This window comes from Proteus vulgaris (genome assembly GCF_023100685.1).
Taxonomy (GTDB): Bacteria; Pseudomonadota; Gammaproteobacteria; order Enterobacterales; family Enterobacteriaceae; genus Proteus.
This window is the reverse complement of the sequence record NZ_CP090064.1, coordinates 1,611,462-1,726,804: the sequence shown is the minus strand read 5'-3', so window position 1 is coordinate 1,726,804 and position 115,343 is coordinate 1,611,462. Positions and strand designations below refer to the sequence as shown.

Here is a 115,343-nt window from a genome sequence, read left to right as displayed (position 1 = left end):
ATAAAAACAACGGCTACGCAAAGTGGCTAACAAAACTTCAGGTTGCTGGCAATTAAGTAAAAAATACGTATTTTTAGGCGGCTCTTCTAACGTTTTGAGCAATGCATTTGCAGCAGCCTCAGTTAAGGCTTCAACCTCTTTTATCCAAACGACTCTTGCACCGCTTTGCTGGGCATGTTGCTCCAGTTTCTCTGTCACTTTTCTAACGGCTTCTACGCCAATAGATGTCTTGCCCTTTTCATTTTGTAAAAGATGCCAATCAGGATGTGTTTCAGCAAGCATCAAGCGACAACTGTGGCACTCATTACAGCTTTTTAATCCCTGTTTATTCTGACACATTAACCAACGACTTAATCCATAAGAGAGAGCATCAGCCCCCATTCCTTCGGTTGCATGTAAAAGCAGAGCATGATGACCTCGTCCTTCTTGATACATGCTAATAAGTTGCCGATATGCCTGATTTAGCCAAGGATACCAATTCATAATGCTTTATTTTCCTGCTGGGCTAGCCATGTAGTGAGTGCTTGGCGAATATCCGCTTGAACTTTATCGATAGTTTGAGATGCATCTATTGTAATAATAGAGTCATCACCTTTGGTCAATGCCTGATAACGTTCACGTGTACGATAAAAAAAGTCCATTGACTCTTTTTCAATTCGGTCTAATTCACCTCTAGCACGTGCTCTTGCCAGCCCTATAGCTGGATCTAAATCAAGATATAACGTTAAGTCTGGACGAAAATCACCAAGAACCGTATTACGAAGTGACAGCATAAGATCTTTATCTAAGCCACGGCCACCACCTTGATAGGCTTGTGAAGAGAGATCGTGTCTATCGCCAATTACCCATTTACCTTCTGCTAGCGCGGGTTTAATCACGTTCTCAACAAGCTGAACACGCGCAGCATATAGCATTAACAGCTCCGCTTTATCGGTAACTTTCTCCCCCTCAATACCTTGCTTAATAAGCTCTCGTAATTTTTCGGCAAGTGGGGTGCCACCCGGTTCACGGGTAAATGCTAAGTTGGTGATGTTTTTTTCTTTTAATGTATTAATAACGGTTTGAATTGCACTGGTTTTTCCAGCGCCTTCTAATCCTTCAATTACAATAAATTTACTGTTATTCATAATTATCTTTGTTGTAAGCGTCGATATTGTGCGACAGCTTTATTATGTTCATTAAGTGTGGTTGAAAATTTATGACCACCCGTTCCATCCGCAACAAAATAGAGATAACGTGTATCCGCTGGATGTGCGGCGGCTCTGATTGAAGCAACACTAGGCATTGCAATTGGTGTTGGTGGCAATCCATCGATTTGATATGTGTTATAAGGGGTATAACCATTTAAATCACTGCGATAAATTGTACCTCTGTATTTATCACCTAAGCCATAAATCACGGTAGGATCGGTCTGTAATCTCATATTTGTTTTTAGTCGATTAATAAATACAGACGCGACCTTTGTTCTTTCTGCATCAATACCCGTCTCTTTTTCAATAATTGATGCCATGATAAGCATTTCATAAGCCGATTTATACGGTAGGTCACTATCGCGTTTAATCCACTCTTCTTCTAATGTTTTTTCCATTTGTTGGTAAGCACGCTTTAAAATTGCGACATCTGTTGTACCTGCCGTGTAATGGTATGTATCTGGTGCAAACCAACCTTCTAGGTTAGCAATTTCAGGTTTTATCCCTATTTCTTCACGTAATTTGTCGCTATCCATTGTATGTGCGACAGTCGTAAGTTGCGGAGCTTGTTCAAAAATAGATTGCCAGTCTTGTAAACGGCTACCTTCAATAAAACGGATCGTAAATTGAGCCTCTTTACCACTTTTGATCAACAATAAAACGTCACGTAAAGACATACCTTTTGTTAAGCGATATGTACCTGCTTTAAATTGGCTAAGCTCTGGTTTTACTTTTAGTAAAATTTGAAAATAATCGCCTTGGTTAAGTAGATTATTGTTTATTAGCAGTTGTTCCATGGCTACGCGCCCTGTTCCTGCCGGCACTGTGAGTAGCATTTCATCTTGCTTTACAACAACATTTTCTTCTAAACCACGAATATGTTGCATCATATACAACGCAATTGCACCGATACTAATTAATAAGGCAAAAAAAACTATCCATACTATTTTTTTTATCTTCATTTATAACTCATCAAATTCTATTTAAGTGACAAACTGTGTTGTAAAACAACATGATAATACTCTCTGCTCGAATATTGATAGCACTTATCATCCGAGAAAGTGATACATGAAACAGGAAGTACAGGCATTAAACTATTTGTTAACCAAACTTCATCTGCTTGATAAAGCGTTTCCGGCTTTTCTCTCACAATAACAATTTTCCAATGCAATTTTTGTGCTAATTGAATAATTGATTGGCGCATAATGCCATTTACGCCAGAATCAGTCAGATCTGGTGTGAAAAGTGTATTCCCTTTACGCCAAAAAAGATTTGCCGCATTTGCTTCAACTAAATATCCTTCATTATCACACACTAAAACATCATCAAATTCTGTTTTTTCTAAATGGTGCTTAATAAGAACCTGCTCCAAACGATTTAAGTGCTTAATTCCCGCTAGTTGTGGATTTTTGCCTAAAGTAATAGGGCTGATAGCCAGTGATATACCTTCACTTTGCTGGTGGGAGTAATGGGCAGGATAGGATGACAATGAGGTTATAACTGTTGGTGTAATAAATCCATTTGAAGAATAACCACGACCACCATAACCCCGACTGATGATAATTTTAATAACACCTTTTGCTTGGGTGTCAGAAGCGATATCTATAATGTGTTTTTTTAAATCAGACCAATTTGGATGAGGGAGAAAAAGTGCCTCACAGCCTTGTTTTAAACGATTAAGGTGTGCGGATAGCATAGAGGGCTTGCCCTGTTCTATTGCAAGGGTAGTAAAGCAACCATCGCCAAACTGTATCGCTCGGTCACTTGCATCTACATTTTGTTGCTGTTGTCCATTTACCCAATGCATCTAACACACCCTACATCTATGTTATTGATATCAATCTGCACATGATAAAACAACTGGCAGTAAAAGGACAAAATAAAAGACCCAGAATAATCCTGGGTCTTTAAGTATTTTTCAACTTTCTACAAAAAACGGTTTAAACGCGCTTAAAGAGAATTGAACCATTAGTACCACCAAAGCCAAATGAGTTACACAGAGCATATTCCATGTTCTCAACTTTACGTGCTTTATGTGGAACAAAATCAAGATGACAATTTTCGTCTTGATTATCAAGGTTAATTGTTGGAGGTACGATTTGGTCACGCAGAGAAAGAATAGTAAAGATAGACTCAATGGCTCCAGCAGCGCCTAATAAATGGCCTGTCATAGATTTTGTTGAGCTAACTAATACATCAGTGCCTTTACCAAATACGTTTTCTACCGCTTGTGCTTCAGCAACATCACCCGCATTCGTTGATGTACCATGTGCGTTGATATAACCCACTTGAGATGCATCAATACCCGCATCTTTTAGTGCATTTGTCATCGCTAGCGCACCGCCTTCGCCATTTTCTGCTGGTGAAGTCATGTGATAAGCATCGCTGCTCATACCAAAACCCACTATTTCAGCATAGATTTTAGCACCACGTTTTTTAGCATGTTCGTATTCTTCAAGAACCAGAACACCCGCGCCATCACCTAACACGAAACCATCACGATCTTTATCCCATGGACGGCTAGCCGCTTGAGGGTTATCGTTACGTGTTGATAATGCACGAACTGCACCAAAGCCACCTAAACCTAATGGAGTAGTTGCTTTTTCGGCACCGCCTGCAAGCATTGCATCTGCATCGCCGTAAGCGATAATACGCGCAGCATGCCCAATATTATGGACACCTGATGTACATGCCGTTGCGATAGAAATTGTAGGGCCACGAAGACCATACATAATGCTTAAATGCCCAGCAACCATGTTAATGATGGTTGAAGGTACAAAGAATGGGCTAATTTTACGAGGGCCACCATTTGTCATTGACGTATGGTTTTCTTCGATAAGGCCTAAGCCACCAATACCAGAACCAATAGCAGCTCCGATGCGACTTGCATTGGCTTCTGTTACTTCAAGACCTGAATCCGCAATGGCTTGCACACCTGCCGCAATACCATATTGAATGAAAAGATCCATCTTACGCGCGTCTTTACGCGAAAGATTATAATCTTCATGATTGAAATTTTTTACCAATCCTGCGAATTTAGTCGCATGATGACTGGTGTCAAAATCTTCGATAAGGCCGATACCACTCTGTCCGGCACACACGGCTTCCCAAGAAGCTGTTGCGTTATTACCGACAGGAGATAACATGCCTAGTCCGGTCACAACTACACGACGCTTAGACACGCTTATCCTCCAAGGAGGGAAAAAGTTTAGGATTAAAAATATAGGCGGTCGAGTGACCGCCTAGATTAGCAAGTTTATTTACCTGCGTTTTCAACGTAATCAATAGCAGCTTGAACTGTAGTAATTTTTTCTGCTTCTTCGTCTGGGATTTCGATATCGAATTCTTCTTCCAGAGCCATTACCAGCTCAACTGTGTCAAGAGAATCAGCGCCTAAGTCATCAACAAATGAAGCTGAATTTACAACTTCTTCCTCTTTAACACCCAGTTGTTCAACAATGATTTTCTTAACGCGTTCGTCGATAGTGCTCATACTATTAAATTTCCTATCAAAACTCGCTTGCGCGATGATTTTCTTAGTTTATAAATACAGGAAAAGATCTAACCAATCCCGACTGTGTGGACTACTTTATTCGCTATATTTTGCATTATATTGTACGCAAAAAGCAAATATAAAGACGTCCCCATAATTAGATCATGTACATGCCACCATTGACATGCAATGTTTCACCCGTGATATAGCTCGCTTCATCAGAAGCTAAGAAGGCTACAGCACTGGCAATCTCTTTGGCATCACCTAAACGGTTAGCAGGAACTTGAGATAAAATACCTGCTCTTTGGTCATCTGTTAATGCTCTTGTCATATCAGTTTCGATAAAACCAGGTGCAACAACATTTACCGTAATGCCCCGGGAAGCAACTTCGCGTGCTAATGATTTACTAAAACCAATCACACCCGCTTTTGCCGCCGCGTAGTTTGCCTGTCCTGCGTTACCCATGGTTCCAACAACAGAACCAATGGTAATTATACGACCATAACGTTTTTTCATCATAGCACGCATAACTGCTTTAGACAGACGGAAGACTGATGAAAGATTTGTGTTGATGATATCTTGCCACTCATCATCTTTCATGCGCATCAACAGGTTATCACGAGTAATACCTGCATTATTGACCAAAATATCAATTTCGCCAAATTCAGCACGCACTTCAGCTAAAAATTTTTCGATAGAGTCGTTTTCTGTGACATTTAACACAAAACCCTTACCTTTACCGCTTAAATATTCGCTGATAGCTTGCGCACCGTTTTCACTCGTTGCTGTACCAATTACGGTTGCACCGCGCGCAACTAAATCCTCTGCAATCGCACGGCCAATGCCACGGCTTGCACCAGTAACTAGCGCTATTTTTCCGTCAAATCCCATGAGATCCCTCAGTCATTTCCTAATGCAACATCTAATGAAGCAATATCATTAACTGCTGCAGCGTTCATTTCTTTAGAAATACGTTTTGTTAAACCAGTTAATACTTTTCCTGGACCGATTTCTAATAGTTGTGTGATGCCTTTTTCAGCGATAAATTCAACCGTTTCAGTCCAACGAACTGGGTTATAAAGCTGGCGAACTAACGCATCACGGATAGCATTTGCATCAGTTTGCGCTTTCACATCAACGTTATTAACGACCTGAATTTCAGGTTGTTTAAATTCAATTTCTTGCAATGCAACTGCAAGCTTATCAGCTGCTGGCTTCATTAAAGCGCAATGCGAAGGCACGCTTACCGCTAATGGTAATGCACGTTTAGCACCAGCTTCTTTACATAAAACACCAGCACGTTCTACTGCCTCTTTGTTACCTGCGATAACAACTTGGCCTGGTGAATTAAAGTTTACAGGTGAAACAACTTGCCCTTGGGCAGCTTCTTCACAGGCTTTTGCAATAGCATCGTTATCTAAACCGATAATTGCATACATTGCACCTGTACCTGCTGGTACTGTTTCTTGCATCAGCTGACCGCGTAATTCTACTAATTTAATGGCGGCTGCGAAATCAATAACACCAGCACACACTAAAGCAGAATACTCACCAAGACTGTGACCTGCCATCATTTGTGGCATTTTGCCTTGCTTTTCTTGCCATACACGCCAAACAGCAACTGACGCTGCTAATAATGCTGGCTGTGTTTTCCATGTTTTGTTTAACTCTTCTTCTGGGCCATTTTGAACTAAATCCCACAGAGAGTAACCTAATACATCAGATGCTTGAGCAAATGTTTCAGTCACTATCGGATATTGCTCTGCAAGTTCTGCAAGCATTCCAACAGTTTGCGATCCCTGACCAGGGAAAACCATTGCAAAATCAGTCATGTTTATTTTCCTGATAATATTAAAAACGGATAAGTGCAGAACCCCAAGTAAAACCGCCACCAAACGCTTCCAGCAAGATTAACTGACCACGTTGAATGCGATTGTCTCTTACAGCTTCATCTAATGCTGTTGGGACTGATGCTGCTGACGTATTGCCGTGGCGATCTAATGTCACCACTACTTTATCCATTGTCATATCCAGCTTTTTCGCTGTCGCTGAAATAATTCTTAAATTTGCCTGATGAGGCACAAGCCAGTCCAGTTCAGATTTATCAATATTGTTAGCTTCGAGTGTCTCATCCACAATGTGGGCAAGTTCACGAACTGCGACTTTAAATACTTCATTTCCTGCCATGGTAACGTAAGCAGGTAAATCTTCATTTTCTTTACGCTGATAAGGTAATGCTAATAAATCACCAAAACGCCCATCAGAATGTAAATGTGTAGAAATAATACCTTCGTCTTCTGACGCACCTACAACTGCTGCACCTGCCGCATCACCAAATAAAATAATGGTGCCACGATCGTTAGGATCTAACGCATGGGATAATCGATCAGCACCGATAACAAGAGCATGCTTAACAGAATCTGCTTTAATAAATTGATCAGCAATGCTTAATGCATAAACAAAGCCAGAACATGCAGCAGCAACGTCAAATGCGATGCAATCATTGATACCTAACGCATTTTGAATCTGACATGCTGCGCTTGGAAATGCATGTGAGCCTGATGTTGTAGCAACAACAATCAATCCAATGTCTTGTTTATCAATACCAGACATTTCTAGTGCTTTTTCAGCCGCACCTGCGCCCATCACAGCAACAGTTTCTTCTTCTGTTGCAATCCGACGTTCATTAATACCTGTTCGGGTAACAATCCATTCGTCAGATGTTTCAACCATTTTTTCTAAATCGGCATTAGTTCGCACTTGTACAGGCAAGTAACTACCAGTACCTAAGATTTTTGTATACATTCTATCAATCGCTCTTGGGTAATACTGTTGTCAGTCGAGAAGCGATCCGTTCTGGGATTTTTCGCTCAACGGCATGAACAGCCTGTTCTATTGCTGCTGTAAACGCGCTTTCATTTGCGCCACCATGGCTCTTAATGACGATACCGCGTAATCCTAACAGAGAAGCACCGTTATACTGGTCGGGGTTCATGTGTCCAAAACGCTTAATTAGCCGTTTTTGTAACCACTTCTTCAATATTTTCATCCACCACGACGTTTTTTTATTTTCGGTAGTAGAAGATTTAATCAATGAAAGGAAAACTCGAATAACTCCTTCCATCGTTTTAAGGGAGACATTACCTGCGAAGCCGTCACACACCAATACATCTGTTTTGCCTGTCAGTAATTCATTACCTTCAACATAACCAATATAATTGATATTAGGTGTCGACTTTAATACTGTAGCGGCTTCGCGGATATTATCTAATCCTTTGCTCTCTTCTTCACCAATATTCAAAAGTGCTACTTTAGGTGAACTAATCCCTGCAATTTCTTCGGCCATTACTGCGCCCATCACGGCAAATTGTACTAACAGTTGACTATCACAGTTAACGTTAGCACCTAAATCAAGAACGACAGTCTTACCTTTTTTCTGGTTGGGTAATATTGAAACCAGTGCAGGACGTTCAATTCCATCAATAGCATTAAGTCGCAGTTTTGCTAATCCCATTAATACACCAGTATTACCTGCACTTACACATGCTTGTGCTTCACCAGTTTTCACGAGATCAAGTGCCACTCGCATTGATGTGCCTTTACTGGCTCTAATACCATGTGAAGGTTTAGCATCATTGGCGACAATATGTTCTGCGGGTATAACGTGTAAACGGGAGATTAGCTCGGCATTTTGATCTGCAAGCAGAGGAGAGATAGCGTCTGGTTGACCTACCAGCAATATTTTTAAATGAGGATTAGATGCCAGCGCCCGCAAACAAGCAGGCACTGTGATGCGAGGACCGAAGTCCCCGCCCATCGCATCTAACGCTATGGTTAGATTTGTCAAGGTATCAACGAGCTATAAAGCTAATTACTTGTTGATAACCTTGCGACCACGGTAGTAACCGTCAGCAGTTACATGGTGACGCAGGTGAGTTTCACCAGAAGTTTTGTCAACTGAAACTTGAGTTACTGTCAGCGCGTCATGAGAACGACGCATACCGCGTTTAGAACGAGTTGGTTTGTTTTGTTGTACGGCCATTGACCTTACTCCTTAGTACTTTTCTTTAAACTGGCTAATACGGCAAATGGATTTGGTTTCTCTGATAATTCCTCAGGGAGTTCACCAAACACCATATCCGCGTCGGACACTTCACAGTGTTCAAAATCATGTACCGGAACTACCGGCAAGTTGAGGATTATTTCATCTTCAATCATTGCCAGCAAATCTATTTCACCAAATTCGTTTACATCGACTGGTTCATATTCTTCCGGTAATGCCTCGGCCCGTTCATCACTGACAACAGGGCTAAAACAATATGTTGCGTGAACATGATAAGGAAAATGGCCACCACAACGTTGACATTCTAAAGTGACATCCACATCGGAATGTCCTTTAATCACGGCAAGACGTTGATGGTCAATATCAAATGATAAAGCCACATCAATATTACTGTCCACACTGACCACCGATTCAGCTAAGCGGCTTACTTGCTCTGGAGAATAATGACCATCATAGTCTAAATTCTTTTGAGCTGCTCGCAGCGCATCAATGGTCAGGGGTAATTTTACCTTTTGCATAAGGCGCGCATATTATCTTTGTAATGGAATATAGTCAAAGAAAAAGGCGGGTTATCTACACCTTTCCACCAAAATTCGCTTTATCAGCGGCGCATAGTTTAGAATGTCAGGCATCATTTTGCTACGGATTTTAAAAAAAATATGTTGCCACTCGTTCTTGCGTCTACTTCACCCTTTCGAGCTCAGTTGCTGAAAAAGCTTGGAATGCCCTTTATACAGGCATCTCCCGATATTGACGAAACCCCGAAGCCCACTGAATGTGCTCAAGATCTTGTCACTCGCTTATCCTATGAAAAAGCGAGCGCTTTACAAGCAAAATTTCCACATCACCTTATTATTGGCTCTGATCAAGTTTGTGTATTAAATAAAAAAATCACGGGCAAGCCCCATAATTTTGATAATGCTTTCGCACAATTAAAGCAAGCTTCAGGACAATGTGTGTCGTTTTATACCGGATTAGCAGTATACAATAGTTTAACTTTAGAACATCAAACACATTGTGAATTATTTCAAGTATACTTTCGCCATTTAACTGATGATGAAATTACCCATTATTTAAATAAAGAAATGCCGTTCAATTGTGCGGGAAGTTTTAAGTCTGAAGGGTTAGGTATTACTCTTTTTGATAAATTGAAAGGCGATGATCCAAATTCTTTAATTGGTTTACCACTTATCCGATTGAATAAAATGTTACTCTCGCAAAGAATAAACCCATTATTTTTCTCTGATGATCAAAAATAACCCCGATCATCTTATTTTTAATCTTATGTAGCGATAAAGCGTATTATGAATAAACTAACATCCGTCTTAATAGCGTTAGTGATGGCAACAGCATTAGCAGGTTGTTCTGATGAGAAAGACTCAGAAATAGCCCAAACGACTAATACGGCCAATACTGTCCAAGACAGTGTAATTTCAAATAAAAAAGATGACAGCACATCTTCATTCAAAAAGAATTTTGTCAGTAGTTGCATATTAGGATCAGGTATTACTGATGATGCGCTCATTCCTCAAATTACAGAAGTGTGCGGATGCACCTACGACAGCATCATTAAAAATTATGGTATTACCGAATTTATTCGTGTTGATATGGAAATGCGCAAAAATGGTTCAAAATCACTGCCTAAAGAGTGGGATATTGATAACATCGTTGAGCAATGTATGACAAAGGTTGAAGGTTAATGACGTTTTTAAATTAACTGTCTTACATAATGTTAAGCAAAAAATACGCCCAGCTAACTGGGCGCATTGAGTGTTCGGATTTTCTGTCGAAATAAGAATATTTAGACCTAAGATTTTTGACTACGTAACACCTGCAAACAATGGCGTAATGTATTATCCATTGGCGCTTCAATTCGCATCTGTTCACCCGTTGAAGGATGAGTGAATGTCAAAGAGCTTGCATGTAAAAATAAACGATTAAGCTTTGTTCCAACCAATTGCGCATCAAAATCACGATCACCATAACGATCATCAAAAGCAATAGGATGACCTGCATGTAATGTATGTACACGGATTTGGTGTGTTCTTCCGGTAACAGGGCTTGCTTTCACCAGAGTGGCAATCTCAAAACGCTCTTCTACTTTAAAACGGGTCTCTGAAGGCTTACCCTCATTGTTCACTTTTACTACGCGCTCACCACTTTGAAGAATGTTTTTCAATAACGGAGCTTGTACCACTTTAGTGTGTGATTGCCACTGACCACGAACTAGCGCCAAATAATCTTTTTGCATCTGTTTTAAACGTAATTGCTCATGTAGCGCACGTAGTGCTGAACGTTTTTTTGCAATTAACAACACACCAGAAGTATCTCTATCAAGGCGATGAACAAGCTCTAAAAAGCGAGCTTCTGGACGTAATGCACGCAAACCTTCAATAACACCAAAGCTTAAACCACTGCCACCATGCACTGCTGTACCAGATGGTTTATTAATCAGCATTAAATGTTCGTCTTCATATAAAATACAATTAGCTAAGGCAGAAACTTTGTCTAATTTTGGTGATACAGTAATTTCTTCTTTTTCTGCTACTCTCACCGGCGGAATGCGAATACTGTCACCTGCATTTAATTTATATTCAGGTTTAATTCGCCCTTTATTGACTCGAACTTCCCCTTTACGGATAATTCGGTAAATCATACTCTTTGGTACACCTTTTAAGCGTGCCAGTAGAAAATTATCGATACGCTGACCTGCTTCATCGCCATCAATGGTGACGAACTGAACTTGATTAAATGATTTCATAGTGGCGATTCTTTGGCTCTCTTAAAATAAAAATAACAAACAACTTTGTGGTGCACAAAATAACATCAATTCTGTCGTCTATTTTAACCTGAATAATGGGAAAAAGACGAAACATTAGCTAATCTCTCATATTTATACAGAAAAAGTCACCAAAGCAGAAAAGTCACCTTGCTATAACCCTAACACCAATGGAATAATGCAGACTCTCCTGATTATGTTTATCAGGTATATTTATGAAAATTTTGTTTGTTTGATTTTCAAAATGCAGCAATGGCGTAAGACATAGTCGAAAATCAAACAATTTAGTATGCCACAAATACATCGCTTATTGAGTTGAAACATTGTGTTCAATTAAAGAGTGCTGAATTTTTGAACTAAAAATCAGACTCACCGAGATATTGCACCTCTATACAATCGACAACCGTGAGGTTGACGCATTTGTAAAAGACACGAGGTCATCGGTTATCAATAGTGTAATTACGTATGTTAGTGGCACATTATAAAACGTGAAAATAACGAGTAAGTCACAATATGAAAAGAATGTTAATTAACGCGACTCAGCAGGAAGAGTTGCGTGTTGCCCTTGTGGATGGGCAACGCTTGTACGATCTGGATATCGAAAGCCCCGGTCATGAACAGAAAAAAGCGAATATCTATAAAGGTAAAATCACTCGAATTGAACCCAGCCTAGAAGCTGCTTTTGTTGATTATGGTGCGGAACGCCACGGTTTCCTTCCTATTAAAGAAATAGCCCGCGAATACTTTCCTAGCAATTATCACTCCCATGGTCGTCCTAACATCAAAGATGTCTTGAAAGAAGGCCAGGAAGTTATTGTTCAAGTTGATAAAGAAGAGCGTGGTAATAAAGGTGCTGCATTAACCACTTTTATCAGCCTTGCAGGAAGCTATTTGGTATTAATGCCAAATAATCCTCGTGCAGGTGGTATTTCTCGCCGTATCGAAGGTGAAGACCGTACAGAACTCAAAGAAGCCTTATCAAGTCTTGAAATTCCAGATGGCATGGGTCTGATTGTACGTACTGCTGGTGTCGGTAAATCGGCTGAAGCACTACAACAAGATTTAAGCTATCGTCTAAGACATTGGGATGCCATTAAAAAAGCAGCAGAGAATCGCTCTGCTCCTTTCTTAATCCATCAGGAAAGTAACGTAATCGTTCGCGCATTCCGCGACTATTTACGTCCTGATATTGGTGAAATCTTAATTGATAATGCAAAAGTCGTTGAAATGGCTCGTAGTCATATCGAAGCGATTGGTCGTGGTGATTTTGCCAGCAAAATTCGTCATTATACTGGCGCAGTTCCATTATTTAGCCATTATCAAATTGAATCACAAATTGAATCAGCTTTTCAGCGTGAAGTTCGCCTACCTTCTGGTGGTGCATTAGTTATTGATACTACTGAAGCATTAACAGCGATTGATATTAACTCCTCTCGTTCAACGCGTGGCGGTGATATCGAAGAAACGGCATTCAATACTAACTTAGAAGCTGCTGACGAAATTGCACGTCAATTACGTTTACGCGACCTCGGTGGTTTAATTGTTATCGACTTTATCGATATGACGCCAGTGCGCCATCAACGTGAAGTTGAGAATAGAATGCGCGAGGCTGTACGCCAAGATCGTGCTCGTATTCAAATTGGACGCATCTCTCGCTTCGGCTTATTAGAGATGTCTCGTCAACGCTTAAGTCCTTCATTGGGTGAATCAAGCCATCACGTTTGTCCTCGTTGCTTAGGTACTGGTACTATTCGTGATAACGAATCATTATCACTTTCTGTGTTACGTCTAATTGAAGAAGAAGCGCTGAAAGAGAATACCCATGAAGTACATGCAATTGTTCCTGTTCAAATTGCCTCTTATTTGCTTAACGAAAAACGTAAAGCTGTAACAGATATTGAACTGCGTCAATCTAATGTTAAAGTGGTTATTGTTCCTAATGACCAAATGCAAACCCCTCATTTCTCTGTTATCCGTGTGCGTAAGGGCGAAGAAATTACATCTCTGAGCTACAACTTAGCGCAATTCCATGAAAGTCAGTTAAATGAAGCTGAAGACGATGTTGTCACAGAGCGCAAAGTGCCTGAACAACCTGCTATTTCAGCCTTTGGATTGCAAGAAGAAGACACTCCAGAAACGACAACGAAAAGTAAAAAAGCACCTCAACCTCAAGCTAAGCCAGTTAAATCAGAGCAAGCCCAAGGTACTGGCTTCTTTGCCTCAGTTGCAAAATTCTTCTCTAACTTATTTGGTAGCGAGCCAGAGCCTGCGGTAACACAAGAAAAACCACAGGAAACCAAGAAAGAGAATACGGATAATCGTCGTGAACGTCGTAATAACAACAATCGACGTAACAACAATAATCGCCGTGACCGTGATAACGATCGTAATCGTGATAACACGAATAGCGAAGAAAACCGCAAAAATCGTAATCAAAAACCACAAACAGCTCCAACAACTGAAGTGAGTAGTGAGCAAGAGATTGCAGAACGCGAAGCGCGTCGCCAACAACGTCGTGAACAACGCGCAGAGCAACGCCGTCGTCAAGAAGAGAAACGTCAGCAGCAACAAGAAGCCGCGAAAGCACAAGCTGCACTTAGCGAAAATGATGCGACTGAAAAAGACAGTGCAGATGAGAAGAAAGAAGAACCTCGTCGCCCTGCTATGCAACGTCGTAATCGTCGCCAATTAACACAATCTATACGTGTAACAGACAACAACGATACAACGTTAGCCATTGCTCCTGTTGCTCCTGTTGCTCCTGTTGCAACAACAGAAAAGGCAATTTCAGAACCTCCGGTTGCTATCGCACCAGCTAAAGTTGCTCCAACGGAAAAAGCAGCACCTAAAGCCGATGCTGTTACAAAAGTTGAAACAAATGAAGCTCAACCAGTAAAAGCCTTATCTGATGTAGCACCAAAAGCACAAGATGATAATAAAAATGAAGACAACAACGGGCAAGAGAATGTCATGCCTCGTCGTTCTCGTCGTTCACCTCGTCATTTACGTGTAAGTGGTCAACGTCGCCGTCGCTATCGTGATGAACGTACATTAACAGTATCACCAATGCCACTTACAATGGCGGTTGCATCACCTGAGCTTGCTTCTGGTAAAGTATTTATTCGTTATCCTGTAACGCCAATCAGTGATGCGCCATTTATCGAGAATAATGTTGAAAACAACAAGAGTAATGTTGAAAAGAACATCATTACTCATGCAGATCCTCAAATGGTTGCTATCACACCGGCGGTTTCAGAAGCCATTGTTGCAAAAGTGGAACAAGCGGATACCACAGAATCAACCTACACTGTGACTGTTAGCTCTGCATCATCCACTGAAGCTGTTGCTGAAATTATTGCAGTAGAGCCACAATTAGCACCTGTAGAAGTAAATAACATTGAAAACCAAGTTGAAGAAAGTGTTGTCAACAACGTTATTGATGATGTGAATACCGAAGAACATGTTACTCGTAAAGAAAATATTTCTGCGGTATTAAACACAACCGAGGCTTATATGCATGAAGCTTCACAACAAGCAGAAACAGATGCAGTGACTGAAAACGTTACACAAGAAGTCATTGCACCAGTAGAACGCGAAGTGACTGAAGCATCTACTCCTGAGCCTCAAGCTGTTGCTACTTTAGTTACAACCGAAGAAACAGCTGGACAACACAATGAAAGTGATGCCGAAGCTATCGTTGAAACGATTATTGAAAGTCAGCCTGAAGAGAATGAGAGCACAACGGCTACAACACCTGCAGTAGAAGCAGAGCCAGTACCAGTAAAAGAAAGCAAACCTACAGCTGTGATTATTTGTCAAGAGCCAGTAGTACGCCAACTTCATGCAAGCGCACCAATGACAAAAGCGCCAGCATCTGATGAACCTACTGTCGCGATTGAAATCAAAGCATGGGAAACTCGCCCTGCTTTTGATAAAAAAGGCCGTACTGGTGCAGGTGGACATTGTTCAACTAACCAAGCTTCATCAGTAATGACTAAAGCTGAAAGTCAAAACTAATAATAAGACGTTATTAAGAATATCTTGATAATACCTTTAAATTGAGAACCCACTTTTTAGTGGGTTCTTTTTTTGTGGGTAGCTATTAGCAATTTAACTTAATGTACTTAAGCCCCAAGTAAGATAAAAAAAGCCCCTGAATATTCAATTCAGAGGCCTTCAATTTCTTATGCTTAGTAAAGCAATTAGTCTTTTAGATCAGGAGGATTTTTAATTTCCCCCATCGCCTTTAATTGCTTAGATAATTCACGGCGCTCTTTAGACAGATCGGCATTTTTAATAATGTAATCATCAACTCGATCGTCATAGTCGCTACGCATATTAGCAATAATACCCAGTACATCTTCAATCGACATACCCGGTTTAATGTATTCACTTAAGTTGTCTAACAAAAGAACACGTTTTTGGTTATCACGGATCTTTTTCTCATTGTCAGTGATCTCACGACGGATTTTGTTTTTACGACGATACATACGCACAAACTCCAGTACGTTTTGGAAAGACGGCTTGTTTGCGTTATCCATTTCCTACACCTTTACAATTGATATTTAAGATAAATAGTTCTGTTTAAGATTATCGCTTAATCGTGTCAATAAACAAGCAAAGTTTACAAATTTAATTGATTTTGCTTGATTAACAATTAATTAAGATGATATGCATTAATAAATATAGTCAACACTCTTTAACCCGTAAATGTTCACTTAATTAATGAAAAAAATGGCTACACATTTTTACTGGTAGCCAAAATCGACACTACAAAGGATAATTTAATGCGCGATTAAATAGGTTGTGCTTTATTTTGATCTTCATGTTGTAAGCCATCAAGGGGTAGTAACGCTTTCGCATCTGAACGTAAAAATACAGCGGAGAGAAGTGTTGTTCCTATCACAATGCATCCCATCACCATATAGGTTGGAGCAAAACCATAATGATCATAACCATAACCGGCTAATGGAGATAATAATGTAGCGACAATAGAACTCACACATTGGAAACCCACTAAATAAAGTGTTGAAGATAAACGTTTGTCAAAATGTTGGCTGTTATATTTAAAAATTGAAATTAATAAAATTGGTAACTCAACAGCATGTAATAACTTCATACAAGAGATCAAGACAGGCCCTTCGACTAATCCTGAGCCAATAATACGTGTAGCCATAACACTGCTTGCCAGTAATAAGCCATTTTTAGCACCAATTCTATTTACAAGGAAAGGTGCAATAAACATACCACCAGCTTCTAAGAATACCTGCAATGAATTCAGATATCCGTACATTTCATTACCTTGCTGTAAAGTAGCAAATTGCGATGAGAAAAAGACTGGAAATTGTTGGTCATAAACACCATATACACAGGTTCCAATCACAAATAAGATAAGCGCCCAAAAACGAGGTAATGAAAGTAAATTAAGTGCATCTTTTACAGTAATGCTGGATGTCTTTCCATGCTCTAATTGGTTAAATGCGTCTGATTTACCTGTTTTTAATAAAGCTAAAAGAATTAAGAACACGACACCAGAAACAGATGCCATCACAAAATTATAATTAGGGTCGATATTAATATTGTGCCCAGCTATAAATGTTGCTGATGCCCAACCTAACGATCCCCACATTCTCGCCCTACCATATTCAAAACCACGGATACGACTCACACGTTCTGTATATGACTCTAATACGCCAATACCTGCATTAAAGGTCATACCCACATATAAGCCCCCTAAAATGGAGCCAATAAAAATATTCCAACGTAATATTGAAGCAAAACCAAGAAAAAATGGCCCAGAAAGAATAAGTAATATTGCAATCACTAATAACAGATTTTTTCTTAACCCTAATTTATCCTGAATAAAGCCATATAAAGGTTGCGCACATAATGCAATAAGAGAAATTGCAGAGAATATCAATCCGGTATCAGTCGCCTTTAATCCAACATACTGGTTTAGCCAAATAGAAACTAATGAAAATGATGAAGACCAGGTAAAAAAGAAGAAAAATAACAGCGCACTTAAAATCGCATAGTATTTTTTTGAGTCTTTGTTCATTGGTTAAGCGCCTTATAAAGTCATTCCACCCCTAAATGTTAACGTTAACTTTTAAGCTAACAAACATTATTCTTACTGTAATGTGATGTTAAGCACATAAGTTAACGTTAACAATTTGAGTTATGTGCGCTAGATCTACATTTATTTTTTATTGCTGTTAATACCGCTTATATTGCTAATGTGCTTAATCCTAAAGCAATTATGCTATCTTTTGCGATTATTTCCAGTAATGCTGGTACAACGCCAACACTAGATAATCATCTTACTTTATCTTCTATTCATATTTTAATAATGAATCTCTGGCTGATTGCTTGCTGGTGGTTTTATTTTATTGTCATCACAAAAGATCAATATTAGCAGAGGTTCGCTTCTATTCATTCTCACTGCCCCCTATATTGAACGCTGCATAAGCGCGCTTTGATCTGACATTTCACGTTTACCGTATTATGGTTTACCATGGTCTTAATTAAACCCAATACAACTCATTGAGTAATGATTTAAAAAATCATTAATAAATTTACGGTAGGAAACCTTGTCTAATTCAGCGAAAACGCCCACATTTTACGTCCATGACTACGAAACCTTTGGTACACACCCAGCGCTAGATCGTCCGGCTCAATTTGCTGGTATAAGAACTGATATGGATTTCAATATTATTGAAGATCCTCTCGTTATTTATTGCAAACCTAATGATGATTATCTGCCTCATCCAGAAGCTGTGATGATCACAGGAATAACACCACAAATTGCAGCAAAAAATGGGTTAATTGAAGCTGAATTTACCCGTCAAATTCATCAAGCTTTTAGTCAACCTAATAGCTGTATTATGGGTTATAACAACCTTCGATTTGATGATGAAGTAACCCGCAATATCCTTTATCGTAATTTTTATGATCCTTATGCCTATAGTTGGCAAAAAGGAAATTCTCGGTGGGATTTGCTCGATGTTTTACGAGCCTGTTATGCACTACGTCCAGATGGTATTGTTTGGCCTGAAAATGAAGACGGTTTCCCAAGCTTTCGTCTAGAGCTATTAACCAAAGCCAATGGCATATCTCATGAGAATGCGCATGATGCAATGTCTGATGTTTATGCCACCATTGCAATGGCAAAAAAATTAAAACAAGCTCAACCGCGTATGTTTGATTATTTCTTTAATTTACGCGATAAACGTAAAGTTCAGGCGTTAATTGATATTCCCACCATGACACCGATTGTACATGTTTCAGGTATGTTTGGTGCTGCTCGTTCTAATTTAAGTCTTGTGGCGCCTTTGGCATGGCATCCAGATAATCGTAATGCGGTTATTGTGTGCGATTTATCTGCGGATATATCCCCGCTATTAACCTTAACATCAGGCCAATTACGTGAACGTTTATATACGCCACGCAGTGAATTGGCAGTTGATGAACCACCTGTTCCAATTAAATTGCTGCATATTAATAAATGCCCTATTGTGGCACCACAAAATACATTAAGACCTCAAGATGCAGATAGAATTGGTTTAGATGTTGATACTTGTTTAAACAATCAAGCCATTTTATTTTCGCATCCTGAAATACGCAATAAAGTCGTAGAACTCTTCGCTCAACAAACTCCTTTTGTTGTCTCTGATGATGTTGATTCTCAAATTTATAATGGCTTTTTCAGTGAAAATGATCGTAGTGCGATGGAAATTATTCGCTCAACACAACCACAGAATTTACCTGCTTTAGATTTAACATTTGAAGATGCGAGAATGGAACCGCTATTTTTCCGTTATCGTGCGAGAAATTATCCTTCTACCCTCAATTATGATGAGCAACAACGTTGGTTAGCACATAGAAAAGAGAGGTTAACGCCAGAAAAGCTGACTGAATATATCAATACGCTCCAGCTTTTAGCAGAAGAACATAGTGATAACGAAGATAAGCTAAAACAACTACAAGAGCTTTATCTATATGCTCAAGATATTGCGAGTTAGACAATAAGACAAAAGGCAGGTTTTATCCTGCCTTTCTTTTTAACTTAATAAACACGATATAAAGTGATTATTTTTTAGTTTCAATACTTTCAGTTTTGATCTCAGCGTGAACCTGCCCACATCCACACTCTTCTCCCCAGTATTTTAATTTCGAGGTTTTACCTATACCTGGGTTCATACTGTTGGTTGGATCATTATGTTTATAGAACGCTTTTAATTGAGGCTTGGCATAATACATATGGCCTACATTATGCTCTGCAGGATATTCCGCCCCACGGTTATCTAATAACGCTAACATTTCTGCTTTTAGCGCCTTCGCATCAACACCTTTTTTAATAATGTAGTCCTGATGCATAACGTGACACATAAAATGACCACAATAGAGTTTATAAAGTAATTTACTCTCTATTTCTGGCGGTAATTTTTCAAACCAATCTTTGTCATTACGACGCAATGCAATATCTAATGGCAATACATCTTCAACGTCATTCACATGCACAGCATGATAACGAACAGCAGCACCAGCGGCGGCAAAACGGTGCAAGAATGCTTTATTACCTTCCTCTTCAGTACATTCGAAATAATCACCTGAAGCTTGTTTAAAGTATTCTTTTAAATAGGTTGATGCTTCTTCAATGCCCTCATCAGCCATTCTTAGCATTAAATGATGTTCATATTTATCGCGGAAGTCTGTCATACGTTCAGGTAAATGAGCTGGCCATAATTTGCTCATAAACTGCATAGTTCTATCAACCATGTTTTTAGGTAAAAAAGGAACTTTATTTAATACCGCATCTACTCGCCCTTTCACAGCAAATAAAGTTGGCATTTTATCTGTGCCCAATTTATCAATCACTAAAAATGTATCTTTTCCATACACTTCAGCCATTTTATAGTAGCTTCTATGCATATATTCTCCTGCAACAGGAAGCTTTTTAAAATGACTTAAAATATGGCGACGAATATCTTCAAGCTCATCAGGATTATTAGTGCCAATATAAAAGACTTGAGTACGATGATCCGCTGGGAAAGTATCTAATCGCACAGCAAATACAGATAATTTACCCGCACTCCCCGCGGCCTCATATAAACGACGTTCATCATTGTTAAACCGAGAAGGCGTATTGGCATCTACATCACGCACACGTTCATGATATTCATGATCGGATGCTAATTTTTCTGTCGCTTGTATTTGTTTCTCGTGGTAATGACGATTATCTAAATTCGTTAAAATCTCTTCTGGGGTTTCGCCTAAATCAATTCCTAAGTGGTTAACTAATTCAGCTTCGCCCTTTTCATTGACACGAGCATACAGCGATAATTCTGTATAAGCAGGACCTCGACGAACTAAAGCCCCGCCGGAGTTATTACAGATCCCACCAATAACAGAAGCGCCAATACAAGACGAGCCAATAACAGAATGAGGTTCACGCCCTAATGGCTTTAATACTTTTTCTAAATGCCACAGCGTACTACCAGGAAAGGCAATAACTTGATTATGCTCTGAGAGAACCTGTATTTTATCTTGACGTAATGTACTAATAATTACGATATCTCTATCATAATCATCACCATTAGGTGTCGAACCTTCGGTTAATCCCGTATTCGCCGCTTGCATAATAATGATTTTATCAGCTTCAACACAGGTTTTAAAAACACGCCATTGTTCTAATAAATTGGCAGGAAATACAACTGCTAATGCCTTACCTTGTCCTGAACGAAAGCCTTTACGATAACGTTCTGTTTTATGTGCTTGTGTTAATACCTGTTTTTTACCAACAATACTTTCAAGTTTACGAATAAAATGTTGATTTACAGAGCTATTACTCTCATTCATTTTCCCTATCCTATTCCTGTCTTGTCTGATTAATTTGTATTTTGCTCGCTTTTATTATTACTCATAAGGCTACGTGCAAAATATAAACTTATCATTTATATAACTGCTTTTATACTGCTATCCACATTTCCAAAAAAAATAATATATTTTATATTCAGCCATTTTTGTTATTTAAAAATATTTTTGACATTTATTTCTTAAATAGAATATAGATAAGCCTCAATTTACTATTTTATTCTATTATTAGCTTTTCTCTTGCTAGCCGATCCCATGCTCGGCAACTTCGACTTTTATAACTATTTTTATTATTCGCTAATGCCAATTGATATGACAATGTAGGTTCAACAACAGGAAGTACCACTAAATCATCAATGGGATTTTTATTACACATACTCCCAGGCAGTAGCGTTACACCTACACCCGCTTTTACCATCGCTATAATTAAATCTAAATGATTACTACGTCCCGCAACAATAGGCTTTGTATTATAAATACCGCAGGCACTATAAACTAAATCATTAATGCGAAAATCTTCAGAGAAAAAAATAAATGGTTCATTAATCAACTCTTTAAAATGTACTTCTTTTTTGATGGCTAAAGGATGTGATGGAGATACTAATAGCATCAAGCTTTCTTCTGAAAAAGGTGTTAATTCAAATATGTCATTATTAAAAGGTAATACTACGGCCGCTGTTTCTACTTTTCCCTCTATCATCGCTTCTGCCATTTGTTTAGTTCCTAATTCAAATATTTTTAGTTCAACCTGAGGGTGTAGAGAACTAAATGCCATAATAATATCGGCAAAATACGTCGAAGCTATTACCGGAGGTAATCCCACATTTAATGTCCCTGTCAATGGTCCTGACTTATCCTGTATAGCTTTATTCATACTATTAAATTGTGCGAGTATTTTTTTTGCATGTTCAAAAAGTATCGCACCATCATCCGTTAACCTTACGCCATCGACTTCTCTTACTAATAAAATAACACCTAATTCATTTTCTAATTTTTTAATGCTACGACTAATTGCAGGCTGAGTAATAAATAGAGCATCAGCAGCTCGGCTAAAGCCATTTAATTGAATGACTTCAACAAAATAACGTAATGTACGAATATCCATTAGTAACATTTACCTTATTACATTTAGTTATACCATCAATAATAATAAACCATTTCATATTGATTTATATCCGCGGTAAAACATTAAGCATAATATAAATGAATAATTCCATTTTTACAGATTATTATTCGGATATTCTGGAGATAATATGAACAAGACTGTTGTTGAATATATGCTAAACCGATTATATGACTTAGGTATAAGTGATGTTTTTGGTGTTGCTGGCGATTACGCTTTTCCTATAGAAGACACGATTTGTAATAGCAATCATCTGCGTTGGATTGGTAATTGCAACGAATTAAATGCAGCTTACGCTGCTGATGGTTATGCTCGAATTAAAGGTATGGCAGCGTTATCGACAACATTTGGTGTTGGCGAATTAAGTGCGATTAATGCTATTGCAGGCTCTTATGCAGAAAACCTACCGATTTTTCATTTAGTTGGTATGCCAGCAAGTGGTGTACAAAAAAGCAAACGTCTCGTTCATCATACCTTAGGTAATGGTGATTTTGATATTTTCTATCAATTAGCCCAACGTCTTGCTTGTGCTCATGCAATATTAACGCCTGAAAATTGTATTGCTGAAATGGAGCGTTTAATTGCGACAGCATTAAAAGAGCGTCGTCCTGTTTATATTGGTTTACCATCTGATTATGCTGTGATGCCAGTGATAGAAAACGCATCTGTTACCACACCAAAAAAACAAATAAGTGATAAAGAAATACTAGAAAAAGTGGTATCACTGATTATTGATAAGCTTACACAAAGCAATAATATCTGCGTATTACCCGGTATTTTATCCGCGCGTTTAGGGTTATCAGATAATGTCCAAGCTTTTATTGATAAAACAGGTTTACCTTATGCCACTATGTTTATGGATAAAAGCATATTAAGTGAATCTAATACTCAATATGTTGGGATGTATGATGGACAATTAATGACGCCTGATGTCAGAGAGTTTGTCGAAAATAGTGAATATGTATTAGGGGTCGGAGCAATGATGACCGACTTTAATACAGGAAGTTTCACAGCTAATATTAAACCAGAACAATTTATCAGCATCATGCCAGAATATGTTGAAATTGATTCGGTTATCTATTCTTCTGTTTATATGGAAGATATTCTCTCTGAACTAACCAAACGACTACCAAATAAAAGGTATCATCAGATAAAAGCTAAGGGATTAGAAGACGCTATTTTATCTGATAACGGTGAAATTACGGCTCAATACCTCTACCCCCGATTAGAGAAATTCTTTAAACCTAACGATATTATTATTGCTGAAACAGGTACATCATCGATGGGATTAGGCTTTGCACTGTTGCCAGAAGGTGCTCAGTTCCATAACCAAACATTATGGGGTTCTATTGGTTGGGCAACACCCGCATCATTTGGTGCTGCACTTGCCGCGCCTAACAAACGAGTTATTTTAATTACAGGTGAAGGCTCACATCAATTAACCGTACAAGAAATAAGTCAATTTGTTCGTTTTGGGTTAAAACCGATTATTCTTGTTTTAAATAACGATGGTTATTTAATTGAACGATTATTATGTGATTATCCTGAAGCTTATTATAACGATCTTGCTCAATGGAATTATCATCAATTACCTAAAGCTTTTGGTGCAAGAGATTGGCATTGTGAGAAAGTCACAACGATAGATGAGTTGAATAAAGCGCTTGAAGTAGCCGAATCAACAGAAAATGCCTCTTACATCGAAATAGTAACAGAGCGATATGAAGCTTCTGAATTAGCACAAAAGTTAAAAGAGTCTAAAAGTTCACTTTATTCTTTTTAAGTTATAGTATGATTTAAATAATAAAGCCTAGCCAATATTTATTTAACTTAGGCTAGGTTTTTGATAGCGTTCTTTAAGTCTTGCCAGAGATTGTTTTACAGAGGCCTTATCATCTGGATATTTATCAATATAACTATTTGATATAACTTGCATTAATTCAATAAATTTCTCAGGAGAAAGCGTTAGACTTTCATAATCACCAAGAAAAAAAGTAACTTCATTAAATTCTGTTGGATCATCAATATCTTGATCTAATACATATCCTAACCCTTCAAACACAAAACAGCCTATTCCTCTAGATGCATCATAAATAAACTGCCGAAAATTCATTTTTTGCTCTCTATACATCACTTCCAACAAGCAATATAAATCACTACCACCATTATCTAAAAGATATTGCTCTATTCTTTTCAGCCAAACAAAATCAACTGTCACTTTGTATTCCTTAATAACTAATAATACCGTATTGCTTATTTCATTTTTTAATTTCATACTTATTTACTGAAATTATTTTAAGTAATACTTTCTCAAGTCATATCCCGTAAAAGTTGTAACTATAAATTTTTTTGCTTATTTTATCCACATAACACTGGATGGTAAATAGCTTGTAAATATTTTTTTATTTTCGGATACGAGGTGAATTTTTATTTTCAAATGATATTCACCGTGTACTTATGAATTTCATATCTAAATATTTTAATAATTTAAAATTATTAAAATAAAATAAAATCATCAACTAAGCGATGTTATGTAATTAATACAATTAAAAATAGTAATCCTCATATTCCCATGAGAAATAACGAGAAAGTTTTTCTGCTACTTCTAACCATGTGTTGCCATCACATTTGGAAATATAGTTTTCAATAATTTTTTTTATTTCATTAATATTATATTCTCGTGTAATAAGCGTATGCCTAAATATCCGAGGTTCCCACACATTCTTCAAAATCCATTTAGGAGAACAAACAAATAGATCAAAATTATCAGCACCATTACTATCTTCTGTGCCTATACGCAGTAATAAATTCAAAGAAAAACACTCTTCATCATCAGGATAATAACTATCTACATCATAAAAATCATTAAATAGTCCTTTTAATATTGCTTTCAAACCAATTCCTCATTGTATTATATCTAAATATTTATTATCGACACAGACTCTACTCTAGAGAGAATATTTTCATTTATATCTTATAAAAATCAAGATATTAATTTTTACAATACATCCTTGGGAAATACTCATCAATTTTTTCGTTATCCAATACTCTATCGAGAGTAAAATCTACTGTATCAGAAACGGCTATTCCATAACGTAATTCTTCAGGAAAGTCATAGATTGAAGCGTATATCGTTGGTACTAAGTACCTAAAATAATCACCCATTTTAGTTTTTCCAGTAAAACCAACAGGATAATCTTCCCCTTCCACATTCCCTTCTATACCGTGATATATAAAAAAGCCTTTTCTAGATGGCATATTAATTTCATTAAGTTCTCCACTCAGATGCCTATTTACCCAATATTCAATATCTTCTCTATGTTTGAAATTTCGATATACAAGAGATGAGTATAAATCAAGAATAGTTTTTCCATTTTTATTTTCAGGATATGTAGTGTATTTTTCTGATTCTTCCCACTTAAATTCATTAAGTTCATCTAATAAATTTTCAAAGTTATTAATTGATAAAAGAGAGTTAGGTAACCAGCCCCAACAATTATTAACCATTACAGCTATCTTTCCATTTTTATCCATTGCAAACCAAGTATAAATAGTACCAAAACCAGGTTCCCAGTTTTCATTTAAAACACTCACTATTCCTTTCCTTTAGCCAAGTAACACTGCAGTTGTCGCAAGTGGGGTCTTTCTGAGCATTAAGCTCCGCAATCTTGAGCGGCATTCCAAGAGTCGACTGGGATTTATCACAAAATTTAGATTGGATTTTCACCATTTAAAAGCACAATAATATTTTCCTCTCCTAACTCATTTTTGAGCATATTTGCTACTTCAGAAGTGTTCAATTCAGGGAAGAATTTATCATTCACTGATATCATAAAATATGACTTCGGTTCTTCAAGCCCAAATTCTTCCGCTATTAGTAGATCTGTTTCCTTTTTATATTTTTCGACTCGATCCTCAATAAAATTCAATTGTTCATGTACTAACACTTCATTAGCAGCATACATAAGATATGACTGCTCGAATAAATAACCATAATTTAATTACATCTAATTTAGGTTGTAATGACTCAACATCTAACTTGGTATAACATGTAATATCAATTGCCATCCCATCTCCTACTTGATTCTCGCTGGCTTACCAAATGGTAGAGATATTCACTATAACTCAGATGACTATCTTTTGGTTTCTTAGATCCTAAAAGGCCGAAAGAATAATATATAAATAATCATTTTGAAATTACTTTCTTCAGTGATTCTAAATATGAAGAAATAACAGCTGAAATTACATATAACAGACAAATATATTGCCAATTGAATAAGGACAAAGGAATTAATAACATAGAAATAGAGTTTTGTTCTGATGCGAAATACTTTCAGAAAAAATCCAATGAAATTTAAGTTAAATGATTTTTTAGAAATTCTAAATGAAGCTGTAAGTGACTTAAAAAATTCATGATTCAAGTGTGCTCCCAGCTTTAAACTGGGAGCAGTTCATAAGATAGGTTTTTTATTTAAATCAAAATAAGTTCGCCGTGTCGATCAAAAGGTGGAGCAACCGGATAATGACGAGTATAAACATTGATAACATGCTGTAAATAACTATTCAGATCCCAATTCGTGTTCTCTACACATTCATCATTTTCATTATAATTAAATATAAGGTCTGGATTATCTGAATCTGTTAGTAGAAAGAGATATTGTGTATAACTTTCTACTGAAATAAAAAATGGTTTTTGTTTTAACAAATCATGGCATTGGATCGATGCCAGCTCTTCTCTTGCACCAATTTGAAATAAAATATCACCTCTTATGGTTTCCTGACCTTGATAAAATACTAGTGGATCATCACCAAAAAGACCACCACTGCAGCGCCCCATACACCTTAAAAACTCATAGAATTGCCCTGTAATTCGAATATCATAAAGGCGTTCCATGCTGGAAATTTCTTCATCAGAATATCCTCTTATATAACTAATATCGATAGATAATTCCGGATAAACTGAGTGTAAATTCTCGATTAATTTTATATTCATAATATTATTAATTTACGTTAAACATTTAAAATAGTTCAAAGTTTAAAATTTTATTCTAAAAAATTATTTTAGTTTATTTTCTTTTATATATAGCATCCCAAAACCTATTCCCATAATTATTCCCACCCCAATACTAATTCTTAATGAGCGTTTAATTTCATTAAGCCCAATAGACATTGGAATATTAGAGTAAAAATAGAAAAATACGTCAATAGAAAGAAACATTAGGATACACAAAATAAACAATGCAATTATAAATATGATTGTCAATATAATCGAAAATAAAATATCCTTCATTAATCTTCCCCACTTTCATTTATTTTTTCTTGAATGAATAAACCATCAAGCTCAAATATAATATTTCCCTCAGCATTTCCCATTCCAGAAGAAATTTCACTTTCGGGTACTTCTTTCATAACATAAGGCTTTCCCTTAACTTCTGACTCTGAATATTTTCTCAACACTTCATTAAATTCAGGATTATTGCCTTTTGTTATTATTTTACCAACCCAATTAGTTACAGGTTTTACTATAAAATTACCTAATCCATACCCCATTAATACTCCACTTCCTATCGTGATTGCCCCCATTGCTGGAAGAGGCGATTCTGAATATCACGCTCAGTAACGTTATCGTTGGTTTCTGAAAAGGCTTGATAGAGATTGTCGTAAGCAGTATCAGAAAGATTATCGAGTTTTGAATTGGCTTTCGCTTGGTTCGTGCCACAAATAGTGTCCACCGTGGTTGCTAAGTCGATAACCTGTGCTCCAATTTCGCCCACCAACTGTTGTTTTTGTTGGCGATTTTGCTCTTTTTCTTTATCGAAGATTTTATTTAACGTGCTGTGAGCATTATCCGTATCTTGGCTTAATTGCGCGATATCTTGCTGTTGATTATCGCTATCACGCACTGCCCATGTACCTTGTGATACCGCAGATTGAATGGTGTTTTCAGCGCTGCCACTATGGTTGCCTGCCATTGCTAACGTATGGCTCATACTGTATTCAGCCAAAATCAATGAACTAATTGCTTATTTTCTGATTTTATAAGTTGTCAAAAAAGAGAATTTCAGCAATTCATCAGAACGACCTAAAACAATTGATAAATCGTCATTATTTTCTATGAAACTGATTTCGCCAATATTTAATTTTAGACATAGTCCAATACTATACTCTGGATTATCTAGTAATCTATACTCATAGATTTCATCCAAAATGCTATTTTTTGAAAAATCCAGTTCAACTAAATTATCTATTGGATATGCAAATGAATCTTGAATTTCATCTAAAAATTGGCATTGGGGTTCATTAAGTTCTTCTGCCAAATTAATATAACCTTCACCTATTGTTAATGAAAACCAACGTAAGCTCTCTATTTGAAAAAAAATAACAACATTTTTGCAAATTAAAGAATGATCAATAAAAAAAGAACGTCGTCTAAAGTTTAATAGTTTATGACCAACCACTTATCTAATCCTATTATCTAAAGTTAGGGGTGGCTTTTATAAAAAATAAAATAATAATACGGTATTATCATTCCATTACGTCATTGTGCATTAAAACAATTCAAAAAGTCATCACAGGCAAATAATCTCCGGCAATTCAATATAATGCAGAAGGATTATGAGCAGTCGGAACATCATGACCACGCACAATCAGCATTATGTCTTGCGCCTTTTTGTGATGTTACTACCATCCCCAAAAATATGGCTAAGTATATTAATTAAGATGTCAATCCAATAAGTTCTAATTCACTGGATAAATTCACTGGCATTATAAATAATATGTTCTTTATAGAGCTCGGTAATTCGTTATAACTTAACCTATTAATAGGTTTTGATATCAGCTTATAGCCTTCACCCATTCTATAATCGTAACTAAAAATACCTTTTCCTGCCATCTTTATGAAAGAACGAAAATATAAAAAACGACTTTCTTCATTTTCAAAGTAAGGTAAATTTGATTCTATGATCTCAATTTCTGATATTGACTCTAATGAATCAAAGTAATCATAAATAATTTCATAATTATCTATTGACTCTCTTATTTTCTCAGGAATAGTCCCATTTCCACCTGTAGAAAAATGAGCAATGGTTCCATCTTGGTAAGAAGAAAACCAATCTAAATCATTAGATTCTAAAAACTCATCATCCATATATACCATTATTCATCACCAAATATATTTTTACAATTATCACAGCGGGTAACAACTTCACCAGTTCTAGGACGAACCGCTGGTGTAAGTTATTTTAAATTAGGATTTGACAACATAAATTCATTAGTAGCTCTAAATTCTGCGCAGTTGATTGTCCTGTTGACTGAAGAGTAATTAAAAATACTTCAACATTAGGTATAGCGTTCTTGAAGCCTTTTCATAGAACGCTCTATCATATCTTCATTTTCTGGATACTCATTTAAATAGCTATTCGTTATCAACCGTATTAACTCAACAAATTTCTGAGGAGAGAGAGTAGAACTTTCGTAATCTCCAAACATAAAACTGACCTCATCAAATTCATCGGGTATATCCCAATCTTGGTCTAATGCGTAACCATTACCTTCTGATGGAGAAAAACCATGCCCTTCACTAGCCATCCTTAAAAACGCAGGATACATCATTTTATTATTTTTTAGTGTTTCAAAAATAATATCATATAAATCCCTGCCATCATTTTTATACAGATCTTTTTTTATATTTATTAACCAATCTAATTTGTCAATATTCATTTTTATCTCTTGGGGGCATTGTTATAAATACGTTATTAATTTCTCCAATTTTTGCATCTCTAGTCACCTCCAGTAACCATCAATCTGAGCTGAATCTTGTTTATGTACACCTGAAATAGTTCCTTATTTATGATTCAATACACCTAGCTGAGTATTATGTTCTGTAATTTTGTTTATTAAATCTCTAGGAATTAGCTTGCTAGTTTCATTAACTTACTCTGCAAGCAATAGGTCTCCATCAAATTGCCCACTAGAACGTTTAACATCTGAAACTTTGCTCGCCTTTTTAAAGCTATTTTGATCCGTTCCTGCATCTCAGCTTGGTATTTCCTTACCGCTCTTAACAAATGCCAAATAGGTTTTTGCTGCTATAAATTGAAGGGCTTTCGCTGTTGTAGTCGGCGGAGTCCCCCCCCACTATTTCAGCTGCTTTCTCTAGTGTCATCTCTTGTTGTGTTAAAAACACATCAAGCGGTATACCCGTAATATTTCCTCATACAATCATTATCCCCAAAGCCAGACAGTGGATTATCCAGCTGGTAGAGGATTAAGACAAAAATTTGATCGGACTTTTGGCATCAGTAGCTAAACTAGTTAAGCCGCTACTGATATTAATGACTATTCTATAAATCTTTATATCTGTCAGGAAGATATCTTCTATGCTCTATTAATTTAATTAAATTTTTTAAATCTTCTAAGTAATAAGATAATTCGTCTTTATTCGAATATTCTGTTTTTTCATATATTTGCTCAACCTCTACATCCTCACCCGCCAAGCCGGACTATTAATTATCCGACTGACTGAGAGAGTATAGTTATTGGCAAACCTAATCCTAAGATTAGGTTTGCCTAACAATCTAGCTTAAATGCGCATTAATTCTCTTGTATAAAAATTCATAAAAATTATAAGCATATAGATTTGACTCCCCTGATGGGAGTTCTAAATATATAGGGCACTCTCCATCTTGATATTTTGAATAATCAAAATAAAAAGTTTCACCCAAATCTGTTTCACTGATAACTAATTGTAATGGCTTTGCAGTTCCATTTCTTACATTCATTAGATTTTGATAAACTATGTCCCCACCACATACATCCTCAAAATTTATGCCATAAATACTATAAATCTCTTCCCCTCCTATTTCCCCTCCAACAAAATTTTTCAAAAAATCCTTATAAGATAAGGAAAATTGTAATCCTAATTTTTCTTCAGCTTTTCTAATCCATATATCATCAACTGAATCATTTACTGTACCAAAATCAACAAAATCACTATGTCCTGCTACAAGTTCTTCAACGTCAACTAATGTATAGTTATTCTTCATAATTTATTTACCGTAAGTTTCCGCTCTCTGTTTCCAGTATTCGTTTTTCCATTGCTCGAAAGCTGCTCTATCAATACCTAATGAAATTGTATTTGGATTAATATGAATAACTGAACTATTACCCTGATGAAAAGATTGGGTTGTTTCAGCTATAGCACCATCTTGTTTTTGAGTCATATGATGTAGATTAATAGATTTTCCATCAGTACCAATAGGTGCTCATCCTGATGCCATTCTCTCTAAGTTTGTACCAGCTAGCCGAACAGTTGATTATCCAGTTGGCAAAGGAGTAAGGGAGATAAGGAAGATCCCTATGAATACTGGGATCTATTATCAATAAAAATTATCGTCTAACTGACCTTCAGATTTTAATATCTCTAAAAATCTTTTATAGGCGGTTTCATCTAATTCAAGTAAGTCATCTAATAATGATTCTTCGATTAAAGCCCAATGATGGACGCTCTTTGCATCATCATTTGAAAAAAAGACTGTTTTAAAATCTAATTGATTATCAATGATTTTTACTTCATCAGCTTTATATGTTTGCAATCCGCCATAATTAATAGGCATTCCATAAAAATATGTTTCATCATCAAACCAATAAATAGCAAAAATATCAACAATAGAGCCATCTGATTCTTGTATCTTCATTTAACATTATCCTTTATTGTATCCACCACTTATTTTGGATCTTGTTGCATCCTCTGAGGTGACGTAATTTTCATATCATAATTGTGTTATACTAATAATCTCAGAAGTTAACGTTGCCCATGCACTTATATTCTGCTTTTCAGTCTCAGTGAGTTCTTCGGGAGTTTTACCATAAAGTGAGTGCGATAAAATACCCACTGTTTCCCCTGTCATTGCGCCAGAAGCTTGCACTAAGACATTCTCACCTTTTGCCGGTGCAAGGTCTGCATTCAGTAATACGTGCGCTATCGTGCGCTGGATATCACTTTCAACACTATTACCTTGAATTTGGTTTTTCACTTCATTGGCAAGATAAGGCGCGGAGCCATTGGCAATCGCGGTGACAATATTGTTGCCCATTACACCTTGCGTAAATGCGGTGATGGCTTGGATTGCGCGGGTATATTTACCCCCAGTACCAAAGTCGGATTGCTTGGTATAATTCTGTAATGCTTGCTGGAAGAGGTGATTCTGAATATCACGCTCGGTGACGTTATCGTTAATTTCTGAAAGGGCTTGATAGAGATTGTCGTAATTTAGATTTGAAAAAACTAGCACCAGAGAATTAATGCATAATTGCGAGTCCGAAACTGACTATCAGAGGTAAGTGGTGGAGTGAGTTAGGATTTACAGTGGGCAACAACGTCACGCTCACCCGCCAAACCGGACGGTTGATTATCCGAATGGCTAAGAGGAAGTGATAACATTAACGAAGATCCCATTATAAGTTGGGATCTTTAGCAATTAAATAATGATAAGCTCACCATGTCGATCAAAAGGCACATTCAGATCATAGTGACGAGTATAAGCATTAACTATATGCCTTAAATAACTATTTAGATCCCATTCTGTAGCGTCTATAATTTCTTCATTTTCATCATAGTGATAAATTCTATTAGGATCATCAGTTGCTGTAAGTAAAAAATAGTACTGAGTATAACTTTCCACTGAGATAAAAAATGATTTTTGTTTTATTAAATCATATCGTTGGTCTGTAGGTAGCTCATATCTCAGTGCATCTTGATACAACATAGCTCCTCTAACTGTTTGTCTACTTCTATAAAAAACTAAAGGATCATCACCAAACAGCCCCCCACTACAACGACCAATACTCGTTAAAAAATCATATAACTGATCTTTTACTTCAATATCATATAAACACTCAATTTTCTGAATTTCATCTACTGAGTAACCTCGCATATAGCTAACATCAATAGGTAACTCTGGATAAACAGAATGTAGATATTCAATTAGTTCATTGTTAATCATTTATTTTCCCCTGTAGATCCTTGATAAATATTCACATTCGCTTTTTGGCCTTTGTACGTTTTTTGAATATGGTTGAAGAGTTTTTGTTCAGCATGATTAAAATTAGTTTGCTTTGTCTCTATATTTCCTACACTAGTAAAACTATTTTTGTCTTCACGGATCACTGTATAATTTTTACCATTAATATTAATCTTATCTGGTGATTGACCTGACCATGATTTACCACTCACCGAAAGATAATATTCCGTTTTCCCTCCAACCGTGACAGAGGCAGTTGCATAACTGACCGCAGCATCATCTAATTGTGCTGATTTCTTTAGGTATTGTTTAGTCTCTTGTCTGATAGTACTTAAGTTCAGCGCAGGATCAGTCACTTGCTTCAAATCGTGAACTTGATAGTTATTTAATTTATCACTACCGGTTTGATTAAGTACAGTTTTGGGTGGTATTTGCTCATTTGGCTTTGTTGGTGTGACATCCTACTTTGCAGTTGATGATGTACTATTTCCTTTACCTTTACCACTCCCACCATTAATTATTCCGGGAAGTGCCATCGCTATCAAACCAGCTGTTTCTGGTTCAAGCCCCATTGCCTCAAATCGTTTAGCCCACTTGTGTTCGACTGTGATCCCTGTCGCATCCATATTCAACATATACACTGCAGGCAGATATTCACGAAAATCATCAGGCAACGATTTATCTGCGGCAAGATGTTTTATTGCTGTATCGAAAGCATTCCATTGTTCAACTAAATATCCATACTGCTGTTTACACTGCTCTGGTGAGGTTGAACAGATTTGCTTTATTTCTTCCTGTTGCCGAATATTGGCATCAACCATATCACGAATAACTTGCTGACATTCTTCACCGACACAAGTTCTTGCTTTATGTGCAAAATTTTCTAGTTGATTGGTGCTCAACCAATTATTCTCAACCACCACTTTCCCGGCTTGGGCTGCATTGGCAACGCCTGTACTATTATCGCTAATTAAACCGCCGACAATACCGGAAGTTAACGTTGCCCATGCACTTATATTCTGCTTTTCAGTTTCAGTGAGTTCTTCGGGGGTTTTGCCATAAAGTGAGTGCGATAAAATACCCACTGTTTCCCCTGTCATTGCGCCAGAGGCTTGCACTACTGCATTCTCACCTTTTGCCAACGCAAGGCTGGCATTCAGTAAGCCGTGCGCTATCGTGCGCTGAATATCACTTTCAACACAGTTACCTTGAATTTGGTTTTTCACTTCATTAGCAAGATAAGGCGCGGAACCATTAGCAATCGCGGTGACAATATTGTTGCCCATTACACCTTGCGTAAATGCGGTGATGGCTTGGATGGCACGGGTGTATTTACCCCCCGTACCAAAGTCGGATTGGTTGGTATAATTCTGTAATGCTTGCTGGAAGAGGTGATTCTGAATATCACGCTCGGTGACGTTATCGTTAATTTCTGAAAGGGCTTGATAGAGATTGTCGTAATTTAGATTAGAAAAATATGCTAATAAAATAATGCCAAAGGATTAGTACCAGATCATTAGTTCAAAACAAAATATTATAGATAATTAAATAAATTTACTAAAATTTATGCCACCTATACACCTACAACCTTCATCACCACAGGGCAATTGCCTTCGGCAATTCAACATAACACCCGAGGATTATGTCTTGCGCCCTTTGGTGATAGTAATTACAGACTGATGTTTGGCTGGACACTACAAAATTAATATCTATTTAATGATTGACTTAGCCGCTCAATGTTTATTTTCCCAATAATTCACAAATAGATGAATACCACTAAAACTCAAACCAAACACTCCCCCAAAAATAATCGGTTGTTTTAAAAAGAATATATCAATGTAAAAAATACCTAATTTCATATAATGAATAGATTCAACAATAAAACCAAGCAATAAAAATGTAATAAAAACCAGTGCAAAATAACAAAAAAATAACATTAAAAAATAATTAATTACTTTCATTTTCGTTCTCTATTTTGATTTTCTTCAATACTTCGCTAGTCTCTTTATTTAAATATTCTGAACCCGCGGATCCAAGAAGGCTACCTATAATTCCAGGCATTGGCGATATACTCGGCGGAGCTGTAATTGATGGCATTAAAACTAATGGGCGTTCTTTAAGCCCGTTAGACCAAGGATTAAATTTATTATCAAAATGGTGAGTTAACCATTTTGTGCCTCCATAGCCGGCTGTTGAACCAACTAATGCGCCTTCCATTGAGACCCAAGGTGATCCTCCATCAATTAAACTTGAAATACCCGCACCAATAGTATTGGTTGTGAGCGTTCCCCAATACCCCATTCCTGATGTTATTCCTCCTGTTAACAAAGAAGAACCAAAGCTTGCATAACTAAAGCTCGCTTTTGGGTCTGTGTTAATATTATGCACCTGCATGCCTAAATTTGCCGTGTGGTAGTTGTTACACCTACCACACGGCTAGCAACAGTAGTGCTACCTAACCAACTCGATACATAAGGGCTAATAGCCTTACTCATTGGTTGCTAAGTCGATAACCTGCGCAACTAACGAAGGTAGTCCCTATTGCTAAGCGCGATTTTAGTGTAAAAACACAGACAGCTAAAGTATAGGAGGTTAAAACCAGACACTATACAGTGGGTTATACCCCTAACTGAGATACCCTCCCCAACCCGAAACTGACTTTCAGTGGTAAGTGGTGGAGTGAGTTAGAATTTACGGTGGGCAGTCACTTTACCCTCACTCGCCAAGCTGGGCAACTGATCATCCAGCTGGCTGAGAACGAGTAAACTGATTGAGGTAAAAGATTAAAACTTGTCGGCATAGTCACTGTTTAAATAGCCACTATGCCATTATTTTTATAGATCTTTGTACCTATCTGGAAGGTATCTTCTATTCTCCATTGATTTTATTAGATTTTTTAGATCTGCTAAGTAATGTGATAACTCTTGTTTATTTGAGCATTCCGTTTTTTCATATATTTGCTCATCAGATAAATGAGTTAAAACGTAATTTAAGCAATCTGTATAAATTACAACTTCCGATTCAGATAAACGAATATCAAATAAAGTTACATCTGCTTCTGGTATGTAATTAATTTTTAGTGTATCCATCTTACCACCTCACATAATCAGAAAATTTTTCTTTAAATTCATCTAGTTTTTCATTACTAGGTCTATTCCATCGACCATCTCTAATACGTTGAGCCGTATTTTTGTCGCTATTTTTAAATGACGTGACCACTTCGCCATCAGGCTCAATTAGATGTATTCTTCCATCATTACCTTTTACAACCCAGCGACCATCATCTTGTATTAATATATCGGAAGGTCTCGATTTCTGAACATCATTAATGACGGAACCAACTGGCCGACCCTCTTTATTTCTGATCCCCGCATGTTCACCTTGCGTAATTTTGTCCAGATAAGCAAGGTCATCTAACGTTGGTTTTTCAGGTACTGGTGTTTCTGTCAAGTTATCTCTTGGTTTAGGTATCTGGTCACCACCAGTATCAGTCCAAATTTGGACTGATATTTGATCTCCTCCAGTATCAGTCTGCCCTTGGTCTGGTATCTGATTGCCACCCGTATCAATCCTATCTTGATCTGGCATTTGATTACCACCAGTATGTGATGGTATACCAAGCCTGCCACCCCCAAGGTTCAGAGCCAAATATTAACCTTGCGATCCCTTTGTTATGAATTATTTGTTCATCAATATAAGCAACCTGTTCCGGTGAAAGGTTCCTCATGGCTTTTATATCACCATTTCTGGCAGCAGCTCCAGCATCCATGGCTTCTTGAATTTGCGCTGATGTTAAACCAAAATTTACCCCTAATTGCATAAGACCATTTCGACAGGTCGCATTTTTCATGCACCATTCGTAACCCTTTTCTAGGCCTTTAATGATTGGCTTAGCAGCACCTATCGCATTATTCTCAACCACCACTTTCCCTGCTTGGGCGGCATTGGCAACTCCGGTGCTATTATCGTTGATTAAACCGCCGACAATACCGGAAGTTAACGTTGCCCATGCACTTATATTCTGCTTTTCAGTTTCAGTGAGTTCTTCGGGGGTTTTGCCATAAAATGAGTGCGATAAAATACCCACCGTTTCGCCCGTCATTGCGCCAGAAGCTTGCACTACTGCATTCTCGCCTTTTGCCAATGCAAGGCCTGCATTCAGTAATCCATGCGCTATCGTGCGCTGAATATCACTTTCAACACTGTTACCTTGAATTTGGTTTTTCACTTCGTTAGCAAGATAAGGCGCGGAGCCATTGGCAATCGCGGTAACAATGTTGTTACCCATCACACCTTGCGTAAATGCAGTGATGGCTTGGATTGCGCGGGTGTATTTCCCCCCGTGCCAAAGTCAGATTGGTTGGTATAATCCTGTAAGGCTTGCTGGAAGAGGTGATTTTGAATATCACGCTCGGTGACGTTATCGTTGGTTTCTGAAAGGGCTTGATAGAGATTGTCGTATCAAAAACATCCCATTGCTCAAACAGATAACCATACTGCTGTTTACACTGCTCTCATCTGATCAACGTTCCCCATTTTATGGATATAAACGGTTTTACTCTTATCTCAACTTTTGTTCTTATATCTTCTAAGACTATTTCAGAATATAAATATTCACCAGCCATATCTTCTTTTATCATAAATTTATTTACACTTTCGCTGAGGTGCCTTGCGATTTCATTCCCATTAAATTCTAATACTGTTTGTATCCATCCTTCTAATATACTAAAAGAAAACACTAGGTGAACTCCATTATTATCTGTAAATTCATATGCAACATGCCGATCCAAATGATCTACTAATGTCGGTTCACTTTCAAAAAACGAAAGTAGAGCTAAATCATCAGGATGAGATTCAATAAACATTATTTTCTTCCTTCTTTTGGTATTGTTGTTACGAACCGTCAAGTTCCATCAGGCATAATTTAAAATGATGTTTCTAATTTTGTTACTTTTCCTGACGGGCCAAATAATAATGATCCCCTAACTTCATATTTACCATAATTATCACTATATACTTTTATAATGTTTCCTTGCGTCTTAGGTACATGTGAGAGGTGATCAATTAAAAATTTAGCACCTTTTTCATCTGTTGAAATACCTAAACGCCTCATAGATTGTTCTAATTGAGTCGAACGGGCTTCATTATGTTTATTGCTGTTTACTTTTCCGAATAAATAATTAACTTTATTTGGGTCAATAATTACATTGCTTTTGGCTGCTTGTTTATCAAGTAAAATTAATTGCTGATTATAAACCGAATTCGTTTCTTTTTGGTTAAGGTCTCTTGTATTTCTAGAGTTTTCAGCAATTCTATTTAATGCATTTTTTCTGATTCTAACTTGGTGTTATTGATTCGTTTATCTGTTGTTCCACGATTACCTTTACCACTTCCACCATTAATCATTCCGGGAAGTGCCATCGCTATCAAACCAGCTGTTTCTGGTTCAAGCCCCATTGCCTCAAATCGTTTAGCCCACTGATGTGCGACTGTGATCCCTGTCGCATCCATACTCAACATATACACTGCAGGCAGATAATCACGAAAATCATCAGGCAACGATTTATCTGCGGCAAGATGTTTTATTGCTGTATCGAAAGCATTCCATTGTTCAACTAAATATCCATACTGCTGTTTACACTGCTCTGGTGAGGTTGAACAGATTTGCTTTATTTCTTCCTGTTGCCGAATATTGGCATCAACCATATCACGAATAACTTGCTGACATTCTTCACCGACACAAGTTCTTGCTTTATGTGCAAAATTTTCTAGTTGATTGGTGCTCAACCAATTATTCTCAACCACCACTTTCCCGGCTTGGGCGGCATTGGCAACGCCTGTGCTATTATCGCTAATTAAACCGCCGACAATACCGGAAGTTAACGTTGCCCATGCACTTATATTCTGCTTTTCAGTTTCAGTGAGTTCTTCGGGGGTTTTGCCATAAAGTGAGTGCGATAAAATACCCACTGTTTCCCCTGTCATTGCGCCAGAGGCTTGCACTACTGCATTCTCACCTTTTGCCAACGCAAGGCTGGCATTCAGTAAGCCGTGGGTAATGGTGCGCTGAATATCACTTTCAACACTGTTACCTTGAATTTGGTTTTTCACTTCGTTAGCAAGATAAGGCGCGGAACCATTAGCAATCGCGGAACAATATTGTTGCCCATTACACCTTGCGTAAATGCAGTGATAGCCTGAATAGCTCGGGTATATTTACCCCCCGTGCCAAAGTCAGATCGGTTGGTATAATCCTGTAAGGCTTGCTGGAAGAGGTGATTTTGAATATCACGCTCGGTGACGTTATCATTGGTTTCTGAAAGAGCTTGGTAGAGATTGTAGAAAAACTAGCACCAGAGAATTAGTCCATAATTGCGAGTCAAAAACTGACTATCAAATAAGGGTTCTTTATTTTCAATACCTTTTAGAAACTACATTAATCATCATTTTATAATTCTTTTCTGAGGTAAATAAAACCACTTAAAGGATCTAATTCTCTAATTTGTCTCATGTCAAAAAAACTCGCCTTATATATCATCATTGGATGAAGTATTCGCAAGTATATTTGTTATTATTTCACCTACGCTTTCGTGATCTTCATCACTTTGCTCCCCATCAAGATAATATCTTATCGTCAATACTTCTTTTCATCGAAACCAATTGCTATAGCTCTTACTGATGAGAAAATCTCACCTAATATAGCTTTTGATGTCCATATATAACTAATCTGGTATTTTATCTAACATTATTAAATCTTATTTTTGTACTAGATTTGCAGGTACAATATGTACACCATTTTTTCTATAGTGGATTATTCCATAATTTGTCGGTTGTCCATCATATATACCTATTGATTTACCAAAATCAATAACTGACTAGTTACGTGGAGTTAACTTTAAAATAGGATATTTTCTTAAGTGAACTCCATTTAATAATTCTTGAAGATTCACAACCTCCATTAATAGTGATCTACCTGAACTATACAGAGATCCCCATATAAAATGGAGATCCTTATAATTTATTATTTTTTTATTATTAACTCTTTCATATGTTGTAAGCTGATATCATTACTATTCATTTTTAGCTCATTAGCAATATCAACTGCTATATGATACTCCTCTGATGTTATAGGAATATCATATTCACTGATGTGATCACAAATAGTTTCAAATGCTAGGCCTATTTCATCATATCCTACGTAATTAATTGCATCTTGTAATAACTCAGTATCTAAGCGATCAAAAAAGAGTGTTCCAAAGTTTTTAATTTGGATATCTAATTTAGTCATGATGTATCATTCTCACTTAATTGGTTTATATGCTTTAGGTACTGGATTTGGATCAGGAAATGCAGTTACTACTTTACCTGTTGAAGGCAAGTAAACAACCCTGATTCTAACTCCATCTCGTTCTTCGTAAGCGACCCATTTAGCTGGTTTACCCTTACTAGTAAAGGTTCCTCCAGTTCCAGTTTGCGCGTACCATTGAGTTGTTGGTGATGTGGTTATATCACCAATTTCATGTATTATTTTTTCTGCTGGCCAATTAGATGGAAAAGTTGTTTTCCCTGAATTACCAGGGAACAAGTGGCCACCTTGAGTTGGGCTTTCTCCATATAGTATATGCAGCTTCGCTTCTGGAGAGAGAATATCAATATAATTTGTATTAGGATCAACTTTTCCAACAATATCTTTATAAGGTAACAAATCCGCATTATATTTAGTCTCACCTTTCTCTACCTTTGTAATACTTTCAATTTCTTTGGGACTATATACCCCGTTTTTATCTACAGCCCATTTACTACCAGCGCCTAATTCAGCACTATTATTTGAGCCTTTTGGTGGTATCAGCTCTAACTTAACTCTAGGTTTTGCAATATCTTTCCCAAATTGCTTAACCAATATACCTGAATTTACAACCGCTGATACTCCACCAAAGGCATAAATAGAACCAACATACATCCCGGCTCGAACACGCGCTTCGTTATCGGGATAACCAAAGTTTTTAAACGCTTCCGTATAAGACTCTAACAGATTAAACGCTTGCTGTGCTTCCGATGATGTCGAGTTCAACAAACGCTCGATTTCTTGATAACCTGCTTGCGCTGTTTTTAGGTTTTGATACGTTAGGTTTACATAGGTGTCTATCGCCTTAAATGCATCTTTTCTGGCTGCGGTACATTCTGGTGAGGTACCGCCTGCACAAGCATCAAGCACAGCTTGTGTTGTATTTATATCTTTAATCCGTAACTCAGCCAGTTTCAGTTGTTCAACTTCAGTTATATTTCCTTGACGCTCTTTAAGCTCCAACAATGTTTTTTGGCGATGGTCTGAGTTATTTAAATAATTATTCTCAACCACCACTTTCCCTGCTTGGGCGGCATTGGCAACGCCTGTGCTATTATCGCTGATTAAACCGCCGACAATACCGGAAGTTAACGTTGCCCATGCACTTATATTCTGCTTTTCAGTTTCGGTGAGTTCTTCGGGGGTTTTGCCATAAAATGAGTGCGATAAAATACCCACCGTTTCCCCTGTCATTGCGCCAGAGGCTTGCACTACTGCATTCTCACCTTTTGCCAACGCAAGGCTGGCATTCAGTAAGCCGTGGGTAATGGTGCGCTGAATATCACTTTCAACACTGTTACCTTGGATTTGGTTTTTCACTTCATTGGCAAGATAAGGGGCGGAACCATTAGCAATCGCGGTAACAATATTGTTGCCCATTACACCTTGCGTAAATGCGGTGATGGCTTGAATAGCTCAGGTATATTTCCCCCGAGCCAAAATCAGATCGGTTGGTATAATCCTGTAAGGCTTGCTGGAAGAGGTGATTTTGAATATCACGCTCGGTGACGTTATCGTTGGTTTCTGAAAGGGCTTGATAGAGATTGTCGTAAGCAGTATCAGAAAGATTATCGAGTTTTGAATCAGCTTTCGCTTGGTTCGTACCACGAATAGTATCAATCGTGGTTGCTAAGTCGATAACCTGCGGCCCATATTCGCCAGCATATTCCCTTCCCCCCCTCCCGAAGTACTTACACCACCGGATTGATGCTCAACTTTATATTCTGCGTAATTATGGATATCACTAAAACCTAATGTACCTGTGTCCATTCCCCATTAATTGAGGCACTTCAAATTAGAGTTTTCTAACTGTTTACGGTATATCTCCGTTAGGAGATTATGTAAACTTTCATGGACTCGATTCAGATTGTAATCTTGTCGCCAAAGGCAGTTCCTATGGCTAAACCCTATTGTTGTATAAAAAATACCAACGACTAAAGAAAACGAGGAAAAATAAGCTAATATACAGTGAGTTATGCCACAACTCACCTTAAGCGGTAAGTGGCTGGCTGAGCAGGAATGATACAGCTAAGGAGAAACCCAGTGTGGGATTGGGTCAAAAATCATTACACTAGACTGGCATTTTTAACAATAAGCTATCTATAATCTCTTTGTTTTCTGGATGCAACTTTAAATATCTTTCACCAGCCAAACGGACATAATGATAGAAAGTATTTTCATCAACTATAACAATATCTTCCTCCATTGGGGGATAACCTATTGCAATTTCAACGCCTTTAAAATGATCTTCGACATCAAAACTATCCATATCAGGAAAGTGACAATAAGCTCCGTCTGTATTTAGTGTCCATTTTTTTGATAAGAGCTCTATTAGTTCCATAAACTTCCCATCTTTATACATTCTGTCAAAATATGATATAACGATTGGATTTAAACCTGCATTAATATCAGACTGCTCAAATAATTCTTTTTTCATATAGCACCTCAATTAGGATGAAAGTTACGAACTTTACCAGTTGTTTTATCAACGTATATCCTAAAACTGACGCCATCAACTGTTGCTGTAGCTTGTCCGTCTCTGCTGTTCGTTGCTTCTTTGTATCCTTTTGCTGAAGCTTTCTGACCTAAGTCTAATATTTTTTGATCTGAAAAAAATTTAGGATCATAAACTGTTTTTCAAAGATTTCATTTTTATAGCCCCATCTAGTTTTCCCGTTCTATCTTTGGTTGGTATTTGATAAGTAATATGAGTAATTCCTTTTACATCAGTAAGTGTTTCAGACAAAATCTTTACGCTATTATCAGATACAGCTTTATAAAATGAGTCAGAATTATGACCTCCAGAAATTCCTCTTCTTTGACTAAAACCATCTACTTTAGACACATGACCGGGCAATTTTTCTATATCAAAATTTATACCATCAGGATAATCTATACTACCTACTTCTGAGACATCTTTTCCTTTATCTGCCAGATAAACAACATCATCTAACGTTGGTTTTTCAGGTAGTGGTGTTTCTGTCAAGTTATCTCTTGGTTAGGGTATCTGGTGACCACCAGTATCTGTCCAAATTTGGACTGATATTTGATCTCCTCCAGTATCAGTCTGCCCTTGATCTGGTATCTGATTGCCACCCGTATCAATCCTATCTTGATCTGGCATTTGATTACCACCAGTATGTAATGGTATACCAAGCCTGCCACCCCAAGGTTCAGAGCCAAATATTAACCTTGCGATCCCTTTGTTATGAATTATTTGTTCATCAATATAAGCAACCTGTTCCGGTGAAAGGTTCCTCATCGCTTTTATATCACCATTTCTGGCAGCAGCTCCAGCATCCATGGCTTCTTGAATTTGCGCTGATGTTAAACCAAAATTTACCCCTAATTGCATAAGACCATTTCGACAGGTCGCATTTTTCATGCACCATTCGTAACCCTTTTCTAGGCCTTTAATGATTGGCTTAGCAGCACCTATCGCATTATTCTCAACCACCACTTTCCCAGCTTGGGCAGCATTGGCAACGCTGGTGCTATTATCGCTGATTAAACCGCCAACAATCCCTGAAGTTAACGTTGCCCATGCACTTATATTCTGCTTTTCAGTTTCGGTGAGTTCTTCGGGGGTTTTGCCATAAAGTGAGTGCGATAAAATCCCCACTGTTTCCCCTGTCATTGCGCCAGAAGCTTGCACTACTGCATTCTCACCTTTTGCCAACGCAAGGCCGGTATTCAGTAAACCGTGAGCTATCGTGCGCTGAATATCACTTTCAACTGTCCACTCCCAACTGACTATTATTGGTAAGAAGCTGAAGGAGAGTAAAGTCACAAGGTGGATCCCTTTGGGATCCACAATAGCGTTCGAGATTGTAATTTAATTTTCGTACTTAAAATCTATATTAATTTTCATTGTTTCTAAATCTAAAGTTACTTCACAGCCTTTCCAAATAGGTAGATCATTAGTTAAATTATGTTCTATATAATAATTTCTCAGTTCAACCAAATTGTGGAGCATATGTGTATTTGCAACACCACCAGCTGTAAGCCATTTCAATGAATTTTCATTGTCAAGATAATCATATTCATATTCACATGTATTACCTTCAACTGATAAATTAGCCCTCATATTTATCTTTTTAGCCTCATTAGGGGCTATGTTATACAATAACGTACCTATATTATTATATATTTCCTGATCTGTTTTCATTTTTCACCTTTAGAGTCATTAATAAACGTCCTTTCTATAGGGGGCTCATTTCCTATTTTGTATGTAACGTTAATACTACTTGGCCTATCACTATTCCTTATATATACAGGCTCTATCTTAACGCTTATCTCTTTATTATCTTTTAACGATCTTGCCCATATATTCTCCATTTTTTTCCATTCACTACGATTTAAATTAGAATTCATTGGCACCATGTTTATTTTTTCACCTGGTCCTGAAAATCTTGTCGCGCTTGCTGGAAGAGGTGATTTTGAATATCACGTTCAGTAACGTTATCGTTAGTTTCTGAAAGGGCTTGGTAGAGATTGATCGTAATTTAGATTAGAAAAACTAGCACCAGAAAATTAGTCCATAATTGCGAGTAAAAAACTGACTATCAGAGGTAATTGGCTGAGTGAGTTAGGGTTTACGATGGGTAGTAACATCACTCTCACCCGTCAAACCGGACGGGTGATTATCCGAACGGCTAAAAGGAAATGATAATATTAACGAAGATCCCATTGTAAGTTGGGATCTTTAGCAATTAAATAATGATAAGCTCACCATGTCGATCAAAAGGCACATTCAGATCATAGTGACGAGTATAAGCATTAACTATATGCCTTAAATAACTATTTAGATCCCATTCAGTAGCTTCTATAATTTCTTCATTCTCATCATATTGATAAATGATATTAGGTGTAACTGATGCTGTTAAAACAAAAAAGTATTGAGTATAACTTTCCACTGCAATAAAAAATGGTTTTTTATCTAATAAATCATATTGTTGAATAGCAGAGAGTTCCTCTCTCATTCCTGATTGCATCAATATACTTCCTCTTATTGTTTTTTGATTTCTATAAAAAAGAAGAGGATCATCGCCAAAAAGACCACCACTACAACGCCCTATACTCGTTAAAAAATCATATAACTGATCTTTCACTTCGATATCATATAAACGTTCGATTTTTTTTATTTCATCATCAGAATAACCTCGCATATAGCTAACATCAATAGGTAATTCTGGATAAACTGAGTGTAAATATTCGATTAATTTTATATTCATAGTATTATTAATTTCGTCTAAAGCTAAACTCAAGATGATATATTAAAAATAAAACTTTTACCAAATAGTGTAAAATCATTATATTTTATTTTCCTTTATATAGAGAATTCCAAAGCCAATCCCTGCGGGTATACCTCCGCCTATGCTTATTCTTAACGCTTGTTTAAATTCAATTAAACTAAGTAAAATAGGTCTTTCTGCATAAAAATAAAAGAACAAATCTATGCTAATATAAGTAACTATTGCAACAATCAATAATGATAAAGTAAATAAAATCATTAATACTATAATAAGTACAATAATATGAAATATTCTTTTCATTGTTATTCTCCAGTTTCAATAATTATGTCTTGCATATAACTTGCACTAACTTCCGCAGCCCCGCTATCACCAATATTACCTACTCAAGAAGAAATTCTAATTTCGGATACTTCCTGCATAATATAAGACTTTCCCTTAACCTCTGACTCTGAATATTTTCTCAACACTTCATTAAATCTGGGATTATTGCCTTTTGTTATTATTTTACCAACCCAATTAGTTACAGGTTTTACTATAAAATTACCTAATCCAAAGCACCACCTCCTGTCGTGATTGCCCCAATTGTTGCACTTTCATCATTTATCGTATTCGTCAATGCTCCTTCTGCTGCATTAAAGAAAACTGTACTTTTCCATCCCTCTCCTATTGTCATTACATTTACCTAACCTGCAATTATTGCATTCACTGGGTTAACTTTTTTTGAATCGATATATTGTACTTCTGAATTTGCACCTGTACCGATAAACCACATAACTCGCGCACTTGTTGAAAGCAAAGAAACACTTCCCGTACTACCTGTTGCTAAAGCATAGATATAAATATCTAAAATAGTTCAAAGTTTAAAATTTCATTCTGAAAAAATTATTTTAGTTTATTTTCTTTTATATATAACATTCCAATACCTAACCCCATAATTGCACCTCCACCAATACTTACTTTTAATGCTTTTTTTATTTCATTAACTTTAAATGAAATTGAAATATCTGAATAAAAATAAAAAAACACCTCCACTAAAAAATAAAAAATCATTACACTTACAAATGAAACAAATATAAACATAATCATTAACACTATAATAAGAAAAATTATTTTCACTCTTTTTTTTCCTCTTCATATTTTTTTTGTATATAAAAAACACCTAATTCAGATATAGCACTACTACTTAAGTTACCCGCTCCAGAAGGAATTTTACTTTCGGATACTTCCTGCATAATATAAGACCTTCCCTTAACCTCTGACTCTGAATATTTTCTCAACACTTCATTAAATCTGGGATTATTGCCTTTTGTTATTATTTTACCAACCCAATTAGTTACAGGTTTTACTATAAAATTACCTAATCCATATCCCATTAATGCTCCACTTCCTGTCGTGATTGCCCCCATCGCTGCACTTTCATCATTTATCGTATTCGTCAGGGCTCCTCCTGCTGCATTAAAGAAAACTGTACTTTTCCATCCTTCTCCTATTGTCATTACATTTACCCAACCTGCAATTATTGCATTCACTGGGTTAACTTTTTTTGAATCGATATATTGTACTCCTGAATTGGCACCAGCACCGATAAACCACATAACTCGCGCACTTGTTGAAAGCAAAGAAACACTTCCCGTACTACCTGTTGCTAAAGCATAAATATAAGCTTGTTGTAGCGCTTTGCCTCTCTGACATGATTCAGAATTAGAATTTTCCACACATGACATTCTATCCTTACCATATTCCTGTGCCAGTTGAGTATGCATTAGCTCATTTCCACCCAGTAAGTTATTCTCAACCACCACTTTCCCAGCTTGGGCGGCATTGGCAACTCCGGTGCTATTATCGCTGATTAAACCGCCGACAATCCCGGAAGTTAACGTTGCCCATGCACTTATATTCTGCTTTTCAGTCTCGGTGAGTTCTTCGGGGGTTTTGCCATAAAGTGAGTGCGATAAAATACCCACTGTTTCCCCTGTCATTGCGCCAGAAGCTTGCACTACTGCATTCTCACCTTTTGCCAACGCAAGGCCTGCATTCAGTAAGCCGTGCGCTATCGTGCGCTGAATATCACTTTCAACACTGTTACCTTGAATTTGGTTTTTCACTTCGTTAGCAAGATAAGGCGCGGAACCATTAGCAATCGCGGTAACAATATTGTTGCCCATTACACCTTGCGTAAATGCGGTGATGGCTTGGATTGCACGGGTATATTTACCGCCCGTACCAAAGTCGGATTGGTTAGTATAATCCTGTAAGGCTTGCTGGAAGAGGTGATTCTGAATATCACGCTCAGTAACGTTATCGTTGGTTTCTGAAAGGGCTTGATAGAGATTGTCGTAAGCAGTATCAGAAAGATTATCGAGTTTTGAATCAGCTTTCGCTTGGTTCGTGCCACGAATAGTGTCCACCGTGGTTGCTAAGTCGATAACCTGCGCCCCAATTTCGCCCACCAACTGTTGTTTTTGTTGACGGTTTTGCTCTTTCTCTTTGTCGAAAATTTTATTTAACGTGGTGTGAGCATTATCGGTATCTTGGCTTAATTGTGCGATATCTTGCTGTTGATTATCGCTATCACGCACAATCCATGTCCCTTGTGATACCGCAGATTGAGTGGTGTTTTCAGCGCTGTCACTATGGTTGCCTGCCATAGCTAACGCATGGCCCACATTCGCCAGCATATTCCCTTCAACGCCACCTGAAGTACTTACACCACCAGATTGATGCTCAACTTTATATTCTGCGTAATTATGGATATCACTAAAGCCTAATGTACCTGTATCTAACTGATTATTTTTTGCATCGGCTTTACTGCTGATCACCGCACCATCAAGTTGGGTATGTTTACCCACGGTAAGATCAAATCCTTGATTGCCTGCAAATAAGCCGGTTTGTTCTTCCACTGAACGGTATTTACTGTCCATTTTATCGCGACTAAACGAGATATTGGCTGAACCTCCCGGTGTGCCCATCACATTGACACTACCACCCACACTTTCGCTCGATTGCTTCGATTTGTAGTCATCAATGGATTGCTGGCTTTCAAGGTGTAAATCCCCACCCACTTTCGCAATAACTTTATCACCTTGAGCTTGTGCGCCTTTTAGGGTTGTATCTTGACCACTTTGTAAGGTAAGAGTTTGCCCTGCATTTAGCGTCGTATTGGTATAATAAGTATGATCGCCCTCTTCAAATCCCTTACCTCGGCTACCATTGGCATTAATGTTAACGCCAACACCGCCAGAGCCTACCGTTACACCAACGCCAACAGAAGCACTTTTACTTTCGTTTTTGCTGTCTGTTGTTTCTTGGTTTTGTGCTGACTGTAAAGTGATATCACGGGTAGCAATCAACGAGAGATCGTTGCCAGCTTGCAGTTCACTGCCCGTAACAGTGATATCACCTGTTTCTTTCCCTGTTGCGGTGATAGAGAGGTTTTCACCTGCACTTAAACTACTGCCTTGAGCAATATTTCGTTGGTGTATGGTTTCTGATCCAGAAGAACTTTTACCATAAGAAACATTAGCGCCAATTAACGTTGTGCTTTCATTATCTGTACCTGATTGGGCATTATCTAACGCCACAGCACCCACTGCTTGAGCACCAGAAAGCCCAGCTTTGATACTTTGTAAGGTACTAATTTGGCTATCGTCAGTTTCTTTGGCAGCTTTGTATCCCGCAATAGCGCCATTGATAGCACTTCCTGCCGTACCGCTTAGGGCAACCGTCACACCACTTTGTTTACTTTTAGTTCGACTTAATTCGGTATAGCTATTTTCAGAAGAAGAAATGTCAACAGAATCCCCAATAAGAGATATCTCCTTTTTGGCAATCATTTCACTGCCGTCTATAGTGAGAGCATCACCCGAATTTATGTGAATATTACCTTCAGTACTGCCGATTACACTGCCTTTATAGGTAATCGCATCACTGTTATTCAGCTGTTCAAAAGTTGATTTTCCGACGGTAAAACCAATACCGCCGGTACCGCCAATGCCTGATTTTTTGATCTTTTCTTCATAAGATTGGAACTCTAATTCTTGTGCCGTTGTTAGTGATAATTGATTACCTGCATCAAGATTAATATCTTGTGTTGCTATAATTTCACTACCTTGTGCCGTTAAATTATTGCCTGCAGAAACCGAAATTTCATTCCCTTTTAATAGAGAGCCTGTTGCTTGTTTATTATGAATTTCAGCATGCGTAGTGCGTGTTTCCGATGAACCAAACGATTTGTCTTTTGTGACACTATGGGCAATTTGATCAATTGAGGAGTAACCACTATTTAGCGAAATATCATTACCTGCATGTAATCCTAACAGTCCTGTGGCTTGAATATCTGTTGCTGTCAGATGAATATCCTCACCCGATTGCAATGTAATATCACCCGCATAAAGGCGAGAGCCTATCTCTTCTTGCGTGGTTTTATGCAGATAGTTTTTACTATCCCAATCTATATTTTCTTGGCGAACCGTATTGATAGTTCCTAACTCAATATTTTCACCTGCATTTAATAATACTTGGCTATTACCACCGGCTAAAATATCTGTTGCCGTCAGTTCTAAGTTACGTGTTGCCTTTAATGCAATTTCGCCATCGGGCTCAGTTAAATAAATGGCAGCACCACGATTTATCCATTGATTAGTCTCGTCACCTTTTATTGTTGCAGTACTAATAAGAGAATCACCCGCTTGCAAATTAACACGACTCTGCCCTGCAATTTGGCCACCCTCATTTTTAATATCATGCAACGCTGTTAAATCAACGGTCTTTCCTTTTATAAGACCTTGGTTTATTAAATTATCTGTTGATGCTTGTAATCCATTTTTACTTAAAATAGTACCTTGGTTTTTCAGCTCTGGAATATTATTTAAAATAACTTCACTACCTGAAAGCAATGCGCCACTATTTTGCAAATCACCAGGTAATACTCTGGCATAAACTTGTGGCACCAACACTTTTTCAACAGAACCATTAGGTAAAGTGATTTCCCTGCTGGTTAATAGCACCATATCAGCCGTGATCATTGCCATTTGTTCTGGTGTTAGTGTTACACCCGGTTTAATACCAAACTCTTCACTAAAACGAATACCTGCATCCATCAATGCATGATATTGCTGCTCATTATCATTATGCCCATCTAAATATTGATTACCCGTTAATTGAATAATTTGATCGCGTACTATGCGTTGTTCATAGAAACCATCACCAATACGTTTATGTGTGTTATTGTGATCAACCGATAATGCATTCTGCATATAATCTGAGCTTAACCACTCTCTTTTATTGGTAAAACGAGAGTCTGTTTCAACAATATATTGGCTATCTGTTCCTTTATTTAAGTTAAATAAACGATTCTCAGGTAATTTCAATATTGGTGCTACTGTTTGAATATTAACCTCAATAGTTTTATTTTCTGTTGGTTTATCTAATTGAGGTACTGTAATAATTTTACCAATAGGCTGTTGCACTATAGGCTGTTTATCTACATGTTTTATTTCAGGTAGGGTTAAATTTGGCTGATTAATTTCAGTCTGTTTAATTTCAGTAATAGAGACTTCATCACCTACTTTTAAAACTTTATTTTCAGCCGTTTTTTGCTCAATAGTTCCATCAAGTTTTTTTGTCTCTATCTTCCCTGATAAGATAAAATCATTTTGTTCAGTTAATAAATTATCTTGATGTTGCGTTAACGACAATTCATCAGCTAATTTTTCGGTGCCTTTATCTAAGGTAATAGAAGTAATATTTTCAGTATAAACATCAATACTCTTTTCTTTAATAGTTAGAAGACCAAACCTTGGCTTAGCCGATATAATAACTTCATCAGTTTTACTTGCTTCTGGGCGTTTATCTGACGTTTGATTACTGTTTTCTTTATATTCTAGTAAGCCCAATGGCAAATCAGTCACTACCTCAAATGGCCCATAATGACTACTTTTAGATGAACTCTCTCTTTTCTTACCACGAAACCCTCGTTTACCTGGGCGTTTATGCTTTATTGCTGTACCTTCATGGTATTCAATATGTTGCCCAGCAGTTTCCTGATTATTAATATGCATTCCATCAATAATCAGTTTTCCACCTGCAATAATATGGCTATTTATATTATTTAAATTATCACCTTTTAGTATAATATCTTTGCCCGCTAATATTAATGCAGGATCACGGTGTAATAACTTCGATTCTTCTGTAACGATATTATATTTAAATTCATAAAAATCTTTATATTGTCTACCATTAACATGTAATAAATGTTCACGCGTATCGATATTGTACCAAATCCGCTTATCATCAGCGTCATATTTATCACTACTGTAATCAACACCAAATTGATACATTGGAATTTCAGACACTTTTTCAGGATCACTTATTTTTAAATAGAGATCACGGTTATTAATTTCTGAAACATGAGCAAATAAATTCCCATTTGCTTCAATTGATGCACTTTCATTATTAAGGACATCAGCAGCGATACTTTCTGACAGATTTTTGGTATCAAAACCCGCAATTGCCATATCATCGCCACTATAAATCAGGGCATGATTACGATTATTTATCTTATTACTGAAAAGCTGTAAATTTTCACGAGATGCTAATACGGGCGCAATCTCATCAAGTTTCGCACTATTATCAAATTGCTGACTTTTTATATAAATATTATCGCCATATAGACGACCACCAACTTGGTTATAGATTGTCGTTGCAATTAAGGAAAGTTTTCCCCCGAAGGCATCAATCAACCCTGTATTGTGCAGATTATCTGATACTGTAATCGCCAGATTTTTAGCGCTCACTTCACCATTACGTTTTTCATACTCATCAACACTTCTTGCAATACGTGCTGTAATGATCTCATTATTTTTTACAGGTTCATAATTAGTAAAGCTTGTTGCTTGCAGTGAAAGTTGCTCACCTGCATAGATAAATCCACGATTATCAATTCTTTGTTCTGAAGAAAATATTAATGAATCCTGAGCTTTAATTGTGGCGTTTTCATCTAATACAAAAGCATTCTTGAGCTGAATTTCACTTTTACCTGCCGAGATAACGTCACCATCGCCTGTTAAATTTTCAGCCCATAAACGAAGCTGTGCCGTTGCAGCTAACAGCCCTTTTTTATTATCAATGGCTAAGTTATTTTTTGGTGATCCACCAATAGTTAATTCATTTGCGGAAATCAAACCACTTTGATTATTTAGTTTTTCCGTTGATGTTAATTTTAATAATTCACTCGTCTGAATAACACCTTGATGGTTAAGGAGTTCATTAGTTGAAATATGAATATTACTTGCCTTTAGTCCTAATTCATCATTTTGAGTTTGTTGGTTATCTAGTTTCTGAGCATTGAGGACTAACAAGCCTTGAGATTGAACCTGTCCTAATTGGTTATTAAAATCTTGCTCCAACGTAATATTGGTATTATTTCCGCTAACAATACTTCCGTCTTTATTATTTACACTACTTCCTTGAATAATAATATCTTTTTTGGATAATAACGTTCCTTGTTGATTATCTAATGCTTGTTGATTTAATTGAATATTTAGCTCTTCAATGGCTTGAATATAGCCTTTTTGATTATTTAAAGTACCAACATTTAATTGTGTTTCCGTACCACTAATGATGCTACCTTTAGTATTGATTAGTGTTTTTTTATTGGTATTTATTGATAACTGATTATCGGACTGTAATAATCCTTCTGTATTATCTAATTTTTGAGCATTAACGTTTAAAGTCGATTTTGCATATAACGTACCTTGATTATTCTGTAAATCAGCACTATTAATCGTTACTGTATTATTTGCAGTAATGCTACCGTATTGATTATCTAATATTCCACTTTTTAGCCAAATATTATCAGAAGAAACTAAATTGCCTTCACGATTATTGAATAAAAAATCACCATGATTTATTTTTAATAAACCCAAAGATGATATTTTCCCTTGGAAATTATTTAATTGGGGAGTTGTTAAATCTGTTTTTCCTCCAACAGTAACTAATCCCTGTTGGTTATTAATTTTTTCAAGGCTAGTTAGATCTAAATTTCCTACTACTGAAATTAATCCTTCCTGATTATTAAGTTGTTTAACTTTCAGGTTAAGATCATCTTTAGCAACAATACCTACAGTCGCTTTATTTTCAGTATTATTTAATTCGCCATCAGCATAAATTGTTAATGCTTTTCCCGCATAAATCAGACCTTGATTATTATTAACATCTTTTGTTTGTAATTTCAGCTTATCACTATTACTTGCAATAGTGCCTTTTGTGTTATCGAGTTGTTTTGCTGTAATATCAGCATATTGATTAGAAGCAATCTTTCCAAAGTGATTAATCAAATCACCACTATTTATAACCAGTTTAGCTAATGTACTTATTGTTCCATTTTGATTATTAATTTTTTGTTGTTGTGCTTTAATGATTAAGTCATTTTTCGCAGTAATTACACCTTTCTTGTTTTCAATTTCTGCTGTGGTCAGATTTAACTTACCATATTGACTACCAAGTTGTGCTTGGTTATTAATCAATTTACCACTTGTGATATTAACGTTATCGTCCGAAACTAATCGTCCTTGAGTATTAATTATATTACCCGTTTTTAGTATCAACGGACCTTTACTAATAATACCTTTAGTCAAAGTTTGGCTGTTATCTAATTGATTATTTTGAGTATCTAACGAGAAAGCGCCTGCTGAATAAAGTGTCCCTTTTTGATTATTTAGTGCTTGTGTTACTAATTTAAGGCCATTTGACTGACTGGCAATTTCACCATTTTGATTATTTAATCCAAGGCTATTAAGTAATAGTGATTTTGCAGAAAATAGATATCCAGATTGATTATTTAATTTCCCTGTAAATAAATTAAGTGTGCCTTGGCTAATCACTCCAGCATTAGATAAAGTGTTACTATTATCAAATTCATTATCTTGAGTATTAATAGTTAGATTATTATTAGCACTAATTAATCCATTTTGATTATTAATAGCTAGACTTTCAATAGAAACACTCTCTTGTAGGCTCCCAATTTTCCCTTTTTTGTTGTTAATATCTTGAGTAAAAAGAGATTGTTTTGTCGTCGATATTACTTTTCCATCTTCATTAATAAGATCACCTACATGGATCGTTAACTCTCCTTTGCTAACAATACCTCCACTCTCTTTTGTGTGACTATTATCAAGATGTTGATCATGGGTGTTAATTTCTACATTATTTATTCCCGTGATTAAACCTGAATTATTAATTACTTCACCACTATTGATAGTGATATTGTCAGACTGGCTAACTATTACACCCTGCTGATTATCTATTTTCTGTTTGTGGGTATTAATATCTAATAAGGAAAAAGCACTTATTAATCCTGAAGAATTGAATAATGATTGGCTATCTACTATTAATTTTCCAGCTTGGCTTGCTATTGTACCTTGCTGATTATTAATTTCATTAAAAGTTAGTTGATTGTCTTTTTTGGCGATCAAACGCCCCTGTTGGTTATCAAAATTTTTCGCTGTAATTTCAATGTTACCATGGCTAATAATACCTAGATCATCAACTGTTTCATTATTACTGAGTGACTCTTTTAGTATTATTTTGAGTTCTTCTGATGCGTAAACTAATCCTTTGTTATTATTAAGCTGATTTCCTGTTAAGGTTAGATTATTTTGTAGACTAGCAAGTTTTCCTTGTTCATTATTTAATATATTAAAAGTTATCTTTACTAAGCCTTCAGCACTTAAGTTACCTTGCACATTAAAAATATTACCTGCATTTAATAATAAATTTCCTTTAGTCAAGATCCCCTTGTTATTCTTAGTATCGCTGTTATCAATATCATGACCTTGAGTATTAACAAGCATATTCTTAAGAGAATAAATTAACCCAGATACATTATTTATAGCCGTTGAGTCTACTGTTAACAGACCATTATCAGCAGATATAATTCCATTATTATTAATTATTTTTTGCTGATGAGTATTAATATTCAGGTCAGTTTTAGCAATTAAATGACCTTTTTCATTATTTAATTCACCATTTTTTAAGATAATATTCTTTTGACTAACAATACCACCACTTTGGCTAGTATCAGTATTATTAATACCATATTTATTTGTATCTAATGCTAAAGTATCTTGTGCTGAAATAACGCCATAACGATTATCAATTTGATAGGTATTTAGTGTTACTGATGATTTTTCACTCCCTAAACGCCCTTTGTAGTTAATTAAATCACCCTTTGATAAAAGACTAACACTATTTTTCCCAATAACTTGACCTAATGTATTATTAAATTGTCCACTATTTTCGATCCTGACACTATCACGTCCTTCTATTTTTCCTTCTGTATTATCTATATTATTATCGGAAGTTACTGTGATAGTTTTATTTGAGGAAATCTGCCCTTGAGTATTATTTAGGCTTTTTGTCGTGATATCTAAAGAATGAATACTGGATATTTGACCTTTTTGGTTATTTAAATCTCCATTACTCGTGATATTAATTGCATTCTTACCAACTAATTTACCTTTGTTATTATCTATTGCACCACTTTCAATCGTAAGGTTATGCTTGCTAAAAATTTGGCTACTACTTTGTTGGCTTTGATTACTTAAATTTTCACCTTGTGTATTAATATTAATATCATAAGCACTGATTGAGCCATCATCATTATTTATTGCTTTACTAGCAATAGATAAATTATTATTTAGACTACCCAAAATTCCTTGTTGATTAATCAGATCATTGCTTTCTAATATTAATTTGTCACCAGAAACAATACGTCCTTTAGTGCTATCGATATTTCCACTTTTAATCGTTAATAAACCATGTATTTCAATACCTTGGTCATTTTCTTTCGTGAAACGATTAGTCAATTTATCACTTAACGTTAATAGTAAATTTTTAGAAGAAAAGAGATGACCTTGAGTATTATCTAACGATAATCCTTTAAGTGTTAAACTCGATAATTCACTAACAATTTTACCTGTATTATTTTTTACAGCTTGGGTAGTTAAGTTTATTGCTTGCTTAGCAAGCATTTGCCCTTGTTGATTATCAAGCTCACCACTTTCTAGTGTTAACTTCCCTTGACTAACAATACCACCACTCTTTTTTGTTTCACGATTATTGATTATTTGCTGATGGCTATTAATTGTTAAATCTTTACCTGTAATAATTAACCCTTGTTGATTATTAATTTCACCCGTTTTTAAATCTGCAGCTTCAGTTAAACTTATTTTCCCGAATTGGTTAATCAAAGTAAATTTACCTGTATTCAGATCTAACGTTTTTCCATCAATAATACCTTGTCCGTTATCTAGCCCTTCTGTTGTTAACAATACGGCTTTTCCGCCAATATTACCTTTATGGTTATCTAAAACCCCCGTATTTAATTGTAGTTTTTGACTAGCCTGAATACCTTGATTATCTTGTGTATCCTGATTAATAAACTTTTGTTTATTAGTATTTATTGTAATATTTAATGCGTGTATTAATCCTGAAGTATTATTCCAGCCTTGAGTTTCAGCAATAAAATTCGCCTTAGTTGCTATTTGCCCTTTTAGGTTATTGACTGTTTTGGCTTGTATGTCAATTGTTTTGCTGGCATTAATAACACCTTGAATATTATTGATATTTCCTGTTAGTAAATTTAATGCAATACGGCTAATTATACCGCCTGAATGCTGGGTATTTTGATTATTTAATGTATATCCTTTGGTATCAATCCACATGTTACTTTCAGATTGGATACTGCCTTCACTATTATCGATACCTTTTGCTGTAAAATGGAGCGTATCTTGAGCGAGAATAATACCTTTTTTATTATTAGCTTCGTTATTCAGCGTTATATTTAATGTATTGGCACCAATTTCACCTTGCTCATTTATCAATCGACCAGCTTGAAGTTGACTATCTTCAGATGTGATTATTTTACCTGAATGATTATTCAGCTCATTCATTAAGGTAAGTGAAATATTTTTTTCAGCCTGTATAAGACCTTTGGAATTATCTAATTGACTTGCATTGATTTTATTCTGGGCAGTTGCAATTAATTTACCTTCAGTATTGATCAAATTTTGTTGTGTTGTTATAGCAAGATCATTATTTAATGTTCTGATTTCGCCTTGATTATTATTAATTATACTTGCTTTAAGCGTTAACTGATCCTGAGTCTGAATTTTGCCTTGTTGATTACTGAGTGTTTGTTTAACTGTAATAAAGGTTGTTTTATCACCTGTTTGCTTTAAGGTCGCATTATCATGATTCAGATTAGTTGCAGTAATAGTTATATTATCAGCCTGCGTTGTTGCTTTTTCTAAATCAAGCAGTTGACCTTGTAAAGATAAGTCGCCCGCTGATAATAATGTCCCCTCTCTTCCAGAAAGATGTTGGGCTTCTATAGCTAATAGCCCTTGTTTAGGTAAAGAAATAATACCTTGCTGGTTATTCAGTTCTGTTGCTTTTACTATTAATTGATTCCCTAGACTTTGAATATTTCCTTTTTGGTTGTTTAATATTTGGTTGTTAAACGTCAGCACACCTTGTGCATTAATTTCACCTTGTTGATTATTTAACTCATTTGCATTGAAAGATAATTCACGAGAGCCTGTTTGTGTAATTTTCCCCTTGGTATTATCAATCAATTGAGGTGCTGTAAGTGAAACTGTCTCACCTTTAATTTCACCGTGGCGATTTGAGATATAAGTACCCGCATCAAGCACTATATTTTCAGCATTAACCTGAGCTGAGTCAGAAGTTACATGGCCTTCTGTCGCTTTTACTTGCAGTGATTTACCTTGAGTATGACTATTTGAAAGATCAATACTCTTAGCATTAAAAGCAATATTACTACTACTTAAATGTTGACCCGCAGAATTTAATTCATCCTTTATATTTAATGTCAACGTTGCAGGTTTTGAGATATTACCTTTATTATCAACGCCAGCACCTAACTGACTTTTTTTCTCTGCCAAATAATTTTTAGCATCAATCTGAATATTTTCTTGTGCAAGAAATTTACCTGCTTCCGTTTGAGAAACAGTTCCTTTTGCATCAACTTGAATATTATTTTTAGCTTGTAACGTACCACTATTTGCTAAATGGTTTTCAACAGTAACATTTAGGTTTTGCTTACCAACGATAGCCCCCTGATTGTTAAGGCTCGTTGTTTTTATATCTAATTCTGAATAAGATTGGATTTTACCACTATTAACTAACTGCCCATTTTCATTAAGAGTTAAACCACCAATATCAGCACCAATTTCTCCAGCATTACGTACACCTACACCATGTTCAGTACCAACAAGCTTTATTTTATTAGCATACATACCACCAACCAGTGCAACATCAATGGCATAGTCAGTTTGTTTTTCAGCTTTGTCATCCTGATTTACAATATTACCTTCGTTATCTAATATATTTTTCCCTGTAGTAATTTCTAATTTATTAGCTTGAAGACGTGAGTTTACTTCTACCGCTCGCGCTAAAATACGCGTGTAATCACTCGCTGTATCATTTAATCCATTTCCTGAAATAACAATTTTACCATTGTTAATTTCATATCCAGTAATTGCACCATCTTGCGTTAGTGCATTACCGGCAACTAATGTGGTATTTACTGCATTAATAAAGCCACAACCTTGGCAACTGATCCCTGCTGGATTCGCAATAATAATTTCAGCACGTTGACCTGCAACCTCAATAAAACCATTTAATTGGCTCGGATTTTGGCTATTAATTTCATTTAAAATAACTTTAGCTTCACCATTAACGAGCCAAGGGTTACCGGTTACCATGCCCGCTAATTGAGTTTGTGTATCTTGCAGACTGTTATTTAAAATTGCACCTTTATTATCAACATCAAACTGCGTAAATTGATTACGAGAAACGCCATGTTGATTCGGTTGTTGAATATTAACTTGAGCAAGCCCATTACTTGTCTGTAATACCGTTGCTTGTTGATTTTGAGGCGCATGTTGATCAGCAATAATTTGGCTCGCTTGTGCTGAAAAACTCACTAATCCCTGCATTAATAGTAAAATAAAGGCCACACTATTAAGTGATGTACGAATAGGCGATGAAATAATATTATTTCGTTTATTATTTTCACCACTTGATTTAGTTAATTCAGAAACGACAACCATTAACTGTCGAGTACGATTATAAATAACACGATAACATAATTTATTCATATGTAAGTTCCTTGTCAAAAAGACAATAAAATTTCACTTAATTATTATTTTTTATTTAATATTTGAGTTAATACTGTGTTTTAATAATTAAAGTTAATACTAAATCCTAAATTAACATGATCTGTTTTAAATCCATCTGGCTTAGATAATGGTGTGCCAATAAACGAATCATATTTTATTTTTGATGAAAACAATGAGCCTTTTATACCGATAACGCCACCTGCAAGATGTTTACCTAATAAGCGAGGATTATCCGTATTTGTTTTTAACTCACCATAGTCTGCACCAAGATAAATAAACTGTTCTGTTGCAGGATATCGCCAACTCAATGTATTTTGTAAAAACCAGCCTTCATTTGCGCTGAGCGTTCTTTCACCATCAAATCCACGAATAGACCAACGATTACCAATTGCAAATTGATCAATGGGTGTTAATGCATCGTGAGTCATTTGTTTGCGATAGCTTGCTTGGTATTTAAATTGCTGTTGGCCAATAGATATTGGAATATCTAATTCAGCGCGCCACGTTAAAATATTCGCTTTATCTGTTGCATAGTAATTATCAAGATACTTTTCTTCGTAAGCCGCCATTGAACCAAACCAGCGAGTTCCTTTTTGGTAATTTATACTACCGTCCAAAGTCCCAAAGCTAAAATATTGACGATGCGAGAGATTCACTAGCCAATGACTCACTCGCCGGCGTTGTATTTCAATTTCGGTATTATCAATATAATTTCGTAATACTTTAGCTTGAACACTATAACGTAATGTTGTTTTACTATTTTGATTACGAAAGAGAATGTATGACACACCTGCATTAACGCTATCACTTTCTCCTGAATAGAGAATATCTTTAATATGGCCTGCTACAGTCTGAGAGTAATCATATTTCGAGGCGTTAATATCGAATAACCAATAGCCAAAAGGCACTGAATAATGCGCCATAATATTTTGATTATTCTTACTACCAACAAAGTCTAAATCACGTTCTGTTGATAAATAAAACAAATCACTCAGCGCTAAAGGATTATCTAGTGCTAACATTAAACCACCTTGATAACGCCCTGTTGCAGGTGATCCGGCATCATTTATCCACAATGAAGTATGCCAGAAACGAGATTGTTTTCGCTTTATCACAATATCGCTTTCACCTGCATTTTCACCTGGCTTTATTTCCATTTCTGCACTAACAACCGGTAATCGTTGCAGATTTTCTAACCCTTGTTCAATATCTCGCAAATCGAGTAGTTGTTTTTTATGTGCAGGCATACTGGTATACAGCAAGGCGTATTTATCAGAGTCATCAGTAAACTTAACATGGCGAATAATGCCGGGAACTATTGTTAGATATAAAGTTCCACGACTAATATCTTGTTCAGGTACAACAATACGCGTGGTGATCCACCCATGCATTAATAACCGATTTTGCATACGAGTCACTAAAGCGTTTATTCCTTTCACCCCCAAACATTGTCCTATAAATTCAGTTTTAAAAAGGGGTAAATTAACCCAATGGGGAATAACTTCGGTATTTGTTATTTCAATGTGCTCTATTTGGAAGCAAAGCTTTTCTTCTGTTTTATTCTCTGTTTCTTCATATTTGCTAATATCAAAATATATATTAGGTATTTCAGGTGTTAATTGTTGGTAAAGTGCTTCTTGTTGACTTTGATTATGCTGTTGTTGCTGATTAAAGATTTCCGTCGCTTTTTCAGAAGCATCAGCTGAAGATATGGGAGTATTAAAGAGCGTAAAAAACACCCATAAATTTAAAAAGAGTATAATTTTTTTCATATTGTGCAATAAATAGAGTGTGTAATTTTAATTGTATTTAGGGTACATCTAATCTTTAACATTATTGATATTAAAATATATAAAGTAAATATCAAAAAATGAATAACAAATAAAATACCGTAACCTTGACAATGTAAAGATTAAAAAAATCAACTTATGTTAAACAATTAGCCTTATGTAATCACAAAAATTACTTAATAAATTAATTAATGTTAATCTTAATTAATTATAAAAATTAAAATAAATTTTACTTTAAATTAAATCATAGTCATTTATTTAGTTTAAATAACTTGAATTAAAATAATTTATTTATTATTGAAATATTTATTCAAGTTAAAATAAAACCTTAAATTAAATAAGTGGAAATAAAAATATCTTCCATAAAAAAAGTGGATACTAAGATCCACTTTTTTCTTTTTTAAATCACTCTATTTATCCACGGACAAAAATATTTACATCCACTTTTCCGCGATATTCACCTGCTTTTGTGCCCTCTGGTTTGCAAAGAGCCCATTTGATACCAAATATATCAGGTTGATTATTCCCCATATTGGTTCCACTTAGCTCAATATCTGTATTATTGAACTTTAATAAGTTGTTATTATTTTCATCAGCACATTTTAAATTCGGTGTTGAAGTTTGCTTATAAGGCAATCCTATAACCCAAGGCTTTTTGTTAGATACAGTGCCATTAATAGGTGCTAAGACTAATTTATTTACATTACTTGGATCTAAGCTTCCCTCTTTAATCACCGCTGACATATTTACAGGGTTACCTGTACCGCCACAGGATAATGTAAATACAGAGTCTTTAATGACTTCATTTGTAAATGTCATATTTTCATTAATTTGTTGATTAGATACACCTGTAACAGCACAAGAACGTTTTACTGTTACATCTGCAATTACGTTAACTTGTGCAAAAAAGTCACCAGCACCAATCCGGCCAAAACTACCTACGTAAAAAGGAGTGCCTTTATACGTTAACTTACCAGGCGTTAAATTAGCATCAATATAAACAGGAAATGAACTCGGTGTTGTAACACTAACAACTTTTGAACCGCCACCAGGAACTGTTGCTGTCGCATAATTATATGGCACAAAACATACATTAATATCGGATGATTCTTTATCAACAAGATTAGTGTTCACCTGAAAAAATTGTCCTGAATAAGCACTTTGATAATTAGAACTAAAACTAGATAAACTGACATTGAAGTTAAACTGTGGTGTTACATATACTGCAGTCCTTGAATTATTGGCATGCGTTAACTTCAGACCATATTTATTAGTTTGCCCAGGAACTTTAGAAACAAATGTAGCGTCACATCTCGTTTTTGACTGACTTAATGAAATAATCGCATACTTAGTATCCCAAGAAGAGTTACTGCTATTATCATAAACAGGGCTCCCAGGAAAACTACTAGTCCCAGTCAATGTACCATTTATATATTGAACTTGAGTGGGATTAATATTCATATCAATCACCCCAGTTAAGTTTAATGTCATCGCACCCATATCTGTTCCAGCTAAAACATTAAATGACGAAGTCATTAATACTGAAGTCAGTGATGCCATCATTAAATTACGCATTTTCATTGTTATGCATCCACCTATAAAATAAGGATTATTTTTATTGGCAAGAAAGAGATAAAATTCTTATTGGTTGCTTGCTATTGACTTCAATATTACTTAAGCCACTATATGAAACGTTGCAACTTTGTTGATTTTTATTACCCCATTTCACTAACAGCTTGCCATTATCAGGAAGTCCACTCATATAAAGCTGACCATTTTCACCAACAATACCTGTATTCAAATCATTAGGATTATCAGCATCAATTAACGTAGCAATAGCGCCAAATGGGACAACACTTTTGTTCTGAGAAAGATTTAAAATAGCTTGGAAGCCAATCTTTGTTTTAAAGGTAACCTTAACAATAGCGCCTTTTGTCGGAACTACATTTTGAGATGTGGATTGTAGAGTCGTATTATCAGGCAATGTATTAACATTTAATGCGATTGTATTTTGGCGATATTCTGTAAGATATGGTGATAACGCATATCCTTGTCCATTTATCGCACCATTTCCTGAACTTAATTCAGTGCCTTTTGCTCCAGGTGCTTCAACAATGGCCATACTACTTCCCATACTTCTACCCAGCAATAAACCACCTGAATGTAAAAGCAAACCACCATTCATGCTGCCATTAACGTTATAATAGTCACTTGAATAATTATAATTTAGAGAGGATGTACCGTAGTTACCTGAATAATTAGCATATGCTGAGCCATTATTAGATTGGCCTTGGTTAGCCCAAGATTGAGAAACACCATAAGATAAGGAGTTATCAAATGCACTGCCAGATAAACCAACTTGCTGGTTAGTTCTTCCATTATTATCATGGTTTATCATGTAAGTGCTATTAAAATTACTGAGCGCAGGCGAATTACTAAATACACTAAATGGAACGCTCACATTAAAACTAATTTGCCTATTTTCAGGCCAGCTATCATCTGATTTTATTCTATCAATACTGTAATTAACACCAAAGTTAATACCATGGATATTGCCATTATAGCCTGTCGTAAGTTGGGTAACATTCTTATCTTGTTCCCAATAATTATAACGGCTACCAGATAAATAAATACTACCGTACTTGCCTAATGATTGTGATAATGACGTTGTAAAACGACTTTTTTCTCGTTCACCTAACCACGGTGAAGTACCGTCTTTTAACCGATAATCTTCAGTATTAAATTGATTAAAATCGTAATAATCTTTAGTTGAAAAACGTAATGCCGTTAAGTCAACAGAGGTTCCTGTTGTGGTCATATTCTTAGAATAACGGAATCGATAAGATTGCCCATTTTGGGAGCCTATTGTATTAAAATCAGCATGAGCATGTGTGATATCTGTAGACAGAGCACCCCAATTACCTAATGAAATTCCTATCCCAGAAGAAATAGCGTAATAATCTTTCGCACCTAATAACCCACCATAAAGAGTGACATCATGAGGTAAACCATAAATACCACTGGCAAGCAGAAAATCTGCTTTTTTAGAACCAACCGTTGTGCCGCCATCAAATCGCCCAGTACTAATTTCATATTTCCACCCCCCCGGTCTTAACATTACGGGTAATGATGAAAAAGCAACTGTAAATGTCCTTTCTGAACCATCTTCTTCTTTCACTGTGACATCCAAGTTCCCTCCTGAGCCACTCGCGTAAAGATCTGTTATCTTAAATGCGCCGGGTGCAACATAAGTTTGATAAATGACATTCCCATTTTGTCGGATAGTAATTTGGGCATTAGATTGAGCAATCCCACTCACATCTGGAGCAAAACCTTGTTGACTCGCTGGCAACATCTGTTCGTTAGAAACTAAACGCATACCTTTCATTGGTATACTATCAAAGACATCATTTCCGGTTGTAGTTTCACCAATAATAAATTCCGAGCGTAAAGAATAAAGATTACGAGAAAGATATGTATTAGAAAATTTATTACTATTATTACTTTGAGTCTCTACATTATTTGAATTTCGGGTATAAGTCTGTGTCATTGTCGAACGTAAACGCCAATCATAAAGATTAAAACCAGCTCTTAGTTGAGCAAAAAAATTATCATTTTTTTGTTTTCCATTATTATTAACTTTATCAAAATGGCTATCGTTAGAAGAATGTCCTCCACTAAACATATAATTGATAAACATGGCAGAAACACCACTATCAAAAGAAGCTGGATCAATATAGCCAACGGCATCATTGGACATAACAATTTGAGGAAAACTAGTGATTAGTTTTAATTCTGATAAATTTACTTTTATTAATGCGTCAGGAATATATTCATTAATATCATAAATCACTTGATCGCTTTTTAACATGTTTAACTTAGGTATTACTTTAGTATTAACACCTAATTCATCTAATAACTCTCTGGTTATTTCAGGCACCACTTTATTATTAGGCCCTTTTACCAAATTAATGATGAACTCACCATTGTTATTATTATTGACATAAACTAATAAAGATATTTTACCTTCAGGTAATGCATCTTTTTGTGAAAATTGGCTTAAATCAATTTCATTTGCAGATGCACCTAATTGTCCATCAAGTAAAGCGGGATCAAAATAATCCTCTGCAAAAGAATTAAATGAGAACAAAATAAGTGATGTAAAAAAACTGTATCTAAACATTGCCATTGATTTATTCATTTTTACACTCTTAATATTTAGCTTTATAAAAACATATATTTTTATAAATTTATTAATTTACTGTTTTCATTTTTTCATCTAATGGGAACATAAACTCATCTAATACTTGCCAATGAATAGATGTAATATTTTTTTCATTCAAAAATAAGTATTCTTGCGTACCAAATGGAGGTACATTTTTCGATAACTCTTGCAGTTCAATCTCTTTTCCATTTATCTTTATTGTGTTAAAAGCTAAATAAATAGGTGAGTCATTTTTAGCTATTATTTTATTACCATCAATTGAAAATGATAATTTTTTTTCTGCATCTTTTATTTTTATACCTTCAAGAGATTTTGGCCGATAATAGACTTTAAAGTTTAATGCTCTAATAAAGTTCATCTGCACATTTGGAGTTTCTTCAGATGTGGATGGTATTAATCTGAATTGAGAAATATAAACACTCTCTCTATCTGTTGGTAATACACTTTCTGAACCAGTAAACTTAATTACCCACTCATAGTATTCTTCAGGTTCTATTTTTTGTAACAGAGGAGTTAAAATAAAAGGAGGATTCTCTTTTCTATCAATTAATTGTAAACCCGTAGATTCATCTAACCATCTCATATTAGCTTGAACGAGATACGCTTTTTTTTCATTATTTCTTAAGCCGATAGAAATACTTTTACTACCTTCATTATATGTCATTCTTTGTAATGAAAATTCAAATGCATTATTAGCAGACCATGCCAATTGGCAATAAAAAAAACCTAATATCAAAGTAATAATAGAAAAAACACGACTATTTAAAACGTTCATATCATTAGTCCTTATATTCGAATTCTTTTGATAACTCACCATAGTCGTTAATTACATGCCAACTAGCTTCTTTTATTGATACCTCTAAAAATTCAGTTTTACTATAAGGTGCTAACAAGAAAGTTTTATTATATTTTTCATTATTAACTTTAATTGATGTTAATGTCATATAATATTGAGTTGGGTTATCTAAAAACCATTTTCCTTCCTGTTCTTTAATAAAAATTTTTTTGTAATCTTGTTCTGAAGGCCTTGCTATATTTTCAGGTCGATAAATTACTTTAATCACAAAATTAGTTATTAATACTAATTTTGATTCCTGTGATTCACTTTCATTAGGCCGTTTAGTAGAGGGTATAATTTTTGTATTCAAATAAAAGAGTGATTCTTTGTCATTAGGTAAATATTGAGTATCTTTTAATAAAATACGTAAAGATGATATGCTCTTGTTTTCTAAACGAAATACAGGAGGAGTAACGATAAAATTAGATGACAAATTTCCATCAATTTTTTCAGTAACGCCAGCTTGTATTAAATAAGGTTGATTATCATCATTAGAAATATATACACTTTCACTTGAACTACCTTCAGAAAAAATAACGCGTGTTTTGCCTAAACTAACCCCTTGAGCGTTAGCATTAAAATAACTAAAAGCTAATATTAAAATAATGGAAACTTTTATAATAAAATTATTCATATAATATCTTAATCAACGATATACGAAAAAGTTAGCGTTGCTGAAAACTCTCCAGGTTCGGGATCACAAACTGTGGGATCTTTGCATTTGACATAGGTATAAAGTGTTTTTTCTAATTTATCTTTACTTATGTTATTCCAAACCGTATCTTCAGATTTAAAAAAATCCGCATTAGTATTAGATTGAGCAACATTATTTTTACTAGATACTCTGATACCAAAACTTTTATTGAGATCATCATTAAAAGTAATTGTATTTAAAGTGCTTTTTGCCTTCATTGTCACATAAGTATCAAAAAAGTCATTTGTTTTACAATCACTCAGCAATACCTTTATCGGAATAGGTTCTATAAGATTATTTTTAATTTTATTCGACTGAATACTGCCAAAATCAACTTCATTGTTACTTGTTCCTGAAACTGAGAGCTTACAGGTCTGTTTATCAATGGTCACTTTAAAGTCAAATTCAATACTTTGAGCACTAAAACTAATAAATAGTGCTGGTGTAATAAATAAACTTAACAAACTCCTTTTCAATAGAAATATATTCATATTTACTTTCTCAAGGTTGTATAAGTGTTAATGCTAATATTGCTTTTAGCGTACCGGGATTAACCGCTGAACTGTCTTTCTTAACGAGCTCGACTTCAAAATCTTTATTTTTATTACCATTTCCAGTTGTAATATAAACAGAACTTGTTCCAGCATTAAAATTAACTAAAGAACAATGCTCACCTTTACAATCGTATAGAGCAAAACTCGCATTAGTTGGATTATTCACCGGCGATATTTTGTTATTTGCAATTTGTGTTCCTGATCCCGCTTTTATAATAACTTCCATATCAGGAGTTTCATCAACATAATCTTGGCAAAGATAATTAACTGAAAAAGGTATTTTGTTTTCCTTTTTTACACCTATTTCATCAACATTTTGCATTAATGTTGATTGAGAAAATTTCACCGCTTGGTCTGATAAAGTAAAAGCACACGTTCCTTTTGTTACTGAGCCTTTTACTATTACAACCGCAGAGTCATCAACAGCACTATATCCATAAAAAGAGATACAAGTTAATAATGCGCCCAATACAATTGGTTTAAAATGTGGCTTTATGTTCATTAAATCCACCTAAATCATCTATTGTACGCCATTGAACACTTCCTTTAGTTACACCTGTAGGTAAGGCATACTTTATCGAACTATAAGGCGCGATCATGGCATTGTTATTGGCCAAACTAACATCTAGCTTTATATTGTTGACAGAGAACCCAGCAAAATTGATGTAATAAGGGGAATTATTGACTACTTTTAATTGTTTTCCTTCCACACTAAATCCTAATTTCTTTTGCGCATCCTCTGATGTCATCGGTAAGTTTTTAGGTCGGTAGAAAAGCTTTATGACATTATCAAATCCAACACTTAAGCCCGCTGTGTCAGAATTATTGTTTTGTCCAGGGATCATCTTTGCATGAAAATAAAAAATACTTTCTCTATCTTTCGGTAAAGAATTACTCATGGCATAAATTTTTACTTCATGTCTTGATAAATTATTAATTCTAAAAAGAGGTGGAGTGACTTGAAATACAATTGGGTTTTCATCAGAGGAAATATAGGCTTGTACCAAATAATTTATTTTTGGTTCTTCATTACGAACGATAACACCTACACTATTCTCACCTTCAGGATAAATAATTCGTGTAGCGTTTAAACCCACACCTTTGGAATAAGCAAGTGGTGATATAATCATTAGTAAAATAACAAAAAATTTTCTTATTCTATTTGTATTTTTAATCATTATATTTCTTCTTTAATGAGAGGCTCTATTAGATAGAGCCTCTAAAAATTAAGTAATATTAGTTATAAGCAACAGTAAAAGTAACTGGTACTTTTAATTCATCACTTGTTACTGCACCATTTGTTAAATACAGACCAGCAGTCATCGGAATACGACCAGTACCGTCTTTAATGATCTCTTGTCCTAATACCAGACCTGTTTCAACATTTGGTTTAACTAAAGTATTACTTGCTGTTGCTAACAATTTTACAGCTAAAGAAGCTGCTGTTGCGTTAGCAAACATTTCAGAATCAAAGTTTGATTTATTACCACGAGCATAAAGATTGATTGTTCCATCAGCTGCTAATGCTGCTGTACAATTAGAAAGCTCTAAATTAAACGTCTTGTTATCTCCTAATTGATCACCGACGTTTTTACCAGTCACTTCATCACTTGTGAAGGTACCCCAATCAATTCTAGAACCTTCTGTTGTTGAAGAAACATCACAACTTGCGGCACGAATTAATGCTTCGAATGACACAGTTGTACCCTGTGTTGCAGCAAAAGCATTACCTGCAACCATAAATCCAGACAACACGATAAACGGAGCAACTTTCTTAATTAAAGACATATTGTTACCTTTCGTTTTTTAAATAAATCGCCTATTGGAATTAGTATTATTTCTTAATCATCTTAATTAGATGTGAATTAAGAAAATATATTTTCTAATCCTAATTAAAGAGTAGCACAGCAATCAAAGTTTACTCATAAAGTGAGTTAAAATTGCATAATGATAATTATTTAAAACACTTTATTTATAAAGTGTTTTCTTTATTTTTAGAATATTTAACTAATCTTTAATTGAGCATCAATATAATACTAAAAAAATAAAAATATATATTTTTATATATATAAAGTTTATTTTTCATATATATAGACATATTCAAACCAATATGAAAAATTATTTAAATAGGTGAATACACCTAATTATAAATACTTAAGAATAAACTTAACTCCCACATAAAATTATTTTTAATTTTTTTATTTGAATAAGTAAATCCCCTTAATTTTATTGTATATAAATCAATTAATTGGTTATTTATTATCCTGTTTAATTCTAATACTATTTATTCAATACAAAAAAATGGCCTCATTTCTGAGGCCATTTTATTTATCATTATGACAATTCTTAGAATATTACTTTTCTGGCATCTGCGGCATTGGACGACGGAAACGACGCGTGATCCACACCATATAAAGTATACCAATAGCGCCCCAAACAAGGCCTAATTCCATAGAACCAGGTTCAAGGTTTATCCACAAGACACCCATTGTCGCTGCTCCAATAATAGGTAATATCAGGTAATTAATGTGATCCATTATTCCTTTATTACGGCGCTCACGAATATAGAACTGTGAAATTACAGACAAGTTCACGAAAGTAAACGCAACCAACGCACCAAAGTTAATTAATGCCGTTGCAGTTACTAAATCGAAGAACACTGCGCCTAAGGCTAAGAAACCCACTAATAATACGTTAAATGCAGGAGTACGCCATTTAGGGTGTACATAGCCAAAAGTCTTCTCTGGGAATACCCCATCACGTCCCATTACATAAAGTAAACGAGCAACACCAGCATGAGCCGCCATACCAGACGCTAATACTGTTACGCAAGAGAACACTAAAATAATGGACTGGAATAAAGCACCTGCAACATACAGCATTATTTCTGGTTGTGATTCTTCTGGATTTTTGAATCGTGAAATATCTGGGAAATACAGTTGTAAAAAGTAAGAAACCGCAATAAAGATAATCCCACCAATCAGCGCTGTTAAGAAAATCGCTTTAGGGATAACTTTACCTGCATTTGGCGTCTCTTCTGACAATGTACTGATACCGTCAAAACCTAAGAATGAGAAGCAGAGTATTGTTGCTCCGGTTATCATAGGTATGACTTGCGCATCAACAGACGCAAATGGTCTAAAGGTCCATAACTCCCCTGCACCTTCTCCATTATATACGCCGTGAATAAGTAACCCTACAAACACAACCATTACTGCAACTTGCACAATAACAATTGCTGTATTTAAGTTAGCAACAACGTTAATACCACGTAGGTTAAAGAACGTCATTAAGGCCACTAAACCAAATACAAAGATCCACGGTTCAACGCCCGGGAATATTGCTTGTAAATAGATTTTCGCCAATAAAATGTTGATCATTGGCATAAATAAATAGTCGAGTAAAGATGACCAACCCACCATAAAGCCCACATAAGGACTCATGGATTTCTGAGCATAAGTATACGCCGAGCCAGCTGATGGAAAGCGCTTAACTAATTTTCCATAACTTACTGCGGTAAATAAAATTGCAATTAAAGCAATTGCATACGATGTTGCTACGTGGCCATTGGTAATGCCAGAAACGATACCAAATGTATCGAAAATAGTCATAGGCTGTAAAAAAGCAAGCCCCATCATGACTACCTGCATTAGTGTCAAGGTTTTACGTAGTTGAACTCGATTGTTAGCACCGGTTTGGTTAGTGCCGATAGAGGAGATGACGTTATCTGACATTCGCGAACCCTCCCATAACTTCGGTTTGAGTATTCAATAAACTCAACCGACAGTTACTGGGAAGACTTCGCATCTGCCTATAAACAGAATAGAATGAAGTTTTTAAGGATGTGTATGTGTTCAGGAGACGCCGTGCTCCGTAGTCATCATTACCGCAGGTGCCGTTTGGCCCGACTGCGAAAGAGAATAATTGTACCATATTAGCATTCCTCTATCATGACAACCCTTTCTCTAAGGGGCTGGCTGCTAATCAAATTATGTTATCTATTCAGACTCAAATGAATCTGACCTCTTGGTGTAGTAATAAGTAAAAATGCAAAAAAAAACCGATGCACTTTAAACGCATCAGTCATATTTTTAGTGGGCGCATTTTGCACGTCTCAGACTTAAATAGCAATACATTTTCATCAAAAAGCCCTCTTTTTTTACGATCTTTTCAATTCGCAAACTAAGTCAACATATAACGCCACATTTAATTAACAATTATTGTGATTTTATCACAAACACTAAGATGTAAACATTTAGGAAGATAGAATTAAAATTAAAAAAATAACCCATCAACCATTTGATAAATAAAGACTAATAGATAATTTAGAATTACTGTCAATATCAAACCATCAAAATAAAGCATTTAAAATACATTAATAAGATTAATGCTATATTTTTGTTAAAAACCATTTCTATTTTTCAAAAAAACATTTTTTTAATAAAAAACACCTGTTTTTTATAGGCTTATTTCGCACAATAAAAATGTAGTTAAACAAATTAAGGAAAAAACGATAAATAATACGTAGAAATAACAATCTAGTAGTCAGAATAAAGCGATTGATAAGATGATTTATGAGCTAAATATAAACCTCAATATTTAAATTTTCCAGTACTAATTTTGAACAAATAAAAAGAAATGAATCATAAAAAAAGACTCCACAAGTGGAGTCTTAATGACACAAACCGAGGGTAATTAATTAGAAGTTGTAGTTCAGACCAATATTGTAACGACGACCTTCTAAGGTTGAACCAAAGTTATCACGTTCAATACGACGGTCAAATACGTTATAAACACCACCAATTACATTTAATTGTTTGGTTAAGCTGTAGCTAGTACCAACATCAACAAATGCATAAGATGGTGTACCATTTGCCATACTGGTGCGTGATAAATAATCCGATGTTTTACCACGGAAGTTAATACGCGCCCATGTTTCCATTTCTGGCGTGGTTTCCCAATTTAGGGTCGCATTAGCCATATGGCGAGGCTGTTTATTTAAAGGCTTACCTTTAAAATCACCGCTTTTTTGCTCAGTATCTGTAAAGGTATAGTTAGCAGCAATATTCCATTCTGGTGAAATAATCCAGTTTCCCGTAACCTCAACACCACGCATATTGGCTTTACCAACGTTTATTCTATCACTAACAAAATCGTATTCTTTGCCGTTACTTAAACCATCTTCAGGTCTATTACAGTCACGTAAATTGACATTCTTTTTATTGCCATTTTTATCTACTGTGCTATCACAACGACGGACTTCTGTGATCTTATCTTTAAATTCAGTATTATAAACAGTTACACTTGCAGATAAATTTTCTCTATTATCCCAGATCAGACTGATTTCTTCCGTAACTGATTTTTCTGGTTTCAAATCTGGGTTACCATAAATCACCCCATTACCATTACGACCACCCGTTGCTTGTCCCCAAGTTTTCGTTGCTTGGCGTAAATCAGGTGAACGATAACCGGTAGAGACTCCACCTTTTAACGTCCATTCATCAGCCATATGCCATACGCCATAAACTCGTGGTGTCCAGTGAGTACCGTAGTTTTCGTCTTTATCCATACGTAGACCGCCAGTTAAAGCGAAATCGTTGGTCATTGCCCATTCATTTTCAGCAAATAGTGCCCAACTATAGCGATCTAATTTATTACCACCATCTATCTTATTACCATCATCTTTAAGTTCTTCATAGCGGTATTGCCCCCCTACACTTAAAGTATGATCCCCTAAAGCAAAGACAGTTTGGTTACGCACAACTGTATCGTCATAATCCATTTTGCGAGATGGATTTCGGTTTTCATCACGCTGAACATAAGTATTCATGGTACCAAAATCATAAACACCATCATGAGTTAATGCATAATGGGTTAATTCGTACTTAGAAAAACCATCAGCAGTATCAGAATAACCTTTGCGGTAATCACGATGCTGATTATCTTTTTTAAATTCAAAATCAATCGTATTTTGCTCATCTGGTGTCCAACTTAATGTACCACCACCACTTGACATAATTTGGCGATTATAACCATCAACGCGTTTATCTTCACCACGATGTGAATATTGGCCTTGAACTTTTAAACCTAAAAGATTTTCAACTAATGGTCCTGCAGCATAGAAACTGCCTTGTCCCGTATTACCTTCGTTTTTACGTTCAGTTAATGTGGTATCTGCACGTAAGCTAAAGTTCCACTCTTTTTGCGCTTTACGAGTGATAATATTGATAACCCCACCCATTGCATCTGAACCATATAAAGAAGACATTGAGCCACGTACAATTTCAATACGTTCAATGGCAGGTAAAGGCGGTAACCAACCTTGTTCAATACCCGAGTTATCACTATTAGGACGCGTTTCACGCGAGGCAATACGCTTACCATCAACCAAGATCATGGTATATTTTGCATCCATACCACGAATACTGATATCAGAACTACTTCCACCGCCTGTCACTAATACGCCAGGAACATCTTTTAGCGCATCAGTTACATCACGATAAGACTTAGTTTCTAATTGTTCACGAGTAACAACAGAAACCGATGCAGGCGCATCTTCAACGGTTTGTTTAAACCCAGAAGCAGTTGTAACAAGTAGTTTTTCTACATTTTCAGCTGTTGCAGTCATAACAAAACTAGATGCAATTGCAGCAACAACACTAAGCGCGATTTTATTTTTATTTAACACTACCATTCCCGATTCTCCAAGAATATATATTCTTTACGTTTTATATAGATGGACAGATCGACAATTGCTCAGAAATTAGGGTAATAATTTAATTACCCTTGGTTATTTTAATATTATTTTTATATCCCTATTTACTGCATCCCTATATTTATTTCTTTTCTCTTTTGCTTCTCTATATTTTATCCACTAAACCATCAATAATAATTTGAGGTATTCCTTGTGAACAATATTCCAATCTACCTTGAACACCGTAAACATCAGCAAGGCTTTGTGCTGTAATAACTTTATCTGGCGCACCTTGCGCAATTAATTGCCCTTGTTTTAACATTAATACATGTTCGCCATGTCGTAAGGCGATATTAATATCGTGGACAACAACAACAGTAATAATATTTCTACGGTGTGTCTCTTTAGCGACTAAATCCATTACATGATATTGGTAATTAAGATCTAATGCGCTCAACGGCTCGTCTAATAATAATAAAGAGGGTTGTCTAATCAATGATTGTGCAAGCCCAACTAATTGTTTTTGGCCACCCGACAACTCATCTAAATAACGTAACGCTAAATGCTCAATACCTAATTGACGTAATAGGTGCATTACCTGAGCTTCACTATGTTCATTATGTAATCCACCGGAAGCACGCTGCGCCACAATAATGGATTCTAAAACATGTAAATGAACACCTGCTGGCAATGTTTGTGGTAAATAGACGACATTTTGAGCTCGTTGTGCGAAATTCATCGAAGCTAGATCATTTCCATCTAAACTGACAACACCTGATGATTTATTTAATCCAGCTAATGCTCTTAATAATGTTGATTTTCCACTCCCATTTGGCCCCAATAGTACGGTAACCTTTCCTTTAGGTAATGGCTCAACATCAAGTGCCTTAATGATGAGGTGTTTAGCATAGCCAGCGCTAAAATCTTGAATTTTTAATCCTTCAATCATTAGATATTCCCTCTATGACGTAAAATCATGCTGAGGAAAAATGGCACACCCACCAGCGATGTCACGATACCAACAGGAATAATAACACCAGGTATTAAATTTTTAGATGCAATCGACGCCAATGATAAAACTAAAGCACCGATTAATGCGCTTGCTGGTAAATAGAAACGATGATCTTCACCAAACATCATACGGGCAATATGAGGTGCAACTAACCCAATAAAAGCAATAGGTCCAACAAAAGCAACAGCCAGTGCCGTTAAAATACTGATCCGTAACAATGAGCCTAATCTTAAGCGTTTTACATCAATACCAAAGCTAATCGCCCTGTCTTCACCTAATCGCAATGCGGTTAGTTTCCATGAACTTAGCCATGAAATCACCATAATGACAGCAAAAGCCCCAGCCATAACACCAAGTTTTACCCATGTTGCACGCGCTAAACTTCCCATTGTCCAGAAAACAAGTCCTTGAAGAGTGTCTTCTGTCGCAATAAATTGCATCATTGAAACCAATGCGTTGAAAGTAAACACCATGGCAATACCAAAAAGTACAACACCAGATGTCGGAACACGAGTCCAACGTGTAATTCCATCCAATAACAAGGCTGATAACAACGCAAAAAGAAATGCATTGGCTGAAATAAACCATTGATCAGGAATTCCGGGAATACCAATACCGAGCACAATAGCTAATGCCGCACCAAATGATGCCGCATTTGATAAACCTAATGTAAATGGGCTTGCTAAAGGGTTATTTAAAATAGTCTGCATTTCTGCACCAGCTAACCCTAACGACATACCTACCACCACCGCCATTAAGGCATAAGGTAAGCGAATATCCCATACAATCACTCTTGAACCTGCATCAACAAGCTCAGGCTGAAACAGTGTTGTTAATAATTTATCTAGTGATAAACCTGAAGGCCCCATGGTGAAATCTAACACCACCGAACCACAAATAATTAAAACAATCACACCTAACCATAACATGCGCTTACTCATCATTTTCCGATAATGTACTTTTACATTATCGGATGTGCTTTTTGCTTGTTCTTCTGCGGTAAGTCGCTCTGACATAATGCTCATATCAATTGTTGTACCTAGTCTTTTTTACGTTCTTCTGCTCTTACCTGCGTTTACGTTGGCAAAAGCATACCGTACAACTCATCAGATGCTTTTTATTGCTATGAAGCAAATTATCAATCTGGGACAATTTATCTAACAAAGAAATGAGTCGCTAAATTATTATACGGTGAAACATATTCGCTGTGTAAATTATTACAATGCGATAGGCTATTGATCTGTAATACTGAGAGATAAGAGGACTAATTATTATCAGGCTCATTACATTTAGCATAATATTTACAATCAATAGCGCTGTTATTTTATTAGTTCACAAATTAAATACGCGCTAACAATAAAGCAAATAATAATAATTATCAATACGATTGCTAATATAATTGAAGCTTTTGTATATTTTTTATAATGATTAGATTGGAAAATAAAAAAACGCCCGCTTTAATGTGATTTAGATCACAAAGCGGGCGTCTCAATATACTGAATTATCGGTTATTTTTTATTCGCAATATGTGTTGGAAATTCCATTTCGTTATAACGAATAAAACGAGTTTTCTTCACAATTTTATAAGTAAACCAGATTAACAAAAATAATGGGATACCAATATACGTTGCAATAGCACCATACCAATCAATTGTATCTTCCAAAAACGCTTGGTAATTTTGACCTAATGTAATAATTAGACACAGTACAAAGGCAAAAATTGGACCAATTGGGAAGAAACCAGAGCGATAAGGTAAATCATTTAAATCACGCCCTTGTGCTACATAACCTTTACGGAAACGGTAATGACTAATTGCAATGCCTAACCATGCAATAAAACCCGTCATTCCTGACGTGTTTAATAACCACAAGTAGACAGTTTGGTTTCCATACATTGAGCTTAAGAAACACAGGCCCGCAACAACAGTTGTTGCATAAAGTGCATTACGTGGCACACCATTTTTAGACAATTTGCCAAAACATTTTGGTGCTTTGCCTTCTCTTGCCAGTGTAAATAGCATCCGAGTTGAGGCATACATGCCTGAGTTACCCGCAGAAAGAACCGCCGTTAAAATGACAGCATTCATAATTGCTGCTGCAGACAGTAATCCAGCATTTTTAAAGACTAACGTGAATGGGCTAACGCTGATATCGCCAACATCATTACGTAATAAACTTGGATCAGTATAAGGAATAATTAAGCTAATAATTAGAATAGCAAAGATATAGAACAGCAAAATACGCCAGAAAACTTTACGCACAGCCTTTGGAATATTTTTAGCTGGATCTTTAGATTCTCCCGCCGCGATACCAATTAATTCTGTACCTTGGAATGAGAAACCAACAATCATTGCGACACCAATCATAGCTGCAAATCCACCTGCAAAAGGTGCATCTCCAATTTCCCAGTTATGCCAGCCTGCGTTTTCAGCCCCTTTCATAATACCAGTGATCATCGCAATACCCACAATAATAAAGATAATCACAGTGGAAACTTTGATCAAAGAGAACCAATATTCAGCCTCACCAAATCCTTTTACAGAGATATAGTTAAGCAAGAATATAACGCAAAGGAATAGAGCACTCCAGATCCAACCATCAACATCAGGGAACCAATAGAGCATCACTAATTGTGCAGCAACAAGGTCAACAGCAATAGTAACTGCCCAGTTGTACCAATAGTTCCAACCTAATGCGAAACCAAAGCCTTCTTCTACATACTTAGAACCGTAAGTTGAGAAAGAGCCGGATACGGGCATAAATGCGGCTAACTCACCAAGGCTTGTCATTAGAAAATAGACCATCAGCCCAATTAAAGCATAAGAGAGTAATGCCCCACCTGGCCCTGCTTGAGCAACAGTAGCCCCCGATGCGACAAAAAGTCCTGTACCAATTGAACCACCAATAGCGATCATCGCTAAATGTCGCGCCTTTAATTCTCGGCGCAAAGTCTGCTGTACTGCGCCCGACTTAGCAGTATTTTTTTGTTGTTCTGACATAACATTCCACTTTTATATTCACTTTTCTGACGAGGATTGTAGCAAATCTGTCGTTCGTGAATAGCAAGGATCCATGATTATAAGATACCTTCATAATCGGGCGTCAATTATTAGCAATTTATGAAAAATTGCCGATTAAGTGTTCAGCATTACAATATGTCAGCAATTTTTTCAGTGCATCAGAGACATGTTTTTGGCGATGATAAACCAGATATAAGGTACGTTGTAATGCCAATCCTTCTACTTTTATCTCTTTTAATGAACCGTTATTAATCTGTTCCTCAATAACTCGACGAGATAAACAACTGATACCCATTTCATACATAACTGCGTGTTTTATCGCTTCTGAATTACCCAATTCCATTTCAATGCGATAGCCTGGTAAAGAGGCAAAAAGAAGATGATTAAGAACATCTCGAGTCCCTGAACCATTTTCTCGTAAGATCCAAGGTGCTGATTGTAAATCAGCTAAAGTTACTTTTGCTGCTTTAGCTAAAGGATGCTCTGGTGAGCAAAAAATAACCATTTCATCTAGGAGCCATTTTTGACTAATTAACTCAGAACTTTGACAAGCACCTTCAATTAATCCCAAATCAACCCTGAATTCACTCACGAGTTTAACGACTTCTTCTGTATTACCAATGCTCATTTCTAATGGAATATCAGGATAATTACGATGAAAATTACCCAGCATTTTTGGAAGAATGTAATTACCTATTGTGGTACTTGCAGCAATACGTAAGGCACCATTTCCTGCTTGAAATAGTTGTTCAACTTCGATTGCACGTTCAAGTAAAGATAATGCTCTGGGATAAAGTAATCGACCATGTTCATTCGTAACAAGGCGTTTTCCCACCCTATCAAAAAGCTGTACCCCTAATTGGCTTTCTAGATCAGTTAAAGAAGCACTGACAGCAGATTGAGATAGAGCAAGCTGTTGTGATGCTTGCGTTGTAGAACCACTTTTGAGAACTTCAGTAAAGACTTCCAGTTGCCGCAACGTAATTCGCATGTCCATTCCACCTTTGAGCCATCATTGTAATAACATACTATCCACAAAGCAGTAACATACCAAGTACATTTAAGAAAATACACATATATTACTTTTACTGGTTATTATTATAAAAATAATGAGTTTAATAAATAAGATTGATTGTTATATGCTTATGCAAAATTCATATAAGCAAGGTTTTTCTATGTCAGAGCAAAGTCAACCTATTACATTGGCGAAAAAATGTTTTACTCCAGTCTATCGCTGGCTTCCTGGTTTATTACTAACAGGTGTATTAACTGCGCTTGCTATTTATATTGGTGATATTCCTTGGTTTTCTAGTATGGGGTTAGGCGCATTAACGCTGGCGATCTTATTCGGCATTATTATTGGTAATACGCTTTATCCTGTTGCAAAACCTTATAGTGATGACGGTGTCAAATTCGCCAAACACTATTTATTACGCACCGGTATTATTTTGTATGGTTTCAGACTGACGTTTCAGCAAATTGCCGATGTGGGTGCAACGGGTTTAATTATAGATGCAATTATGCTGACATCGACGTTTCTTATTGCAATGTGGATTGGTCGAAAATATTTCGGCTTAGATGAACAAACAGTGATCTTAATTGGTGCGGGTAGCAGTATTTGTGGTGCGGCGGCTGTTATGGCGACAGAGCCGGTTGTTAAAGCACAAGCAAGCCAAGTAGCTGTTGCGGTATCTACTGTTGTGATTTTTGGGACTATTGGTATTTTCCTTTATCCTTGGTTCTATCACTTAAATGCATTTGCTGGCTGGTTACCATTTACAGAAGAAACCTTTGGTATTTTTTCAGGTTCAACCATCCATGAAGTAGCTCAAGTCGTTGCCGTAGGACACTCAATTAGCCCTGACGCTGAAAATGCAGCCGTTATTAGTAAAATGATCCGCGTAATGATGTTGGCACCATTCTTAATTATTCTTTCAACTTATTTAAGTAAAAAGAAAAGCAAGGCAAACAATGGCGCACAAGTAGCTGAAAAAAGCCCAATCACTATTCCTTGGTTTGCCGTATTTTTTATTTTAATGGCTGGCTTTAACTCTTTAAATTTAATTCCAGCGTCTATTGTTAGTTACATTGTTACTATCGATACCATTCTATTAGCAATGGCAATGGTGGCATTAGGTTTAACAACACATATTAGCGCTATCCGACAAGCAGGCGTCAAACCGTTATTGTTAGCTTTATTCTTATTCTTCTGGTTAACCCTTGGTGGTGTGATAATTAATATCTTTATTCAAACTGTGTTGATGTCTTAATAGGAATATCGATAAAAATTCATCCCCTTTAAAATTTCGCCTTGAGAAGTTCTTTTCATTATTGCGCAACTATTCTTAGTTGCGCTTTTTTGCTTTTATCACCTCAATATTATGTTATATGCTGTATGTTTGTTATCATGGTGTAAAATAAATCTAAGGAGAGAAATAATGAAATTTGTTGGCGCACATGTCAGTGCTGCTGGTGGTGTTGATCAGGCGGTATTACGCGCACATGAAATCAAAGCCACTGCGTTTGCTCTTTTTACTAAAAACCAGCGCCAGTGGAAAGCCGCACCATTATCCACAGAAGTCATTGATAAATTTAAAAAGAACTGTGAACTTTATGGTTATGGCCCTTCTCAAATTTTACCCCATGACAGTTATCTAATTAATTTAGGCCATCCTGAAGAAGAAGCGCTTGAAAAATCAAGAGACGCATTTCTAGATGAAATGCAACGTTGCGAACAACTTGGCATTGAATTACTTAATTTTCATCCTGGTAGCCACTTAAATAAAATTGATGTTGATAAGTGCTTACAAAAAATAGCTCAGTCAATCAACATCACTTTAGAAAAAACAAAAAATGTTACTGCTGTTATTGAAAATACAGCTGGCCAAGGCACTAATTTGGGTTATCGTTTCGAACATCTTGCGGCGATTATTGACGGTGTTGAAGATAAATCTCGCGTTGGTGTTTGTATTGATACTTGTCACACCTTCGCTGCTGGTTATGATTTAAGAACCCATGAAGAGTGTGAAAAAACCTTTGCAGAATTTGAAAAAATCGTCGGCTTTCAATACTTAAAAGCGATGCACTTAAATGATGCTAAAAGTGAACTAGCAAGTCGAGTTGACCGTCACCATAGCTTAGGCGAAGGTAATATTGGTAAAGTACCTTTTAGCTATATTATGCAGGATAAGCGTTTTGATGGTATTCCACTAATTTTAGAAACAATTAATCCTGATATTTGGCCTGATGAAATTGCCTGGTTAAAATCACAACAAACCTAAATTTGGTATTCTTTGCGGTTTATCTCAAAATAAACCGCAAAGAGCATTATTTAATTGGTGTTAACTCAATTTTAGTCATCATCTGAGCAAGTTGACTTCTATCTTTAATTCCAACATCAGGCTGACTCACAGATAACGCAGAGATGGCCGTTGCTAAACGTAGCGTATGTTCACTAGTTTGGCTCATCAATAAACCGTAAACTAATCCCGCAACCATAGAATCACCAGCTCCCACAGTGCTTACGACATCACAATACGGTGGTTTAGCTAGCCAAGCACCTGAAGCATTTACCCATAATGCCCCCCTTTCTCCTAATGAAATAACAACATGTGCAATGCCCTTATCCCTCAATTGATGCGCTGCTTTAATAATATCTGTCATTTCAGTCAGTGAATGTCCAACCCAGGCTTCTAACTCCCTATGATTCGGTTTTATTAACCAAGGTGCGGCTTTTAATCCCGCCACTAATGCATCACGACTACTATCAAAAATAATACAAGGGCACAACTGCCTTAATTTAATCATCCACTGTGTAAAAGCTTCAGGATCAACACCATTCGGTAGGCTGCCACTAACAACCACCATATCAAAATGCCCCAGCCAATTAAGTGAGTCTACTGCAAAGCGTTGCCAATCTTGTGGTGATACTGTAAACCCTGAAAAATTAAAATCAGTAACCTGCCCTTTTCCTTCCGTCAATTTCACATTAATACGTGTACGGCCAGATACCAGATAAAAACGGTTAGCCATCCCATTTTCACTAAAAAAATGCTGAAACTCTTCTTGATTTTCGCGTCCCATAAATCCGCTGACGGTAATATCTATCCCCAAATCACGCAAGACTTTCGCGACATTATTACCTTTCCCTGCGGGATTAAGTCCAGCTGTTCGGACTAAATTAACACCACCTACGTCAATCGCTGAACAAGCACCAACAAGATCATAGGCAGGATTTAAAGTGATCGTAGCGACACGGCGACTCATGTCTTTACTCTCCAATCGTTTTTATTATGAATATTTAGGGGCTATATATAGCACTAATTAACCTTTAATTCAGTGAAATTGCATCAGTTCTCCTTGACTCTTACTCTTCGCCAAGGACAATAACGCTCATAAAAAATGACTTAGCTATCCGTTATCAATAACTATATAAAAAATAAGGAGCCTAGAATGTCAGTTGTGGTCGGTGTTGGCGTGATTATTGTAAATGAAAAAGGTGAAGTGTTATTAGGAAAACGCTGTGGCACACACGCACCTTATTGGTCAATTTTTGGTGGTCATGTCGATGATGGTGAAACTTTTGAACAATGTGCCATTCGCGAAATAAAAGAAGAAATTGGCATTACTATTACATCACCTAAAGTAATTGGTATTAGTAATAACTTAGAAACTTACCAATTAGAAGGCAAACACACAGTTTCTATTTGCATGATTGCACAATACCAAGGCGATGAGCCCAAATTAATGGAGCCAGACAAATGTTCTGAGATCCGCTGGTGTTCTCCGAATGATTTACCTGAACCTCATTTTGAAGCCAGCCGTAATTCCATTACATTATGGAAAAATAAACAATTTTACCAAGGCTAATTTTCTCCTATCACCCTCATTATTCTGAATAATTTTTGTTCAGAATAATGGTTTCAACGTTTAATCTTGCTTAAAAAAACACTTATTTAACTCTCAATTTCTTTATCATTTCTGATAATGCTTACACTAATCTATTGATTTATATGATCGCCTCCTTCTACTGTATTATTTTTACTCACTTTTTTCTTTTATAAAGCACAATAACCTCTATTTACACTCTGAATACAAACGTGTATTCTTTACACCATCAAGCTAGTACGTTGAGTCAATTTAATAAGGACATCTTATGTCAGAAGTCACATCAATAACAAAGCGTCCATCCATACTTGGTGGCGCAATGATCATTGCAGGCACCGCTGTCGGTGCTGGCATGTTTTCCATTCCGATTGTGACTTCCGGTGTCTGGTTTACCGGGTCTATTTTTTTGTTAATTTATACTTGGTTTTGCCTATTTATGTCGGGATTAATGATCTTAGAAGTGAATCTTCATTATCCTCTAGGTTCAAGTTTTCACACCATCACCAAAGATCTATTAGGAAAAGGCTGGAGCACTATTAATGGGCTTTCCATTGCGTTTGTGCTTTATATTTTAACTTACGCTTATATTTCTGCGGGTAGCTCCATTATCGTACAAAATTTTGCAGGCATCATCAGTGTATCGCAAGCTATTGCGGGCTTAGTCTTTGCATTAATTGTTGCTTTCTTTGTTTGGTTATCAACACGTGCAGTGGATAGATTAAGCACCATTTTAATTGGCGGTATGGTAATTGCGTTTGTATTAGCCATTGGTGGATTATTTACAGAAGTAAAAATGCCTGTGTTATTTAATACAAATGAAAGTAATGCGAGTTACTTGCCTTATGCTTTAGCTGCACTCCCTTACTTACTGACCTCATTTGGTTATCATGGCAATATTCCAGGCTTAGTAACGTATTACCGTAAAGATGGCAAAGCCGTCATGAAAAGCTTGTTGATTGGTACACTGATTTCACTGGCAATTTATATTTTATGGCAGTTTGTTGTACAAGGTAATATTCCTCGTGAAGGATTCAAGCAAGTCATTGCTGATGGTGGGAATATTGGTAATTTATTAGCACAAATGCGTTCAACAACTGCCAATGCGACTGTATCACTGTTACTAGATTTGTTCTCTTATATGGCATTAGCAAGCTCATTCTTAGGTGTTTCATTAGGATTATTCGATTACTTAGCGGATTTCTTTAAATTTTCCAATACAGGAAGTGGTCGATTTAAATCTGCACTTGTGACGTTTATACCACCGACTATTTTAGCTATTATTTTCCCTGATGGTTTCTTATATGCCATTGGATTTGCAGGACTCGCAGCAACTATTTGGGCTGCAATTATTCCAGCCTTAATGGCAAAAGCCAGTCGCCAACGTCATCAAGGTCAAAGCTTTAAGGCTCCAGGTGGTATGTTTATGATTGGATTTGTTATTTTGTTTGGCATCATCAATGCTAGCGCACATATTTTAGCAAACTTTAATCTTCTTCCTATCTACCGCTAATCACTTCACTAAAAGCCAGCATTGCTGGCTTTATTTTTTCATCAAATCTTATAAAAAAATTACGTGAATAACTTGCCAAGTTTCTGCACTGCGAGTAATTTTGTCGCCATTATCATCAATGTTATTTAATGGAAGGTTTTATATGGCAAAAGCCAATGAAATTAAGCGTGGTATGGCTGTTAGTTATAACAACAAATTATTACTGGTAAAAGATATCGATATTCAAGCACCAAGTGCTCGAGGCGCAAGTACTCTGTATAAAATGCGTTTTACCGATATCCGTACAGGCCAAAAAGTAGAAGAACGTTTTAAAGGCGATGATATGGTTGATACCATCAACTTAACTCGCCGTGCTGTTAGCTTTTCTTACATTGATGGTGATGAGTATATCTTTATGGACAACGAAGATTACACTCCTTATACCTTCAAAAAAGATCAAATCGAAGATGAATTACTGTTTATTCCTGAAGAAGGCTTAGCGGGAATGCAAGTATTAACAATGGATGGTCAGGTTTTAGCATTAGAGCTGCCACAAACTGTTGATATGGAAATTGTTGAAACTGTTCCAGGTATTAAAGGTGCATCAGCAAGTGCGCGTACTAAACCGGCAACATTACCAACAGGATTAGTTATTCAGGTTCCTGAGTATCTTTCTACTGGCGATAAAGTGCGTATCCATATTGCAGAACGTCGCTATATGGGACGAGCTGACTAATCAATAGTCAAAACATCTACTCATTAGCGTATTGCTAATGTTGCTCTAAATAGGTCAGATAATCGTAAGAAACCCAATGTGACAAACGATTATTTGACTTGTTTATCTTTGTTACTTTTATCTACACCCCATTGATGCTTTAAAAGTATTGAACGTCAATAACGCCATTTTTTTGCGTATCATCCATCCAACGGATCTCTGCTTGGCCCATATCTTGAGGCAAAATAATCATTTGTTGGGATTTATCAAAAGAAGCAGGAACAATGGATTGAGTAGATGTAAACACTTTGTTGTGTTTGTAACACTGGTATTCAGCTTTATCTAATGTGAAATTCATTTCACACGCAGGATCAACAATCGCACCCCGCAGATAAATCTGACCTGTTGTTTGCATGGGATCAGATGCCCAAGCTAATGATATCGAACTGGAAACGAGAAGACTGCATACTACGGTCAGATATTTTCTCATAACGACCTCACTTCTTGTTTGCGCTAGCAGGTATGAGGATCACACCCACCCGACATATTTTCATCATAGCAATAAAATATGACATTCATATAGACATAAGAAGAATATTTGATGTCTATCAAATATAAGTGTTCGATGTTTATAAATAAGAAATCAACGTTGATCAAACTTAAGTCAAATATTTGTACCTTTAATAACTGTTTTATAAAAGCATTAAAATTTTATTTAATTAATACAATTATTGTTATTATTCTAATCTTATGCGATTAATTATAAACAATATTCATTATAGCTAAATTGTCATTAATCCACTTAATATCCATAGAACCTTTGTTGTTAATCAATTTCGAGCTGAATTGCTTATTCCTTTCTAACTTATATTGAGACTCTTGCATTTCACTACCATTCCAACACTTTGTTTTAAAAGTATTTTTATCTGTATCCATTAAACAATTGCCCTCAACAATCGCACCAACAAAAGTGATTGTTCCGGAGCCTATAACTTTATTTTCCTTACCAAATGAAGGTGCGCTTAATAATAAAGACAAGCACATAGATGCAATATAAAGCTTCTTCAAAACTAATCTCCTCTGATTATTGGGCGTAGAAATCTGACAAGCCAATATGTTATTAAAGTCATAACTAATATCGGCTTGTTACTTTATTTATTTAATTTTTATCTTTAATTAAAGAATAGAAAAAAATTATAAGACGCTCAAATTAAGACTACCAAGAAAAAACACTCTAAATTTAAGTTAAGTAAGAATGAACAGAGATAACAAAAACGAAACGAATAGATAACATTTATCTAAGCAATAAATTGCAAAGATATATTTTTTTATTTTGACTATAGTCCTATAATCAAACTTAAACTTATTGTGATCTAGATCACCAAAAACATGTGAAATTTGTCATTTGATTACTATGAAACTTTCTAATTTTTACCAAAAAGCCGTCGCTATTTTTCTACTTAACCTAGTGGGCCTCATTATTTTCCTCTCTTGGTATCTTCCTGCACAACATGGATTTTGGCTATCAATAGACACTCATATTTTTTATTATTTTAATCAACATATTTTGCCTGATACTTTTTTCGCAACTTTTGTGGCTTACGTTAATAATAGAAAATTTGATTTAGTCATTTTGTTAGCTATGGGCGCACTTTATTACAATACTTTTCGTCAAAAAGATTATAAAGGTAAACGCCATCTTATAATTGTAGGATTAGTGATGGTGATCAGCGCTGTACTGATTAATCAAATTGGACAAAACATTCCAATAGAAAGACCCAGCCCAACACTTTATTTTCAAGATGCACATAGAGTGGGTGTTGTAACTGGCATTCCAACAAAAGATGCCTCTGGTGACAGCTTCCCAGGCGATCATGGCTTAATGTTACTTATCTTTTGTAGCTTTATATTACGTTATCTTTCATTCCGCGCTTTCTTATGGGCACTACTTATTACCGTTGTGTTCGCATTACCACGAGTAATGGCTGGTGCACATTGGGCTTCTGATATATTAGTGGGTTCTATTTCTTTAACTCTAATCACAACAAGTTGGTTATTAATCACACCATTATCAGATGTTATTGTCAGACAATTAGAAAAATATCTTCCATTTAAAAAATAAAAGAAAAATACCTCTGATTAATTAAAAAAGAATAAGTGCAAACATAATGGCACTTATTCTTTTGGTCATTTTTTGACATTTAAATGATATTATGATGACAAAATGAGATCTATTTTAAGTATTAGCACTTTATTATCTAATGTTTTGTAAATTAAACCTCATTTCTCTCGCCATTTAACGCCTATTTCTGTACACTTTTCTGGTTTCCTCATTATTTATTGTTTAATGTGGATATTTACGTGCTTTAGAGCACGTTTTTCGCGAAATAGGGTTGCCAGAGTTAAATTACACTATATTCTCTGGTTATTTGGTGAATAATTCAGGTGCGCTTCTGCACGTAAGGATGTAAGGGAAATCTGTCACAATGAGAACAAAACCGTATATGAGAATGCTTAAGCTCATACCGGCGTTCATTGTTGTAGCTACGCTATCGGCCTGTAGCTCACAGAACGCAAATTCACGCTTAGCGAATTCAAGCACTACCCCACTTAATACATCATCAAGCACTTCTATTTCCCAAGCATCTCAAGATGAATTTGAATCATTGGTGAAGAATCTCGATATAAAATCTAAGATACTTGACCAATATGCAGACTGGAAAGGCGTCGCTTATCGCTTAGGCGGAGATACTAAAAAAGGCATCGACTGCTCTGCCTTTGTACAAAGAACCTTCCTTGACCAATTCGGTGTAGAACTACCTCGCTCAACCTCAGACCAACAATTCTCAGGTACTCAGGTTAACAAATCAAAATTACAAGCAGGTGATTTAGTTCTATTTAAAACAGGCCGCACTATGCGCCATGTTGGTATTTATATTGGAAATGATAAATTTGTACACGCATCCACCAGCAATGGTGTGACAGTGTCAGAAATGTCTAATATTTACTGGAATAAGCGTTTTTATGCGGCAAGACGTGTTATAGAAAACAATGATGCAACCCTTGCTGAGAACAACTTTTCAAAAAGTGTATTAAGATAATTTATTCCCTTATATCTTATTGCAAATAAAAAGCCTCATTATCAAATAATGAGGCTTTTTTGTGTTCTTTCGTCATTTTGTAAATCACACAATCATCACGTCAGTTTTATAACAATAGGTAATGTTATAAATAAGAATACGCTGTTGGAAATGGTTCAGCAATGGCAACACCTGCATTCTTTAAGCAACACAGCGCAGCACATTCATCATCACTACATAAAAAAAGACATGGCACGCCATCCCACTCAATCACAACGCTATCAATATGGAGATTACTCAGATACTGACGCAAATTCTGTATTGCTTCATCCAGTGTCATACCATCATGACTTAATAATTTTAAGCCAATCAGTGTATTTTGCTTTCCAGCATCATTTTCAGGCAGTATCTCTACTCTTGTACCTGCAAAACCTGCTAGCCACCGATAACTCAGCGGCAGCTTATGAACTACCGAAAGTTGTACATTATCCACAAATCAATCCTGTTTCATCAACACGTTAATTTAATACATCATCAATACGAGTTTGAACTGACTTGCTCACACGTCATATTAAAACCTTGCTAATCATAAAACACAATTATTACAATTATTTTACAAAAAAAACGAAGAGACGTATCAAACCATTTATTTAGCTTAGCGTTTGTACGTATTCATTTCTACGATGATTAATCTCTTCAATTATTCTTTCATTTTTTTAACATTTTATCAACTATATAAAATAATTGTATAAAATATTACGCATTCAAGTAAAACAATTCATCAATTTTTATCACTATGTTTCATACCAACAAAACAATAATAGATGATTATTAAAATAAATTTTACTTAATTTAACAAAACAACAACATTGAGTATTGATTCAAATCAAAAAAGCACACTAATTTGAAACGATTCATGAAGTACAGTAGAGGAAAATGTGGTCTATTCAGGGGAAGTAAAGGAGAAAAAGGAGAAGCACGCTATAAATTTCTCTTATTTATAGCGTGATATTCTTATTTGTAACGGCGCGCAAGTAAAATAAAGCCCATAGCAAATAGCACACAAAAAGCCATAGCACTTACCATTGGCCATTCTGATTTTGCTGGGAACATAGCAATAGCCGTTCCAACTAAAGCTCCAACACCAAAGCGTACAGTTCCTGCCAAAGAAGAAACCGTTCCAGCCATATGTGGATAATCATCAAGAATAACAGCCATGGCGTTTGATGTGATCATTGCAATACCACCAACATACATCGCTACTCCCACAACGAGATAATAGAAATGTAAATTAAGGGCAACAACTAATAATAGAAAGATCCCCATAATACATTGAATGGTTAGCCCTAAACGCAACATCTTCAACGCACCAAATCGGCGAACATATCGCCCATTTATGCTTGTCATGACAATTAAAAAGATAATATTAAAACCAAAGTACAAACCAAATTGATCGAATGGAATACCGTGTAATTCAATATAAACAAAAGGCCCTGCACTCAGAAATGAGAACATACCAGCAAAAGAAAAACCTGACGCCAGAATATAACAAAGAACACGACGAGTTCTAAACAAACTAATAAATTGGCTAAATGTTACTCTTAGGCTAAAGCGCTGACGACGCTCTTTGGGTAAGGTTTCAGGAATATAAAATGCAATTAATGCACCCGCAATTACTGCTGCTATCGCAATACTCCAAAAAATAGCATGCCATGAAAACCAATTCATCACCCAAGCACCTAGTAATGGTGCTAATAAAGGTGCAATCGTCATCACCAATGCAACGAAAGACATACTTCTAGAGAAATCATCTCTAGAGAACATATCTCTCATTAATGCATTAATAACCACACTCGCAGCAGCTGCCGCAAAGCCATGGAGAAAACGCATACCAATTAGCATATCAATAGATTCAGATAATGCACATGCACTAGAGGCAAAAGCAAAAACAATCACACCGCCCAAAATGACAGGCTTACGTCCCAAACTATCCGCCATAGGACCATAAACGAGTTGCCCAATAGCAAAACCAAAAATATAGATACTTAATGTCATTTGCACTTTACCGCTAGGCACACCAAAATCTTGTGCAATAGTAGGTAAGCTTGGCAAATACATATCTATAGCCAATGGCATAAGCATGGAAATAAGTCCCAATATTAAAATGAGACTAAGGTACGACGAACGTTGCTGTTGCACGCAGATAAACTCCCAAAGACGACAGGACAGATAATAATTATTGAGGTAAGTGAATGCTGTTGATCTCTTCTTCTGTTAATGGACGATATTCGCCCTCAGTTAAAGTTTCATCTAATGTAATATCCCCAATACGCTCACGATGTAATGCGCTGACATGATTACCCACAGCAGCAAACATACGTTTTACTTGATGATATTTGCCTTCACTAATTGTGAGTTTCACTTCTGTAGGTGTAATAATTTCTAATTTAGCGGGTTTAGTCAGATCTTTTTCGCCATTCAGTTGCACACCTTTTTGGAACTGTTCAGCAACACCTTCAGCAATTGGCTCTTCCAATGTGACATGATACGTTTTTTCGCAATGATGTTTTGGCGCTGTAATGCGATGTGACCACTGACCATTATCAGTCAATAATACAAGCCCCGTTGTATCAATATCTAAACGTCCAGCGGCATGTAATTTATATGCCAGAGGCTCATCAATAAAATAAAGGATAGTTGGATTAACTGGATCATCTGTTGAACACACATAGCCAATAGGCTTATTCAACATAAAATAACGAGGCCCTAAAATCTGGGTTAACACATTGCCGTTATAAGCTACTTCTTGTTCTGGTGCTATTTTGGTGGAACCGCTTTTTACCATTTCACCGTCAATTGTTACAAGCCCTGCTCTTAACTCACGAAGTATCAAGCTACGGCTAATCCCCAATTGCTGGGATAAAAATTTATCTAATCGCATGAATTTCTCTGAAAAATGGATGAATACCATCTGATATGAGGTATCTATTAAAAATGAATATTAACAATAAAACAACTAATTAATTTATAAATAAATTATTACATCCTTTACTTATCAAACACCACTTACCTTATTCGCGCTATCTATAAAAAAATGCTACGCTGACGCCCTGTTTGATTTCTTATGTAGAGTTATGGCATTTACACTCAGACCTTATCAACTTGACGCTGTTAACGCGACAATCTCTTATTTTCGTCAACACGATACACCCGCGGTGATAGTCTTACCCACCGGTGCAGGAAAAAGTTTAGTTATCGCAGAACTTGCTAAAAGAGCGCGAGGACGTGTCTTAGTCTTGGCACACGTAAAAGAATTAGTTGAACAGAACCATAACAAATATGAAGCTTATGGTCTATCCGCAGATATTTATGCCGCAGGCTTACAACAAAAAGAAAGTAGCGGAAAAGTTGTTTTTGGTAGCGTGCAATCTGTTGCGCGTAATTTATCACAATTTAATGATACGTTTTCGCTTCTTATAATCGATGAATGCCATCGTATTAGTTTGTCTAAAGATAGCCAATATCAACAAGTTATTAAACAATTACAATCCATTAATCCCAAATTACGGATCTTGGGATTAACTGCAACACCTTATCGTTTACCTACGGGTTGGATTTATCAATATCATTATCACGGAATGATTAGAGGTGATGAAGAGTGTTTTTTCCGTGATTGTATTTATGAATTGCCTTTACGTTATATGATAAGCAATCATTTTCTAGTACCCCCAACTCGATTAGATATGCCTATTTTGCAATATGACTTTAGCCAAGTCCGAACAAGTCAAAATGGAATATTTAATGAAGAAGATCTTAATCGTGAAATAAAAAGACAAAAACGTATTACTCCCCATATTGTTTCACAGATTATTGAATATGCAGAAAACTGCCGTGGTGTCATGATATTTGCAGCCACCGTTGAACATGCAAAAGAAATTCTTTCTCTTTTGCCTCAAGATGAAGCGGCATTAGTAAGCGCGGATACGCCTTCTCATGAACGAGATACGCTGATTTTTCGTTTTAAACAGCAACAGTTACGTTATATGGTCAATGTTGCGGTACTAACAACAGGCTTTGATGCACCGCATGTTGATTTAATCGCCATTTTACGCCCAACAGAATCAGTCAGCTTATATCAACAAATTGTAGGACGTGGGTTAAGATTATTTGCAGGAAAAACCGAATGTCTGATTTTAGATTATGCGGGTAATCCTCATGATCTTTATCTTCCTGAGGTTGGCACTAAAAAACCCAACCCTAATAGCAAACCCGTGCAAGTATTCTGCCCTATTTGCCAATTTGCTAATACTTTTTGGGGAATAGTCGATGCTGATGGCGATATTATTGAACATTATGGTCGGCGTTGCCAAGGCTGGGAACTCAATGAACATGGACAAAAACAGCAGTGTGAATTCCGCTTCCGCTTTAAATTATGCCCTCATTGTAATGAAGAAAATGATATTGCAGCACGTCGTTGTGTTCACTGTAATGAAATATTAGTTGATCCTGATGATATGCTTAAAGCCGCATTAAAGCTAAAAGGAGCACTTGTTTTGCGCTGTGGTGGCATGCAATTTCAATCTGGAAATGATGCTAAAGGAGAATGGTTAGATATCAATTATTACGATGAAGAAGGCACTTCAGTATCAGAGCGTTTTCGCTTAACCACCCCTGCTCAACGTAAAGTATTTGAGTTGAAGTTTCTACGTGAACACCAGCGAGCGCCCGGCGTTCCTTTTATTTGGCATAATGCTAACGATATTATTAAGCAGTTCGATTTATTACGTCATCCTGATTTTATTGTCGCTCATAAAGGTAAAAAAGAGCATTTTTGGAAGATAAGAAATAAGATTTTTGACTATACAGGACGCTATCGAAAAGCAGATACCTTGTATTAATCTGGATTTATATTTGCTGTTAGTGGACTTTTTCGTTAAAATGCGCTCCGCTTTATCTATTTTTAGATAAACCAAATCTCGAGCTTGTTGCTGGGTCGCCTGTAACAAGTATGTATTTTCTTTCTTTTTCATAAGAGAAAAAAGATGTTAACTATTAATGCAACTGTACGTAAAGAGCAGGGTAAGGGTGCGAGCCGCCGCCTGCGTGTGGCTAACCGTTTTCCTGCTATCGTTTATGGCGGAAATGAAGAGCCAATCGCTATCGATTTAGATCACAACGAAGTAATCAACCAAGAACACAAATCTGAATTCTATTCTGATTTCGTTAACCTGGTAATCGATGGTAAAGAAACTAAAGTTAAAGTTAAAGCAGTGCAACGTCACGAGTATAAGCCAAAAATTACTCATATTGACTTCCTGCGCGCTTAATAAGCCACCCTTCGAGCTTTATTTTTCGGGACGCCGAGCATGTAACGCCACTTAATGTGGCGTTATTTGTTTCTACTAGGTAATTATTTTTCTGATGCTCTACGCTGTAATTGATCACGTAAATTAGGTGGAGTACCTTTGATCGTGAGTGTATCTGTTGCAGGATCCCAGAATATTCTTTCACCCAATAATTTCGCATCAAAATTAACAGTTAATCCACCGCCACTACCAGAATATTTCATTAATTGACGTAAGGTACTGCGATCAGCTGGAAAAGTATCAGCTAATTCATAGCCCTTCTCTTCGGTAAATTGAACAAAGTTTTGATCACCCAAAGATGGTAATTCTTCAGCAAGCTCGGTTAAGGCAATTTCTTCACCAGATTGTAATTGCTCATTACAGTAGCTATATACTTGTTCGCGACAAGTCTGACGTGCTTGCTTATCCATTTCGGAAGCTTCACAAAAGTCATCAACAGCTTGTAATAAACCTTTGTTTTGAACTTTAGCGTTTAAACCTTCTTGAGCACCTAAAAAGTCCATAAAAAAGTCAGAGACTTTGCGTCCTACTCGACCTTTTAAGAAAGTTAAATAGCGCAGAGAATCTGGAGCCGTTTCCCATTCAGTTAAATCAATACGAGCAATAATATCTGCATGAGGAATATCTAGATAACGTGTTGATGAAACATCAAGACTGTCATTCACCCACATGCTATTGCAGCTACTCAATACAGCAATTAAAAGATAATCCACCGCCAAATAACGATAATGACAAAAGAGAACGGTTCCCCCTTCTGCAAAGGGGTATTTTGCTAATTCATCTTTTAATCTCACTGTGGCTGCACGCGAAAAACCTAAAAAGTTTTCTTCACCTTTGCGCTGTAAACGTAATGCTTGCGCTAATTCACTTTCTTCATTAAACAGACCATAAGCTTTATTTTTTGCACTGTAGACACGATGCAACTCTTCAATCATTTCCTGAACAACAGGTTCAATCTCTAATACTGAATCGCGTAACACAACTTCTAATGTCTGCTCATCTCGCTTGATAAGCTGATGTAAGACTAACTGACTAATATCTAGACTCATGGTCGTCCTCTTTATTTCTTCACTTTCTCATGCGCGTATTCAAACACTCCCCACTTTCAGTATCAAGGGAAAATTAATTAATTTAATAGCGGAAAAAGACCCAACAATACGGTAATATATAGCGTTTTATTCATTTAGTAGGAATTCTGATTTTATGCCACAAAAATCCCGTTATAGTGATGAACAAGTTGAGCAGTTATTAGCAGAACTTGTCAGCGTTCTTGAAAAACATCATACTCCTACAGATCTTTCTTTGATGGTGTTGGGGAACATGGTGACAAACTTAGTTAATACAAGTATTGCCCCTGCTCAACGGATGCTGATTGCTGATTCTTTTGTTCACGCATTGCGTGCTTCAATTGATGAAGGCAATATTCACTAATAAACATAGAAAATTATTTATAGACATGGTAACGAGACCTCAGTCCTATCGTGAAAAAGTATCCCAAATGATCAGTTGGGGTCACTGGTTTGCGCTATTTAATATTATTCTAAGCTTATTGCTCGGAAGCCGTTACCTGTTTATTTCAGATTGGCCTGCAACTTTCGCGGGTCGTTTTTACGCAATTGTAAGTTGGATGGGACACTTTAGTTTTATTGTTTTTGCTATCTATATTCTTGTCCTTTTTCCACTTACCTTTGTAGTCGTATCTCAACGGCTACTTAGAGTGATCTCTTGTGCTCTCGCCAGTGCTGGACTCACAATCCTTATCTTTGATATGGCTGTTTACCAACAATTTCAGCTTCATCTGACTCAACTTGTTTGGGATCTAGTCATTAATCCAGATGAAGGTGAAATGGCTCGTGAATGGCAACTTATTTTTATTGGCATTCCTATTATCTTTCTTATTGAGATGCTTTTTGCAACATGGAGTTGGCAAAAATTACGCAGTTTAAACCGTCAGCGATGGGGTAAACCATTAGCTGGTGTTTTTATTACTTGTTTTGTCTTATCTCACTCTATGTCAATTTGGGCTGATGCTAATTTTTATCGCCCGATTACAATGCAACGCGCCAATTTGCCATTATCCTACCCGATGACTGCACGTAAGTTCCTTGAGCGCCATGGTTTTATTAATCAATCAGAATATGAACAACGAGTGATCAGTGAAGGTAACCCAGCCGCACAAGGTATTACCTACCCTCTTGCACCATTGATTTACTCAAAAGAAACGTATTCTTATAATCTATTAGTTATCGTTGTTGATGGTTTAGGTAATGAGGAAGTTCCTGAATTACCAAGCTTGCAAGAGTTTGCACAAAATAATCTCAATTTTACCCATCATTATTCATCAGGTATTGATAACGATACGGCATTGTTTGGTTTATTTTATGGTATCTCACCTTCTTATTTAGATAGTGTATTGAGTAGCAGAAAAAACTCCGCACTATTTGATGCTTTAAGTTATCGAAACTATCAATTAGCAATGTTCTCAACAAATGGTTTTCAGACACCATTGTTTAAACAAGCTGTGCTATCAGATTTTTCTATTCCAACATCACGCAGTGGTAATAACGATGCCACCATTGATAGCTGGCGCAATTGGCTAATAAAAGACAACCAAACAACACCTTGGTTCTCTTTCTTGCAAATTGATGGTCACACCAATAAAACGTCTCAACGTATGACATTAAATCAACAATTAGAGCGCGTTTTTAATACATTGCAAGAAACCAAAGTACTCGATAATACCGTTGTAATTGTCACTTCTAGCTATCATCAAGACAGTGATAAAAAACAAAACAACCAATGGCTTTCTGATAAAACCACCTTTAACTTAAGCCAATCACAAGTGCCTCTAATGGTACACTGGCCAAACATGAAACCACAGTCGATTGATAAAATGACTAGCCATCAAGATATCATGACAACCTTAATGCAACATGTTTTACGTGTGATTAGCCCTGCGGATAACTATTCACAAGGTGAGGATTTATTTGCAAGCACTCGTAATCATCCATGGATTTTCACCGGTGATGACGAAACATTTGTGGTCTTTTTACAAGATAATACGTTGTTGATAGATAAACATGGCCGATATGCTTTATTTGATAAATCAGGAAAAGAAATTAGCTCTGCAAAACCTGACTTAAAATTATTATTACAAGTTCTTGCCGAACAAAAACGCTTTATCGAACGCTAGCGCAATTCGTGATGTATAAAATTACGTCACTTAATTAGCAAAAGGTTGCTTTAGCAGTCAAAAACAGTAATATACAGGGCACAAACGGCATGTAGCGCAGCCTGGTAGCGCACCGTCATGGGGTGTCGGGGGTCGTAGGTTCAAATCCTATCATGCCGACCAACAATATTTAAGAAAACCAACCATTTACGGTTGGTTTTTTTATGTCTGAAATTTGCTACTGGTAAAACTCTGGTAAAACTCTGGTAAAACTCCCATCAGATTTACCCTAGTTAAAGCTCAATTCTCGCCCTGTTTCTATGCTATAACTCACCAGCATTAACCATTTGTTTATTAAGGTATATTTTCTTTTAACAAACCCAAAAGACGATGGTTATGCCTTTTTATAACTGATTGATTATCATAATACTTATATTAGTTTTGATAACCGTGTATTAGACTGCGATATATTAATTTAACTATTTCACAATACAATAAATATTTAAAGAGTATAATCCGCAAGTTGCATCTTAGTAGATAAGAAATCAAGAATAAGCAAAAAAGATTTTAAATATACGCTTTTTTTCTTGTTCATATGAGAATGATGTATCTCCTCATAGGTAATGGCAGTATTGCTAATTTCACGTGCTGTCATATTTTCAATAAAGAAGGCTTTTTTATTACTATGGATTTTAGAAAAGATATAAACGCTTTGCGTTCTATTGCGGTGCTCTCCGTAATAATTTTTCACTTTAATAACGACTATCTTCCGGGTGGTTTTGCTGGTGTTGATGTTTTTTTTGTCATTTCAGGATATTTAATGACAAGGATCATCTTGTCTGGTATCACTAAGAAAAACTTTAGTTTAAAGCGATTTTATTTGGCTCGTGCAAAGAGAATAATTCCAGCACTAATAATTACATGCTTTATTACTATGTTAATCGGTTGGCTTTTCATAAAGCCTTCAGACTTTTACGAAATGGGCAGAGATATTGTAAGTAGTATATTTTTTCTTTCTAATTTTCTTTATTTATCTAGATCTGGTTATTTTGATGATTCCTCTGTTAATAATTTTCTTTTACATACTTGGTCTCTTTCTGTTGAATGGCAATTCTATATTATCTATCCATTACTATTACTTGCGATATCAAGAATAGGTGGAATAAAAGTAGCCAAGTATTCCATTGTAATTATGTTTATTTTTTCTCTCTCTGCATCCATATATGGAACCTATAACTATGCAGAGGCTAGCTATTACATGTTCCCCACAAGAGCATGGGCTATGCTTGCGGGTGGATTAGCATATATTATGATATCAATGAAAATGCTAAACAAAACGTTGAGCGTTGTTGGTATCATTCTTATAATCACAAGCTTTTTCATTATAAATAAAGAAACACCATGGCCAGGTGTGATGTCAATAATTCCCGTCACTGGAGCATTCTTGTGTATTTATGCAAATTCAGCTTTTAGTGTGTATAACTTAAAACCGTTACAATTTATCGGTTCTATATCATACGAAATTTATCTTGTTCATTGGCCTATTCTAGTTTTTACTCATAAACTTAATATTGATATTAACTTTATATGGTTCGCTTTAATAACCTTAATTATCTCCTTTGCTTTAAATAAATCACAAGACCTTTTAAAATCCAGTAAAATGCTCCCGATAGCCTTTACAGTGTGCCTTATTCCTTGTCTCATGATTATTTCGAACAATGGTTACTCTAGTAGAGTACCTGAACAGTACAATCTTACAAAAGAAGAATTTCATAAAAAGTACTATGGTGGAGCTAACTACCTTTCTAACAAGGTATTTTATATAAATTCTGATAGAAATAATTTTAAATATATAATCACTGGAGATAGTTTTGGATTGCAGTATGCAAAATCATTTGATGAACACAAAGTTGAAGCAGCTGCTCTTTTCGATCATGGATGTCTTATATTTCCAAAATACTCCAGATATCTAAACAATAAAGAGGATATATCATGCTCCAATGAATATGATAAATTGAAAATACTGATGGATAGAGTGCCATCGGCACCCCTTATTTTCGCTAGTTCTTGGGATACCTATAACGGTATTCTTATTCAAAAAGGTGAAACAACACCTGTCGAAAAAAATAAAGACAAATATTACTCCATTGTGTTAGATGAAATTTTGTCAGTTATCAAAGCTGGTGGTAATCAACGTATGTACTACATAATAGGAAGACCACAACGAGCAAAAATAGATGGATTCAGTTGTCTCACAGGCGAAAGCCTACTTGGGTACAAATTGATATCTAACTGTAAAGAAGCTCAAGAAAAACAAAATATCGAGATAAATCAATTTTTACAAGAAAAATTAGCCTCTTATGAAAATGTTAGATTTATAGATCCAAACAACGCTCTTTGTGATAGTAATAAATGTAAAGTAATTTATAAAAGAGAACCGATTTATACAGACGGATCCCACCTTTCAATTTATGGTGCTGAATTAGTAACTGAATATATAATCAAAAATTTTTAGCATACAAAGCCTGGGCTATGCACCAACTGCCCGGGCACTAACTTCCCATCCTTCTTCATTAATTATTCTAAATTAAGCTAGATTTTTCTATATGTATCCGATTACATATAGAATTTTCTGGCATCTGTACACGAACAGAAATAAAACGACCATCAGGGATATCAATTGGGTCACCATCATTGAAACCCTCAATCTCATTATTGGCAAATTCTGGCGCATTATGGTGAGTGCGGTGATAAGTCTTAACGAGAATCGAACCGTCTTTGTTGATTTCAAAGTCCACCCAAATAAGTGGTTGTTTATTGACATCTAGCGGAATTTCAATACCACCATCGACACCGCCCCAGCCTGCATCTGAGTTAAAGCCCAAAACGCCTTCAATGAGATATTCTCCCTGAGCTACTCGAGTAACTGTAGTACCTTCCGATTCGTCGTTAGTTGTGAATGTGCCGTCGGGATTAATGTTGATAATTGGGGATGCTTTTTTGATAAAGCCTTGCGGATCTATGGTTGTATTGATTGAGCTCCATACTGTACTCCAAGGCGTCGTAGTATCAACAACATCATTTGATAAACTAAAGCGAGTCATTAATGCGCCGGATGTATTCATAAATAACATTGCACGACGATTTCCGCTATATGTAGATTGCCAGCCGGCACCATTACTAGGAAAGCCTGGTACTCCTACTGATGGGGAGCCATAAAAACATGAGATCGAAGATGGCTCTCTAAGCCCCACTCTACCAATCCCAAAATCCCCAATATGTACTGTTTTATTATCATCTGCTTTTTTACTAATATCCTCTTGCATCTTCTTAATGCTATCGAGCGTGACAATCTCTCCATTTGGCATTTCAATTTTTGTCTGACCAGTCTGAGTCATCCACGTATTCATGGCGTCGAGGAAATACTCGACATAACTATTAATAGCGACCATTGTTCTTGCTGCATCACTATTATTATCTGGCTCAGTAATATGAATTGAGAATGTGGTGTTAGTAGTCGTTGCTAATGCTGGATGTGCTAATACTAATTCAGTGTCGGAATTAACGGATTTAATCATATACGGAATATTAGTATTCCCCGATTTAATTAAAATAGTCATTCCGATATTAATGGCTGGATTATTATTTTTAAATTTAGTGCCAGTTCCGCGGACAATAGCAGACCCTGACACTGTGTTAACAGTGCCTGTTGTGTATATCATGAATAAGTTTCCTAGAGGTATAAATGAAGGATTAATTAAATATTGAAGTAGTCGCTGAGTTCGATGCCGTATATATCAAATTCTATTTTAAACGCATTACCGCCATCAGCCCCCCATGGCCCACCGTATTCGGATCTGATACTGTATATGTCATCCCAATAGACATTATTCCCATCATTTCTAAAACCAAATCCTGTTCGCATATAGATAACATCATCTCTATTGCTTCCCTGTATTCTCCAGTTAACGAATTGTGCATCTGGAATAATCATTGGTTTTTTGAGTTTGGAAAACGAAGCACCATTTCGATTACTAAATCGCGTTGTCTCTCCGAGCTTCATGGGTTTGTAGTTAGATGAAAATGTAATTTCTTTTTTATCGTTATAAATCACAATGCCATATTTTGGAGGAGTTAAAGTAAAGTTAGTGCAAAATATAACGACATACATTTCACATGAACTACTAACAACTAAACCCCTAGCTTTATTATATGAGAAGACAGCACCTGAATTTTTAGGTCGCACGAAAATAATGGGGTTCATTTTATCAGTAATATGTGATGGCATTCTCCAGCCATTATTTTTACCTGCATTTATTTGTACAATATCGGCAAATATACAATACCCTCGCATAGATGGAGTTAGTTCGCTAATGCCATTCATTCCATGCAGTCGTATGCCGTATGATTCACTATTTGATTTTGGGTAACCATAAAAATCAAATATAAACTCAGGATCATCCTCTGCATCTTCTGAATCTACCCGTGACCCAGCAGGTCTTTCATCGACATAAAAATTAAAATTATCACCAGATATATTATAATCCGTTACATTTGATGAGAACCAATAATACGAACCGGGTATTTTATATGTCCGAGACACTATCCTAGGAATAATAATGATGTTATACCGTTCATATTCAGGGATATTGTGCTTCATTGTATTCCATCCAGTATTTGGAAAAAAATAACCATACCATCCCATTTTGACAGTACCCAGATATCCCATAACTTGGTTATCATCAGCATCTAAATAATATTCATTCCCTATATCTGGTTTAACATAAACACCATACATGGTTATCTCCCTTCTATTTTTCCTATTTCAATCCTAATTTCTCCTTGAGCACCGTAAACCGCAATCCGTTCATTGGTGATAACGGTATGCGCACCCGTTTTATTTGTTCCTATATCTAATTCCCCCCGGAACGTTCCTTTGTTCATTTCAATATTGCTAGTTTTACCATCAATCAAAAAACCACTCTTCCCGGGTACATAATCGCCAGATTTAATATATTCGGTAACAACAACGGAATTTAACCATGCCTCGTTAATAAAAGCCTCACGCATAAACATCTGGCCATTTTTAACGTACATGAACAATTCCATTTTTCCGTTACTTGGGTTGTACCATGCGAAATTATTAGCGTTATAGCCGATATAAGACTCCAACTTTCCATTCTTAACCTGAGCACTAATCACTTGCCCTGCTGCGTTATATTTAACTTTGTCATGAACAATCGTGATATTAATGGAGTGAGTAACAACACCGTCACCCGTCTGACTAAATTCAGCCTGCATTTTTTGGTTAATCATGCCCTGCTGTTTACCGAATTGAGCCTGTACCTGCTCCTCAGATTTAGCCATTGCCTGATTAGTTTTAGATATTGCCTCTTTGTTTGTCACAACATCCGCAGCGACGCGCACGACCTCCTCGTCTGTCAGTTGCAATGAGCGATTAGTTTTGTCGAGGTTTTGATTAGTTTTATCTAAATTCTGGTTAGTGATACCGAGGTTTTTGTTGGTACCGGCTAAATTGTTATTCGTGCTATCAATACGTTGATTTGTCGCACTGTTAGTCGTCGTTATCTCCGTTCTAATTTCAGTTGTCGTCTGCCCAAAAGCCTGGTCGAGTTTAGAGATTGATGTTTTGACCTCTTTAATTTCAGAGTTAAACGTGTTCTCTGCATCATTAATTGAAGAATAGAGCTGAGTAACGGTTTGTGCCCACGATTCATTGTCAGTAGCACGGACTTGCCATAGTTCATTAATACCGGCTTGTGATTCGGCATGTTTTACTAGTAGCTGTCTGAAGTTACGGTGACTTGTGTTACTAAGAATTAGTACAGACTCAGAATTCCAGTTGAGTTTTTTATCCAGCTCTTTAAACGCATCCGTTTCTCTAACCGTATTATCTAAATCATCAAAGATATCTGATGGTAATGAGACAGGAACACCCGAAGCTTCCACAAAAGGTGATTTACCATAACTATTAATTGTTCGAACATAAAAATAATACGTGTGGCCAGCTTTTAAATTCTCTTGCGTCCAGAAATTTCCTTGGCCAACTTTATTTGTTTTGGTGATCACTTCATTTTCAGAGAGATTAACGAGTTTCTTTTCACTAAACCAAAACTCAAATGTGTAACCAAAAACTGCAGAGTCTCCCTGCATTGGTGATGCTGTTAAACTGAACATACCCGACGTTATTTCAACACCAATCGGCGCAGGTGGTGCTTGAATAGCAAAATCACTGATAGCAGGAGCGGACATAGCGCCAGCAACATTGAGCGCTCTCACTTCGACACGATAAGTGCCTCTAGTTAAACCGTTAATATCAACACGTTCACCCGGTACTTGAATGGATTGAATAACTTTACCGTTTTGAAGAATATTGACGGTGTTATAACGAATATCAGATGCCACGTTCTGCCATGAAATATATCCCTGAACAATATCGGTGACAGCAAGAGGAACAAAGGCTAGGTTGATAGGTGCTGGTACACCACCCGTGGGTAATTTAGTGAATGGAGGTCTAACAAAGGGTTTCCCAATGACGTCTTCATATAAATAAGCACCATCTTCTTCTAATGTCAGAGAGACGCCTTCTAAAGCATGGAAAGTCCATTCAGCAATGCGAAATTCAAGACCACTAATATTTAAAGAAGGTAAATCTAATAAAACAACTTCACCAGGGCGATACGCATAGCCATCTAAATTCATCGTCAATTGGACGCGCCTACCGGCTTTCTTTTTACGCAAATATTGTCGAGCTAATCGTTGTGCTTGATAAGGACTAGTAACAAATCGGTAATCAACGTTTTCCCTGATTTCTAAACCATCCTCTTCTATCCATTCATTGACAATGACAGGTGTAAAGTCTGTCTTGGTATAGAGTTGCTCGGCGTCAATAAAAGTACCATACACCGCATTTGTGGCATCCTTTAGCCCCGTTTCAGGAGTACAAGTTACGGTATCAATGAGTTGTGATTCTGTAATAGTTTTCAGCGCTGGCCCATAATATGCACCAACTTGAATTCCGTGTTTTCCTGCTGTAAATGTAGGCTCTGCATTAATACATTTATGCATTGCCTCCAATACACTTGATGGACTTTCATTTAGATCATAAGCACCATTTAATGTGTATCGACGCTCAGAGCCATTTTCAGCATTACTTACGCTTTCATCACATAAATCTGCTGATTGTTTAAAGCTATCAAAATCAATATCGCTATCGGGAACCTTTAAATAATCTCTATAATAATCAAGAATAACTAACGCACCATTATTCGACCACTCTGTTTTTCCTGTGCGCGGATCAAAGAGTTTTTTACCCCAAATTTCACATTTCACATTGGGTAAACCATAAGGGAATTTTTCTTGGTCAAATGTGAGTGTCACACGTAACCAAGCCATACCACGCCCAATCATATCCTCTTTCCATGATGGGCAGTTTTTTAGCATAAAGGGATCAGCATCTTTTCTATCGTTATGTAATTCCCACGAAGCCTTGTCACCAAAAGTCTCAATGAGATCATCACCAAACCAAATTTTTCCCACCCTATCGATAGGATGCCCAGACAAAGCAAGCGCCAGTGTGATTTTTTCATTTTCCTCTTGTTCTCCTGGTTCTTCTTCAGCAAAGAAAAGTAATCCAGAAGCAACGGTTTTCCCAACAATGACGGTTTCTGACGCAGAAGGAGAGCGTAACATTTGCTTGCGTTCGCTAGTGTCACGATAGTCCATTGAGGGAATTTTCGGTTTGAATATTAAAGAGCCGGCAACTTGAACTGCAATACCTGCCGACATTAACGCAATGCCCAGTGGTGCGGTGATCCCACCATTGAATAACCCTGCGATCATCAACCCAGCGCCAACCACTTTTGTAATTAATCCACCATTACCACCCATTATTCTACTCTCCACGCTTTGATAGGGTTAATTTGCACGGGTCTAACACCAATAGAAGTAACTCCCCAATAATTACCCGCCCATACTACGGCCATGCTGTCCCCGTCATCACCCTTGAACATGACAAGATCCCCACGCTGTACAGAATCAACAGAAATAGATTTAAAGTAGTGGGAAACCGCTTTATCAAGTGATCCAAATTTAGATTTGATAAGGTTGAAGGCTTCTGCTTTGGTTTTGTATTGCCCAAGAAAGAGTTTTATTGGAGAGAAACCACATTGTGCGTAAATACATTCAGAGGCAAAAATACAACAATCAAATTCACCCCATGAAAAAGGGCGACTCATGGCCGCCCTTATGGTTTCTGGTAACTGGAGTGTCCAGTTTGGTTGTCTCATTAATGCCCCTTAGAAAACAAAAAACCCACCGAAGTGGGTTTGTAATGATAATAAATATTATGAGAAATTTATGTTGTTTTTATATAACTCATTTGCATTCTTTCTATCCTTAGGCGATAGAACTGAAAACTTTTGATTTTTTAACATTGTAAAAGAAACAATACTATCATTTACATCCTTACCTTTTTCTTGTTCTTTTTCTATGTATTTGTTGCCAAATTTAGCAAATTTTATAACGCTATCTTCATTTAGTTGCCCATCACTTAGTATCAGGTTTTCAGCAACTAGTTTAGCTTCATGGAAGTAGTCCGTAATTAACTGCTCTTTTTCTTCATCATTTAGTGAAATAGTGGATGACTCTAATAAAGCTGTTAATAATTCAACTTGCCTGCCGTTCTTTTTATCAATTGCTTCTAGTAATTCCACAACTCTATCGGCTCTGACACTAGCTCTATTTAAGAAAAACCAAAATACAATGGAGATTATTAAAAGAATGATATACACAATAAAGAATGGGTCCATGTCTTGTCCTAATTAATAAAATAAATATTACTTATAAATAAATGCAGGCGCATCTTTCTTGCTTCCCCAATAAATAGCACGTTCAGCCATTTGAGCCACATAGCGAAAAATACGATCCCCCAGTCTTCTTGATGACCATGATTCATCAGTGAACCTATCAGGTAAACCGATTGACCATCGCTCGAATCGATTAGAAACATTAACACAAACAGCATTCTCTTCACCAGAAACGACACTAATTGATGAGATCTGCCCAACAAACAATATTTCCGCTAATAGTGGCTTGCCATCTTCCCCAATGGCTACCATCATCAATCTAACTTCTCTCCCTCGGCTTTGCTCATTCATCACCATGCCGACAAGTGACTTGTCAAAACCAGCTAGTTTAAGTTGCAATTGGGGTGGGCTTGTTGTCTTGTTTTCATTAAGTTGGCTAATTTCACCAAGACTTCCAACACCTAAATAAGTTTCTCCTGCAATCACAAGCTGACCAACGCCAGTATGCGCACAAGTGACTCCTGATTTTAGGTTTAGTCGAGCGGCAAGTACGATATAAGCACCCTCATTGATTGCTTTTACCATACCGTCAGAAAATGGATGATATTGCATTAATACAGTACCTCCTCAAATGAAAGAGTAACATTAGAGTATCCCAACCGGCGATGTTGAAATTTCCCCTGATCATTGTCTGACAATCGAAAAACCCCAAAAGGGGCTTTGATGATCACCTTTTCGTTCAATGCAGGTGGAGTTCTGAGCATGGGAGAAATTGAAATGACAGCTCGCCCTTCGTTATCGCTAACAACATCGGCCACTACCATTTTCAACTCATTCCCAATCGTGAGGCGATCACCTTGTTGTAAAACGCGCATATTTCGCTTCCAGCCTGATGTTTGTAAAGAGACACCTGACTGACTGGCTAAGGCAACCTTAGGAGTGCCATACCCTTCTTTCCCTTTTCTGATCCAACTCGATATTCTCACTCTGCCCGACATGCCATCTAGTGCGGCAACAAGAGCTTCAAGCTTACGTGATTTTCCTTCGCTTAAATTGCTAAACGTTAACTCACAGCGCCAACGGCTCCCCGGAAAACGAACTGTTTGACTACTGCCATTAAACGGAGAGGTGAACGTTTTACTATTACTGAGTAGTTGCCAATCTTCATTGATAGGGCATACATCTTCTGGCCATGCTAAAATATTCATCTACACTCCTAACGTTCTACGTGCAGTTCCATTACTCTGAAAATCTTGCAATATAATCGCCCTTGCTTTTTGTGCGCCAGCTTCTGTGCCTTGTTCTGCCGCTTCTTTCATTGCTTGAGCAAGAACAGCATCGCCGTTACCTGTGACAGTAATTTGGTTTACCACTGTGATATTAACTCCTGATGAAGATGATGTTGTGACTGGTGTTGACGGCACCTTTCCAGACAATGAACCAACAAAACCGCCAGAAGCATAGCCTTGTGTCGAATTCATCAAGCGATAAAGATTGCCGATCCCTAATTTTGCTGTCGCTTCTTTTGTGAAAACAAACTCACCACCATGAACAACACCTTTAGGTTCAAACTTTCCGCCATGGCCCGTATATCCACCATACGCAAAAAGCCCTCCTGGTCCTCCACCAGCATCACCGCCAGAAGCCCCGCCCATAAAAAAGCTGGTTCCTGCTTCAATCGCTTTGAAAACTAACATCTTCATCACCATACGAGTAATGTCAGATATCACAGCATTTGCAAAGTCTTTAAAGCTACCTTTACCCGTTAAAACAAAATCAGCTAAAGAGTCAGACATATTATTCAAAGCATTAGCGGTTACATTTTTAACGTTTTCCATCACATTGGTAGCGGAATCACTAAAATCCGAAAGCCCCTGATTTAAACCTTCAACAGGATCTAATTTCATTAATTCCCGCTTTTGTAATTCGGCATCAATCTTTTGTTTTGTAAGTTCGACATTGCGCTGTAAGTTTGCAAGCTCCTTGTCTCCTAAATCCACCTTGGCTTGTTGATAAAGTAAATCAATCTGTCTAAGTGCATTCAGCCTTTCTTGTTCTACTCGCGTTTTGCCAATCAAAGATGTTTCAAACTGCATTTGCTCGACTTCTTTACCGCGATCATAAGCAAATTGCGCGACAGAATTAGCGCGAGCCATGTCATCAATGGCTTTAGCCTTTTCTTTAATAGTTTCAATTGCCTTTGGATCAATCTTTAATATTTCGTCGAATTTTTCTTTATTCTTTTTGATATCAGCAAGTGCAGAATTATATTCATTAAATGAAGATGTTGTGCCATACAGTTGAATACTCTGTCCATCTGCAATTAATGAGGCTTGTTTTTCTTGTAAATCAGAAAGAAGCTTTGTGTAATGTTTGGCATAATCAATGCTTGATTTTGGCGTTTTGGGTGGTTTGATTTTTTTAGATTGTGAGGCAAGTTGTGCGTCAATTTCAGCCTGTAATGCTTTATCATAGCCTTGCATATCAGGCGTTACTTTTCTGCTAGCGAGGACATCCTCTGCATTAAGTTTAGCTAATGCTTCTCCAGTAGCTTTGGCTTTTTCAATGGCTCGAAGAGAGGCATCTATTGATTTTTGGGCGTCCGCAGATACTATAATTAAAGAATTCGCTGAAAACTGTTGTTGCTCTTGAGTGGCTGAGCGAATAGATTGCGCTAAATTATCAAAAGCAGAACCTTGTAAATGAAGTTTACCGATTAATTCATCAGATCTAACAGATATATCATAAATACGGCTCGCATAAAGCGCATAGGCATTAGAGACCATCCCGTTTTTTTGAACTTCAGCATCGAGCAATAATGCCATTTTTTTACGTATAGCTTCTAATCCTCTATTTTTTTCTTCAAGATCAGCAGTCACCTGAATTTCATCTTTTCTAGCTTTCACCACCTCCGCTGAAAACGCCTCATAGTCTCCAGTATAATAAAAAGATATCCCTTTATTGGCCCCTCCAAAATCTGATGATTTTTTTAAGTCCTCTTGTTTTTTCTTTAGTTCTTCTATTTTTTCAACTTGCGCATCAAAACTATCAGATAATTTTTTGATTGACGCTTGGCGTTCTGCGTCACTTAATTTTTTCAATGACTCTGTCGCAACATCTAATGATTCTGCATACTCAAGAGCCTTTTGTCTTGATTGTTCTGCTTGTTGTTGCCACTCATAAAAGGCCATTGCACCTGCAGTTAAGATACCCGTTGCGATCCCTAATGGCCCACCAAGAAAAGCAAGTGCTCCTCCAAATCCCCGCCCTAATGTTGAACCAGCTCTTTGTGCTGCATTCAATCGCTGTATCGCTAACGTTTCTGCATTTGTGGCTGACACAATAATTGAAGATTGCGCTTTCATTCGCATTCTAATGCTACTACGCTGAGCTTCTGTCTGAGCCAATTGAAGTTGTGCTTGTAAAGAACGCATCTCAACACGAGCCAATTCTAACTCGGCCGTCATTTTTGCTTGTGTCACTTTAGCTGCAATGAGGTCTTGCTGAACTTTTAATTTTGTTGCTGTGGTTTGTGCATACGTGGCCTGAGTCCATTTTGTTATTTTTATCACAATAGCAGTAACTGCTAGTGTTTCAGTAACCCTCATTACTTCAGAGAAGTTGTTAGATAATGTAGATAGACTAGTATTTAATAGTTGAGTTGCACCAGTGCTTTGGTTGGCCTCACCAATAAACTTCGTCATTGCCGACTGTAAGTTAGTAAAGGATTGGCTAACAGTGGTAACACTTGTAGCAAATTTTTGATCAACAGAGGCTTTCACTCTCTCTAATGACTCAATAATTTTATCTATCGAGGTTTCACCGTCTTGGGCTTTTTGCTTCAATTCCCCCATGCTGATCCCCATTCCCTCAGCAATGGCTTGTGCTAAACCGGGGATTTGCTCAATAACAGAGTTTAAATCTTGACCACGTAATTGACCTGCTGCTAATGCTTGACCAAATTGTGTTAATCCCATAGCAGCAGAAGCGGCACTAGTTCCTGAAAGGGAGACGGCTTTAGATACCGTTTCAGTCAGTTCGGCTACTTTTTGCTGATTAATTCCTAGGCGTTCTGCATTATCTGAAAAACGCTGATAAACCTGTGCGGTTGCATCGAGTGATTGGTAGGTTTTTTGGGCGATGGTATAGACATCATTGGTCGCTTTATTTAATTCTTGAGTGCTCTTTGTAACTAACTTCAATCTGTTTTGTAAGTCTGTCCAACCATCTGCATAACTGATCACTTGGTGAATAGAAAGTGCGCCTGTCACCGCTTTAGCAAAACTGGCGAATGACGAGGCCGACTTTGCTGTTTGTGATGCCATGCGTTCTTGTTGAACAGTAATAGACTGCAGGCTCACACGAACACTTTGATTAAACCGTTCTGTTTGATGCTGACTACGGTTGATCGCATTGGTGAAACTAGCCGTGTTCAGCGTTAAATCAATATTTAATGTTCCCAATGCGCCAGCCATAGAAACTCCTTAAAAACAATAAAATAAAAGCCCCAACAAGGGGCTAACGATGAGCTAAAACATTCTGAGTCACGCTATCCCACTCTTCAGCTTCTGTAGGCTTTTTCTGCCACATGGGCATGAAGTCAGTTAATTGGGGTGGGGTAGATTTCGGATCGCAATTTGCTATTGCTAAAAGATGAGCCACTTGCGCCATTCGGTAATCCTCTCGCCATAACCCAAAGGGTTGTTTTCGATAAAAGGCTTCATATTCACACAAATGGCTTTCTGGCATTTGTTCTATTTCTGAAAGGGTTTTACCTAATGCCAACGACAATATTATTTGGAATTGTCGTCGGTCTGGGAGTTTTTTTCGTTACCCCCCTCAGCATTAAAAACAGCATTAGAAAAACCTTGGCCTAGTCGGTTAAGCCCTCTTAGATCCTCTTCATTTTCAGCATCAAAAAGTAACTCCCCTTTTTCATCACAGAGTTTAAAGGCCAACATACGTGCCACATCAAACTCGTCATAAACACGGTTCATTGCTTCATTGAATTGATCAGCATCCTCTTCGTCTAAATAAATATCTTGCTCTTCTGCAAGCTTCATTTTTATTTGACGTAATTTTCGCTGAATGTAATTCATGGTACCAACATCCAGCTCTTTAACATAAAAGGTATTATCTAGATAAGTAAAAGGAGTAATTTTAAGCGCTTGATTTAACACTAATTCACGTAATAATGAATTTGACATAGTGGCCCTTATTTCGTTTTGCTAAGGTTGTTTTTTTGTACAGACGCTAAAGGAACATTTAAATAGTCACGACCAGACAATTTAATCGACACACCTGAGTCCATCATCTGTCCAACGCTCCCTTCAATGTTCATCCCTGTTTCTATCGAGCCGAAGTAGAACATGGCACCTTCATCGCGAGTGAGCACCATTTTTACAGCAAATTTTTCTTTGCTATTCTCGTATTTACGTAATAATCGCTGAACAGCACTAGAGCTATACTGTAAGAAGAACGTCAATTTAATTGAGCCGTATTCCGTGTCACCCGACTCATATTCTTTGCCGTCACTGCAAATGGTGGTGACATCGATTTGTTCGGTTGTCGAACCGTCTTTGCTGAAGCTTTTTACGGCACAGAAATTATTTGACCATTGAATTCGTTGTGCTTTTGCTTCTGTGAAATCGGTGGGTAATGTTTTTTCGCTCCAATCCACCTCATCACACAATGTCACTTTATCGCCTTCGACACTAGCAACAGGGAAACGCCCATCGAGTTCTCCTAAACCTGATAACACAATCATGTCGTCAGCTTTTAATTTACTCCCTTCAATGGTGAGCGTGGCAGGAGAGAGTGTCGCAGCAGTAATGCTTACCTCCTCACCTAATCCTGTTTGAACAAATAGCTTCGTTCCAAGGAAGGGGGTTGCTTTATGACTTTTTTGCTTTGCCATATCAATATCCTATTTATCTGATGAGATAGTAAATTCCAGAATGAGCCGATGTAATTTGACATCGGGTTCATATTCGAAAAACGTGTTAATGCGCTGAGAAAAAGGAATGTTTTCGACCATAATTGAGTTTATTTTCTTACGCATTGTCGTTAGGTTTTTCGGGTTAGAGTCGTACACATCGAGCTGGACGCGATAATCATCAAGATCCATCTCAGCAAGCGCGTTATTCGGTGTGATGCTGGAAAATTGGATCACAATAGCGGGGTAAACCAATTTACCTTCAGGCAATACCTGAAAAAAAACCCTTTCATCGACTAGCGGTGAAAGGGCTTCCTTTAATTGATAAATCATATTATTACCTTGTTTTCTCAATTTCCTCTTTTAACGTTTGAACAATCACTTTTGCGGTGGCTTCTTTTTTAGCTTCAAAACCCGGTCTCATAAAAGGCTGAGCTGGCATCTTTGAAGTACCAAACTCAACGAACCACCAATAAAAGGGATCATTCGGGTTCAATGCGGCACTTTTCCCTGTCGCTTGTTTGAATGCAGTAATTTTTTTCCCAGACAATGACTTTACCCAAATACGTGTTTTTGTTTGTCCGTTACTCTGCACCTTTGTTTTAGAACGAACATTACGTTTAATTGTTCCCTTGCGTCGATGCGGAACCTCTTCTTTTAAAACAGGGACACGGCTCTTAATTTCCTTCTTTAAAGTAGATGCTCCTGCATTCATTGCTTTGCGGGCACTACGGTTTCTTACTTTACGCGCGACTTCTTGCATTTTTCGCTGTATTTCAGGCAATCCGCTGATTTTAATCTCACCCATCATTAACTCCTTCCTTGCACATCAGTTGTAGCTCTCGATGTTGTTCTTTCGGATCAATAATTGAGATGATATCGAATACCCTTTCACCATAAATAATACGCATTGACGTATTTATTCCTGATACGTAACGGATCAGGATACGTGTGCTGGCTTCGCTTTGAACTTGCTGTGCCTGAAAGTATTCACGTCCCTGATAAGGTGCAATAGAGGCGCGTACCTTAGGCAAGAAATCCTCCCAAATTACTTCATTACCGCTAATGGCATCAGGCGCTAATATCGGTTTTTGTATTTTAATAACATGCCGTAATTTTCCAGCTTGCATACAACCTCCTACACACCGTAAATTCGATAAGGCTGTAATAACGCTTCCACCGCAAAGGGTTGAGTTGAAAAAGAGCGCCCTGAGATCACGCCTTCACGATTTTCATACCACTGCCCAATAAGTAATAACATGGCAGCAGAAACATCATCTGTCAGTAATAGATGATCGGCATCTTCTTGGTATCCTTCCGATACTTCCTTTTCATAAAGCGTCCTGCGAGTGTAGTTCTCGACAAACTTCACTGCAGAGTTGGTGTAAAGAGCGAGCAATTTATCATCATCCGTAAAATCAGGATCGATATTGCAATGTTGTTTTACTAATTCCAGAGAAAGCATTATTTCTCCTTTTTAGCCTTGGTGTTTTTTTTAGGCTCAGGCTCAGGCTCAGGCTCAGGCTCAGGCTCAGGCTCAGGCTCAATAGCAGGATGTACAACTTCCTTTTCTTTTGCATAGCCTTTTTGAATTAACTCACGCCCATGTTGTTCTAAGGTTTCAATCTCTTCTCCCTCAGTAACAACGACACCGCCAAAATAAATGGCACGTAATACGATTAACTTCATATTGCCCCCAAAGAAAAGGCGGTCATAAAGACCGCCTCATTCGCCCTATTGGTTATTCCCCTGAAGCTGGTATGGTGAAGTCACCGTAAACAAAGGCTTCTGGGCGTTTTACTGCTAACGCTAAACGCTCTTCGCAACGAATTGAGATCATATTTTTCTCAAAATCGTCGGTATTTTCAGTAGAAATCACCACATTGGTTTCTTCACGATCGAATAACTGCGCACCTGCGTTAAATGCCCCTGTTAAGAACTTGCCTTTAAAGGCCGTTGATTCAGTAGCAACAACAGGTAGTCCCCATAATGTTGGGCCAATTAATGCAGATGGGTTGGCAAGAATGTAACGCCCTAATGAGTCTTTAGTTAATTCAATTTTCGCCCAATCAATAAAATGCAAAACATGCCCCGTGGCAGGCAGTCGAGCTAATTGCGCTTGTAGCATTGCAAGGCGTAAATCATCAATGCCACTTTGCTTTTCGACGCTAAATTCAGGTTTGTATTTAGAGGCTTGAGGAATGATGCCATGTAAGTGAGCACCAGAGCCATCACCAAACAAGATTTCTTGCTCTTCAACAAACTTCAAGCCATAACGCATTTCAGCATCGACTAAAGACTGCAGTTGTGCAAAGTCATCTAGGATTTGTTTAGAGGCCTTGAACATATGAGCAATGGTAGTAACTGGTGTGATTTTGGTTTCAAATTCAATATCGCTGTAAGGCTTAGCGGTATTTTCTGGTACCACAGAAGCTTTATTCGTAAATCCCGTCTGCTGAACCCAGAAAATAGCCGGTGAAGTGGTTTTGCCTGGCGCAATCAGATCACGGATAAATAAACGCTGTTTTGGCGCAACATCAATACCGGGTAAACGTTGAGGCTCAACAACACCGTCAGCCACGCCAGTTGAAATCAATGCGGCTTGCACTGGAATGGAAATGCGCTTACTTGATTGAATGCTAGAATTAATTTCTTTTAGTACATCTGCAGAAATGACTTGTTGACCAATTGTTTTCGCTG

113 protein-coding genes and 1 tRNA gene (2 of these 114 cut by a window edge) are annotated in these 115,343 nt (G+C 36.6%); 20 read left to right on the top strand and 94 right to left on the bottom strand.

The features are described from left to right. The 12 genes from holB to yceD all read right to left on the bottom strand — a co-directional run. Window positions 1-483, bottom strand: partial view of a DNA polymerase III subunit delta' gene (holB, locus tag LW139_RS08355; protein WP_247851050.1) — the beginning only. It extends 495 nt beyond the left edge of the window; only the first 483 of its 978 coding nucleotides appear in the window; its start codon is at window positions 481-483; the stop codon falls past the left edge of the window. Further along, window positions 480-1,127, bottom strand: coding sequence for a dTMP kinase (tmk, locus tag LW139_RS08350; RefSeq protein ID WP_166540175.1), 648 nt, complete (start codon window positions 1,125-1,127; stop codon window positions 480-482). The genes holB and tmk overlap by 4 nt, the downstream gene beginning before the upstream one ends. A gap of 2 nt (window positions 1,128-1,129) precedes the next feature. Next, complete coding sequence (mltG, locus tag LW139_RS08345) at window positions 1,130-2,152, bottom strand: endolytic transglycosylase MltG (RefSeq protein WP_166540176.1); 1,023 nt, start codon at window positions 2,150-2,152, stop codon at window positions 1,130-1,132. 17 nt (window positions 2,153-2,169) lie between these two features. Continuing rightward, window positions 2,170-2,997 (bottom strand): aminodeoxychorismate lyase, encoded by an 828-nt coding sequence (gene pabC, locus LW139_RS08340; RefSeq protein ID WP_166540177.1) that lies wholly within the window; start codon window positions 2,995-2,997, stop codon window positions 2,170-2,172. Window positions 2,998-3,130: 133 nt separating this feature from the next. Beyond that, window positions 3,131-4,372 carry a beta-ketoacyl-ACP synthase II gene (gene fabF / locus LW139_RS08335; protein ID WP_166540178.1) on the bottom strand — a complete coding sequence of 414 codons (1,242 nt, stop codon included), beginning with the start codon at window positions 4,370-4,372 and terminating at the stop codon, window positions 3,131-3,133. 74 nt (window positions 4,373-4,446) lie between these two features. Further along, window positions 4,447-4,683 carry an acyl carrier protein gene (gene acpP, locus LW139_RS08330; RefSeq protein ID WP_004247087.1) on the bottom strand — a complete coding sequence of 79 codons (237 nt, stop codon included), beginning with the start codon at window positions 4,681-4,683 and terminating at the stop codon, window positions 4,447-4,449. 157 nt (window positions 4,684-4,840) lie between these two features. Then, a complete protein-coding gene (gene fabG, locus LW139_RS08325) occupies window positions 4,841-5,575 on the bottom strand; it encodes a 3-oxoacyl-ACP reductase FabG (RefSeq protein WP_036937746.1) in 735 nt (244 codons plus the stop codon). Between the two features lie 8 nt (window positions 5,576-5,583). Beyond that, on the bottom strand, window positions 5,584-6,516 hold the full coding sequence (fabD, locus tag LW139_RS08320; RefSeq protein WP_247851049.1) for an ACP S-malonyltransferase: 933 nt from the start codon (window positions 6,514-6,516) through the stop codon (window positions 5,584-5,586). 19 nt (window positions 6,517-6,535) lie between these two features. After that, the gene (locus tag LW139_RS08315; RefSeq protein ID WP_247851048.1) at window positions 6,536-7,489 is read right to left on the bottom strand and encodes a beta-ketoacyl-ACP synthase III; all 954 of its coding nucleotides are present in this window, start codon (window positions 7,487-7,489) and stop codon (window positions 6,536-6,538) included. Window positions 7,490-7,493: 4 nt separating this feature from the next. Next, complete coding sequence (plsX, locus tag LW139_RS08310; protein WP_166540181.1) at window positions 7,494-8,531, bottom strand: phosphate acyltransferase PlsX; 1,038 nt, start codon at window positions 8,529-8,531, stop codon at window positions 7,494-7,496. A gap of 24 nt (window positions 8,532-8,555) precedes the next feature. Then, window positions 8,556-8,726, bottom strand: coding sequence for a 50S ribosomal protein L32 (gene rpmF, locus LW139_RS08305; protein ID WP_006537252.1), 171 nt, complete (start codon window positions 8,724-8,726; stop codon window positions 8,556-8,558). Window positions 8,727-8,731: 5 nt separating this feature from the next. Further along, window positions 8,732-9,265 carry a 23S rRNA accumulation protein YceD gene (gene yceD, locus LW139_RS08300; RefSeq protein WP_036937758.1) on the bottom strand — a complete coding sequence of 178 codons (534 nt, stop codon included), beginning with the start codon at window positions 9,263-9,265 and terminating at the stop codon, window positions 8,732-8,734. A gap of 141 nt (window positions 9,266-9,406) precedes the next feature. Here yceD and LW139_RS08295 point away from each other — a divergent pair, with 141 nt between their 5' ends. Both LW139_RS08295 and LW139_RS08290 read left to right on the top strand, forming a co-directional pair. Continuing rightward, a complete protein-coding gene (locus LW139_RS08295) occupies window positions 9,407-10,006 on the top strand; it encodes a Maf family protein (protein WP_166540182.1) in 600 nt (199 codons plus the stop codon). Window positions 10,007-10,051: 45 nt separating this feature from the next. Next, on the top strand, window positions 10,052-10,447 hold the full coding sequence (locus LW139_RS08290) for a hypothetical protein (RefSeq protein WP_166540183.1): 396 nt from the start codon (window positions 10,052-10,054) through the stop codon (window positions 10,445-10,447). Between the two features lie 107 nt (window positions 10,448-10,554). Here the strand turns inward: LW139_RS08290 and rluC are convergent, their stop codons facing one another. Further along, window positions 10,555-11,508, bottom strand: a complete 954-nt coding sequence (gene rluC / locus LW139_RS08285; RefSeq protein ID WP_166540184.1) for a 23S rRNA pseudouridine(955/2504/2580) synthase RluC — start codon at window positions 11,506-11,508, stop codon at window positions 10,555-10,557. A gap of 531 nt (window positions 11,509-12,039) precedes the next feature. On the opposite strand from rluC, the gene rne reads away from it, so the two are divergent. Continuing rightward, window positions 12,040-15,543, top strand: a complete 3,504-nt coding sequence (rne, locus tag LW139_RS08280) for a ribonuclease E (RefSeq protein ID WP_247851047.1) — start codon at window positions 12,040-12,042, stop codon at window positions 15,541-15,543. A 185-nt stretch (window positions 15,544-15,728) separates the two neighbouring features. Here the strand turns inward: rne and tmaR are convergent, their stop codons facing one another. Both tmaR and LW139_RS08270 read right to left on the bottom strand, forming a co-directional pair. Further along, complete coding sequence (tmaR, locus tag LW139_RS08275) at window positions 15,729-16,067, bottom strand: PTS system regulator TmaR (protein ID WP_247851046.1); 339 nt, start codon at window positions 16,065-16,067, stop codon at window positions 15,729-15,731. 254 nt (window positions 16,068-16,321) lie between these two features. Then, window positions 16,322-17,584, bottom strand: coding sequence for an MFS transporter (locus LW139_RS08270; protein ID WP_166540186.1), 1,263 nt, complete (start codon window positions 17,582-17,584; stop codon window positions 16,322-16,324). 532 nt (window positions 17,585-18,116) lie between these two features. Here LW139_RS08270 and sbcB point away from each other — a divergent pair. Then, a complete protein-coding gene (gene sbcB, locus LW139_RS08265; protein WP_247851045.1) occupies window positions 18,117-19,547 on the top strand; it encodes an exodeoxyribonuclease I in 1,431 nt (476 codons plus the stop codon). A 67-nt stretch (window positions 19,548-19,614) separates the two neighbouring features. On the opposite strand, the gene dld is transcribed toward sbcB, so the two are convergent. Both dld and LW139_RS08255 read right to left on the bottom strand, forming a co-directional pair. Next, window positions 19,615-21,384: a D-lactate dehydrogenase gene (gene dld, locus LW139_RS08260; RefSeq protein ID WP_247851044.1), complete on the bottom strand. Its 1,770-nt coding sequence runs from the start codon at window positions 21,382-21,384 to the stop codon at window positions 19,615-19,617. Window positions 21,385-21,616: 232 nt separating this feature from the next. Then, complete coding sequence (locus tag LW139_RS08255; RefSeq protein WP_109409393.1) at window positions 21,617-22,504, bottom strand: LysR family transcriptional regulator; 888 nt, start codon at window positions 22,502-22,504, stop codon at window positions 21,617-21,619. Between the two features lie 148 nt (window positions 22,505-22,652). On the opposite strand from LW139_RS08255, the gene LW139_RS08250 reads away from it, so the two are divergent. Continuing rightward, window positions 22,653-24,302, top strand: coding sequence for an alpha-keto acid decarboxylase family protein (locus tag LW139_RS08250; RefSeq protein WP_247851043.1), 1,650 nt, complete (start codon window positions 22,653-22,655; stop codon window positions 24,300-24,302). Between the two features lie 42 nt (window positions 24,303-24,344). Here LW139_RS08250 and LW139_RS08245 read toward each other — a convergent pair whose 3' ends face one another. The 14 genes from LW139_RS08245 to LW139_RS08180 form a co-directional block, all read right to left on the bottom strand. Further along, the gene (locus tag LW139_RS08245) at window positions 24,345-24,794 is read right to left on the bottom strand and encodes a hypothetical protein (RefSeq protein ID WP_247851042.1); all 450 of its coding nucleotides are present in this window, start codon (window positions 24,792-24,794) and stop codon (window positions 24,345-24,347) included. Window positions 24,795-25,065: 271 nt separating this feature from the next. Further along, window positions 25,066-25,413: an immunity 8 family protein gene (locus LW139_RS08240; RefSeq protein ID WP_247851041.1), complete on the bottom strand. Its 348-nt coding sequence runs from the start codon at window positions 25,411-25,413 to the stop codon at window positions 25,066-25,068. Window positions 25,414-25,510: 97 nt separating this feature from the next. Further along, window positions 25,511-26,113 (bottom strand): hypothetical protein, encoded by a 603-nt coding sequence (locus LW139_RS08235; protein ID WP_247851040.1) that lies wholly within the window; start codon window positions 26,111-26,113, stop codon window positions 25,511-25,513. Window positions 26,114-26,229: 116 nt separating this feature from the next. Continuing rightward, window positions 26,230-26,484 (bottom strand): hypothetical protein, encoded by a 255-nt coding sequence (locus LW139_RS08230; RefSeq protein ID WP_247851039.1) that lies wholly within the window; start codon window positions 26,482-26,484, stop codon window positions 26,230-26,232. Between the two features lie 506 nt (window positions 26,485-26,990). Further along, window positions 26,991-27,512, bottom strand: a complete 522-nt coding sequence (locus LW139_RS08225; RefSeq protein WP_247851038.1) for a hypothetical protein — start codon at window positions 27,510-27,512, stop codon at window positions 26,991-26,993. 296 nt (window positions 27,513-27,808) lie between these two features. Beyond that, window positions 27,809-28,069 (bottom strand): adhesin, encoded by a 261-nt coding sequence (locus LW139_RS08220; RefSeq protein ID WP_210813943.1) that lies wholly within the window; start codon window positions 28,067-28,069, stop codon window positions 27,809-27,811. A 14-nt stretch (window positions 28,070-28,083) separates the two neighbouring features. Continuing rightward, window positions 28,084-28,509: a hypothetical protein gene (locus LW139_RS08215; protein ID WP_247851037.1), complete on the bottom strand. Its 426-nt coding sequence runs from the start codon at window positions 28,507-28,509 to the stop codon at window positions 28,084-28,086. Window positions 28,510-28,542: 33 nt separating this feature from the next. Beyond that, window positions 28,543-28,977 (bottom strand): hypothetical protein, encoded by a 435-nt coding sequence (locus LW139_RS08210; protein WP_247851036.1) that lies wholly within the window; start codon window positions 28,975-28,977, stop codon window positions 28,543-28,545. 257 nt (window positions 28,978-29,234) lie between these two features. Continuing rightward, complete coding sequence (locus LW139_RS08205) at window positions 29,235-29,666, bottom strand: hypothetical protein (protein WP_247851035.1); 432 nt, start codon at window positions 29,664-29,666, stop codon at window positions 29,235-29,237. 191 nt (window positions 29,667-29,857) lie between these two features. Then, the gene (locus tag LW139_RS08200; protein WP_109410235.1) at window positions 29,858-30,238 is read right to left on the bottom strand and encodes a hypothetical protein; all 381 of its coding nucleotides are present in this window, start codon (window positions 30,236-30,238) and stop codon (window positions 29,858-29,860) included. 857 nt (window positions 30,239-31,095) lie between these two features. Continuing rightward, the gene (locus LW139_RS08195) at window positions 31,096-31,563 is read right to left on the bottom strand and encodes an SMI1/KNR4 family protein (RefSeq protein ID WP_247851034.1); all 468 of its coding nucleotides are present in this window, start codon (window positions 31,561-31,563) and stop codon (window positions 31,096-31,098) included. Between the two features lie 3 nt (window positions 31,564-31,566). Next, window positions 31,567-31,740, bottom strand: coding sequence for an HNH/ENDO VII family nuclease (locus tag LW139_RS08190; RefSeq protein WP_247851033.1), 174 nt, complete (start codon window positions 31,738-31,740; stop codon window positions 31,567-31,569). A gap of 156 nt (window positions 31,741-31,896) precedes the next feature. Further along, window positions 31,897-32,214 (bottom strand): hypothetical protein, encoded by a 318-nt coding sequence (locus LW139_RS08185; protein ID WP_109850588.1) that lies wholly within the window; start codon window positions 32,212-32,214, stop codon window positions 31,897-31,899. 75 nt (window positions 32,215-32,289) lie between these two features. Then, window positions 32,290-32,811, bottom strand: coding sequence for a hypothetical protein (locus LW139_RS08180; RefSeq protein WP_247851032.1), 522 nt, complete (start codon window positions 32,809-32,811; stop codon window positions 32,290-32,292). Between the two features lie 14 nt (window positions 32,812-32,825). Here LW139_RS08180 and LW139_RS08175 point away from each other — a divergent pair, with 14 nt between their 5' ends. Then, window positions 32,826-32,954 (top strand): SymE family type I addiction module toxin, encoded by a 129-nt coding sequence (locus LW139_RS08175; protein WP_348983692.1) that lies wholly within the window; start codon window positions 32,826-32,828, stop codon window positions 32,952-32,954. A gap of 43 nt (window positions 32,955-32,997) precedes the next feature. On the opposite strand, the gene LW139_RS08170 is transcribed toward LW139_RS08175, so the two are convergent. The 18 genes from LW139_RS08170 to LW139_RS20720 form a co-directional block, all read right to left on the bottom strand. After that, window positions 32,998-33,522: a hypothetical protein gene (locus LW139_RS08170; RefSeq protein WP_247851031.1), complete on the bottom strand. Its 525-nt coding sequence runs from the start codon at window positions 33,520-33,522 to the stop codon at window positions 32,998-33,000. Continuing rightward, complete coding sequence (locus tag LW139_RS08165) at window positions 33,519-33,905, bottom strand: hypothetical protein (protein ID WP_247851030.1); 387 nt, start codon at window positions 33,903-33,905, stop codon at window positions 33,519-33,521. The genes LW139_RS08170 and LW139_RS08165 overlap by 4 nt, the downstream gene beginning before the upstream one ends. 96 nt (window positions 33,906-34,001) lie before the next feature. After that, window positions 34,002-34,826, bottom strand: a complete 825-nt coding sequence (locus LW139_RS08160) for a VENN motif pre-toxin domain-containing protein (RefSeq protein ID WP_247851029.1) — start codon at window positions 34,824-34,826, stop codon at window positions 34,002-34,004. 661 nt (window positions 34,827-35,487) lie between these two features. Next, window positions 35,488-35,928, bottom strand: a complete 441-nt coding sequence (locus tag LW139_RS08155; RefSeq protein ID WP_227336712.1) for a hypothetical protein — start codon at window positions 35,926-35,928, stop codon at window positions 35,488-35,490. 446 nt (window positions 35,929-36,374) lie between these two features. Then, window positions 36,375-36,629 carry a hypothetical protein gene (locus LW139_RS08150; protein ID WP_166541448.1) on the bottom strand — a complete coding sequence of 85 codons (255 nt, stop codon included), beginning with the start codon at window positions 36,627-36,629 and terminating at the stop codon, window positions 36,375-36,377. Between the two features lies 1 nt (window position 36,630). Further along, entirely contained in the window at window positions 36,631-37,128 is a 498-nt protein-coding gene (locus LW139_RS08145; protein WP_247851028.1) for a hypothetical protein, read from the bottom strand. Window positions 37,129-37,132: 4 nt separating this feature from the next. Continuing rightward, the gene (locus LW139_RS08140; protein WP_247851027.1) at window positions 37,133-37,828 is read right to left on the bottom strand and encodes a VENN motif pre-toxin domain-containing protein; all 696 of its coding nucleotides are present in this window, start codon (window positions 37,826-37,828) and stop codon (window positions 37,133-37,135) included. A 226-nt stretch (window positions 37,829-38,054) separates the two neighbouring features. Next, complete coding sequence (locus tag LW139_RS08135; RefSeq protein WP_247851026.1) at window positions 38,055-38,405, bottom strand: hypothetical protein; 351 nt, start codon at window positions 38,403-38,405, stop codon at window positions 38,055-38,057. 59 nt (window positions 38,406-38,464) lie between these two features. After that, window positions 38,465-38,653, bottom strand: a complete 189-nt coding sequence (locus LW139_RS08130; RefSeq protein WP_247851025.1) for a hypothetical protein — start codon at window positions 38,651-38,653, stop codon at window positions 38,465-38,467. 203 nt (window positions 38,654-38,856) lie between these two features. Next, window positions 38,857-39,651, bottom strand: a complete 795-nt coding sequence (locus LW139_RS08125; RefSeq protein ID WP_247851024.1) for a VENN motif pre-toxin domain-containing protein — start codon at window positions 39,649-39,651, stop codon at window positions 38,857-38,859. A gap of 644 nt (window positions 39,652-40,295) precedes the next feature. Beyond that, window positions 40,296-40,385 (bottom strand): polymorphic toxin type 50 domain-containing protein, encoded by a 90-nt coding sequence (locus tag LW139_RS20725; protein WP_432652212.1) that lies wholly within the window; start codon window positions 40,383-40,385, stop codon window positions 40,296-40,298. 176 nt (window positions 40,386-40,561) lie between these two features. Next, the gene (locus LW139_RS08120; RefSeq protein ID WP_210813807.1) at window positions 40,562-40,828 is read right to left on the bottom strand and encodes a MafI family immunity protein; all 267 of its coding nucleotides are present in this window, start codon (window positions 40,826-40,828) and stop codon (window positions 40,562-40,564) included. A 12-nt stretch (window positions 40,829-40,840) separates the two neighbouring features. Continuing rightward, window positions 40,841-42,265 carry a VENN motif pre-toxin domain-containing protein gene (locus LW139_RS20575; protein ID WP_282186887.1) on the bottom strand — a complete coding sequence of 475 codons (1,425 nt, stop codon included), beginning with the start codon at window positions 42,263-42,265 and terminating at the stop codon, window positions 40,841-40,843. Window positions 42,266-42,956: 691 nt separating this feature from the next. After that, a complete protein-coding gene (cdiI, locus tag LW139_RS08105) occupies window positions 42,957-43,322 on the bottom strand; it encodes a ribonuclease toxin immunity protein CdiI (protein ID WP_247851023.1) in 366 nt (121 codons plus the stop codon). Window positions 43,323-43,508: 186 nt separating this feature from the next. Beyond that, a complete protein-coding gene (locus LW139_RS08100) occupies window positions 43,509-43,871 on the bottom strand; it encodes a CdiA family toxin C-terminal domain-containing protein (protein WP_247851022.1) in 363 nt (120 codons plus the stop codon). A gap of 12 nt (window positions 43,872-43,883) precedes the next feature. After that, complete coding sequence (locus LW139_RS08095) at window positions 43,884-44,675, bottom strand: VENN motif pre-toxin domain-containing protein (protein WP_247851021.1); 792 nt, start codon at window positions 44,673-44,675, stop codon at window positions 43,884-43,886. Window positions 44,676-44,720: 45 nt separating this feature from the next. Further along, window positions 44,721-45,053, bottom strand: coding sequence for a hypothetical protein (locus LW139_RS08090; RefSeq protein ID WP_109395311.1), 333 nt, complete (start codon window positions 45,051-45,053; stop codon window positions 44,721-44,723). Then, window positions 45,050-45,259, bottom strand: a complete 210-nt coding sequence (locus LW139_RS20720) for a DNA/RNA non-specific endonuclease (protein WP_432652211.1) — start codon at window positions 45,257-45,259, stop codon at window positions 45,050-45,052. The genes LW139_RS08090 and LW139_RS20720 overlap by 4 nt, the downstream gene beginning before the upstream one ends. 226 nt (window positions 45,260-45,485) lie before the next feature. Here LW139_RS20720 and LW139_RS20645 point away from each other — a divergent pair, with 226 nt between their 5' ends. Further along, window positions 45,486-45,554, top strand: a complete 69-nt coding sequence (locus LW139_RS20645; RefSeq protein WP_348983691.1) for a hypothetical protein — start codon at window positions 45,486-45,488, stop codon at window positions 45,552-45,554. 43 nt (window positions 45,555-45,597) lie between these two features. Here the strand turns inward: LW139_RS20645 and LW139_RS08085 are convergent, their stop codons facing one another. From LW139_RS08085 to yieE, 21 genes are all read right to left on the bottom strand, one after another. Then, the gene (locus LW139_RS08085) at window positions 45,598-46,119 is read right to left on the bottom strand and encodes a hypothetical protein (RefSeq protein WP_247851020.1); all 522 of its coding nucleotides are present in this window, start codon (window positions 46,117-46,119) and stop codon (window positions 45,598-45,600) included. A 78-nt stretch (window positions 46,120-46,197) separates the two neighbouring features. Continuing rightward, on the bottom strand, window positions 46,198-46,440 hold the full coding sequence (locus LW139_RS08080) for a hypothetical protein (RefSeq protein WP_247851019.1): 243 nt from the start codon (window positions 46,438-46,440) through the stop codon (window positions 46,198-46,200). A 244-nt stretch (window positions 46,441-46,684) separates the two neighbouring features. Next, on the bottom strand, window positions 46,685-46,813 hold the full coding sequence (locus tag LW139_RS20570; protein ID WP_282186886.1) for a hypothetical protein: 129 nt from the start codon (window positions 46,811-46,813) through the stop codon (window positions 46,685-46,687). Window positions 46,814-47,022: 209 nt separating this feature from the next. Beyond that, entirely contained in the window at window positions 47,023-47,256 is a 234-nt protein-coding gene (locus LW139_RS08075; RefSeq protein WP_247851018.1) for a hypothetical protein, read from the bottom strand. Next, window positions 47,253-60,323, bottom strand: coding sequence for a hemagglutinin repeat-containing protein (locus LW139_RS08070; protein ID WP_247851017.1), 13,071 nt, complete (start codon window positions 60,321-60,323; stop codon window positions 47,253-47,255). Before LW139_RS08070 ends, LW139_RS08075 begins: the two co-directional genes overlap by 4 nt. An 80-nt stretch (window positions 60,324-60,403) precedes the next feature. Next, window positions 60,404-62,116: a ShlB/FhaC/HecB family hemolysin secretion/activation protein gene (locus LW139_RS08065; RefSeq protein WP_247851016.1), complete on the bottom strand. Its 1,713-nt coding sequence runs from the start codon at window positions 62,114-62,116 to the stop codon at window positions 60,404-60,406. A gap of 432 nt (window positions 62,117-62,548) precedes the next feature. Continuing rightward, complete coding sequence (locus LW139_RS08060) at window positions 62,549-63,715, bottom strand: hypothetical protein (RefSeq protein ID WP_227336701.1); 1,167 nt, start codon at window positions 63,713-63,715, stop codon at window positions 62,549-62,551. A gap of 34 nt (window positions 63,716-63,749) precedes the next feature. Then, on the bottom strand, window positions 63,750-66,335 hold the full coding sequence (locus LW139_RS08055; RefSeq protein WP_244179686.1) for a fimbria/pilus outer membrane usher protein: 2,586 nt from the start codon (window positions 66,333-66,335) through the stop codon (window positions 63,750-63,752). 52 nt (window positions 66,336-66,387) lie between these two features. Next, a complete protein-coding gene (locus tag LW139_RS08050) occupies window positions 66,388-67,134 on the bottom strand; it encodes a fimbrial biogenesis chaperone (RefSeq protein ID WP_247851015.1) in 747 nt (248 codons plus the stop codon). Window positions 67,135-67,138: 4 nt separating this feature from the next. Further along, window positions 67,139-67,831, bottom strand: coding sequence for a fimbrial biogenesis chaperone (locus LW139_RS08045; RefSeq protein WP_247851014.1), 693 nt, complete (start codon window positions 67,829-67,831; stop codon window positions 67,139-67,141). Window positions 67,832-67,839: 8 nt separating this feature from the next. Then, complete coding sequence (locus LW139_RS08040; RefSeq protein WP_210813857.1) at window positions 67,840-68,382, bottom strand: fimbrial protein; 543 nt, start codon at window positions 68,380-68,382, stop codon at window positions 67,840-67,842. 10 nt (window positions 68,383-68,392) lie between these two features. Then, window positions 68,393-68,947, bottom strand: coding sequence for a fimbrial protein (locus LW139_RS08035; RefSeq protein ID WP_166540627.1), 555 nt, complete (start codon window positions 68,945-68,947; stop codon window positions 68,393-68,395). After that, the gene (locus LW139_RS08030; protein ID WP_166540628.1) at window positions 68,925-69,623 is read right to left on the bottom strand and encodes a fimbrial biogenesis chaperone; all 699 of its coding nucleotides are present in this window, start codon (window positions 69,621-69,623) and stop codon (window positions 68,925-68,927) included. The genes LW139_RS08035 and LW139_RS08030 overlap by 23 nt, the downstream gene beginning before the upstream one ends. A gap of 58 nt (window positions 69,624-69,681) precedes the next feature. Continuing rightward, window positions 69,682-70,233, bottom strand: coding sequence for a fimbrial protein (locus LW139_RS08025; RefSeq protein ID WP_109408894.1), 552 nt, complete (start codon window positions 70,231-70,233; stop codon window positions 69,682-69,684). Between the two features lie 566 nt (window positions 70,234-70,799). Then, window positions 70,800-72,179 carry an APC family permease gene (locus LW139_RS08020; protein ID WP_166540629.1) on the bottom strand — a complete coding sequence of 460 codons (1,380 nt, stop codon included), beginning with the start codon at window positions 72,177-72,179 and terminating at the stop codon, window positions 70,800-70,802. Beyond that, window positions 72,169-72,378, bottom strand: coding sequence for a hypothetical protein (locus LW139_RS20715; protein ID WP_071788546.1), 210 nt, complete (start codon window positions 72,376-72,378; stop codon window positions 72,169-72,171). Before LW139_RS20715 ends, LW139_RS08020 begins: the two co-directional genes overlap by 11 nt. 766 nt (window positions 72,379-73,144) lie before the next feature. Beyond that, the gene (locus tag LW139_RS08015) at window positions 73,145-75,139 is read right to left on the bottom strand and encodes a ligand-gated channel protein (protein ID WP_166540630.1); all 1,995 of its coding nucleotides are present in this window, start codon (window positions 75,137-75,139) and stop codon (window positions 73,145-73,147) included. 166 nt (window positions 75,140-75,305) lie between these two features. Beyond that, window positions 75,306-76,088: an ABC transporter ATP-binding protein gene (locus LW139_RS08010; RefSeq protein WP_166540631.1), complete on the bottom strand. Its 783-nt coding sequence runs from the start codon at window positions 76,086-76,088 to the stop codon at window positions 75,306-75,308. Further along, window positions 76,088-77,095, bottom strand: a complete 1,008-nt coding sequence (locus tag LW139_RS08005; RefSeq protein WP_409076910.1) for a FecCD family ABC transporter permease — start codon at window positions 77,093-77,095, stop codon at window positions 76,088-76,090. The genes LW139_RS08010 and LW139_RS08005 overlap by 1 nt, the downstream gene beginning before the upstream one ends. Window positions 77,096-77,659: 564 nt before the next feature. Further along, on the bottom strand, window positions 77,660-79,150 hold the full coding sequence (locus tag LW139_RS08000; protein ID WP_247851013.1) for an amino acid permease: 1,491 nt from the start codon (window positions 79,148-79,150) through the stop codon (window positions 77,660-77,662). A 118-nt stretch (window positions 79,151-79,268) separates the two neighbouring features. Next, a complete protein-coding gene (gene yieE / locus LW139_RS07995) occupies window positions 79,269-80,162 on the bottom strand; it encodes a DNA-binding transcriptional regulator YeiE (protein ID WP_247851012.1) in 894 nt (297 codons plus the stop codon). A 184-nt stretch (window positions 80,163-80,346) separates the two neighbouring features. Here yieE and LW139_RS07990 point away from each other — a divergent pair, with 184 nt between their 5' ends. Further along, complete coding sequence (locus tag LW139_RS07990) at window positions 80,347-81,441, top strand: YeiH family protein (RefSeq protein ID WP_247851011.1); 1,095 nt, start codon at window positions 80,347-80,349, stop codon at window positions 81,439-81,441. 168 nt (window positions 81,442-81,609) lie between these two features. Further along, a complete protein-coding gene (gene nfo / locus LW139_RS07985; protein ID WP_166540635.1) occupies window positions 81,610-82,452 on the top strand; it encodes a deoxyribonuclease IV in 843 nt (280 codons plus the stop codon). 46 nt (window positions 82,453-82,498) lie between these two features. On the opposite strand, the gene fruK is transcribed toward nfo, so the two are convergent. After that, a complete protein-coding gene (fruK, locus tag LW139_RS07980; RefSeq protein ID WP_109408885.1) occupies window positions 82,499-83,437 on the bottom strand; it encodes a 1-phosphofructokinase in 939 nt (312 codons plus the stop codon). Window positions 83,438-83,623: 186 nt separating this feature from the next. Between fruK and LW139_RS07975 the strand changes: the two genes are divergently transcribed. The 3 genes from LW139_RS07975 (at window position 83,624) to yeiP (ending at window position 86,283) form a co-directional block, all read left to right on the top strand. Continuing rightward, the gene (locus LW139_RS07975; RefSeq protein ID WP_109408884.1) at window positions 83,624-84,040 is read left to right on the top strand and encodes a nucleotide triphosphate diphosphatase NUDT15; all 417 of its coding nucleotides are present in this window, start codon (window positions 83,624-83,626) and stop codon (window positions 84,038-84,040) included. A gap of 286 nt (window positions 84,041-84,326) precedes the next feature. Further along, window positions 84,327-85,568, top strand: coding sequence for a tryptophan permease (gene mtr, locus LW139_RS07970; protein WP_109408883.1), 1,242 nt, complete (start codon window positions 84,327-84,329; stop codon window positions 85,566-85,568). Window positions 85,569-85,710: 142 nt separating this feature from the next. Then, a complete protein-coding gene (yeiP, locus tag LW139_RS07965; RefSeq protein WP_072069938.1) occupies window positions 85,711-86,283 on the top strand; it encodes an elongation factor P-like protein YeiP in 573 nt (190 codons plus the stop codon). A gap of 139 nt (window positions 86,284-86,422) precedes the next feature. Here the strand turns inward: yeiP and LW139_RS07960 are convergent, their stop codons facing one another. Continuing rightward, window positions 86,423-86,752: a hypothetical protein gene (locus LW139_RS07960; protein WP_109408882.1), complete on the bottom strand. Its 330-nt coding sequence runs from the start codon at window positions 86,750-86,752 to the stop codon at window positions 86,423-86,425. Between the two features lie 266 nt (window positions 86,753-87,018). After that, window positions 87,019-87,330, bottom strand: a complete 312-nt coding sequence (locus LW139_RS07955) for a hypothetical protein (RefSeq protein ID WP_109408881.1) — start codon at window positions 87,328-87,330, stop codon at window positions 87,019-87,021. 346 nt (window positions 87,331-87,676) lie between these two features. Here LW139_RS07955 and LW139_RS07950 point away from each other — a divergent pair, with 346 nt between their 5' ends. Together LW139_RS07950 and mepS are read left to right on the top strand one after the other, a co-directional pair. Beyond that, window positions 87,677-88,384, top strand: a complete 708-nt coding sequence (locus LW139_RS07950; protein WP_166540637.1) for a phosphatase PAP2 family protein — start codon at window positions 87,677-87,679, stop codon at window positions 88,382-88,384. Between the two features lie 364 nt (window positions 88,385-88,748). Then, on the top strand, window positions 88,749-89,363 hold the full coding sequence (mepS, locus tag LW139_RS07945) for a bifunctional murein DD-endopeptidase/murein LD-carboxypeptidase (protein WP_166540638.1): 615 nt from the start codon (window positions 88,749-88,751) through the stop codon (window positions 89,361-89,363). A 124-nt stretch (window positions 89,364-89,487) separates the two neighbouring features. Here the strand turns inward: mepS and LW139_RS07940 are convergent, their stop codons facing one another. The 3 genes from LW139_RS07940 to rsuA form a co-directional block, all read right to left on the bottom strand. Beyond that, on the bottom strand, window positions 89,488-89,835 hold the full coding sequence (locus LW139_RS07940; protein WP_072069943.1) for a YejG family protein: 348 nt from the start codon (window positions 89,833-89,835) through the stop codon (window positions 89,488-89,490). Between the two features lie 521 nt (window positions 89,836-90,356). Further along, the gene (locus LW139_RS07935) at window positions 90,357-91,541 is read right to left on the bottom strand and encodes a Bcr/CflA family multidrug efflux MFS transporter (RefSeq protein WP_109408879.1); all 1,185 of its coding nucleotides are present in this window, start codon (window positions 91,539-91,541) and stop codon (window positions 90,357-90,359) included. A 37-nt stretch (window positions 91,542-91,578) separates the two neighbouring features. Further along, entirely contained in the window at window positions 91,579-92,283 is a 705-nt protein-coding gene (gene rsuA / locus LW139_RS07930; RefSeq protein WP_247851010.1) for a 16S rRNA pseudouridine(516) synthase RsuA, read from the bottom strand. A gap of 193 nt (window positions 92,284-92,476) precedes the next feature. Between rsuA and LW139_RS07925 the strand changes: the two genes are divergently transcribed. Both LW139_RS07925 and rplY read left to right on the top strand, forming a co-directional pair. Then, on the top strand, window positions 92,477-94,240 hold the full coding sequence (locus LW139_RS07925) for a DEAD/DEAH box helicase (RefSeq protein WP_227336694.1): 1,764 nt from the start codon (window positions 92,477-92,479) through the stop codon (window positions 94,238-94,240). Window positions 94,241-94,384: 144 nt separating this feature from the next. Then, window positions 94,385-94,669 (top strand): 50S ribosomal protein L25, encoded by a 285-nt coding sequence (gene rplY / locus LW139_RS07920; protein WP_006537318.1) that lies wholly within the window; start codon window positions 94,385-94,387, stop codon window positions 94,667-94,669. 83 nt (window positions 94,670-94,752) lie between these two features. Here the strand turns inward: rplY and yejK are convergent, their stop codons facing one another. Beyond that, the gene (yejK, locus tag LW139_RS07915) at window positions 94,753-95,757 is read right to left on the bottom strand and encodes a nucleoid-associated protein YejK (protein WP_109408876.1); all 1,005 of its coding nucleotides are present in this window, start codon (window positions 95,755-95,757) and stop codon (window positions 94,753-94,755) included. Between the two features lie 154 nt (window positions 95,758-95,911). Here yejK and LW139_RS07910 point away from each other — a divergent pair, with 154 nt between their 5' ends. The 4 genes from LW139_RS07910 (at window position 95,912) to LW139_RS07895 (ending at window position 100,395) form a co-directional block, all read left to right on the top strand. After that, window positions 95,912-96,139: a YejL family protein gene (locus tag LW139_RS07910; RefSeq protein WP_166540640.1), complete on the top strand. Its 228-nt coding sequence runs from the start codon at window positions 95,912-95,914 to the stop codon at window positions 96,137-96,139. Window positions 96,140-96,164: 25 nt separating this feature from the next. Then, the gene (yejM, locus tag LW139_RS07905; protein ID WP_247851009.1) at window positions 96,165-97,901 is read left to right on the top strand and encodes an LPS biosynthesis-modulating metalloenzyme YejM; all 1,737 of its coding nucleotides are present in this window, start codon (window positions 96,165-96,167) and stop codon (window positions 97,899-97,901) included. 85 nt (window positions 97,902-97,986) lie between these two features. After that, a tRNA-Pro gene (locus LW139_RS07900) sits at window positions 97,987-98,063 on the top strand. A 502-nt stretch (window positions 98,064-98,565) separates the two neighbouring features. After that, on the top strand, window positions 98,566-100,395 hold the full coding sequence (locus tag LW139_RS07895; protein WP_247851008.1) for an acyltransferase family protein: 1,830 nt from the start codon (window positions 98,566-98,568) through the stop codon (window positions 100,393-100,395). 67 nt (window positions 100,396-100,462) lie between these two features. Here LW139_RS07895 and LW139_RS07890 read toward each other — a convergent pair whose 3' ends face one another. The 17 genes in view from LW139_RS07890 to LW139_RS07810 are tightly spaced (at most 57 nt apart) and all read right to left on the bottom strand, a layout consistent with a single transcriptional unit that may run on beyond the window. Next, window positions 100,463-101,602 carry a hypothetical protein gene (locus LW139_RS07890; protein WP_247851007.1) on the bottom strand — a complete coding sequence of 380 codons (1,140 nt, stop codon included), beginning with the start codon at window positions 101,600-101,602 and terminating at the stop codon, window positions 100,463-100,465. Between the two features lie 35 nt (window positions 101,603-101,637). Then, a complete protein-coding gene (locus tag LW139_RS07885) occupies window positions 101,638-102,678 on the bottom strand; it encodes a hypothetical protein (protein ID WP_247851006.1) in 1,041 nt (346 codons plus the stop codon). A gap of 2 nt (window positions 102,679-102,680) precedes the next feature. After that, complete coding sequence (locus LW139_RS07880; RefSeq protein WP_247851005.1) at window positions 102,681-105,791, bottom strand: phage tail tip protein J-related protein; 3,111 nt, start codon at window positions 105,789-105,791, stop codon at window positions 102,681-102,683. Further along, a complete protein-coding gene (locus tag LW139_RS07875; RefSeq protein WP_247851004.1) occupies window positions 105,791-106,189 on the bottom strand; it encodes a DUF6950 family protein in 399 nt (132 codons plus the stop codon). Before LW139_RS07875 ends, LW139_RS07880 begins: the two co-directional genes overlap by 1 nt. 57 nt (window positions 106,190-106,246) lie before the next feature. Beyond that, window positions 106,247-106,711, bottom strand: coding sequence for a YebO family protein (locus LW139_RS07870; RefSeq protein ID WP_247851003.1), 465 nt, complete (start codon window positions 106,709-106,711; stop codon window positions 106,247-106,249). Window positions 106,712-106,738: 27 nt separating this feature from the next. Beyond that, window positions 106,739-107,320, bottom strand: coding sequence for a hypothetical protein (locus LW139_RS07865; protein ID WP_247851002.1), 582 nt, complete (start codon window positions 107,318-107,320; stop codon window positions 106,739-106,741). Next, a complete protein-coding gene (locus LW139_RS07860) occupies window positions 107,320-107,916 on the bottom strand; it encodes a hypothetical protein (RefSeq protein WP_247851001.1) in 597 nt (198 codons plus the stop codon). The genes LW139_RS07865 and LW139_RS07860 overlap by 1 nt, the downstream gene beginning before the upstream one ends. Then, a complete protein-coding gene (locus LW139_RS07855; RefSeq protein WP_247851000.1) occupies window positions 107,917-111,183 on the bottom strand; it encodes a phage tail tape measure protein in 3,267 nt (1,088 codons plus the stop codon). 43 nt (window positions 111,184-111,226) lie between these two features. Then, a complete protein-coding gene (locus LW139_RS07850; protein WP_241726188.1) occupies window positions 111,227-111,499 on the bottom strand; it encodes a phage tail assembly protein T in 273 nt (90 codons plus the stop codon). Window positions 111,500-111,501: 2 nt separating this feature from the next. Then, window positions 111,502-111,915 carry a hypothetical protein gene (locus LW139_RS07845; RefSeq protein ID WP_247850999.1) on the bottom strand — a complete coding sequence of 138 codons (414 nt, stop codon included), beginning with the start codon at window positions 111,913-111,915 and terminating at the stop codon, window positions 111,502-111,504. Between the two features lie 8 nt (window positions 111,916-111,923). After that, on the bottom strand, window positions 111,924-112,625 hold the full coding sequence (locus tag LW139_RS07840; protein ID WP_247850998.1) for a hypothetical protein: 702 nt from the start codon (window positions 112,623-112,625) through the stop codon (window positions 111,924-111,926). A 9-nt stretch (window positions 112,626-112,634) separates the two neighbouring features. Beyond that, window positions 112,635-112,997, bottom strand: a complete 363-nt coding sequence (gene gp17, locus LW139_RS07835; protein WP_247850997.1) for a tail completion protein gp17 — start codon at window positions 112,995-112,997, stop codon at window positions 112,635-112,637. Next, window positions 112,981-113,451, bottom strand: coding sequence for an HK97-gp10 family putative phage morphogenesis protein (locus LW139_RS07830; RefSeq protein ID WP_247850996.1), 471 nt, complete (start codon window positions 113,449-113,451; stop codon window positions 112,981-112,983). The genes gp17 and LW139_RS07830 overlap by 17 nt, the downstream gene beginning before the upstream one ends. Continuing rightward, window positions 113,444-113,773 (bottom strand): phage head closure protein, encoded by a 330-nt coding sequence (locus LW139_RS07825; RefSeq protein WP_247850995.1) that lies wholly within the window; start codon window positions 113,771-113,773, stop codon window positions 113,444-113,446. Before LW139_RS07825 ends, LW139_RS07830 begins: the two co-directional genes overlap by 8 nt. Window positions 113,774-113,781: 8 nt before the next feature. Then, the gene (locus LW139_RS07820; protein ID WP_069368412.1) at window positions 113,782-114,108 is read right to left on the bottom strand and encodes a head-tail connector protein; all 327 of its coding nucleotides are present in this window, start codon (window positions 114,106-114,108) and stop codon (window positions 113,782-113,784) included. Then, window positions 114,108-114,332 carry a hypothetical protein gene (locus LW139_RS07815; protein WP_247850994.1) on the bottom strand — a complete coding sequence of 75 codons (225 nt, stop codon included), beginning with the start codon at window positions 114,330-114,332 and terminating at the stop codon, window positions 114,108-114,110. Before LW139_RS07815 ends, LW139_RS07820 begins: the two co-directional genes overlap by 1 nt. 52 nt (window positions 114,333-114,384) lie before the next feature. Further along, window positions 114,385-115,343: the 3' portion of a phage major capsid protein gene (locus tag LW139_RS07810; RefSeq protein ID WP_247850993.1), read on the bottom strand. It continues 256 nt past the right edge of the window; only the last 959 of its 1,215 coding nucleotides appear in the window; its start codon lies off the right edge, out of view — the gene reads right to left on this strand; its stop codon occupies window positions 114,385-114,387.

Coding starts and splice junctions, on each gene's coding strand:
- tmk (WP_166540175.1), bottom strand. CDS start 1,127: ATGAATAACAGTAAATTTATTGTAATTGAAGGATTAGAAGGCGCTGGA.
- mltG (WP_166540176.1), bottom strand. CDS start 2,152: ATGAAGATAAAAAAAATAGTATGGATAGTTTTTTTTGCCTTATTAATT.
- pabC (WP_166540177.1), bottom strand. CDS start 2,997: ATGCATTGGGTAAATGGACAACAGCAACAAAATGTAGATGCAAGTGAC.
- acpP (WP_004247087.1), bottom strand. CDS start 4,683: ATGAGCACTATCGACGAACGCGTTAAGAAAATCATTGTTGAACAACTG.
- fabG (WP_036937746.1), bottom strand. CDS start 5,575: ATGGGATTTGACGGAAAAATAGCGCTAGTTACTGGTGCAAGCCGTGGC.
- fabD (WP_247851049.1), bottom strand. CDS start 6,516: ATGACTGATTTTGCAATGGTTTTCCCTGGTCAGGGATCGCAAACTGTT.
- LW139_RS08315 (WP_247851048.1), bottom strand. CDS start 7,489: ATGTATACAAAAATCTTAGGTACTGGTAGTTACTTGCCTGTACAAGTG.
- rpmF (WP_006537252.1), bottom strand. CDS start 8,726: ATGGCCGTACAACAAAACAAACCAACTCGTTCTAAACGCGGTATGCGT.
- yceD (WP_036937758.1), bottom strand. CDS start 9,265: ATGCAAAAGGTAAAATTACCCCTGACCATTGATGCGCTGCGAGCAGCT.
- LW139_RS08295 (WP_166540182.1), top strand. CDS start 9,407: ATGTTGCCACTCGTTCTTGCGTCTACTTCACCCTTTCGAGCTCAGTTG.
- LW139_RS08290 (WP_166540183.1), top strand. CDS start 10,052: ATGAATAAACTAACATCCGTCTTAATAGCGTTAGTGATGGCAACAGCA.
- rluC (WP_166540184.1), bottom strand. CDS start 11,508: ATGAAATCATTTAATCAAGTTCAGTTCGTCACCATTGATGGCGATGAA.
- rne (WP_247851047.1), top strand. CDS start 12,040: ATGAAAAGAATGTTAATTAACGCGACTCAGCAGGAAGAGTTGCGTGTT.
- tmaR (WP_247851046.1), bottom strand. CDS start 16,067: ATGGATAACGCAAACAAGCCGTCTTTCCAAAACGTACTGGAGTTTGTG.
- LW139_RS08270 (WP_166540186.1), bottom strand. CDS start 17,584: ATGAACAAAGACTCAAAAAAATACTATGCGATTTTAAGTGCGCTGTTA.
- dld (WP_247851044.1), bottom strand. CDS start 21,384: ATGAATGAGAGTAATAGCTCTGTAAATCAACATTTTATTCGTAAACTT.
- LW139_RS08255 (WP_109409393.1), bottom strand. CDS start 22,504: ATGGATATTCGTACATTACGTTATTTTGTTGAAGTCATTCAATTAAAT.
- LW139_RS08250 (WP_247851043.1), top strand. CDS start 22,653: ATGAACAAGACTGTTGTTGAATATATGCTAAACCGATTATATGACTTA.
- LW139_RS08245 (WP_247851042.1), bottom strand. CDS start 24,794: ATGAAATTAAAAAATGAAATAAGCAATACGGTATTATTAGTTATTAAG.
- LW139_RS08230 (WP_247851039.1), bottom strand. CDS start 26,484: ATGTATGCTGCTAATGAAGTGTTAGTACATGAACAATTGAATTTTATT.
- LW139_RS08225 (WP_247851038.1), bottom strand. CDS start 27,512: ATGAATATAAAATTAATCGAGAATTTACACTCAGTTTATCCGGAATTA.
- LW139_RS08220 (WP_210813943.1), bottom strand. CDS start 28,069: ATGGGGTATGGATTAGGTAATTTTATAGTAAAACCTGTAACTAATTGG.
- LW139_RS08215 (WP_247851037.1), bottom strand. CDS start 28,509: ATGAGCCATACGTTAGCAATGGCAGGCAACCATAGTGGCAGCGCTGAA.
- LW139_RS08205 (WP_247851035.1), bottom strand. CDS start 29,666: ATGGATGATGAGTTTTTAGAATCTAATGATTTAGATTGGTTTTCTTCT.
- LW139_RS08200 (WP_109410235.1), bottom strand. CDS start 30,238: ATGAATATTGACAAATTAGATTGGTTAATAAATATAAAAAAAGATCTG.
- LW139_RS08195 (WP_247851034.1), bottom strand. CDS start 31,563: ATGAAGAATAACTATACATTAGTTGACGTTGAAGAACTTGTAGCAGGA.
- LW139_RS08190 (WP_247851033.1), bottom strand. CDS start 31,740: ATGACTCAAAAACAAGATGGTGCTATAGCTGAAACAACCCAATCTTTT.
- LW139_RS08185 (WP_109850588.1), bottom strand. CDS start 32,214: ATGAAGATACAAGAATCAGATGGCTCTATTGTTGATATTTTTGCTATT.
- LW139_RS08170 (WP_247851031.1), bottom strand. CDS start 33,522: ATGATTAACAATGAACTAATTGAATATCTACATTCTGTTTATCCAGAG.
- LW139_RS08160 (WP_247851029.1), bottom strand. CDS start 34,826: ATGGGCAACAATATTGTCACCGCGATTGCTAATGGTTCCGCGCCTTAT.
- LW139_RS08150 (WP_166541448.1), bottom strand. CDS start 36,629: ATGGATACACTAAAAATTAATTACATACCAGAAGCAGATGTAACTTTA.
- LW139_RS08145 (WP_247851028.1), bottom strand. CDS start 37,128: ATGCCAGATCAAGATAGGATTGATACGGGTGGCAATCAGATACCAGAC.
- LW139_RS08140 (WP_247851027.1), bottom strand. CDS start 37,828: ATGGGTAACAACATTGTTACCGCGATTGCCAATGGCTCCGCGCCTTAT.
- LW139_RS08135 (WP_247851026.1), bottom strand. CDS start 38,405: ATGTTTATTGAATCTCATCCTGATGATTTAGCTCTACTTTCGTTTTTT.
- LW139_RS08130 (WP_247851025.1), bottom strand. CDS start 38,653: ATGAGGCGTTTAGGTATTTCAACAGATGAAAAAGGTGCTAAATTTTTA.
- LW139_RS08120 (WP_210813807.1), bottom strand. CDS start 40,828: ATGACTAAATTAGATATCCAAATTAAAAACTTTGGAACACTCTTTTTT.
- LW139_RS20575 (WP_282186887.1), bottom strand. CDS start 42,265: ATGGGCAACAATATTGTTACCGCGATTGCTAATGGTTCCGCCCCTTAT.
- cdiI (WP_247851023.1), bottom strand. CDS start 43,322: ATGAAAAAAGAATTATTTGAGCAGTCTGATATTAATGCAGGTTTAAAT.
- LW139_RS08090 (WP_109395311.1), bottom strand. CDS start 45,053: ATGAAAACAGATCAGGAAATATATAATAATATAGGTACGTTATTGTAT.
- LW139_RS20720 (WP_432652211.1), bottom strand. CDS start 45,259: ATGAATTCTAATTTAAATCGTAGTGAATGGAAAAAAATGGAGAATATA.
- LW139_RS08085 (WP_247851020.1), bottom strand. CDS start 46,119: ATGAATATAAAATTAATCGAATATTTACACTCAGTTTATCCAGAATTA.
- LW139_RS08080 (WP_247851019.1), bottom strand. CDS start 46,440: ATGAAAAGAATATTTCATATTATTGTACTTATTATAGTATTAATGATT.
- LW139_RS20570 (WP_282186886.1), bottom strand. CDS start 46,813: ATGACAATAGGAGAGGGATGGAAAAGTACAGTTTTCTTTAATGCAGCA.
- LW139_RS08070 (WP_247851017.1), bottom strand. CDS start 60,323: ATGAATAAATTATGTTATCGTGTTATTTATAATCGTACTCGACAGTTA.
- LW139_RS08065 (WP_247851016.1), bottom strand. CDS start 62,116: ATGAAAAAAATTATACTCTTTTTAAATTTATGGGTGTTTTTTACGCTC.
- LW139_RS08060 (WP_227336701.1), bottom strand. CDS start 63,715: ATGAAAATGCGTAATTTAATGATGGCATCACTGACTTCAGTATTAATG.
- LW139_RS08055 (WP_244179686.1), bottom strand. CDS start 66,335: ATGAATAAATCAATGGCAATGTTTAGATACAGTTTTTTTACATCACTT.
- LW139_RS08050 (WP_247851015.1), bottom strand. CDS start 67,134: ATGAACGTTTTAAATAGTCGTGTTTTTTCTATTATTACTTTGATATTA.
- LW139_RS08045 (WP_247851014.1), bottom strand. CDS start 67,831: ATGAATAATTTTATTATAAAAGTTTCCATTATTTTAATATTAGCTTTT.
- LW139_RS08040 (WP_210813857.1), bottom strand. CDS start 68,382: ATGAATATATTTCTATTGAAAAGGAGTTTGTTAAGTTTATTTATTACA.
- LW139_RS08035 (WP_166540627.1), bottom strand. CDS start 68,947: ATGAACATAAAGCCACATTTTAAACCAATTGTATTGGGCGCATTATTA.
- LW139_RS08030 (WP_166540628.1), bottom strand. CDS start 69,623: ATGATTAAAAATACAAATAGAATAAGAAAATTTTTTGTTATTTTACTA.
- LW139_RS08025 (WP_109408894.1), bottom strand. CDS start 70,233: ATGTCTTTAATTAAGAAAGTTGCTCCGTTTATCGTGTTGTCTGGATTT.
- LW139_RS08020 (WP_166540629.1), bottom strand. CDS start 72,179: ATGTCAGATAACGTCATCTCCTCTATCGGCACTAACCAAACCGGTGCT.
- LW139_RS20715 (WP_071788546.1), bottom strand. CDS start 72,378: ATGGTACAATTATTCTCTTTCGCAGTCGGGCCAAACGGCACCTGCGGT.
- LW139_RS08015 (WP_166540630.1), bottom strand. CDS start 75,139: ATGGTAGTGTTAAATAAAAATAAAATCGCGCTTAGTGTTGTTGCTGCA.
- LW139_RS08010 (WP_166540631.1), bottom strand. CDS start 76,088: ATGATTGAAGGATTAAAAATTCAAGATTTTAGCGCTGGCTATGCTAAA.
- LW139_RS08005 (WP_409076910.1), bottom strand. CDS start 77,095: ATGATGAGTAAGCGCATGTTATGGTTAGGTGTGATTGTTTTAATTATT.
- LW139_RS08000 (WP_247851013.1), bottom strand. CDS start 79,150: ATGTCAGAACAACAAAAAAATACTGCTAAGTCGGGCGCAGTACAGCAG.
- yieE (WP_247851012.1), bottom strand. CDS start 80,162: ATGCGAATTACGTTGCGGCAACTGGAAGTCTTTACTGAAGTTCTCAAA.
- LW139_RS07990 (WP_247851011.1), top strand. CDS start 80,347: ATGTCAGAGCAAAGTCAACCTATTACATTGGCGAAAAAATGTTTTACT.
- nfo (WP_166540635.1), top strand. CDS start 81,610: ATGAAATTTGTTGGCGCACATGTCAGTGCTGCTGGTGGTGTTGATCAG.
- fruK (WP_109408885.1), bottom strand. CDS start 83,437: ATGAGTCGCCGTGTCGCTACGATCACTTTAAATCCTGCCTATGATCTT.
- LW139_RS07975 (WP_109408884.1), top strand. CDS start 83,624: ATGTCAGTTGTGGTCGGTGTTGGCGTGATTATTGTAAATGAAAAAGGT.
- mtr (WP_109408883.1), top strand. CDS start 84,327: ATGTCAGAAGTCACATCAATAACAAAGCGTCCATCCATACTTGGTGGC.
- yeiP (WP_072069938.1), top strand. CDS start 85,711: ATGGCAAAAGCCAATGAAATTAAGCGTGGTATGGCTGTTAGTTATAAC.
- LW139_RS07960 (WP_109408882.1), bottom strand. CDS start 86,752: ATGAGAAAATATCTGACCGTAGTATGCAGTCTTCTCGTTTCCAGTTCG.
- LW139_RS07950 (WP_166540637.1), top strand. CDS start 87,677: ATGAAACTTTCTAATTTTTACCAAAAAGCCGTCGCTATTTTTCTACTT.
- mepS (WP_166540638.1), top strand. CDS start 88,749: ATGAGAACAAAACCGTATATGAGAATGCTTAAGCTCATACCGGCGTTC.
- rsuA (WP_247851010.1), bottom strand. CDS start 92,283: ATGCGATTAGATAAATTTTTATCCCAGCAATTGGGGATTAGCCGTAGC.
- LW139_RS07925 (WP_227336694.1), top strand. CDS start 92,477: ATGGCATTTACACTCAGACCTTATCAACTTGACGCTGTTAACGCGACA.
- rplY (WP_006537318.1), top strand. CDS start 94,385: ATGTTAACTATTAATGCAACTGTACGTAAAGAGCAGGGTAAGGGTGCG.
- yejK (WP_109408876.1), bottom strand. CDS start 95,757: ATGAGTCTAGATATTAGTCAGTTAGTCTTACATCAGCTTATCAAGCGA.
- LW139_RS07910 (WP_166540640.1), top strand. CDS start 95,912: ATGCCACAAAAATCCCGTTATAGTGATGAACAAGTTGAGCAGTTATTA.
- yejM (WP_247851009.1), top strand. CDS start 96,165: ATGGTAACGAGACCTCAGTCCTATCGTGAAAAAGTATCCCAAATGATC.
- LW139_RS07895 (WP_247851008.1), top strand. CDS start 98,566: ATGGATTTTAGAAAAGATATAAACGCTTTGCGTTCTATTGCGGTGCTC.
- LW139_RS07890 (WP_247851007.1), bottom strand. CDS start 101,602: ATGATATACACAACAGGCACTGTTAACACAGTGTCAGGGTCTGCTATT.
- LW139_RS07885 (WP_247851006.1), bottom strand. CDS start 102,678: ATGTATGGTGTTTATGTTAAACCAGATATAGGGAATGAATATTATTTA.
- LW139_RS07880 (WP_247851005.1), bottom strand. CDS start 105,791: ATGGGTGGTAATGGTGGATTAATTACAAAAGTGGTTGGCGCTGGGTTG.
- LW139_RS07875 (WP_247851004.1), bottom strand. CDS start 106,189: ATGAGACAACCAAACTGGACACTCCAGTTACCAGAAACCATAAGGGCG.
- LW139_RS07870 (WP_247851003.1), bottom strand. CDS start 106,711: ATGGACCCATTCTTTATTGTGTATATCATTCTTTTAATAATCTCCATT.
- LW139_RS07865 (WP_247851002.1), bottom strand. CDS start 107,320: ATGCAATATCATCCATTTTCTGACGGTATGGTAAAAGCAATCAATGAG.
- LW139_RS07860 (WP_247851001.1), bottom strand. CDS start 107,916: ATGAATATTTTAGCATGGCCAGAAGATGTATGCCCTATCAATGAAGAT.
- LW139_RS07855 (WP_247851000.1), bottom strand. CDS start 111,183: ATGGCTGGCGCATTGGGAACATTAAATATTGATTTAACGCTGAACACG.
- LW139_RS07845 (WP_247850999.1), bottom strand. CDS start 111,915: ATGTCAAATTCATTATTACGTGAATTAGTGTTAAATCAAGCGCTTAAA.
- LW139_RS07840 (WP_247850998.1), bottom strand. CDS start 112,625: ATGGCAAAGCAAAAAAGTCATAAAGCAACCCCCTTCCTTGGAACGAAG.
- LW139_RS07830 (WP_247850996.1), bottom strand. CDS start 113,451: ATGGGTGAGATTAAAATCAGCGGATTGCCTGAAATACAGCGAAAAATG.
- LW139_RS07825 (WP_247850995.1), bottom strand. CDS start 113,773: ATGCAAGCTGGAAAATTACGGCATGTTATTAAAATACAAAAACCGATA.
- LW139_RS07820 (WP_069368412.1), bottom strand. CDS start 114,108: ATGCTTTCTCTGGAATTAGTAAAACAACATTGCAATATCGATCCTGAT.
- LW139_RS07815 (WP_247850994.1), bottom strand. CDS start 114,332: ATGAAGTTAATCGTATTACGTGCCATTTATTTTGGCGGTGTCGTTGTT.